The organism is Pseudomonas sp. IT-P44 (genome assembly GCF_949768225.1).
Classification (GTDB): domain Bacteria; phylum Pseudomonadota; class Gammaproteobacteria; order Pseudomonadales; family Pseudomonadaceae; genus Aquipseudomonas; species Aquipseudomonas migulae.
On sequence record NZ_CATKQM010000046.1, the window covers coordinates 171,442 to 275,767 of the forward strand.

Consider the following 104,326-nt stretch of genomic DNA (forward strand, 5'->3'; position numbering starts at 1 on the left):
TTTGGCCACAACCAGCTTGATAACTTTCTTGGCAGCGATTTCGATGGCAGCGCCAGTCGAAGGGTTACGGCCGGTACGGGCAGGACGCTCAGTCACTTTCAGCTTGCCGATACCTGGCAGAGTGATTTCGCCGCCGTTTTCCAGCTGATCGGCAACGATTTGGCCCAGTTGGTCCAGAGCGTTACGCGCGGTGGTTTTTGGCGCGTCGATAGCTTCAGCGATGTCGGCGATCAGTTGGTCTTTAGTAAGAGCCATGTAGTGTTCCTTCCCTATCAAATTCATATGGATTGCAGAGTGCAGTGTCAGCCATCGAGCCCGATCTTCTGGATCTGGCACCCTCGGCCAATAACCACGGGATCGGGGTTATAGATACCGAAATCAGGGTTTGGTTCGACCTGACAAATGCTGAATGCACGCTTAACGCAGTGACTTCGCGTAAGACCGGGCAAAACTAGCACAGAGACGGGGAAATATCCGCCTCTTGCTACCCATTTGGTCAGCTTTATTGCTCTAAAACAGGAAAAAACTGCATAAGGGCCGTCGGTCGGCTACGAATTGCCCTTCGCACCGCGCCAAAACCAGTGGTTGCGGTACACTTGGCACTTTTTTGGGAGCCTGCCCTGCTCTCTCCAACCAGCCGTATCAAACAGCCGAGAAGCCCATGCCGATCCGTCATTGCATCGTCCACCTGATCGACAAAAAACCCGACGGCACGCCCGCAGTTCTCCACGCCCGCGACTCTGAACTGGCCGAGTCGAGCGCCATCGAGAACATGCTTGCCGACCTCAACGAGAGCTACAACGCCAAACAAGGCAAGGCCTGGGGTTTCTTCCATGCCGAATCCGGGGCGCACCCGTTCAGCGGCTGGCTGAAGGAGTACCTCGACGGCGGAAAGGACTTCACGGCGTTCAGCCGCGTGGCGGTGGAACACCTGCAGAAGCTGATGGAAGAGTCGAACCTCTCGGTGGGCGGCCACGTGCTGTTTGCGCATTACCAGCAGGGCATGACCGATTACCTGGCGATCGCGCTGCTGCACCACAGTGAAGGCGTTGCCGTGACCGATCAGCTGGACGTGACCCCGTCCCGCCACCTCGATCTGGGCCAGTTGCACCTCGCAGCGCGAATCAACGTCTCCGAGTGGCAGAACAACAAACAGTCCAAGCAGTACATTTCGTTCATCAAAGGCAAGAACGGCAAAAAGGTTTCGGAGTATTTCCGCGACTTCATCGGCTGCCAGGAAGGCGTCGACGGCCCGGGTGAAACCCGCACCCTGCTCAAGGCGTTCAGCGACTTCGTGGAAAGCGAAGATTTGCCGGAAGAGTCCGCCCGCGAAAAAACCAAGACCCTGGTGGATTACGCCAGCAGCCAGGCAAAAATGGGTGAACCCATGGGCCTGGAAGAACTCTCGGAGCTGATCGACGAAGAGCGCCCAAAAGCCTTCTACGATCACATTCGCAACAAGGACTACGGGCTTTCGCCTGAGATCCCGGCGGATAAACGCACCCTGAACCAGTTCCGCCGCTTTACCGGTCGCGCCGAGGGTCTGTCGATCAGCTTCGAAGCGCACCTGCTGGGTTCGAAGATCGAATACGACGAAGAAGCCGGCACGCTGATCATCAAAGGCCTGCCGACTCAGCTGACTGACCAGCTCAAGCGACGCAACTGATGCTGGGCAGCGTGCTGAAGAAATTCCTGCTGATCCTGCTGGTGGTTGTGGTTTATCAGAACTGGGGCAAGATCGAGCGGGTGTTCAACCCCTCGCAGGTGGTGTCGGAGCAGACTCAGGCCAAGGCTAACGTCGTGCTCTATGCGACTGAGTGGTGTGGTTACTGCAAACTGACCCGGCGCTTTCTTGATCAGAAAGGCATTCCGTACAAGGAATTCGACATCGAGAAAGACGCCGAGGCGCGCAAGGCTTATGAAGCGTTGGGTGGTGGCGGGATTCCGATCATCGACGTCAACGGAACGCTGATTCGCGGGTATGACCCGGATACCATCCTCACGGCCTTGAAATGAGTAAAAACCCTGTAGGAGCGAGCGGTGCGGCGACCCGACTTGCCCGCGAAGAACGATGACGCGGTGTAACTGTTGAACCGTGTCATCGTTCTTCGCGGGCAAGCCTCGCTCCTACAGGTAATTCTCAGCGTTTTTCAATACGAAACCCGAACCGCGGAAAGTGCACATGCACCACCCCGCCACGTTCGTCTTCACGGCGCAGAATCAATTCCTCACGCCCGGCAAACAGCAACTCCCCGGCCACCGGATCAACACCGTAATCGGTCGCCGTGATAGCCACCTGCTGACCCGCCTCAAACCCGTTCGGCTCTTCGAACTGCTCATCCGGCAATGCGGCAGGCGTAGCATTACGCGCCACCGCCAGCGCGTCCTCGGATGTCATCTCGCTGAACGCACCATGCCCGAAACCCAAGACCCGTGCATGCCACGCGGCAACCGCCGGGTACGCATCGACCAGCGGTGCAGTCACCGGTGTCGCTTTCAGGAACCACAGCGAATGAGCCAGGGCGAAGTCGGCAATCGACGGTTCACCGAACAGGAAGTCGCCCTGCTCGCGCTGCAGCTGTTGCTCCAGGCGTGCCATGATCGTCGGCCATTGGTGCCGCGCCTGTTCGGCCGACAACTTTGTCGCACTGCCACCGCTGAAAAAACTGGCGCGATCGGCGAGGAACGCCTTGATTGCTTCCGGCGGCAAATGGCCGAAACGCACCGCGACCGACGCTGGCTGAAACACCAGGCTCACGGCATGCTGGAACACCACCGAATCCGCCCACGCGGCGAAGCTCGCGGTGATCATTTCCTGACCTTCCGGGAAGAACGCCGGCAAGGCTTTTTCCTGCTCCAGTCGACGAGCGATCAGCGACGTGTCGCAATAAATATCCGCACCAATCTGCAACACCGGCGTCTTGCGATAGCCACCGGTCAAAGCCGTCAGATCGGGTTTTGGCATCACCGGCGAGATCTTCACCGAGCGCCAGGACAGGCCCTTGAAGCCCAGCAGCAGGCGGGCCTTTTCGGCGAAAGGGGACGTCGGGTAATGATGAAGAATCAACTCGGACATGCTCGGCTCCGCCGCACGAATCAGGAATCTGCAGCTTAGCGCGCAATCCGCGAGCAGCCTACAGATCTGCCTGATGGGAACTGATCAATCAGATTGATAAGTCCGCAGCAAAGGTCGCCACCAGACATTCCTTGGCGCTTTTCTTGAGTTTTTTGATCAGCCGTTCCTGGCGCAGCGCTTCGCTTTTGTCGCGGCAGACTTCGGTGTAGACCAAGGCCACCGCCGGGCTGGAAAGGAAGAACCGCGCGCCTTTGCCGCTCTGGTGAGTGGCGAAGCGGCGGACGGGATCGTCGCTGATCCCGCAGTAGAGCGAACCGTTGGCCGCGCGAACGAGGTAGACGAACCAGGGTTTGCTGACGGGCAGCGTCGGTTCGGCGGCAATGGCGGCGGGTTCGCTCGGCGTGTTCACGTGACGATCAGGGCTTGAAAGAAAACAAGCCGCGATCTTATCAGCGACTGGCCTGAAATGCCTTCAGCCCCTTCAAGGCCTGAGCGCGAACGGCGTTTCTCACCAGCGGCGTCCAGCCCAGCAGCAGGCCCTTGAACCCCAGCGCCTGACGCGACCAGGTCCACAGATCAAAACGGTCGTGATGCTCGCAGATCTTGCCGTCGCGAAACACAAAACGCGCCTGAATGTCGTTGACCACGGTATTGCCGGTCTGGCTGAACAGGTACGTCGCCACCCAATGCGCGCCGCCGCTGCGATCATCGCTGCGCACGTTGTCGAAAGTCAGGGAAAAATCCTTGGCACGAGTGGTGAGCATGCGCCACATGTCGCCCGCGTCACGCCCGCGCAACTCGCCAAATGCCGGATCACTGAACACCACGTCGTCGGTGTAGCAGGCGCTCATGGCCTCGGCATCCAGGCGCTGGAAGGCCTCATAGAATCGGGTGATCAAGGCGTTGTGGGCATCACTCATGGGCAAGCTCCCTGGTTTGAAAATGGGTTTCGTAGAATTGCCTGCACGATAGTCAACTAATGAACGGAACACTACCGGCATTCGTGGCGGGAATACCCTCAGGTGTGCCGAAGCCTAATGCACCATGCCACTCTCACGGGCATACGCAAACAGGTCCACATCCGTGGAAATGCCCAGCCGCTGCATGGCCATGTTTTTCTGTTTGCTGATGGTCGATACGCTGCGTTTGAAGTAGCCGGCGATTTCACTGACGGTCATTCCGCTGGCGAGCATTCTGACCACCTCGTGCTCTTTTGCCGACAGCGCAGCGCAACTCGACCGGGCCCGGGCGTCGGCCTGAAGCAGTGCCGTGCGCAACGACTCGCTGATGTACCGGCGCCCTTCAGACACGGATTTTATCGCCATCGGCAACTCCTTCGCCGACGCGCCTTTGGCGATGATCGCCACCACGCCATGTGCGAACGCCGCCCTCAGCGTGGTGACGTTGGCAAACATCGTGACTAGAATGATCGGCATCGTCGGGTAGCCACGTCGCACCCGGCTCAGCATCTTCAGCCCGTCGGCCTGCAAGTTGCCCGGCATGCAAAAGTCGGTGATCAACAGATCACAAGGCGTCGTGCACAGCAGGCTCAACAGGCTGTCGGGACCATCAGCCTCCCCCACCACCACACATGTCCGGTTCAGATCGACGAGCATCCGCAAGCCGATACGAACGACCGGATGGTCGTCAGCAATGATTACGCGCATTGTCGGATTTATCCTGTTTGGTGACTGGAATGCGCGAAAAATAGCGCCGTCCTGTTCCTACCACAACGCCCTTTCCCGACCGTAAAACCGCATCGCCCAATGTAATCGGGGGGGTGTTCTTTCTCCTATAAAACAAAAAGAACCGCCCTACGCTTACAAGCTACATCGGCCACACAGAAGGACTACAGACAACGCGATGCAGGAGGGCGATTTGTAGCCCGCAACACGTTTTCATACACCGGGCCGTTCGTTTTCGTATTAGTTGCATTCCGCCTGGCTACTTCGATCGATAGATTGCGCCCTGTCCATAACAGGGCAACTCCCAACAATCGTTCATCAAGGAAGAGCCAACACATGAACAAGCGTTTATCCCTTCTGACTGCTGCTTTGCTGCTGACTGGTGCCTCGTCGGCGTTTGCGGCGTCCAGTACTGACCTGACTGTGACGGGCATCATCACTCCTGTTGCGTGCACACCGAGCCTGGCCAATGGTGGCGTCGTCGATTACGGAAAAAGATCCGCGAAAGACCTGAATCCGACCACACCCACTCACCTCGGAGTGGAGATCCTTCAATTGAACGTGAACTGCAATGCCTCCACACGGTTTGCAATCAGCACTTTCGACAACAGGGAAAACACCGCTAGCGGTGCTAGCTTCGGTTTGGGCCTGATCAATACGAATGAAAAACTAGGCGGATACGATCTGGGGTTCCGAAACCCGGTCGCCGATGCCCCTGTATCAGTTTTATGGTCGGGAAATGAGGGCGACACTTGGGATCGGTTCGACGCTGACACCGTCATCGCACCTCATCACTGGATCGCGTTTGGAACCCGTACAGACACTGTCTGGGCACCTGACTTCCTCCAAAACGTGACGCTGGATGTAGCGATTGACACCATCATCGCCCCCGCCAACAGCCTGACCCTCACCGACGAAGTCACACTCGACGGCTCCGCAACGCTCCAGATCGAGTACCTGTAACCCTCCGTCATCAACGAGCAACGCCAGCCCCACGGCGTTGCCCGCTCACTCAAAGGACGACCCATCATGGACAGATGCTCCCTCGCTCTATTGACGCCCCTGTTGATCACCTGCGCTCCCGTGGCCTTGGCCGCCAGCAGTACCGACCTGAGCGTCACCGGCCTGATCACCCCCAGCGCCTGCACACCCAGCCTGTCCGATGGAGGCATCGTCGACCACGGCAAATTGACAGTAAAAGACCTGAAACCGGACCAGCCCACAGCCCTGGAAAACGGCACGCTGTACCTGGACGTGAACTGCGATGGCGCCACGCCGTTTACCCTGACGACGATCGACAACCGCGAAGGCTCTTCCGCCTTCCACCCTCATAGTCACGGACTGGGCGTCGTCAACGACGACCAGAACCTGGGCAGTGTCAGGTTCGGCCTGTTCGATACGGTGGCCGATGGGGCGACGGTGAGAACCATCATCTCCCTCAACGACGGTGCCACCTGGCGAGTGTCTTCCTACCTGGGGCACGCCGGCCGGACCGCGTTCGCGGCGTTGACCGACCTGACCACACCGATCGCCATCAAGGATTTGCGTGCGCGGCTCACGGCGTTTACCACCATCGTTCGCGCGAATGACCTGACGCTGACCGACGAAATCCCCATCGACGGGCATGTCACCGTGCAGTTGAACTATTGATAGGCCGGTGTTCCCGGCTCCATTTTTTCGAATATTCAACGAGACACTTCATGACGATGTTTTCCAGAGTCACCCGTCATCTGTTCCATTCCAGCCTCGGCGCATTTGCCCTGCTGCTGAGCGCACAGGCTCAGGCCGACGGCATGGTGCCGAACACTTCCGTGGTCATCGTCAACGAGGCCGACGGCGAAGCGTCCGTGTCCGTGACCAACACCGATGCCAACCTGGCGTTGATGCACGTCACCCTCGAAGACATTGCCGAGGACGGCGAATCGCTGGTGTTCGTGACGCCGCCGCTGGCGCGCGTCGAAGCGGGCAAAACCCAATTGGTGCGGTTTATTCTGCAATCGGAAAAGCCCCTGCTCACTCAGCGTTTGAAACGGGTGATCTTTGAAGGCATCCCCCAGGGCAAAGCCCCCGCCGAAGCCGGGCAGGCCCGAGTCGGCGTGACGGTGCGCCAGAACTTGCCGGTGATCCTGCACCCCAAAGGCCTGGCGCCCAATCGCACGCCGTGGACCGACCTGCAATGGTCGCTGAAGGACGGTCAACTGACCGTGCGCAACGACACGCCTTATGTGGTCCGCCTGGGCCAGGAGGTGCAATTGTTGCCGGCGGCGGTCAACGCAATGTTGCCGAAAACCTACGTGCTGCCCGGTGAGCACATCAGCATCAAGGTGCCCGAAGGCGCCGCCACGCAGGTGCGCTTTCAACCGGCAACGGTCTACGGTTTTGCGGTGCCGCATTACGAGGCGCCCATCCAGTCCTGAACCGCCGTGACGGCGTCATTCAGGAACGATGAGCGCCCATGTTTCAAGGCGACGGCCATCTGGTCGTTGCCACAGGCGCGCCGGTAGCCGCACGCCGCAATAACCCAAGTGAACCCGATGAACACAGTATCGATTTACCGTGATGGCGAAGCCGTGCCCGTTATTCGGGGCGCCGCTCGCCCTTATCCATGGCGGCGGCAAACCACAGTGGCGTTGCTGCTAAGCAACGCGCTGATGATGCTCGACGCCCACGGTGAAACGTCGTTCGACAAGGACACGTTGCTGCAGCGCGGCATCGATCCGGCGCTGGCGACGTTGCTGATGCAGGCGCCGCAGTTCACGGCCGGCCGGCACCCGGTCACGCTTACCGTCAACGGTCAGCGCCATGGCCGGGTCGACGTCACGTTCAATCGCGAAGGGGCGTTGTGCTTCGATCGCGCGCTGCTCGATGCGGCGAACCTTAATGTGCCCGCGCTTACACTGGACGATGGCCAATGCCACGATTTTCTAGGCACTGCGCCGCAGGCCGTCATCGAACCGGACCCCGCGAACCTTGCCCTGTCATTGATCGTGCCCACCGACGCGATACGCCCCACGGCCCGGGATTTTTCCGGTTATCAAACCGGCGGTATTGCCGGTTTGATCAACTACGACGTCACCGGTCTGCACAGCCGTTCAGGGGACAGTTCGAGCCGCTACGCCTCGGCCAACACCGAACTCGGTTTCAATGCCGGTGACTGGATCGTGCGCAGCCGTCAGGTACAGACCTGGCAGGACGACATCTCCCGCACCACGCACATTGCGGCCTACGCCCAGCGCACCTTCGCCAGTCAGGAAGCGGTGCTGCAGGCGGGTCAGATCAACCTCTACAACCCGGTGCTCGCCGGTGCGCAGATCACCGGCGTGCAAGTGCTCAATGAGCAAGCGCTGCAGGTCGAAGGGCAAAGCGCGGTCATTGAAGGAATCGCCAACAGTCAGGCGCAGATCGAGGTCCGCCAGAACGGCTCGCTGATCCATTCCACGGTGGTGCCCGCCGGCCCGTTCGCGCTCACCAACGTGCGACGGCTCAACACGCGTTCCGACGTGGAAGTCACGATCAAGGAGGCCGATGGCAGCGAGCGCAGTTTTACCGTGCAGGCCGCGATGCTGGGGGTCAGTTTGCCAGCGCCCGGTTACTCGCTGGGGGCCGGCCAGGTGCGCAGTATCGGTGACTCACAGAGTGACGATCCCTGGGTGATCAGCGGCGGCTGGAGCGGTGCGCTCACCCCGCAAGTGTTGCTCAGCACCGGCCTGACCGGCGCCGCCGACTATCGCGCGGCGGGCGCCAGCGTCGGCCTGTTGCCCTCGCCCGCCACCCAGGTGCAAGCCACGCTGACCGGCGCGCACGCCAGCGGCAAGCAAGCCAGTCAAGGACTTCAGGCCGACCTGAGCGTCTCGCACCGGTTGAGCGAACAGTGGGCGCTCAATGCCGGCAGCTCTTACCGAACCTTCGGCTACCGGGAACTGGAAGAGGCGGTGTTCGACAACACGTCCGACAACAGCAACTCCCGTTACCGCGATCAGCAGAGCGCAGCCCTGTCGTGGTCACACCCATGGCTCGGCGCCTTCAGCAGCGGCTTCAGCCGCTCCAGTTCGTTCGACGGCCAAAGCAGCAGCCGCGCCCTCGCCTCCTGGGGCACCAGCATCGCTGGCGTGTCGGTCTCGGCGACCGCCGAATGGCAGGTCAGCGGCGCCAGCCGTAACGATGACAGCGTCTACCTGAACCTCAGCATTCCGCTGGGCGAGAACCGCCGGGCGCGCACCTGGGTGCGCAGTTCCGCTGGCGAGTACCGCAGCGGCGTCGGCTTGAGTGAACGGGTCAACGATCAACTGGGTTACCGGGTCGGCGTCGAACACGACACCCGCAACAAGCAAGTGCAATCCACGGCCGGCGTTTCACTGCTACCGCGCTACACCCAACTCGATATCAACTACACCCGCGCCGACGCCGAACGCTCCAGCTATCAGGCCAGCGCTCGCGGCGGCGCGGTGTTGCATAGCGGCGGCGTGACGCTGTCGCCGTACCCGGTGAGCGACACCTTTGCGCTGCTGTCGGTGGGCGACATGGGTTCGATCAAAGTGTCGACGCCCAGCGGTCCGGTGTGGACCGACTGGCAAGGTCAGGCGGTGATCCCGCAAGTGGCGGCGTACGGCCGCAGCCCGGTGGAAGTCGACACCAAAACCCTGCCGCGCAACGCCGACATTCACAACGGGCTGGCGGTGATTTCGGCCGGTCGCGGCGCCGTCGACAACGTTGAATTCGGCATCACGATGACCCGTCGAGCCTTGCTCAAGGCCACCACCGCCAACGGCGCACCCCTGCCGCGCGGGGCCGCCGTGAACACCGAGGATGGCGAGTTCGTGACCCTGGTGCAGGACGGCGGCCTGGTGTTTTTGCCCAACGCCCTCGACCGCCGTGCGCTGTGGATCAGCGCGCCGGGGCTGGAGCGCTGCGAACTGCGCTTCGAACTGCCCGCCGACGCGGACACCAACGCGTACTACGAAACCGCCCCCGCCAAGTGCCGAGCCCTCTGAGGATGACTTCATGAACCTGTCACGCTATCTGCTGCTGACCCTCGCGCCGCTGGTACTGAGCGGATTCACGCCACTGGCCTCGGCGTCCACCGACGACTGTCAGTTCAACCTGAGCCAGCCGGAGCTCGATTACGGTCTGATGAACCGGGCGATACGCCCCGATGCGGCAGCGGAACGGCACCTCGGCGAGCGCCCGCTCAGCCTGACCCTGAGCTGTGCGCAGCCCATCGACATGAGCCTGTTCTACCGGGCGATGGCCGCGACCGCCGAACGCTTTCACTTTGCCGAGCGCGGCAGCTATCAGGTACGCATTCGCGACGCCGTGCTCGACGGCCAGTCGGTGGAAATCGGCTTGATTCCCAGGGCCGGTCAGCCACCGACCCAAACGGCATCGAACCTGATCTGGCGACCGGAGCACGGGATCGTGCCGGTGCAGGCCGGCGTGCCGGTACAGGGGCGTAGTTTCTCGGCGCAGCTTGAGCTGAACGCCTGGGTTCTAGAGCAAGGCATGCAGATACGTGATGCGGTGACCTGGGAAGCCTTCGGGGTGTTCGACGCCATCGGCGCCGGACGCACCCGCGAGGCGACCTTGCGCGCCCGTTTCGCCCCGGCGGCCTGCGAGCCGGTGCTGTCCAACGGCGGCGTGGCCGACTTCGGCACCCTGTCGAAAAAAGACCTCAACGCCGACAAGGACACGCGCCTGCCACCCAGATCGTTGACGCTGATGATCGGCTGCGACGCGCCGGCCTCCTTCGCCCTGATCATGCATGACAACCGCTCAGGCTCGACGACGCTCGACAGCGAGTTTTACTACGGCCTGGGCAAGGACAGCCGCGGCAACAAGATTGGCCAGTATTCACTGAACGTGGACCCGGCCGGCGCCAATGCCGACGGCTTCGCCCGCCTCTATCTAACCGACTCCTCCACTTCGGGCGCCGCCTGGAGCACCGGCAGCGCCAACCCGATCGCCATCGGCCAGACCCGATACCTGGCGTTCACCGACAACGCCGGCAGCAACGCCGGCCCGGTGCTGATCCAGAACCTCAGCACCACGGTGACCGTGGACGCGGTCATCGCCCCCACCAACAGCCTGGATTTGAGCACCTCCATCGACCTGGATGGCTCGGGGACGATCGAGATTATTTACCTGTAACACCCAACCCGATCCTGCTGGATCCGGGGCGCACTTGAGCGGCTCGGGGCAGTCAGGACAACAACAATAGAAGTGAGTAAGAAATGTTTAAAAAGTACTTTGCAGCACTTTCCACCATCGCGTTGATTGGTGTTGCGCCTTATGCGCTGGCGACTTCGAGCACTGATTTGACGGTGACGGGCCTTATCACCCCGAACGCATGCACGCCGACGCTTTCCGGTGGCGGACTCGTCGATCACGGCAAGTTTTCAGCCAAAGATTTGAATCAGGACAACCCCACGCCACTGCCTGACGAAACATTGCAGCTCGCCGTGAACTGCGACGCACCTAACGCATTCAGGCTTATACCGACCGATAACAGATTCGGTACGGGTGATGGTAACTATAATTTCGGCTTGGGCCACATCAATGGCAATCAGAAGCTCGGCAGTTTTGACGTGCGAATCATGACACCCATGGCAGATGGTGTTGCCGTACGACCGATACATTCCATTAATAATGGAAATACTTGGTTCGCATCCGCCGATTTACAGAATCAACAGCTCTCGGCGTTCGGTGCTGTAGGGGGGCCAATCACGCCGATTGCCGTCAAGGATCTGCAGACAGACCTTAGGGTCCGAACCGCAATTGCCCGTGCCGACTCACTGGACCTGACCAACGATGCCGCTCTAGACGGCTCGGTCACCATCACCATCGCCTACCCATAACCCCGTAGCCAACCTTGCCCGAGGCCACGCTTCGGGCAAGGACTGATTGCGCTCACCCGACACAGCGAAACCTGTCCCATGAAAACAATTCCAAACGCGCTGACGATGGCGATCATCGCCCTGACGTCCCCACTCAGCTTCGCCGCCTCGTCGACGGACCTGACGGTCACAGGCCTCATCACTCCGAACGCTTGCACCCCGAGCCTGTCCAGCGACGGCATCGTCGATTATGGAAAGATTCCGGCCAAAGACTTGAAACAGAACACGTCCACCCCCCTCGAAGAAAAAACACTGACGCTGGGCGTGAAATGCGACGGCCCCACGCCATTCGCCCTGTTCGCCAAGGACAATCGCGCCGGCTCTTCCACGTTTCCTTCCAGCGTGTATTTCGGCTTGGGCAAGATCAATGAAACCCAGAATCTGGGTGGTTATTTACTGACGATGATCAATGCCGTCGCCGATGGCGAAGCCGTGCAGACCATCAAGTCCGTGGATGGAAAGACCGACTGGAAAGCCCAGTTTTTCATGTGGCCCGGACAATACATGTCGGTGGCGGCCATCAGTAATCCTGGCTTGCCGATCCCTATTCAGGATCTGACCCTGGAACTGGGAATCACTACTTCGATTGCGCGGGCCGACGGACTTGACCTGACCAACGAAGTGCTGATCGATGGTTCTGCAACGCTTGAGATGAACTACCTGTAAATCAGGGCGCCGCATTATCGGCAACGGTGATGCGACATCGGTACACGGCAACCCAAGAAAAGGACCTTCATGAATGAACAACTATCTCGCAACCTTCTCGGCAACTTTACTGATCAGCATCACGCCCATCGCTCTTGCTGCATCGGCGGTTGACCTGACCGTCAAAGGCACCCTCACCCCGCTCGCCTGCACACCGATGCTGTCCAACAACGGCCTCGTCGACTACGGAAAAATCTCCCGGCAGGACCTCAGCGTCGACAAACGCACGCGACTGCGCGACCAGACCCTCGACCTCAACATTCAGTGCAATGCACCCGCGCGTTTTGCCCTGCTGATGCGCGACAACCGCGACGGCTCGGCAATCGTCAACAGTGAGATTTACTACGGCCTGAACCACGACCACAGCCAAAATAAAATCGGCTTGTATTCACTGAACTTCGATCCGGCCAGCACCGTGGTGGACGACCTGATGCAGGTCTATCGAACCGATTCCACCACGGGCGGCAAGGCCTGGAGTTCGTCGAACAGCCAGGCCATTCCGATTGGCGCCCGAAGTTATCTCGGATTCACTGACATTGCCGGGAGCAGCGCCGGCCCGATTGCCATCCGCACACTGACCAGCCGGGTGACGGTAGAAACGGTCATCGCGCCCACCTCCGAGCTGGACCTCAGCGCTGAGGTCCAGCTCGACGGTTCGGCAACGCTGGACGTTGTTTACCTGTAGTCAGACCTTTTCGCTGACCACCTGCACGTACAGCGAACGCCCGGCACCGAGGCCGGCAAGGATGGCGCCGAGGCCGATCACAGCGAAGATCCAGCCCACGGCATTCCAGCCGCCGGTCCAGTCGTGCACGATGCCGACCGCGAACGGGCCCATGGACGCCAGGGTGTAACCGAAGCCCTGGGCCATGCTCGACAGGTTGGCCGCCACGTGCGAGTCCCGCGAGCGCAGGACGATCAGGGTCAACGCCAGGCTGAACGTACCGCCCTGCCCCAGGCCGAGCAGGATCGCCCAGCCCCACAGGCCTTCGATGGGTGCATAAAGGCAACCGAACAGACCGCCGAGGGTCAGCGCCATGACGATGACGATCGCCAGGCGCTGATCCTTGCCGCGCGTCGCCAGCCACGGTGCGGCCAGTGAACTGGCGAGTTGAACGATCACCGAACCCGACAGCACCAGGCCGGCCTGGGTTGGCGTCAGGCCGCGACCGATCAGGATCGATGGCAACCAGCCGAACACGATGTACGCCAAGGACGATTGCAGGCCCATGTACAAGGTCACTTGCCAGGCCAACGGGTCACGCAACAGACCGCGTACCCGGTAAGCCACGTTGTGCGCGCCATGTTTCTGACCGACTTGCGGCAACCAGAACATCGCCGCCACCAGCGCAGGAATCACCCAGAAGCCAAGTCCCAACGCCCAGCTTTTGTCGAAGTATTCGCTCAACGGCACGGTCGCGCCCGCCGCCATCGCCGCCCCCAGGCACAGGGCCATGGTGTAGACGCCGGTCATGGTCCCGGCGTGTTTGGCGAAGTCGCGTTTGACGATGCCTGGCAGCAAAACGCCGATCACGCCGATGCTCGCGCCGGCCAGCACGCTGCCGCCAAACAAGCCGATTTCACCGAACGAACTGCGCAGAATGATCCCGCCGGCCAATGTCAGAAGGATGCCCAACACCACGCGCTCAGCGCCGAAACGTCGCGCCAGAATCGGCGCCAACGGCGCAAAAAGACCGAGGCACAGCACTGGCAACGTCGTCAGCAAACCGGCCTGCGCCGCCGACAGGCCCAGGCTTTTCGAGACCTCGCTGAGCATCGGCGCCATGCTCGACAGCGCCGGACGCAAGTTCAGCGCGACCAGAATCAGCCCCAGCAACAACAGCCACGGGCGACGCAGGATTGGCTGACTTTGCTGGACCTGTTCGTCATCGGCCTCGGCGTCGATCAGCAGCTCTTCGAGCTCCGCCGTGCGTTTGGCTTCGGTGATCGTGCTGTGGCTGCTGGACATGGCGTTCTCGGTTTCAAGGTTCATTGATCAACTGCCTCGACAAGGCTTTCGCGCGTTCCGGGTCGCGTTGCTCGACGGCATCGAGCAATTCGATATGCAGGTCGAACACTTCCTGGCGGCGTGGCGTGACGCTCAAGGTCTGGCGCAGTTGTGCGCCGACGACGCTGGAGAAATAGCGATACAACTCGCTGAGGGTGGGGTTGTGCGCGGCGTCTACCAGACGACGGTGAAACACCAGGTCGCAGGCGATGTAGCTGTCGAGATCGCCGTGGTAGTGATCACCGCTGACGTTGAGCGCTTCACGCAAGGCCACGAGGTCTTCGTCGGTCCTGCGCAGCGCGGCAAGGCCGATGGCCTCGACTTCAAGGATGTGCCGGGTTTCCCTGGCCTGCTCAAGCGAGCAGCGCGACAACGCTTTCAGGGTGTCCAGCGGATCGATCACCGCCCGCAGATAGCTGCCATCGCCCTGACGGATTTCGATCAAACCGGAAAATGCCAACACGCGCATGGCTTCGCGGACAGTGTTGCGGCTGATGCCCAATTCGGCAGACAGCTCAGGCTCGGTGGGCAGGCGCTGACCGACAGACCAGACGCCTTCGGTGATACGCAGGCGCAACTGGTCCAGAGCCTGATCAACCAGGGAACGTTTAATGAGTGGAGACATGTCTGACATAGGATTCGCCCTTTCATCCAATCATAGGATGAATTTTTTGACATGTTAGTCAGCATCGCCCCACAGGGCAAACGGTTTACACAAACCCTGTAGGAGCCGGCTTGCTGGCGATTACGGTCTGACATCCAACATGGAAGTCGCCTGCCCCTCCGCTATCGCCAGCAAGCCGGCTCCTGCAATTCCGCGTCCGGCTCGTTATTTCGCACGCGACACAAACCCTGTAGGAGCCGGCTTGCTGGTGATTCGGTCTGACATCCAACATGGAAGTCGCCTGCCCCTCCGCTATCGCCAGCAAGCAGGCTCCTACAATTGCGCGCCCGGCTCGCCATTTCGCATGCGACACAAACCCTGTAGGAGCCGGCTTGCCGGCGATTCGGTCTGACATCCAACACAGATGTCGCCTGACCCACCGCTATCGCCGGCAAGCCGGCTCCTACAATTCCGCGCCCGGCTCGCCATTTCGCATGCGACACAAACCCTGTAGGAGCCGGCTTGCTGGCGATTCGATCTGACATCCCACATGGATGTCGCCTGACCCACCACTATCGCCGGCAAGCCAGCTCCTACAATTCCGCGCCCGGCTCGCCATCTCGTGCATTGCGCAAACCCTGTAGGAGCCGGCTTGCTGGCGATTCGGTCTGACATCCAACATGGAAGTCGCCTGACCCACCGCCATCGCCAGCAAGCCGGCTCCTACAGGGATCGTGGTGTGTTTTTTCGGGCAAAAAAAACCCGGAACAGTGTCCGGGTTTTTTCACTGCCTGGCTTCGATCAATGCAGGATCTGGCTCAGGAACAGTTTGGTGCGTTCGTTCTGCGGATTGTCGAAGAAGTCGTTCGGCGCGGCCTGTTCAACGATTTCGCCCTTGTCCATGAAGATCACGCGGTTGGCCACGGTGCGGGCGAAGCCCATTTCGTGGGTCACGCAGAGCATGGTCATGCCGTCTTCGGCCAGACCGATCATGGTGTCCAGCACCTCTTTCACCATTTCCGGGTCAAGGGCCGAGGTCGGTTCGTCGAACAGCATGATTTTCGGTTTCATGCACAAGGCACGGGCAATCGCCACACGTTGTTGCTGACCGCCGGACAGTTGCCCCGGGAATTTATGCGCCTGCTCCGGAATGCGTACGCGCTCCAGGTAATGCATGGCGATTTCTTCGGCCTGGCGCTTGGGCATCTTGCGCACCCACATCGGCGCCAGGGTGCAGTTCTGCAGGATGGTCAGGTGCGGGAACAGGTTGAAGTGCTGGAACACCATGCCGACTTCACGACGGATCGCTTCGATCTGCTTGAGGTCGTTGGTCAGCTCCACGCCATCGACCACGATGCGACCCTGCTGGTGTTCTTCCAGGCGGTTGAGGCAGCGAATGGTCGTCGACTTACCGGAACCCGACGGGCCGCACAGGACGATACGCTCGCCCTGTTTAACGTTCAGGTTGATGTCTTTCAATACGTGGAACTGGCCGTACCACTTGTTCACGCCCTGCATCTGAATAATGCCTTCAGGGCTCACAGGCTTTTTGATTGCTTCGCTCATTACAGAACTCCTAACGCTTGTGGCCAGTGTCGAGCTTGCGTTCCAGATGCATGGAATAGCGCGACATACCAAAACAGAAAATCCAGAACACCAGGGCCGCGAACACATAGCCTTCAGTGGCCATGCCCAACCATTTCGGGTCGGCGGCGGCTTGTTTGACGCTGTTGAGCAAGTCGAACAGGCCGATGATGATCACCAGGCTCGTGTCCTTGAACAGCGCAATGAAGGTGTTGACGATGCCAGGGATTACCAGCTTCAGGGCTTGCGGCAGAATCACCAGGCCCATGCTGCGCCAGTAACCGAGGCCCATCGCCGCAGCCGCTTCGTACTGACCTTTTGGAATCGCTTGCAGACCGCCGCGCACCACTTCAGCCACATAGGCCGACTGGAACAGGATCACGCCGATCAGCGCCCGCAGCAGTTTGTCGAAGTTCATGCCTTCAGGCAGGAACAGCGGCAGCATCACCGAGGACATGAACAGCACCGTGATCAACGGCACGCCGCGCCAGAATTCGATGAAGGTCACGCAGACCACACGAATCGCCGGCATGTTCGAACGACGGCCCAGCGCCAGCACAATGCCCAGCGGCAACGCACCGGCAATACCGACAGTGGCGATCACCAGGGTCAGCATCAGGCCGCCCCATTGGCTGGTCGCCACTTGGGTCAGACCGAAAACGCCACCATGCAACAGGCACCAGGCAATGATCGGATACAGCACCAGGAAGCTCAGGCCATACACGGCTTTACGGTGAAAGCGCGAGATGAACAATGGCGCCACGCCGATCACCGCCAGCCACACGGTCAGGTCCACGCGCCAGCGCAGGTCCATCGGGTAGTAGCCGTACATGAACTGGCCAAAACGCTGCTGAATGAACACCCAGCAGGCGCCTTCCTTGGTGCAGTCGGCGCGGGTGGTGCCGACCCAGTTGGCGTCGATGATTGCCCATTCCAGGATCGGCGGGACAATCAGGTAAATCAGATAGAACGCAAACAGGGTCAGCAGGGTGTTGAGCCAGCTGGAGAACATGTTTGCGCGCATCCATGCGACCACACCGATGCTGCTGCTCGGTGGAGGCATGTCAGGCTTGAAAGTATGAGTACTCATGCGCTTTTCCTTACCGCTCGATCAGCGCAATGCGCTTGTTGTACCAGTTCATCAGCAGGGAAATGCTGATACTGATCGCCAGGTACACGCTCATGGTGATGGCAATTACTTCGATCGCCTGCCCGGTCTGGTTCAGCACCGTACCGGCAAACAACGAGACCATCTCCGGATAACCGATACCGGCCGCCAGCGAAGAGTTTTTCGCCAGGTTCAGGTATTGGCTGGTCAGCGGCGGAATGATCACGCGCAGGGCTTGCGGGATGATCACTTTGCGCAGGGTCGGACCGTTACGCAGACCCAGCGAGTGCGCCGCTTCGGTCTGGCCGTGGCTGACCGACTTGATGCCCGAACGCACGATCTCGGCGATGAACGCCGCGGTGTACACGGTCAGGGCCAGGGTCAACGCCAGCAGTTCCGGGATCAGCACCCAGCCACCGACAAAGTTGAAGCCTTGCAGCTTGGGCATTTCCCAGTGCACGGGTGCACCGAAGATCAACGCGCACAGCGCCGGGATCGCAAAGAACAGCGCCAGGCCAACCCAGAACTTGTGGAACGGCACACCGGTCGCTTCGAAGCGTTTGGTGGCCCAGCGGCTCATCAGCACGATCGCGACAATGGCCACGACGATGCTGATCACAAACGGCCAGAAACCGTCCGCCATCAACGCGGCCGGCATGTTCAGGCCGCGGCTGCTGACGAAGAAGGTGTCGCCGAAGTTATGGCTGTTGCGTGGCCCCGGCATGGTCAGGAACACCGCGAAGTACCAGAACAGGATTTGCAGCAGCGGCGGAATGTTGCGGAAGACTTCCACATAAACAGTCGCCAGCTTGCTGATGATCCAGTTCTTCGACAGCCGTGACACGCCGACGATGAACCCGAGGATTGTCGCCAGGATCACGCCGATGAAGGTCACCAGCAGCGTGTTGAGCAGGCCGATGACAAACACCCGGGCATAACTGTCCGATTCGGTGTAGTCGATCAAGTGTTGAGCGATGCCGAAACCGGCACTGCGCTCCAGAAAGTCGAAACCGGAGGTAATGCCCCGGTGTTGAAGGTTGGTCTGCGTGTTGTCGAACAGGTACCAGCCCATCGAGACCACCGCCACAATGGTGATGATCTGAAATAGCCACGCACGCACTTTGGGATCGCTGAGGCTGAGCCTCTGCTTTGGTGCGCCGATTGAATTTTGCATGAAGTGCCCCGGATGTAATGGAACAGAACATCACCCGGTGGTTGGCCCACCGGGTGATAGAACCATCAGCGCACTGGTGGTGCGTATTGAATGCCGCCGTTGTTCCACAGAGCGTTCAGCCCGCGGTCGATGGCCAGCGGAGTGTCCTTGCCGAGGTTTTTCTCGAACACTTCACCGTAGTTACCGACTTGCTTGACGATCTGCACGACCCAGTCTTTCTTCACTTTCAGGTCTTTGCCGTATTCACCGTCGGTACCCAGCAGACGAGCGACGTCCGGGTTCTTGGTGCCTTTGGCTTCAGCTTCGACGTTTTTCGAAGTGATGCCGGCTTCTTCAGCGTTGAGCATGGCGTAGCCAGTCCAGCGCACGATGGCCAGCCACTCGTCGTCGCCATTACGTACGACCGGGCCCAGAGGCTCCTTGGAGATGGTTTCCGGCAGAACGGTGTAGTCGTTCGGGGTCGCCAGCTTGCTGCGTTGTGCGTAGAGCTGGGATTTGTCGGAGGTCAGCACGTCGCAACGACCGGATTCCAGCGACTTGGCGCTTTCATCGGAGGTGTCGAAAGTGATTGGGGTGTATTTCAGACCGTTGCCGCGGAAGTAGTCGGAAACGTTCAGCTCGGTGGTGGTACCGGCTTGAATGCAGATGGTGGCGCCGTCGAGCTCTTTGGCGCTTTTCACGCCCAGAGTCTTGCTGTTTACCAGGAAACCGATGCCGTCGTAGTAAGTGATGAAACCAGGGAATTTCAGACCCATGCCCGAATCACGGGAGCTGGTCATGGTGGTGTTGCGCGACAGGATGTCGATTTCGCCAGACTGCAGCGCGGTGAAGCGCTCTTTGGCGTTCAACTGACTGAACTTGACCTTGGTCGCGTCGCCGAAGACGGCAGCGGCCACAGCGCGGCAGTAGTCAGCATCGATACCGACGATCTTGCCATTGGCGTCCGGAACCGAGAAACCAGGCAGGCCATCGCTGACGCCGCACTGTACGAAACCTTTCTTCTGCACTGCATCCAGGGTTGCACCCGCCTGAGCGAACCCGCTGACACCGAGTACTGCGGCTGCAGACACGATAGCCAGGGTGGATTTCAACATCTTCATTCAAACCTCCAGTTTTGCTCTTGTTGTGTCGGAGCTTGAGTCCAGTCGCACCCTTATGAGGCGTAGTCGACCCGTGTTGGTTTTTTTTGGGGTCAACCGACGTAGGACCTGCGCTATGAGTCTAGTAGGAGAAAATCCAAATCATGGACCACTCACTTCTCACCAATCGGCCGAACGGGCTGTAGCCCTTTCACGTTCGCGAAGCCCGTAGCGGCCACTGGCGAACATCCATCACCGGATTTTTTGCTATCCCACCACGAACAATGGCCTGATAGTGTTACCGACAGGCGTGGGATTTTTCGTACAGGCTTCCTATAGCAAAGCCCGTACCAGACCGCTCGCCAAAGCGTTTAAGGGACAGGTCAATAGCAAAACTTGTAGCCTTGCGACATCTTCTTAACGGATCAACCAGACGCGCACTCATCTCTCGCACTCAATGAGAGCGCACGCACACAATTGGAGCAGCCATGACCGAGCCCTTGATTCTTGAACCCGTCAAGCCCGCAGACGCCTGCGTTATCTGGCTGCACGGGCTGGGCGCCGACCGTTACGACTTCCTGCCGGTGGCCGAAGCGTTACAGGAAACCCTGCTGAGCACTCGCTTCGTTCTCCCTCAGGCACCGACCTGCGCCGTCACCATCAATGGTGGCTACGAGATGCCGAGCTGGTACGACATATTGGCCATGAGCCCTGCACGCGCGATCAACCGCGAACAGCTGGAAGCGTCGTCGGACCGGATCATCAAATTGATCGAAGTACAGCGAACCGGCGGAATAGACGCTTCGCGAATTTTCCTGGCAGGTTTTTCCCAAGGCGGCGCCGTGGTGTTCCACACTGCGTTCCTGAAATGGCAGGGGCCGCTGGGTGGCGTACTTGCCCTCTCTACTTATGCACCGACCTTCAGCGAAGGACTGGAGCTTTCGGCCAGCCAACAGCGGATTCCGGTGTTGTCGTTGCACGGTCAGTACGATGACGTGGTGCAAAACTCGATGGGACGGACCGCCTACGAGTATTTAAAGCAGCATGGTGTCACCGTGACATGGCAGGAATACCCAATGGGTCACGAAGTGTTACCCGAGGAGATTCGCGACATCGGCACCTGGCTCGGCGAGCGCTTGCGTTAACGGCTCAGCTGAAAAACAGCCCATTGATCCATCCCCCTACGCCGCGCCCGATTCTTGCATTACACTGGCCGCCGTATATTCCTTAACCAATTGATGAGATGACCGTGCTCAAAGCACTCAAGAAAATGTTCGGTAAAAGCGAGACTGAGCAGCTCGCGCCAGTCTCCAGCGCTCCGTCTCACAGCCCCAGCCACCGCACCGACGGTAATCAGCCTGGCCGGACCGCCCCCGTAGCGGCACCGAAACAAGAGCCTGTGGCGACACCGGCCGTCCAGCCTGTTGAAGCGGCGGCTGCCGAGCAACCACGCAGCGAAGCGCCGAAGCCCGCCAAACCGCGTCGTGAACCCAAGCCAAAAGCGCCGGTCATCCCCTGGAAACTCGAAGACTTCGTCGTCGAACCCCAGGAAGGCAAAACCCGATTCCACGATTTCAAACTTGCCCCGGAACTGATGCACGCCATCCAGGACCTCGGCTTTCCGTATTGCACGCCGATCCAGGCTCAGGTGCTGGGCTTCACCCTCGCGGGCAAAGACGCCATCGGTCGCGCCCAGACCGGCACCGGCAAAACCGCGGCGTTCCTGATTTCGATCATCACCCAGTTGCTGCAAACCCCGCCGCCGAAAGAGCGCTACATGGGTGAGCCACGGGCGCTGATCATCGCGCCGACCCGTGAACTGGTGGTGCAGATCGCCAAGGACGCCGCCGACCTGACCAAGTACACCGGCCTCAACGTCATGACGTTTGTCGGCGGCATGGACTTCGACAAGCAGCTCAAGCACCTCGAAGCGCGTCATTGCGACATCCTCGTCGCCACCCCGGGCCGCCTGCTCGACTTCAACCAGCGCGGCGACGTGCACCTGGACATGGTCGAAGTGATGGTCCTGGACGAAGCCGACCGCATGCTCGACATGGGCTTCATCCCGCAAGTGCGTCAGATCATTCGCCAGACGCCGCCGAAGAACGAGCGCCAGACGTTGCTGTTCTCCGCGACCTTCACCGATGACGTGATGAACCTCGCCAAGCAATGGACCACCGACCCGTCGATCGTCGAGATCGAAGCGCAGAACGTGGCCAGCGAAAACGTCGAGCAGCACATCTACGCGGTGGCCGGTGCCGACAAATACAAACTGCTCTACAACCTGGTCAACGACAACGGCTGGGAGCGGGTGATGGTCTTCGCCAACCGCAAGGATGAAGTGCGGCGCATCGAAGAACGCCTGGTGCGTGACGGCGTCAACGCCGCGCAATTGTCTGGCGACGTGCCGCAGCACAAGCGCATCAAGACCCTGGAAGGTTTCCGCGAAGGCAAGATCCGCGTGTTGGTAGCCACCGACGTGGCCGGGCGCGGCATTCACATCGACGGCATCAGCCACGTGATCAACTTCACCTTGCCGGAAGTCCCGGACGACTACGTGCACCGTATCGGTCGTACCGGCCGTGCCGGCGCCGATGGCGTGTCGATCAGTTTTGCCGGTGAAGACGACTCCTACCAGCTACCGTCCATCGAGGCGCTGCTGGGTCGCAAAATCAGCTGCGAAACCCCTCCGACGCATCTATTGCGGGCGGTTGAGCGCAAGCGTCCGTAACAGCGGGTCGCAATAAAAGAAGCGCAGCCGGCAACGGACTGCGCTTTTTTTTTCGTTCGTCGTTTTTTTTCAACAGGAGCTTGCCCGACAGAACTAAAAGTCCATAATGGACAAAATAGTTTACTTGCCATTCCCGGAGCCGACCATGTCCAGCACGCCCTATGTGATCACCCAACCCCAGGCCCGCGAACTGCTGGCACAGGTCGACGTTCCGCAGATCCTGCGCAAGCTGTTCCGCGATCTGGCGGCCGGGCAAGCGGTGCAGCCGGCGCAACAACTGGTGGAGTTTCCCAAGGGCGCCGGCGATTTCATCAATTACTTGGGCGTGCTGGCCGAAGACGGGGTGTACGGGGTCAAGACCTCGCCTTACATCGTCCGCGAACAAGGCCCATTGGTGACCGCATGGACTTTGCTGATGTCGATGCAGACCGGCGAGCCGCTGCTGTTGTGCGACGCCGGCGAACTGACCACCGCGCGCACCGCCGCGACAACCGCGGTGGCGGTCGATGCCCTCGCCCCGCTGAATGCGCAGCGCCTGGCGATCATCGGCAGTGGCAAGGTTGCGCTGGCGCACCTGCATTACGTCAAAGACCTGCGCGACTGGGAAAGCATCCACCTTTTCTCGCCGAACCTGAGCGACCTCAGCCCTGAAGCCGTGGCGCAGATCAAAAGCCTCGACCCACGGCTGACCCTTGTCGACACGCGCGAAGCGGCCGTTCAGGACGCCGACGTGATCATGCTGTGCACTTCGTCTGCCGGCCCGGTGATCGACCCTTCCAGCCTGACCAAACCGGCATTGATCACTTCCATCAGCACCAATGCCCCACGCGCCCATGAAGTGCCGCCGCAGAGCCTCAATGACATGCAGGTGTTCTGCGACTATCGTCTGACCACGCCGGGCTCGGCGGGTGAAATGCTGATTGCCGGCGAACAGCACGGCTGGGACGCAAGCGCCATCGTCGGCGACCTGCCGGGCTTGATCAGCGAAAAAGTCCAGCGCCCCGGCTATGACCGTCACGTGTTCTTCCGCTCCATCGGCCTGGGCCTGGAAGACATCGCACTGGCCAATGCCATCTACCGCCTGAAACCCTGACACCCCCCCTGTAGGAGCGAGGCTTGCCCGCGAAGGCAGTGTGTCATTAAACATATATTGAGAATGACACACCGCCTTCGCGGGCAAGCCTCGCTCCTACAGGGGGCACCGACACTATTGGCATTTGCGCTCGACAGGAGACATTCATGAGCCAGGCAGACTTCATCATCATCGGCGGCGGGATCGCCGGCGCTTCCACCGGTTTCTGGCTGTCGCAGCACGCCCGAGTGATCGTGCTCGAACGCGAATCCCATCCGGCCTACCACTCCACCGGACGCTCGGCGGCGCTATTCACCGCCGCTTACGGCACACCGCAGGTCCGAGCACTGACCCAGGCCAGCCGCGACTTCTTCGACGCCCCGCCTGCCGGTTTCTGCGAACACCCGCTGCTGACTCCGCGCGGCGAAATGACCGTGGACTTCACCGGCGACCCGGCCGAGCTCAACAACCAATACCTGAGCGCCAAAGCCACGGTGCCAGAGATGCAACTGCTCAGCGCCGACGAGGCCTGCGCGCGTTTGCCGATCCTGCGCCGGGAAAAAGTCTACGGCGCGATCTACGATCCGACCGCCAGCGACATCGACACCGACGCCTTGCACCAGGGTTACCTGCGTGGCATCCGACGCAATAAAAGTGAAGTGCATACCGACACTGAAGTCCTGAGCCTGACCCGCGACGGCGAAGGTGTGTGGCAGGTTCAAACCAACGGCCAGACCTTCAGCGCCCCGGTCATCATCAACGCTGCCGGCGCCTGGGCCGACAAGATCGGCGAACTGGCCGGCGCGAAGCCGCTGGGCCTGCAACCGAAGCGCCGTGCAGCATTCATCTTCGCCGGGCCGGAAGGCGCGGACATCCACCATTGGCCGATGCTGGTCAGCCTCGACGAGTCGTTCTACATGAAGCCGGACGCCGGCATGTTCCTTGGCTCGCCGGCCAACGCCGACCCGGTTGAACCACACGACGTGCAGCCCGAAGAACTGGACATCGCCATGGGCATCTACCAGATCGAAGAAGCCACCACCCTGACCATCCGCCGTCCGACCCGCACCTGGGCCGGTCTGCGCAGCTTCGTCGCCGACGGCGATTTGCTGTCCGGGTTCGATCTGCAGGTGCCGGGGCTGTTCTGGGTTGCGGCGCAAGGCGGTTACGGCATCCAGACCTCGCCCGCCATGGGCCAGGCCAGCGCCGCGCTGGTACGCGGCGAAGCACTGCCCGAGCAACTCAAGCGTTTTGGCCTGGACGCCGGGATGCTGTCCCCTGCTCGCCTGGGCTGACCGGCGTCCTCAGGTGACGTGTCGACACGATTACGGCAAACTTCCAGCGCCCTTTTTGCAGGGCGCTGACGCTGCCTGGAGCTCCATTGTATGAACGCACCTGTAAAAGACCCGGCCCTGGACAACTTCCGCGCGATCGCCGATGCAATCGCCACGTTGTTCTTCCCCCACGCCGAGGTGGTGCTGCACGATCTGCGCACACAGAAAGTCGACTACATCGCCAACAACCTGTCGAAACGGGAAGTGGGTGACGACTCGGCGCTGGAAGACATGCTCAGCGATGACATCAGCGAACGAAACATCGGGCCGTACGAAAAGTTGAACTGGGATGGTCAGAAAATTCGCAGCTTGAGCAGCGTGCTGCGCGACAGCGACGGTCATCCGCTGGCGGTGCTGTGCATCAACCTGAATATTTCGCTGTTCGAAAACGCCAAGGCCGCGCTGGACCTGTTCCTGTCGCCGAGCAAGCTGATTCCGCAACCGGACTCACTGTTCCGCGATGATTGGCAGGAGCGCATCAATACCTTCCTTCACGGCTGGCTGCGCGAACGTCAACTGAGCCTGAACCTGCTGACCCGCGACCACAAACGCGAACTGGTACTGGCCCTGCACGCCGAAGGCGCCTTCAAAGGCAAAAGCGCCTCGAACTATGTGGCCAACGTGCTGAACATGGGACGGGCGACGGTGTACAAACACCTGAAAGAATTGAAAGGCTGAAACACCCCGGATTGCCAGCGACACACGCCCTTTAGGAGCACGGCTTGCCGGCGAAGGCGTCCTCAAGATCGCCATCGCCAGCAAGCCGGCTCCTACAGGTTCCGCGTAAGTCACACGATGTTGATGCGCCCCGAATCCGTAGGAGCCGGCTTGCTGGCGATGCGATTTCAAAGACGCCATCGCCGGCAAGCCGGCTCCTACAAGGTTCTGCGCCAGTCACACAACTCTGATGCGTCCCCAAATCTGTAGGAGCCGGCTTGCTGGCGAAAGCGATCTTGAGGACGCCTTCGCAGGCAAGCCTTGCTCCTACGGGTTTTGTGTTTATTCCAACGCCGAAGCCGGGCCGAAGAACTCGTAGCGGCTTTGCTTCTCCGGCACACCCAAGGCTTTCAGGTGACGCTTCACCGCCGCCATGAAGCCTTTAGGCCCCAGGAAGTACGCATCCAGATCACGCTGTTGTGGCAACCACTCACCCAGTTGTTCCTGACTCAACAACCCGACCTTGTGCGCCGCTGGGCTCACGCCGTCATCTTCGTCGTAGCAGTAGAAACGCTTGAGTTGCGGGTGACGCTCAGCCAATCCATCAATCCAGTCACGGAACGCGTGAACACTGCCATTGCGTGCGCAGTGGATAAAATGCACCGGCCGCTTGGTTTCCAGTGCCGCTTCCAGCATCGCCAGGGTCGGGGTAATACCAACGCCGCCGCTGATCAGCACCAACGGTTTATCGCTGTCGCTCAGGGTGAATTCGCCCGATGGCGGGAACAGCTGAATGCTGGCGCCTACGTGCAGTTGATCATGCAAATGGTTCGAGGCACGGCCACCGTGTTCACGCTTGACGCTGATACGGTACTGGCCTTTGTTCGCCAGGGCTGACAGCGAATAGTTACGACGAATCTCTTCGCCATCGAGGATCAGTTTCATGCCGATGTACTGGCCGGGTTCAGCCGCGAGGATCGGACCTTTGTCCGCCGGCTCGAAGTAGAACGAAATGATTTCCGCGCTTTCCTCGACCTTGGCCGCAACGATGAACTCCCGCGCACCGCGCCAGCCGCCCGGGGCCTGTTCTTTCTGGTCGTAGATGCTGGTTTCAGCGCCGATCAGGATCTCGGCCAGTTGACCGTACGCCGCGCCCCAGGCACTCATCACTTCCGGCGTGGCAATCTCGTCACCCAACACTTCGGAAATCGCACGCAACAGGCAGGTGCCGACAATCGGGTAGTGTTCCGGGAGGATTTGCAGCGCCACGTGCTTGTTGATGATTTTGGCCACCAGGTCGCCCAATTGGTCGAGCTGATCGATGTGGCGCGCATACATCAACACGCCGTTGGCCAGGGCGCGGGGTTGATCACCGGTGGCCTGGTGCGCCTGGTTGAATAGCGGGCGGACTTCCGGGTATTCGGAGAGCATCATGCGGTAAAAATGCGTGATCAATGCTTCGCCGCCGCTTTCCAGCAACGGTACAGTGGATTTGACGATTGCACGGTCTTGAACGCTAAGCATAAGGTGACTCCTGAACGACTTGGTTTTCTAATTGACTGCCCTATGCTTATCAGTTTCCGTGCCAGTTATTTAATCGTTATAAATCAACAAGTTAAAAACATTCTAGTCATAACGACACCCCCTGCCTTATAGTCATACCGACTACACGGAGTCACTATGACTGCAAAATCCTTGCTCACCACACTGCTTCCCCTGGTCTCGGACCTGTCCCGCGAACTCCCCGAGGGCGAGCGCTATCGGCGCCTGCTCGAAGCCATGCGCGCCTTGCTTCCCTGCGACGCCGCCGCGCTGTTGCGCCTCGATGGCGAGTGGCTGGTGCCGCTGGCCGTCGACGGGTTGAGCACCGACACCCTCGGCCGACGCTTCAAGGTCAGCGAACACCCTCGCTTCGAAGCCCTTCTCAGCAGCCCCGGCCCGACCCGTTTCGCCGCCGACAGCGACATGCCCGATCCTTATGACGGACTGGTCGATGGCCTCGACGATCACCTTGAAGTCCATGACTGCATGGGTTGCCCGCTGTTTATCGACGAACGTCCGTGGGGTTTGCTGACCCTCGACGCCCTCGACCCGGAACGCTTGGAACCGATCGAACTGGACGCCCTGCAAGCCTTCGCCAGCCTTGCCGCCGCCACGGTCAATGCCGCCGAGCGCATCGAACGGCTGGCCAATCGTGTTGAAGACGAGCATCAACGCGCCGAGGTGTACCGACAGGCCAGCGGCCAGCAGAACCGCGAAATGATCGGTCAGAGCAAGGCCCACAAACGCTTGGTCGAAGAGATCAGCCTGGTCGGCGGCAGTGACCTGACCGTGTTGATCACCGGCGAAACCGGGGTCGGCAAGGAACTGGTGGCCCAGGCGATTCACGCCGCCTCGCCCCGGGCCGACAAGCCGATCATCAGCCTCAACTGCGCCGCGCTGCCGGATACGCTGGTGGAAAGCGAACTGTTCGGCCATGTGCGCGGCGCCTTCACCGGGGCAACCAGCGACCGTCGCGGCAAATTCGAACTGGCCAATGGCGGCACGCTGTTTCTCGATGAAGTCGGCGAACTGTCGCTGACGGTGCAGGCCAAATTGCTGCGCGTGCTGCAAAGCGGTCAATTGCAGCGACTGGGTTCGGACAAGGAACATCAAGTCGATGTGCGACTCATCGCCGCGACCAATCGCGACCTGGCTGAGGAAGTGCGCAGTGGCCGTTATCGTGCCGACTTCTACCACCGTTTGAGCGTTTACCCGCTATTGGTGCCGGCCCTGCGGGATCGCGGGCGGGATGTGCTGCTGCTCAGCGGTTTCTTCCTGGAGCAGAACCGTTCGCGCATGGGCCTCAACAGCCTGCGCCTGAACAGCGATGCCCAGGCGTCGCTGCTCGCGTATGACTGGCCAGGTAACGTGCGAGAGCTGGAGCACTTGATTGGGCGCAGCGCGTTGAAAGCGCTGGGTAACTGCAGGGAACGGCCGAAGATTCTCAGCTTGAGTGCGGCGGATCTGGATTTGCCCAGTGGCAGCGTTGAGGTAACGCCCGAGTCGCCGACCGCGACGCCAGTGACGTTGGTGTCAGGGGATTTGCGCGAGGCGACTGAAAGTTATCAGCGGCAATTGATCAGTGCTTGCCTGGATCGGCACCACAATAACTGGGCGAGCGCGGCGCGTGAGCTGGGCTTGGATCGGGCAAATCTCGGAAGAATGGCCAAAAGACTGGGCATGAAATGAACGCTTTTGTAGGAGCCGGCTTGCTGGCGATGGCATCACCACGGTTTGTCTGACGGACCGCGGTGATGCTATCGCCAGCAAGCCGGCTCCTACAGGTCGGGACAGCATTTCGCCGTACATCGGCATTTAGCCTAAAGCCTGCCCCCATCAAGTCGATAACCCGGCATCGATAGCTTTTGGCGACTTCCATTCGCCCATCACCTTTTTCCACAGAAGGTTTTTATGTCCTCCACCAAAGCCCGCGCAGATTCACTTTCGCTTCTGCTGTTTACCTTGCGCAGCGGCAAGTTGATGGCGATCAACCTGCTCAAGGTCAGTGAAATCATTCCCTGCCCGCCGCTGACCAAGCTGCCGGAGTCGCACCCTCACGTCAAAGGCATCGCCACCCTGCGCGGCGCGTCGTTGTCGGTGATCGACCTGAGCCGTGCGATCGGCGAGCGGCCGCTGGAAGACCCGAATGGCGGCTGCCTGATCGTCACCGACGTCAGCCGCTCCAAGCAGGGCCTGCACGTTCAGGCGGTGAGCAAGATCGTCCACTGCCTGACCACCGACATCCGTCCGCCGCCCTTCGGCTCCGGCGGTGTGCGCTCGTACATCACTGGCGTGACCTCGGTCGACGGCACGCTGGTGCAGGTGCTGGACATCGAAAAGGTCATCCACGGCATCGCCCCGGCGCAGATCGAAACGGCCCCGACCGAACTGAGCATGGAAGACGCGGAAGTGCTCGGCAACGCGCGCATTCTGGTGGTCGATGACAGCCAGGTGGCCCTGCAGCAATCGGTGCACACCCTGCGCAACCTCGGCCTGCAATGCCATACCGCGCGCAGTGCCAAGGAAGCCATCGATTGCCTGCTGGACCTGCAAGGCACCGCCCAGCAGATCAACCTGATTGTTTCAGACATCGAAATGTCAGAGATGGACGGCTACGCCTTCACCCGCACCCTGCGCGAAACCCCGGATTTTGCGCACCTGTATGTGCTGCTGCACACCTCGCTCGACAGCGCGATGAACAGCGAAAAAGCGCGTCTGGCCGGCGCCAACGCGGTGCTGACCAAGTTCTCTTCGCCGGACCTGACCAAGTGCCTGATCGAAGCGGCCAAGGCGGTCGCCGAACAAGGTCACTGAGTTGGCCGAGGCTTTTTGTTTTCTGATGCGGCGCAACCTGGCGGAGGTTGTGCCCGCAATCACCTGGCCTCAGGGCATTGTCCTGCACGAATATCGTCCAGAACTGGCAGAAGACGTTCATCGTTTGATGGAACTGGGTTACCTGGACGGTGGCGGTCGCGTGCCGGCATTGGATATCTGGCAACAGCGGTTTGAGACTGACCCTGAATACGATCCCTCCCTGTGCTTCATTGCGCAGGATGCCGACGGTATCGTGGCTGTATGCCAGTGCTGGACCAGCGCCTACATCAAGAATCTGGTCGTGCACCCGCGAGCCCAGGGTCGGGGTTTGGGCCGGGCGTTGTTGTTGAATGCATTCAATGTGTTTCAGCAGCGTCGCGAAGGTTTTGTGGATTTGAAGGTATTGGAAGACAACCTTCGGGCGCAGCGGTTGTATGAAAGTGCCGGGATGACTGTGGTCCGCCGGGAGCCGGTTCCGGCCTGATACACCGCCTTCGCGGGCAAGCCTCGCTCCTACATTGTGATCACCGTACCTGTAGGAGCGAGGCTTGCCCGCGAAAGGGCCGACACATTCAACCTCATCCCATCAGGCATACTCGGCCCACCCATGCCCAAGGATGCCTGCCCCATGAAAGCCACCACCCTCACCTTCCTCTGCCTCACCGCCCTCGCCACCCAAACCCACGCCTCCAGCCCAGACGCCTGGGCCGCTTTCGACAAAGCCACGCTCGCCAGTTGCATCAAGGCCAGCGGCCTGACGGACGCTTCCCCCGTCGGCAAAGCCGCACAGTTCGATGACCGTGTCGACTACACCGCCGTGCTCCTGCAAGGCCGCTACCCGCAAAAACACATGAAAGGCCAGCAAGGCACCGAGCTGTGCCTCTACAACAAAAAAAGCAAAACCGCCTACGTGACCGAATGGGACTCCATCCGCCTACCCGCCAAATCCCGGTAAATGGCGCATAACTTGCTTCGTCGCTGACTTCTGCGGTGGCATTCTGTCGCCATTTCGGGCCCTGACAAGCGACTGATCTTTCAATGAATACAACGTTTTCCTGCGTAGGTTGCGGCAAATGCTGCAATGACCATCACGTCCCCCTGACCCTGGCCGAAGCCCGGATGTGGGCGGCCGACGGCGGTCAGGTGATCGTGCTGGTGGAAGGTTTCCTCGGTAATGGCCTTGGCCTGCCGGTGCAGCAACGCGAACATGCCGAGCGCCGTTCGGTGGTGGTTCAAAGCGGCGACTGCGAGGCCTACGTGGCCATCACGTTTGCGGCGTACAACGTCGGTCCCTGCCGGAATCTTGACGAAGACAACCTCTGCCGCATCTACGAACGCCGGCCGCTGGTGTGCCGCATCTATCCGATGGAAATCAATCCGCACATCCCCCTCAACCCTGCGATCAAGGAATGCCCGCCCGAATCGTGGGAAAAAGGCCCGGATCTGATCATTGGCGGTGAATTGGTCGATCACGAGCTCGCAGGACTCATCCAGCGTTCCCGTCAGGCGGATCGCGACGATATCCGCACCAAAGATGCGATTTGCGCCTCACTGGGGATTCGGATCACGGCCCTCAAGGGCGATGGATTCACCGCGTATCTGCCGGACATGAGCGCGTTCGCCACAGTCATCGATCAGGTGGCACAACAGCCGCTGACAGGATCGGACAGTGACTGGCAGTTCCACGTATCGGGTGACGACATCGCCGGGCAAGTGTTGGCGGCGGGTGCGCACGTGGCCACCGAGACGCCGCTCAACTATGCCTTCATTTCGTTGCGCGCGGCTTAACGGCGGGCTCGCCAAAACTCTTGCGCCAACAACCGCAAGTCTCCCGCCAACCCTGCCACATCGGTGGAATTCGCCTGGCTTTGCTGCCCTTCACTGACCGTGACCTCGCAGGCTGAGCGAATGCTGATGATGTTGCGGTTGATGTCTTCGCTGACGCTGCTCTGCTCTTCCACCGCCGAAGCGATTTGCAGGCTCATTTGCGTGATCTGATTGACCCGCCGACTGATCGCGTCCAGCGAATCGGCGGCGCGTCGGGCCTGTTCGACGCTGTTGTCCACCTGTTCACTGCTTTGTTGCATCACCACCACCGCGTCCCGCGTGCCGTTTTGCAGGGTGCTGATCATGCGCTGAATTTCGTTGGTCGATTGCTGGGTACGCTGGGCCAGGCCACGGACTTCATCGGCCACCACCGCGAAACCGCGCCCGGCATCCCCGGCACGCGCCGCTTCGATGGCCGCGTTGAGGGCCAGCAGATTGGTTTGCTCGGCGATGCTGCGGATCACATCCAGCACGCCGGTAATCTCGCTGCTGTGCCCCTCCAGTTGATGAATCACCTCGGTGGCGCGCGCCAGCTCCTCGGCCAGACGCAGCACCGCATGGCGACTTTCACTCACCAATTGATGACCTTCACGGGTTTCGTTGCCGGCCAGGTCAGCCGCCTGGGATGCTTGCTGCGCATGACCGGCAACCTCGGCCACGCTGGCAGACATCTGGTGAATCGCCGCCGCCACCTGATCGGTTTCCGCCTGCTGGGCCAGCGTGCTGTTATGACTGCCTTGCAGGTGTTCGACCAGTTCCGCCGCGTGCCCGGCCAGGCGCTGCGACGCATCGCCGATGCGCCCCACCACCGCGCCGATCTGCGCTTCGAGCATCTGGAAGGCAAACTCGATCTGGCCGAACTGATCGCGGCGACCGGTGTAAACAACCTGGCTCAACGGGTTGTCGGCAATCTGCCGGGCGCGTTCGGTCAACACTTTCAGCGGACGCAACATTAATCCGGTTCCGACCGCTGCCAAACCACTGCCCACGACAAACGCCAGTACGCCGAAAACGGCTGACGAAGGGTTTAGCCACGCCTCGATGCCCACCACACAGGCCAATGTCGCACTGAACAGCGCCGTCACCTTGAGACCCGGACTGAGCACGGGTAGCCGCTGCCACAGTGATGTACGTCCACTGCGAAGCTGTGCGTAGGCTTTTTCCGCAGCTTCGATCTGCCGCACCGAGGGTTTGGTCCGGACCGACTGATACTCAACGGCTTTGCCGTTCTGCGTCACCGGCGTGGCATAGGCGCTCACCCAATAGTGATCGCCATTCTTGCAGCGATTTTTCACCAGCCCCATCCATGAGCGGCCGCTTTTAAGGGTCTGCCACATATGCGCGAAAGCCGCCGCCGGCATGTCCGGGTGGCGCAGCAAGTTGTGCGTCGAGCCCAGCAACTCCTCACGGCTGTAGCCGCAGATGTTGATGAAATCGTCGTTGGCGTAGGTGATCGCGCTGGTCAGATCAGTGGTCGAGAGGATATTCGCATCAGCCGCAACGTCGACATTACGGCCGGTCACCGGGAGGTTGATCTTCATGGAAAGCGCGCTCGTTGGATGGAAAGAGTCGGCAGGGCTGCTGACTCTAAGCGCACTGATTCCACAAACGTTGATCTGGCTCAGGATATGAGCACTTAGCCATCACCGCGATTGAAAACCGCGGCCGATGGCCAATGGCGGGGGGGCGTTAAAACTCAGCGTTTGCCCATCGAACGACGGGTGCCGGGAGGCGCTGCGCCGGGGGTCTTGGTGTGGCCGTTCTTGGCGCCGTTCTTGTACCAGGGCTGGCTGGCGGTTTTCGCAGCGGCCAGTTCACCCGGTTTGAACGGGAACTTGAATGCCGGGATCGCGGCTTTGGTTTCGCTGTCTGCGCTGGAGTCGACGCTGTCTGGCAGGTCTGCCTGGTCGTCGCTCAAAGCGTCGGCAACCGGCGGTTGTGTCGGGGAAGTCATGAAAGCTCCGGGTGATGCAAAAGAGTCGGGCCCGGTCAGCGAGCCGCGAAAGGCGGCAGTATACCTTCACACGATCCCTGTAGGAGCGAGCCTGCTCGCGAAAAACTGCCAAGCGGCGCATTCATTCAGACAACCCGCGTTATCGTTGACGTCCATCGTCGGAACGCCGCCCGCAGCAAGCCGGCTCCTACAGGGGTTCACCGTGCCCATTGTAGGAGCCGGCTTGCTGGCGATGAGGCCAGAACAGACAACACAAACTCCAAACTGACAGCGCCGTCAGTTAGCAGTCACCTTCCTGACCGGCGAACAGGTTTATAAAGGAAGGTATAACCCTGACAAAATTCCGTCCTCCCAGCCCCGGCGCCCCACTCGCATGCGAATTCAGAAAAAACCCGCCCTGCTCGCCGCCCTCCTGATTGTCCTGGCAGCGCTGGGCGTGTGGTACGCCACCAAACCGGCCACGGCCAGACTCGCCGCGCCCACGGCGATCCCGGTTCGAGTGGTCAGCGTCGCCGAAAAAGACGTTCCTCGTTACGTCAGCGGCATCGGCTCGGTGCTGTCCCTGCACAGCGTGGTGGTACGTCCGCAGATCGACGGCATCCTCACCAGAATCCTGGTCAAGGAAGGTCAATTGGTGAACAAGGGTGATTTGCTCGCCACCATCGATGATCGCTCGATCCGCGCCAGCCTGGATCAGGCCCGCGCACAGCTCGGCGAAAGCCAGGCACAGCTGCAAGTGGCGCTGGTCAACCTCAAGCGTTACAAACTGCTGAGCGTCGACGACGGCGTGTCCAAACAGACTTACGACCAGCAACAAGCGCTGGTCAACCAGCTCAAAGCCACCGCCCAAGGCAATCAGGCGTCGATTGACGCCGCTCAGGTGCAGCTTTCCTACACACAGATTCGCTCCCCGGTCAGCGGTCGCGTGGGGATTCGTACGGTGGACGAAGGCAACTTCCTGCGCATGACCGACACCCAAGGCTTGTTCACGGTGACGCAGATCGACCCGATTGCCGTGGAATTTTCCCTGCCGCAGCAAATGCTGCCGACCCTGCAAGGCCTGATCAACGATCCGGAACACGCCCAGGTGAAGGCCTACATCGGTGCCGACACCGATGGCGAAACCGGCAACCTGCTGGGCGAAGGCCACCTGACCCTGATCGACAACCAGATCAACGCCAACACCGGGACCATCCGCGCCAAGGCCGAATTCAACAACCCTGGGCAGAAGCTGTGGCCGGGCCTGCTGGTAACGGTAAAAATTCAGACAGCGCTGGAAAAGGATGCGCTGGTGGTGCCGCCCACCGTCGTACAACGTGGCCTCGATCAACACTTTGTGTACCGGGTCAAGGGTGACAAGGTTGAAACCGTCCAGGTGCAGATGGTCTATCAAGGCAGCGGTCAGGACATCATCAAAGGCGTGAAACCAGGCGACGTGCTGGTCAGCGACGGTCAGTCGCGCCTCAAGCCCGGTTCGACGGTGCAGGTGCTGACTGACCCCGCGCAAATGGTGCAAACGGAGTCGAAGCCATGAAGGGCCACGGCTCGGTTTCCGCGTGGTGCATCGATCATCCGGTAGCGACGATCCTGCTGACGTTTGCCCTGGTACTGCTCGGCGTCATTGCGTTCCCACGGTTGCCCATCGCACCGCTGCCGGAAGCCGAATTCCCGACCATCCAGGTGGCCGCGCAACTGCCCGGCGCCAGCCCGGAAACCATGGCTTCCTCGGTGGCCACGCCGCTTGAAGTGCAATTCAGCGCCATTCCCGGCGTGACCCAGATGACCTCGAGTAGCGCCCTCGGCTCGACCAACCTGACCCTGCAATTCACCCTCGACAAAAGCATCGACACCGCCGCGCAGGAAGTGCAGGCCGCGATCAACACCGCCGCCGGCAAACTGCCCAAGGACATGCCGAACCTTCCGACCTGGCGCAAGGTCAACCCGGCCGACAGCCCGGTGCTGATTCTCAGCATCAACTCGACCCTGATGCCCGGCCCCGAACTCAGCGATCTGGTGGAAACCCTGCTGTCCCGTCAGATCAGCCAGATCGACGGTGTAGGCCAGATCAACATCACCGGCCAGCAACGTCCGGCGATTCGCGTTCAAGCCTCGGCAGACAAACTGGCCGCCATCGGCCTGACGCTGGCGGACATTCGTCTGGCGATCCAGAACACCAGCCTCAACCTGGCCAAAGGTGCGTTGTATGGCGAGTCGAGCATCTCGACGCTGTCGACCAACGATCAGTTGTTCCACCCCGAGGAATACAGCCAACTCATCGTTTCCTACAAGGACGGTGCACCGGTTCACCTGAAAGATGTCGCCAAAGTCGTCAACGGTTCGGAAGATGCCTACGTGCAAGCCTGGGCCGGTGACAAACCCGGGGTGAACCTGGTGATTTCACGGCAACCGGGGGCCAACATCGTCGAGACCGTGGATCGCATTCAGGCCGCCCTGCCCGCTCTCGAAGCGATGCTGCCGGCGTCGGTGCAGGTCAAAGTGCTGGTCGACCGAACCCAGACCATCCGCGCCTCGTTGCATGAGGTGGAAGTCACCCTGCTGATCGCGATCATGCTGGTGGTGGCGGTGATGGCGCTGTTCCTGCGTCAGTGGTCGGCGACGCTGATCGTGTCGGCTGTGCTGGGTGTGTCGCTGGTCGCCAGTTTTGCCCTGATGTACATCATGGGCTTCAGCCTGAACAACCTGACACTGGTGGCGATCGTGGTGGCCGTGGGGTTTGTGGTCGACGATGCGATTGTCGTAGTGGAGAACATTCACCGACACCTGGAGGCCGGCGACGGCATGCGCGAGGCGGCGATCAAGGGCGCCGGCGAGATTGGTTTTACCGTGGTCTCGATCAGTTTTTCGCTGGTGGCGGCGTTCATTCCGCTGCTATTCATGGGCGGCGTGGTCGGGCGGCTGTTCAAGGAATTCGCCCTGACGGCCACGTCTACGATCATGATTTCAGTGGTGGTGTCGCTGACGTTGGCGCCGACCCTCGCCGCGCTGTTCATGCGTGCGCCGGTGCATCACGCCCACAGCAAAAAAACCTTTGGCGAACGCTTGCTGGCCGGCTACGAAAAGCTCCTGCGCCGCGCCCTCGCCCATCAGAAATTGATGATCGGGGTGTTCGGCATGTCCCTGGCCCTGGCCATCGCCGGTTACATTTTTATCCCCAAAGGATTCTTCCCGGTGCAGGACACCGGTTTTGTCCTCGGCACCACCGAAGCCGCCGCCGATATTTCCTACGGCGACATGGTGAAAAAACACCTGGCGATGGCAGAAATCGTCGCGGCAGATCCAGCGGTCGCGGCGTTTTCCCACTCCGTCGGTGTGTCGGGCAGTAACCAGACCATCGCCAACGGCCGCTTCTGGATTTCCCTGAAAAAACGCAGCGAGCGCGACGTCTCGGCCAGCCAGTTCATCGACCGGATCCGTCCGCAACTGATGAAAGTCCCGGGCATCGTGCTGTACCTGCGCGCCGGCCAGGACATCAACCTCAGCTCCGGCCCGAGTCGCGCACAGTACCAATACGTGCTCAAGAGCAACGACGGCGCGACCCTCAGCACCTGGACCCAGCGCCTCACGGAAAAACTGCGCGCCAACCCGGCGTTCCGCGACATTTCCAATGACCTGCAACTGGGCGGCAGCATCACCCACATCAGCATCGACCGCAGCGCCGCCGCGCGTTTCGGCCTGACCGCCAGCGATGTCGACGAAGCGCTGTACGATGCGTTCGGTCAGCGGCAGATCAACGAATTCCAGACCCAGATCAACCAGTACAACGTGATCCTGGAACTGGACACCAGGCAACGCGGCAAAGCTGAAAGCCTCAATTATTTCTACCTGCGCTCGCCGCTCAGTGGGGAAATGGTGCCGCTGTCGGCGCTGGCGAAATTCGATGCGCCGACGGTTGGCCCGTTGTCGATCGCCCATGATGGGATGTTCCCGGCCGCCAACCTGTCGTTCAACCTGGCGCCCGGCGTGGCGCTTGGCGATGCGGTGATCATGCTCAACCAGGCCAAGGCCGAGATCGGCATGCCGGCCGCCATGAGCGGCAACTTCCAGGGCGCGGCCCAGGCGTTCCAGAGTTCGCTGGCCAGCCAGCCGTGGCTGATTCTGGCGGCGCTGGTGGCGGTGTACATCATTCTCGGCGTGCTCTACGAGAGCTTCGTCCACCCGTTGACCATCATCTCGACGCTGCCATCGGCGGGGCTCGGGGCGGTGATCATGCTGTGGATTTGCGGCCAGGATTTTTCGATCATGGCGCTGATCGGGCTGGTGCTGCTGATCGGCATCGTGAAGAAGAACGGCATCCTGATGATCGACTTCGCCCTCGACGCCCAACGCAACCGTGGCCTGCCGCCGGAAGAGGCGATTTTCCAGGCCTGCATCACGCGGTTCCGGCCGATCATCATGACCACCCTCGCCGCCCTGCTCGGCGCGCTGCCGCTGATGCTCGGCTACGGCACCGGCGCCGAACTGCGCCAGCCATTGGGGATCGCGGTAGTCGGCGGCTTGCTGGTGAGCCAGGCGCTGACGCTGTTCACCACTCCGGTCATATACTTGTGGCTGGAGCGACTATTTCATCGGCCCAAAAAACCAGCGCCCGTACCGGTGCTGGCGACCACAGACTGAGGCGGGGTCATGCGCGTTCTGATTATCGAAGACGAGGAAAAAACCGCGGACTATCTGCACCGCGGCCTGACGGAACAGGGTTACACCGTGGACCTGGCGCGGGACGGCGTTGAAGGCCTGCACCTGGCACTGGAAAGCGACTACGCGGTGATCGTCCTCGACGTGATGTTGCCGGGCCTCGACGGCTTCGGCGTGCTGCGCGCCTTGCGTGCGCGCAAGCAAACCCCGGTGATCATGCTCACCGCCCGCGAGCGTGTCGAAGACCGCATCAAAGGCCTGCGCGACGGCGCCGACGATTACCTCGGCAAACCGTTTTCCTTCCTCGAACTGGTGGCGCGCCTGCAAGCACTGACCCGGCGCAGCGGCGGCCATGAACCGGTGCAAGTGAGCATCGCCGACCTGTGGATAGATTTGATCAGCCGCAAGGCGACCCGCGCCGGCACGCGTCTGGACCTGACCGCCAAGGAGTTCTCGCTGCTCAGCGTGCTGGCCCGCCGGCAAGGGGAAATTCTCTCGAAAACGGCGATTGCGGAAATGGTCTGGGACATCAATTTCGACAGCGACGCCAACGTCGTCGAAGTCGCGATCAAACGCCTGCGCGCCAAACTCGACGGGCCGTTCGACGAGAAACTGCTGCACACGATCCGTGGCATGGGTTATGTGCTGGAGAGCCGTGGTGTCCAGTAATTCGATTGCCCTGCGCCTCAGTGGAATGTTCACGCTGGTGGCGCTTTTGGTGTTTCTGCTGATCGGCTGGGCGCTCTATCAGCAGGTCGACAAAGGCCTGGGTTTGCTGCCCGAAGCCGAACTGGACGCACGTTACAGCGTGCTCGAATCCACCGTCGGCCGTTACGGCACGCCCGAGCATTGGGTGAAGATCAACAACAAGCTCAAGCTGCTCGGCGAAGAAGACAAACGCATCAGTTTCTGGATCACCAGCGGCGATCCGCACTACGAATATGGCAACCCGACGCCGCAGATCCGCGCCTTCGCCGAAGGCCCGCTGGGCATGCGCGATTTGCAGTTGCCGGGCCAGCCTTATCCAATGAAAGTGCTGGTCAGCCAGTTCCCGGCCAAGGATCAACGCCCGCCGCTGCGCTTCATGATCGGCATCGACACCGAGACGTTTTTTCAAACCCAGCATCATCTGCTGATTGCGCTGATCAGCCTGGCGATTGTCGGCGTGCTGCTGGCCTCGGCACTCGGTTATTGGGTGGCGCGGATCGGCCTAAAGCCGTTGATCAAGTTGTCTCAGGAGGCTCAGCGCCTGGCGCCGCCGTTGCGCTCCGGGCGTTTGCGCTTATCGTCGTTGCCGCCGGAACTCAATCAGTTCGTCAACTCCTTCAACTCCACCCTGGAGCGGGTCGAACAGGCTTACTCGCGGCTTGAGTCGTTCAATGCCGACGTCGCTCATGAGCTGCGCTCACCACTGACCAATCTGATTGGTCAGACTCAGGTTGCGCTGACGCGCGGGCGTTCGGCGGAACACTATTTCGAAGTGCTGCAATCGAATCTTGAGGAGCTTGAGCGACTGCGTTCGATCATCAACGACATGCTGTTCCTCGCCAGTGCGGATCAGGGCAGCAAGGCCACCAAACTGACGTCCACCTCGCTGGCGGATGAAGTGGCGACGACGCTGGAGTATCTGGATTTCATTCTTGAAGACGCGCAGGTTCAAGTGCAGGTCCGTGGCGATGCGCAGGTACGGATCGAGATCGCGCATCTGCGTCGAGCGCTGATCAACTTGCTGAGCAACGCGGTGCAACACACCGAGCCCGGGCAGGTGATTCAGGTGCAGATCGACGTCGAGGACCATCAAGTCAGCATCGGCGTGGCAAACCCCGGTGCACCGATTGCCAACGAACATCTGCCGCGATTGTTCGAGCGCTTCTACCGGGTCGATGCGTCGCGCAGCAACAGTGGCAACAACCACGGCCTGGGGCTGGCGATCGTCAAGGCGATTGCGTTGATGCACGGCGGGGATGTGTTTGTGCGCAGTGACCACGGCATGAATACCTTCGGTATTCACCTTCCTGTCTGATCTTTCGTAGATCTGTAGGAGCCGGCTTGCTGGCGATCGGTCTTAAGTTCTGTGATGTTTTTGAAGACGCCATCGCCAGCAAGCCGGCTCCTACAGGTAGTGATCTTTGCTTATCCCGCAACAGTCCTTTATTGAATTGGCTCTGTTTCCCATCGGCCAGGATCCTTATCTTTGCGCCACCAAACAGCACTTGCCAAGCAAGAAGGTTTTAAAGATGTCCAACACTATGGGTATTGCCAGCGCTTTCGTTTTGTCCTCTTTGTTCCTCTCTCCATTCGCCATGGCTGAAGAGTCGCAGTCCTTCGTCGCACACAATGCAGCGCGCGCTGCAGCGTTTGAAGAACATCAGAGCGAAATGACGGCCAAGGCGCAGGGCGCTGCGCAAACCCCTCAAGCGTCGACCATTCAGGCCCAGCCACGGGTCGAGAAAGATAGCTGATCGCTCACATCGCTCTATTTCCCTCGACACTTTTCGTCGGCTCTTCCTGTTGAAAAGTTGTCTTCAAAGCCGCTGCTATCAGCGGCTTTTTTTTGTTGTGGTTCAAATGCTGTCCGGTTCGTCTTCCCTGACAAGAAACATCCCGCACTTCAAAACATTGAAGTGTTCAGTAGACCCAAGGAGCTGTACCGCTAGTGCGTTTCCCTCAAAGATTCAATCCGCTGTTCATTGCAATCGCCGTAACGATGCCGATCAACGCCAAGGCCGCCGATCAAGAAGGTTTTGTCGAAGGTTCGAGCCTCAACCTCAATGCTCGCAACTACTACATGAACCGCAACCGCCTGCAGCAGGCGGACGACAACATTGAATGGGGCCAGGGTTTCCTGGGGGTCTTCGAATCGGGTTTTACCGAAGGCACCGTCGGTTTCGGTCTGGATGCCCACGCCATGCTCGGGCTCAAGCTCGACGGCGGTGGCGGCACCGATAATTCGAGCATCCTGCCGGTCGGCGATGGCAATGGCAAAGCGCCGGGGTCGTTTTCGACGGCGGGTGGCACGCTGAAAATGCGCGCCTTCGATACCGAGCTGAAGGCCGGTGATCTGTTTCTCGCCAACCCGGTGATCGCCGGCGGCGAGACGCGCATGCTGCCGCAGACCTTTCGCGGCGTCAGCTTGACCAATCACAGCTTCGACGGTTTTCTGATCGAAGGTGGCCAGGCGAGTTTCACCAAGCCCTACAACCAAAGCGGTCATACGCGCATCGGCACGTCCTATGGCAGCCTCGCCGAGGGCGACGAAAGCCAGCACCTGAACTGGGCCGGCGTGGCCTGGAGCGGCCTGCCGGGGTTGACCAGCAGCCTTTACGCCGCCGAACTCAAGGACATCTGGAACCAGTATTACTACGATCTGGATTACACCTACGCGCTGAACGAACTGATCAGTCTCAATCCGGGCCTGCACGTTTATCACACGCAGGACACCGGCGATGCGCTGCTGGGCAACATCGACAACAACACTTACAGCCTGCATTTCACCGTTGGCGTGGGCAATCACAGCGTCACCGCCGCGTACCAGCGGGTCAACGGCAACACGCCGTTCGACTACATCAGCCAGGGCGACAGCATTTTTCTCGACAACTCCCAGCAGTATTCCGACTTCAATGGCCCGAATGAACGCTCGTGGAAACTCAAGTACGCCTACGACTTTATCGGACTCGGCCTACCCGGCCTGACCTCGGCGGTGTCTTACTCTCGGGGCGAGCTGGACCTGACCAAAGCCGATCCAGACAGCCGCGGCTACGCCTCGTGGTACAGCGCCGACGGCAAAAATGCCAAGCACTGGGAGCGTGACATTGATCTGAAGTACGTGGTCCAGGGCGGCAAGGCCAAGGATCTGTCGGTACGCATGCAATGGGCCACCAACCGTGGCGGCAAGGGCTACGGCGCGCTGGATCAAGACACCGACGAATACCGGCTGATCGTCGACTACCCGCTGAATGTCTTCTAAGCTTCGCTAAGCAAAAGGCCAGCATTTTTTGCTGGCCTTTTTTTTATCCGGCCTTTATACAAGCCCTCTGGACGCGACCGGTTTCTGGGACTCTGCCCGACTCTTGTAAAAAACTTTCATAACACCTTATTTGCAGAAGCCAGAACCATGAGTGTGAGCAGTGTGAAATCTCAAGATCCGATCGGGTCGACACGATCGGAGCGACTTCTGATTCTCGGCAGTGTGCTGTTGGTGATTGCGATACTCAGCATCGTGACGTTTCTGCTGATCCGTGAGCGCGCCAACGCCGAATTGTCCGCCGCTCGCGCCGCCAACAACATCGTGCAATTGATCGACGCCGACGTGCTGCGCAATGTCGAACTCTATGATATTTCCCTGCTGGGCTTGATCGCCGCCTCCCAGCGAGAGGATCTCAAGAGCGTATCTCCAGCCATTCGCCATATGGCCTATTTCGACCGCGCCACTGCCGCGCCGTACAAGGGCAATATTTTGTTGCTCGACAATAAGGGCGACGTGATCGCCGACTCGGCTTCGGTGGAGCCCAGGCAAGGCAACTACGCCGATCGCGAATACTTTCAATCTCACGTGAACAACCCGGACCCGGGCATGTTCATCAGCCCCCCCTTTAGAGCCAGGTCGCCCGAACAGGATTGGCGTATCAGTTTCAGTCGACGGCTGAGCGGCTCCCAGGGTGAGTTTCTGGGAGTAGCCGAAGCCGCCATGCGCTTGAGTTACTTCGATCAGTTGTTCAACAGTTTGAGCATCGGCCGCGATAGCACGGTCAATCTGATCAGCAAGAATGGGATTCTCCTGGCCCAGCAACCACGCCTGGCCGAAGAGCTGATTGGCAAGGATTTCAGTAATCGCCCCAATTTCCAGCGCATCGTCAAAGAAGGCAATGGCAGCTTCACCAGCATGTCCGATCGATACCGTGACAAGCGTCTGTACACCTTTTCCAAGGTCGGAAATTTGCCACTGATCGTCATCGTTGCGCTGTCCAGTGATGAAGTTTTTGCGGCCTGGAAGCGCACGGCAGTGGTGGTCAGCTCTGCAACCGTAGCCTTGTGCGTAAGCCTGCTGTGGCTGACGTGGTTGCTACGCCGTGAGTTGCGCCGGCGTCACAACGCCGAACACGAGCTGGCACAACTGGCCGCCACAGATGCCTTGACCGGTGTAGCCAACCGCCGAACGCTCGATCAAACCCTGCGCCATGAGTGGTTTCGCGCGCAACGCTCCGGCAAACCGCTGTCGGTGTTGATGATCGATGCCGACCACTTCAAGGCGTTCAACGATCAACATGGCCATCAGGCGGGTGACGATGCGCTACGGGCACTGGCCAAGGTGATCGCCGAGAACGTGCGGCGCCCAACGGATCTGGTCGCCCGCTACGGGGGGGAGGAGTTCTCGGTGGTGCTGGCGGAAACGGACAGCGCAGGCGCGCGGCAAATTGCTGAACACATTCGGTCTGCGGTGGAACAACTGCCGTTTGTGGCGGGCGTGGAATCGCCGATTACTGTCAGTATCGGCATCAGCACCTGGACTTCGACGACTGATACCAGCCTTGAACAGTTGCTGATTGCGGCGGACAAAGCGCTGTATCAGGCCAAGGAAAGTGGGCGCAATCGGGTGGTGGCTACGGAGTGAGATCTTTGCTGTAGCGGCCGGCCTCTTCGCGGGCAAGCCTCGCTCCTACAAGTGCAATGCGTACCCTGTAGGAGCGAGGCTTGCTCGCGAAGGGGCCAGAAAAAACACCGCATAACTTTCCCGCAGGCATAAAAAAAGGCCACCCGAAGGCAGCCTTTAAAAACTAGAGAGGTTTTTACTTACACCGCCGCAACCGGACGCATGTAAGAGATCGGTGCAGTGCTGGCGTCTTCGAAAGTCACGACTTCCCAAGCATCTGGCTGCTCAATCAACTTGCGCAGCAGCTGGTTGTTCAATGCATGTCCGGACTTGAAGCCCTTGAACTCACCAATCAGGCTATTGCCCAGCAGGTAGAGGTCACCAATTGCATCGAGGATCTTGTGCTTCACGAATTCGTCTTCATAGCGAAGGCCGTCTTCGTTCAGTACACCATCCGCGTCGACCACAATAGCGTTTTCAACGCTGCCGCCGAGTGCGAGGTTGTGCTTGCGCAGGTACTCGATGTCACTCATGAAACCAAAGGTACGGGCGCGGCTGACTTCTTTTACGAACGAAGTGCTGGAAAAATCCACGCTTGCACTTTGTGTGCGGTTACGGAAAACCGGGTGATCGAAATCGATCTCGAAACTCACCTTGAAGCCTTCGAAAGGGACGAAAGTGGCGCGCTTGTCGCCGTCTTCCACTGTCACTTCCCGCAGGATCCGGATGAACTTCTTGGCTGCGTCCTGTTCTTCCAGGCCGGCCGATTGAATCAGGAAAACGAAAGGTCCAGCGCTACCATCCATGATCGGGACTTCGGACGCGGAGAGCTCGACGTAGGCGTTATCGATGCCCAGGCCGGCCATGGCCGAGAGCAAGTGCTCAACCGTGTCCACTTTCACGTCACCGTTGACCAGCGTCGTCGACATAGTTGTCTCGCCGACGTTGGCAGCACGAGCCGGGATCTCGACCACTGGATCGAGGTCGGCACGGCGAAAGACGATTCCGGTGTCGATCGGTGCAGGCTTGAGGGTCAGGTATACCTTCTCCCCGGAGTGCAGACCTACACCGGTGGCACGGATAATATTTTTCAGTGTGCGTTGTTTAATCATGGCTTGGGCCGCTTCAGCGCAAATTGCGAACTGGTATCAACAAAGGCTGGCGATGATAGCAGACCAGACCTTTGCTGAACACCAATCACCTTCATAGCCCTGATACATTCCATTAATCGGCCTGACGACGCAGGAAAGCCGGGATGTCCAGGTAGTCCAGATCATCTTGCGGATTCATCTTCGCGGCAGTCGCAGCACCGGCCTGAGCCTGGTTGCGCATGACGGTCGGACGGTCCAGGTCACGGTAGTTCACCGCTGGAGCTTCCTGACGAGCGGGAGCCGATTGTTGCGGTTGCGGCGCCATGGAAGTGTGAACGGTATTGTCGATGACCTTCACAGGCTTCTCGATTTTCGCGCCCAGACCAGTGGCAACGACTGTTACGTGCAGCTCGTCGCGCATGTCCGGATCGATAACGGTACCGACCTTGACCATCGCGTGCTCGGAAGCGAAGGCTTCGATGATGCTACCCACGTCGGAGTACTCACCCAGGGACAGGTCAGGACCGGCGGTGATGTTCACCAGAATGCCGCGTGCACCTTGCAGGTTCACGTCTTCCAGCAGCGGGTTGCGAATGGCCGCTTCGGTGGCTTCGCGTGCACGGTTCGGACCGCTGGCGCAGCCAGTGCCCATCATCGCCATGCCCATTTCGCTCATCACGGTACGGACGTCGGCGAAGTCGACGTTGATCATGCCCGGACGCTTGATGATGTCGGAGATACCGCGAACGGCACCGGCCAGTACATCGTCTGCCTTGGCGAACGCCGACAGCAGGCTGGCGTCTTTACCGAGGATGGTCAGCAGCTTCTCGTTGGGAATGGTGATCAACGAGTCGACGCTTTCCGACAGCAGGCGGATGCCTTCGTCGGCCAGTTGCATACGCTTGCGACCTTCGAACGGGAACGGACGGGTCACCACCGCAACGGTGAGGATCCCCATTTCCTTGGCCACTTCAGCAATGATCGGCGCAGCACCGGTACCGGTACCGCCGCCCATGCCGGTGGTGATGAACACCATGTTGGTGCCCTGCAGGACTTCGGCAATGCGCTCGCGATCTTCGAGAGCGGCCTGACGACCTACTTCAGGGTTGGCGCCGGCACCGAGACCTTTGGTCACGCTGGTGCCCAGTTGCAGGATGGTCCGCGCGCTGATGCTCTTCAGCGCCTGGGCATCAGTGTTGGCGCAGATGAATTCAACGCCTTCAATGTTGCTCTTGACCATGTGATTGACAGCGTTGCCGCCGCCTCCGCCAACACCGATAACCTTAATGACCGGGCTTGCGGGGATGTTGTCTACGAGTTCGAACATTTTCCCTCTCCTTTGATTCTCTAGTTTTTTCGCCTACTGCCTGTATCTACAACGGTGCTGCGGTAATTCTTCAGAAGTTGCCTTGTACCCAGCTCTTGATGCGATCGAGCAAGGCGGCTTTCGGTTCGTCATTGCTGTAGCTGTCGCGGCTGCTGATGCCCGAGAACGAAATCCCGTCGGACTGCTTCTGCAGGCCGTACATCAACAGGCCGACGCCGGTGGAATAAATCGGGTTGCGCACCACGTCGTCGAGACCCTTCACGCCATGCGGCACGCCCAGGCGGACCGGCATGTGGAAAATCTCTTCGGCCAGTTCGACCGCACCTTCCATCTTCGACGTACCACCGGTCAGCACGATGCCGGCCGGGATCAGGTCTTCGTAGCCACTGCGACGCAGTTCGGCCTGGATCAGCGTGAACAGCTCGTCGTAACGCGGCTCGACCACTTCGGCCAGGGCCTGGCGGGACAGCTCGCGCGGTGGACGGTCGCCAACGCTCGGGACCTTGATGGTTTCACCGGCACCGGCCAGCTTGGCCAGGGCACAGGCGTAGCGAATCTTGATTTCTTCGGCGTACTGGGTCGGGGTGCGCAACGCCATGGCGATGTCGTTGGTCACCTGATCGCCCGCAATCGGGATCACAGCGGTGTGACGGATCGCGCCTTCAGTGAAGATCGCGATGTCGGTGGTGCCACCGCCGATGTCCACCAGGCACACGCCCAGCTCTTTCTCGTCGTCGGTCAGTACCGAGTACGCGGACGCCAGTTGCTCGAGAATGATGTCGTCGATTTCCAGACCGCAGCGGCGCACGCACTTTTCAATGTTCTGTGCGGCGTTGACGGCGCAGGTGACCACGTGGACCTTGGCTTCCAGACGTACGCCGGACATGCCCAGAGGCTCACGTACGCCTTCCTGGTTATCGATCACGTAATCCTGCGGCAGGGTGTGCAGCACGCGCTGGTCAGCCGGGATCGCCACAGCCTGGGCAGCGTCGAGAACGCGCTCAAGGTCGGCGGAGCTGACTTCGCGATCACGAATCGCCACGATGCCGTGGGAGTTCAGGCTGCGGATGTGATTACCGGCCACACCGACGAACGCCGAGTGGATCCGGCAACCGGCCATCAGCTGCGCTTCTTCGATGGCGCGCTGGATCGATTGCACGGTGGACTCGATGTTCACCACCACGCCTTTTTTCAGGCCGCGGGACGGATGAGTGCCGATCCCGACGATTTCCAGCGTGCCGTCGTCCGAGACCTCGCCTACCAGCGCCACCACCTTGGAGGTGCCGATATCGAGACCGACGATCATTTTGCCGCTTTGCACGTTTGCCATGGGTCCTGCCTCTCTTAATTCTTCGCGACAGCGGGTTGGGCTGTCGTAGGCGCTACAGGTTCCCGCCAGCCAACAGCGAGGCCGTTGGCGTAGCGCAGATCGATGCGCGCAATGTTCGTAATCTGTTCTTTAAGCGTCTTGTCGTAGATGGCAATGAAGCGGCGCATCTTTTCCACCAGGTTGCCGCGGCCCAGCAGCAGTTCGATCCCCGGGCCCGAACTGCCGGCACCGGTGGTCAGGAACCAGCTGCCTCGTTCACGCAACTCCAGGCGTGCAATCGAGAAGCCCAACGGCCTGAGCATCTGGCTCAGCACCTGGTATTGCTGCATCACTTGCTGCTGAGCCCGTTGTGGGCCGAACAGCTGTGGCAAGTGTTCGTAGTTCGCCAGCTCACGCGGGGTGAACGCCTGACCCTGGTTGTTCAACAGCGATTCGTCGCCCCAACGGGCCACCGGCAGTTGTTCTTCCAGGCGGATCACCACTTGATCCGGCCACACCCGACGCACTTCGGCGTGGGCAATCCATGGCATCTGTTCCAGCTCGGTGCGCATGCTCGCCAGGTCGATAGTGAAGAAGCTCGACGCCACGTACGGGGCGATTCGCTGCTGCACCGCTTGCTGGCTGATGTAACTCAGGTCGCCCTGCACCGCGATCTTGGTGATTGGCCGGTCGGCGTACGGCAGCAAACGCTGTGCGCCTTCGTAAGTGCCAAACCCCAGTGCGACCAGCAGCACCGGCCAGAACAGGCTTTTCAGAAAACCAAAATTGGCTTTCGGCAGGCGCGCAGACATCGGCTCTTTGGCCACCATTCGGCTGGCACCCCGCGGCACCGGCTTGCGGCCGGGTGCTGGAGGGGGCTGATGTCTTAGCTGTGCGCCTTGCATGGTCTTACCCTCGAACCTCAACACTGGCGGCCAGGATCGCCAGGACCAATTGCTGGAAATCCAGACCGGCGGCACGGGCCGCCATCGGGACCAGACTGTGATCGGTCATGCCCGGTGCGGTGTTGACTTCCAGGAACCAGAACTGCCCGTCGGCGTCCTGCATCACGTCAGCCCTGCCCCAACCGGCGATACCCAGCGCCTCACAGGCTTTCGCCGTGAGGTCCATCAGTTCTTTTTCCTTGTTGCTGTCGAGGCCGCATGGGATCCGGTACTGGGTATCGGAGGCCACGTACTTGGCGTCGTAGTCGTAGAAACTGTGCGTCGTGCCCAGGGCAATCGGTGGCAACACCTGGTCACGCAGGGTGGCGATGGTGAACTCCGGACCTTGAATCCATTGCTCGACCAACACTTGCGAATCGTAGGTACTGGCCGCTTTCCACGCGTCGATCAACTCCGGCGCGGAAGTCACTTTGGCCATCCCGATACTTGAACCTTCATGGGCCGGTTTGACGATCAAAGGGAAGCCCAGTTCCGTCGCCGCCGAAATACAATCGGCCTCGGAACTCAGTACCGCGTGGCGTGGCGTCGGAATGCCGAGGCTGTGCCACACCTGCTTGGTCCGCAGCTTGTCCATGGCCAGCGCCGACGCCAGAATGCCGCTGCCGGTGTACGGAATGCCCAGGCATTCCAGCAGGCCTTGCATGCTGCCGTCTTCACCGCCACGACCGTGGAGAATGATGAACGCGCGGTCGATTTTCTCGTTGAGCAAACGCTGCAACAGGTCATCACCGACATCGAGACCGAACGCGTCCACACCGGCGCTTTGCAGCGCTGCGAGAACCGCGTTGCCCGACTTCAGGGAAACTTCACGCTCCGCACTCTTGCCGCCGAACAGCACGGCAACGCGGCCGAAGTCTTTCGGCGCGACAGTGGAGACGAGGTTGGCGTAAGCAGCAGTCATTTCAACTTCCCCACGCTTGGCGCGGCAACGGCGCCAGCGAACAACGGACTCTTCAACAGTTTCGGTGCGAGACCGCCGATATCACCGGCGCCCTGGCACAGCAGGATGTCGCCGGCACGCAGCAGCGGCTTGACGACAGGCGCGAGGTCGACACCGCGCTCGATGTAGATCGGGTCGAGCTGACCGCGCTGACGGATGCTGTTGCACAGCTTGCGGCTGTCGGCACCCGGGATCGGCTCTTCGCCGGCCGGATAGACTTCCATCAGCAACAGCACGTTGGCGTCGGCCAGTACATTGACGAAATCGTCGTACAGGTCGCGGGTGCGGCTGTAACGGTGCGGCTGGTAGACCATCACCAGGCGGCGCTCCGGCCAGCCACCACGCACGGCCTTGATCACGGCCGCGACTTCGGTCGGGTGGTGACCGTAGTCGTCGACCAGCATCACGCTGCCGTCTTCGACCGGCAGTTCGCCATAGACCTGGAAGCGTCGGCCGACACCCTGGAACCCGGACAGGCCCTGGACGATGGCTTCATCGCTGACGCCTTCGTCAGTGGCGATGCAGATGGTGGCCAGCGCGTTCAGCACGTTGTGGTTGCCCGGCATGTTCACCGAGACATCCAGCGGCTCGCGGTCAGGACGCAGCACGGTGAAGAAAGTCTGCATGCCCTGCTGACGCACATTGATCGCGCGCACATCGCAGTCATCGCCGAAGCCGTACGTGACGACCGGACGTTTGACCTGCGGCAGAATTTCACGCACCACCGGATCGTCCAGGCACACCACCGCCAGACCGTAGAACGGCAGGTTGTGCAGGAACTCGACGAAGGTTTTCTTCAGTTTGTTGAAGTCACCGTCGTAGGTCGCCATGTGGTCGGCGTCGATGTTGGTGACCACGGCCACCAGCGGCTGCAAGTGCAGGAAACTGGCGTCGCTTTCGTCGGCTTCGGCGATCAGGTAGCGGCTGGTGCCGAGCTGGGCATTGGTGCCCGCGGCATTCAGACGACCACCGATGACGAACGTCGGATCGAGGCCACCGGCCGCAAATACCGAAGCGATCAGGCTGGTGGTGGTGGTTTTGCCGTGGGTACCGGCGACGGCGATGCCGTGGCGATAGCGCATCAGCTCGGCCAGCATCTCGGCACGCGGCACCACCGGAATACGGCGTTCAAGCGCAGTGGCGACTTCCGGGTTGGAGGTGTTCACCGCGCTCGATACCACCAGCACGTCGGCGGCAGCGGCGTTCTCGGCACGGTGGCCGATAAAAATCTGGGCGCCGAAAGATTCGAGACGCTCGGTGACCGGCGAAGCTTTCAGGTCGGAACCGGACACTTCATAGCCCAGGTTCAGCAACACTTCGGCGATCCCGCACATGCCCACGCCGCCGATACCGACGAAGTGGATGCGACGGATGCGGCGCATTTCCGGGTGCGGCATGGCTTTCTGATTCTCAACCATGGGCCACCTCCAGGCAGGTATCGACCACGTTACGGGTCGCATCGGGTTTGGCCAGGCGGCGTGCCGCAGTGGCCATGTCGGTGAGTCGTTGTGGTTGCATCAAGACCTCTGTCAGGCGTGCGGCAAGATCCGCTGCGCCAGTCGTTCTTTGCGGCATCAGGAAGGCAGCGCCTTCACGGGCCAAATAATCGGCGTTGCGGGTCTGGTGATCGTCGATCGCGTGGGGCAAAGGCACCAGCATCGAGGGCAGACCGGCGGCAGCCAGTTCACTGATGGTCAGCGCGCCTGCGCGGCACACCACCAGGTCGGCCCAGCCATAGGCGTGGGCCATGTCTTTGATGAAAGGCTGCACTTGCGCCTCGACGCCAGCCGCGCGATAGCGCTCTGCAGTCACTTCATCGTGGTTTTTCCCAGCCTGATGGAACACGTCCGGGCGCAGGTCGGGGGCGACGTGCGACAGGGCTTCAGGCAGTAATTTGTTCAACGGTTCTGCGCCCAGGCTTCCGCCGAGGATCAGCAAACGCGCCTTGCGACCGGCCAGGGCAGGTCGCGGTGTGTCGAGGAACAGCTCGGTGCGCACCGGGTTACCGGTGGTCCGTCGGCTGTCCGACAGGGTAAAGGTGTCGGGGAACGCTTCACAGACTCGGGCGGCCAACGGCACCAGCAACCGATTGGCGGTACCGGCCACGGCGTTCTGTTCGTGAACGATCACCGGCACGCCGGCCAGTTTGGCTGCAACGCCGCCGGGACCGGTCACATAACCACCAAAACCGACCACGCACACCGGCCGCAACTGGCGAATGATCGCCCGCGCCTGCCAGACGGATTTGAGCAACATCAACGGCGCCTTGAGCAGGGACAACTTGCCCTTGCCGCGCAGACCGCTGGCGTTGATCCGGTGCAGCTCGATGCCGGCCATCGGCACCAGGTCATTTTCGATGCCACGCGGCGTGCCAAGCCAATGCACGGTGTAACCGCGGGCCTGGAACTCGCGAGCGCAAGCCAGTGCCGGGAACACGTGTCCGCCGGTGCCGCCTGCCATGATCAATACGTTAGCGCCCATGGGTCGGCTCCTCGGCGAAGTCGCTCTCATGGAACTCCATCTCCTCACTGCCCAGGTGGGTTCGACTCTCCCACTCAATGCGCAGCAACAAGCCGAGACAGGCACAGCAGATCACCAACGAACTGCCGCCATAACTGAGGAACGGCAAGGTCAGGCCTTTGGTTGGCAGCAGGCCGACGTTCACCCCGATATTGATCAGGAACTGACCAATCCACAGGAACGACAGACCGTATGCGATATAGGCAGCGAAGAACTGCTTGGCCTTCTCGGCCCAATAACCGATGTACATGCCGCGAATACAGACAAAGACGAACAGCGCCACGGTGCACAGGGAACCCACGGCACCCAGCTCTTCGGCCAGAACCGAGAACACGAAGTCGGTGTGGGCTTCCGGCAGGTAGAACTGTTTCTGCACGCTGTTGCCCAGGCCTACGCCCAGCCACTCGCCGCGACCGAACGCGATCAATGCTTGCGACAACTGATAACCGGCGCCGAACTGGTCGGCCCACGGGTCGGCAAAGTTGGTCAGACGCGCCATCCGGTATGGCTGCACCTGAATCAACAACACCACCGCCGCAACCGCCAGGACCACCATCAACGAGAACCGGAACAGCCCGACCCCGCCAAGGAACAGCATCGCCGCAGCCGCCCCCATCATCACGACAGTGGCACCGAAGTCCGGCTCCATCAGCAACAGGCCCGCCATCGGCAGCAGCACGATGAACGGCTTGAAGAAACCCATCCAGCTTTCACGCACTTCTTTCTGGCGACGCACCAGATAACCGGCGAGGTAGATCACCACGAACACCTTGGCAATCTCGGAAGGCTGAACGTTGAAGAAACTGAAACCGATCCAGCGCATCGAACCGTTCACTTCACGGCCGATCCCCGGAATGATCACCATCACCAGCAAGCCGAACGCACCGATCAGCATCAGCCAGCCCAGGCGTTGCCAGGTGGCGATCGGAATCATCATGGTAACGATGCAGGCAGACAGGCCCAGCACCACGTAGATCAAGTGGCGAGTCATGTAGTACAGGGCACTGCCCGACTGCACGGCGCCCACTTCGGTCGAAGCCGAGGCGATCATGACCAGTCCGAGGCCGAGCAAGGCCAGGCAACCGGCGAGCATCGGAAAATCGAGATCGATGCCGCGCCCGGTGATGAGCGGCGAAGGAAACGGCTTGATGATGTTGAGCAGGCTCATGCCAGATCCTCCACTGCCTGGACGAACTGGTGACCACGGTCTTCATAATTCTTGAACATGTCGAAGCTGGCGCAGGCCGGCGACAACAACACCACGTCGCCCGGTTGCGCAGCGGCGCGGCATTGCTCCACCGCTTCGACCAGCGAAGCAGCGCGGATCAGCGGCACGGCGTCGCCAATGGCCTCACCGATCTTGTCGGAGTCGCGGCCCATCAGTATCACGGCGCGGCAGTTGGCCGCCACCGGATCACGCAGATCATTGAACTCGGCACCCTTGCCGTCGCCACCGGCGATCAGCACGACCTTGCCGTCGATGTCCGCGCCCAGGCCTTCGATGGCGGCCAGTGCGGCGCCGACGTTGGTGGCTTTGGAATCGTTGTAGTAGCTCACGCCGTCCAGGTCACGAACCCACTGGCAGCGATGTTCGAGACCGGCGAACGTGCGCAGGCTCGACAGCATGGCGTCGAACGGCAGGCCGACCGCGTGGCCCAGGGCCAGCGCCGCCAAGGCATTCGACTGATTGTGGGCGCCGCGAATTTTCAGCTCGCGCACCGGCATCAGGTTCTGGAATTCGAAGGCGAGGTATTTCTCGCCGTCTTCTTCGCGGATACCAAACGCCTTGAAATCGGGTTTGCTCAAACCGAAGGTCCAGCAGGGCTGACCTTCGCCCATCAACGGACGGCTCAGGGCGTCCTGACGGTTGACCACGAACTGCTTGGCGCCACGGAAAATCCGGTGCTTGGCCAGGTGATAGGCTGGCAGGCCGCTGTAGCGGTCCATGTGGTCTTCGCTGACGTTGAGCACGGTTGCCACTTCGGCGTTGAGCTGGTCGGTGGTTTCGAGCTGGAAGCTCGACAGTTCCATCACGTACAACTCGATGTCATCGCGAAGCAGGTCCAGCGCCGGCGTGCCGAGGTTGCCGCCGACAGCGACGCGCTTGCCGGCCGCAGCCGCCATCTCGCCCACCAGCGTGGTCACGGTGCTTTTCGCATTGGAGCCGCTGATGGCGACAATCGGCGCCTTCGCGTTACGCGCGAACAGCTCGATGTCGCCGGACAGCTTCACGCCACGAGCGGCGGCCGCCTGCAGGGCCGGGGTCGCCAGCGCCAGGCCGGGGCTCACATAGAGCTCATCGGCGCGGCACAGGAATTCGACGTCCAGCTCGCCACAACGCACTTCCACGTGCGGATAGTCACGCTTGAGCGTGGCCAGTTCCGGTGGATTTTCCCGCGTATCGGCCACGGCAAACGACGTGCCCCGGTTCGCCAGGAAGCGAACCAGGGACATGCCGCTCTTGCCGAGGCCGACAACGATGCGGAAGTGGTCAGAAGCGATCAGAGACACGAGTTTCTACCTCAGCTTCAGGGTGGCAAGGCCGACCAGCACGAGAATCACGGTGATGATCCAGAAACGGACGATCACACGCGGCTCGGGCCAGCCCTTGAGTTCAAAGTGGTGGTGAATCGGCGCCATGCGGAACACACGGCGACCGGTCAGTTTGAAGGAGGCAACCTGAATGACGACTGACAGGGTCTCCATCACGAACACGCCGCCCATGATGAACAGGACGATTTCCTGACGGACGATCACCGCGATGGTGCCCAGGGCCGCGCCCAGCGCCAGCGCGCCGACGTCGCCCATGAAGACTTGTGCCGGGTAGGTGTTGAACCAGAGGAAGCCGAGGCCCGCACCGATCAACGCACCGCAGAACACGATCAGTTCACCGGCGCCGGGTACGTACGGGATCAGCAGGTATTCGGCGAATTTCACGTTACCCGACAGGTAGCAGAAGATCCCCAGGCCACCACCGACCATCACGGTCGGCATGATCGCCAGGCCGTCGAGGCCGTCGGTCAGGTTGACCGCGTTGCTCGAACCGACGATCACGAAGTAAGTCAGCACGATGAAACCTGCGCCCAGCGGAATGCTGTAGTCCTTGAGCATTGGCAGGATCAGGGTGGTTTCGACCGGCGTCGCGGCGGTCATATAGAGGAAGATCGCCGCGCCGAGGCCAAACACCGACTGCCAGAAATACTTCCAGCGGCTCGGCAGGCCTTTGGAGTTTTTCTCGATGACCTTGCGATAGTCATCGACCCAGCCGATGGCACCGAACAGCAACGTCACCAGCAACACGGTCCACACATAGCGGTTGCTCAGATCAGCCCAGAGCAAGGTGCTGACGCCGATGGACGACAGGATCAGCGCGCCACCCATGGTCGGGGTGCCGGATTTGGACAGGTGCGATTGCGGGCCGTCGTTACGAACGGATTGACCGATCTGACGGTTCTGCAACGTGCGGATCATCCACGGGCCATAGCACAGCGACAAAACCAGCGCGGTCAGCACACCGAGAATCCCGCGCAGGGTCAGGTACTGAAAGACCGCGAAGCCTTTGTAGAACTGTTGCAGATACTCCGCTAGCAGCAGCAGCATTAATGTTTCTCCAGACTGGACCCGCACAAAGCGGCGACGATGTTTTCCATCGCAGCGCTGCGCGAGCCCTTGATCAAAATGGTGGTGTTTGTGTCTTGCTCGGCGCCGAGGGCCTTGATCAGTTCAGCCTGAGTGGTGAAGTGATAAGCCTGCTCGCCAAAAGCGTTTACGGCGTGAGTCATCAACGGCCCGACCGCGTAAAGCGCTGAAACCTTGCCACGGGCATACTCGCCCACGTCGCGGTGCCCCTGCTCCGCCCAGTCGCCCAACTCGCCGATATCCCCGAGCACCAGAACGGTGCGGCCGGAAAAGCCGGCGAGTATATCAACGGCCGCGCACATCGAGGTGGGGTTCGCGTTGTAAGTGTCATCGATCACGCGCATGCCATTGCTGGCCAGTTGCGCGACGGTACGGCCCTTGACCGGCTGCACCGCGCCGAGGCCGGCGGCGATGCCGGACAGCGACACGCCCAAGGCGTGCGCGGCAGCGGCGGCGGCCATGGCATTGGCGACGTTATGAGTGCCGAGCAGGTTCAGTTGAACGCGCTCCACACCGCCAGGACTGTGCAGATTAAACGCCGGGCAACCGCGCGCATCGCGGTCCAGATCGCTGGCATAGAAGTCGGCGCTGACGTTGCTCAGGGCAAAGGTCAGCACTTTGCGACCGGCGGCGCGGGTCTTCCAGATGTCGAAGGCCTTGTCGTCAAGATTGAGCACGGCGATGCCATCGGCCGCCAGCCCTTCAATAATCTCGCCCTTGGCTTCCACGATTTTTTCCGGCCCGCCGAACTCGCCAACGTGGGCGGTCCCGGCATTGTTGAGCACGGCCACGTGGGGCTTGGTCATGCCAACGGTGTAGGCAATTTCGCCGAGCCGCGAAGCACCCAACTCAATCACGGCGGCGGTATGTTCCGGCGCGAGCTCAAGCAAGGTCAGCGGCACGCCGAGGTCATTGTTCAGGTTGCCACGGGTCGCCAACACCGGACCGCGTGTGCGCAGGATGCTCGCAAGCATTTCCTTGACCGTGGTCTTGCCGCTGGAGCCGGTGATGGCGGCGACTGGGTGAGTAAACGCAGCACGGTTCATCGCCCCCAGTTGCCCCAGGGCCTGACGGGCGTCCTTGACCAGCAATTGCGGCAGCCCACTGTCGGGCACTTCGCGCTCGACCAGGGCAGCCACCGCGCCTTTGTTCGCCACGTCGTTCAGATAGTCATGGCCGTCGAAACGCGGGCCGGTCAAGGCAATAAACAGTTGGCCCGGCTTGATCGCACGGCTGTCGATGCTGACGCCATCGAACGTGGCATCGGCGATGATCATGCGGCCATTCAGCGCGCCGGTCAGTTCGCTCAGTTTCAAGTGTTTAAGCATGAGCCACCTCCCACGCGGTCAGTGCGCGATCAGCCTCGACCAGATCAGAGAAGTCATGACGCTGGCCGTTGATTTCCTGATAGTCCTCGTGACCTTTACCGGCCAGGACAATCACGTCATCCACCGAAGCACCGGCGATCAATTGCGCAATGGCCTGACCACGACCGGCGACGAACGTGACGTTATCCACGTTGGTGAAACCGGCGCGGATGTCATCGAAAATTACTGCAGGGTCTTCGGTGCGCGGATTGTCATCGGTGACCAGCACGCCGTCAGCAAGACGCTCGACCACTTCAGCCATCAGCGGGCGCTTGCCGCGATCGCGATCACCGCCGCAGCCGAACAGGCACAGCAAGCGACCTTTGGCGTGCGGACGCAGGGCCATCAATACTTTTTCCAGCGCATCCGGGGTGTGGGCGTAATCGACCACCACCAGCGGCTGATTACCGCCGCCCAGGCGCTGCATGCGGCCGGCCGGGCCTTCGAGTTTCGGCAGGACCTTGAGGATTTCGTCCAGCGCGTAGTCGAGACCGAGCAAGGCCCCGACCGCAGCCAGTACGTTGCTCAGGTTGAAGCGACCGAGCAAGGTGCTGCGCAGATGATGCTCGCCTTGCGGCGTGACCAACGTGGCGCGCACGCCTTCGTCATCGAACTGCGCTTCGCGGCAAAACAGGTAGGCGCTGCTGTCGAGCAAGCTATAGGTGATCAAGCGCGACTCGCGTTTTTCCGCCGCCAGTTGCCGGCCGAAATCGTCGTCGAGGTTCACCACCCGGCATTTCAGATCGCTCCAGTCGAACAGCTTGGCCTTGGCTTCGCCGTAGGCCTGCATGGTGCCGTGGTAATCCAGATGATCGCGGGACAGATTGGTCATCACCGCCACATCAAACGCCAATGCCGTTACGCGCCCCTGATCCAGACCATGGGAAGACACTTCCATGGCCACGGCTTTGGCGCCGGCCTTTTTCAGGTCGGCGAGGGTCGCTTGCACGGCGATCGGGTTCGGCGTGGTGTGCAGGCCGCTTTCCAGCGCGCCGTAGAAACCAGTGCCCAGTGTGCCGACAATGCCGCAATGCTGGCCGAGCAAATCCAGTGCTTGCGCCACCAATTGGGTCACGCTGGTTTTGCCGTTGGTGCCGGTCACGCCGACCAGGTTCAGGTGGCGGCTCGGTTCACCGTAGAAACGCCCGGCGATATCGGACAGCTGCGCCGCCAGGCCTTTGACCGGAATCAGTGGCACGTCGGTGATCGGCAGCACGGTTGCGCCTTCGACTTCATACGCCACGGCTGCAGCACCGCGCTGCAAGGCGTCGGCAATGTGCGCACGACCGTCGAACTTGCCGCCAGGAACGGCAAGAAACAGATCGCCAGCCCGCACATTGCGGCTGTCCAGTGTCAGTTCGCGGATCAACAGATCGCGGCCAGCGTGGGCGAAAATCTTGTTCAGGCTCAGAGACATCAGCCGCGCCCTCCATTGGCTTTCAGCGGAACAACCGGTGTTGCGTTGGCTTGTTGCACCGGCGGCAGGTTGTCCGGCGTGACGTTCATCAGGCGCAGGGTCCCGGACATCACTTTGCTGAACACCGGCGCCGACACCAGGCCACCGAAATAGCCGGCTTTGGTCGGTTCATCGATCACCACCACGATGGCGTATCGCGGATCGCTCATCGGGCCGAAGCCTGCGAACAGCGAGCGGTAGGAATTCTCGGCATAGCCTTTGGTGCCAACCGACGTTTTACGCGCCGTACCGGACTTGCCGCCGACGTGATACGCCGGCACTTGCGCACGGAATACACCGCGCGGTGCTTCGATCACTTGTTGCAGCATGGTTTGCATGGTCTTGGCGACAGCTTCCGGCAGCACTTGCGTGGTTTGCGGCGCCTTGTCGGTCTTGATCAGGGTCAGTGGCGCGAGGCGACCGTTGTTGGCCAGGGCCGAGAAGGCGTGGACCAACTGGATCGCGGTCACGGAAATACCGTAGCCATAGGACAGCGTGGCAGTTTCAGCCTTGCGCCATTCGCGGTAGTTCGGCAGGTTGCCCACGCGCTCGCCCGGGAAGCCGAGGCCGGTGTCCTGGCCGAGGCCGACTTTCTGGGCCAGGCGGAAAATGGTTTCGCCGCCGATATCGAACGCGACCTTGCTCATGCCGACGTTACTGGAGTTGATCAGAATGCCGGTCAGGTCGAGTACCGGGCCTTCAGTCTTGGATACGTCCTTGATGGTGTACTTGCCAATCTGCAGGCTGCCCGGGTACACCTCGACGGTGTCGGTCGGTTTCCAGCGGCCGGTTTCGATCGCGGCACTCATGGAGATCGCTTTCATGGTCGAACCCGGTTCGAACACGTCGATCATTGCGCGGTTACGCATCATCGCCGGTTGCAGGTTGCGACGGTTGTTCGGGTTGTAGGTCGGCTGGTTGACCATGGCGAGGATCTCGCCGGTCTTCACGTCCATGATCACCAGGCTGCCGGCTTTCGCGCCGTTCTCGATGATCGCGTTGCGCAGTTCGCGGTTGGCCAGGTATTGCAGACGCAGGTCAATGGACAACGCCAAGGGCTTACCGGCCTTGGCGTTTTTGGTCACCTGAACATCTTTGATAAGTCGACCGCGCCGGTCCTTGATGACCTGCCGCTTGCCAGGGACACCGGCGAGCCATTCGTCATAGGCCAGCTCGACACCTTCACGACCGTGGTCATCAATGTCGGTAAAGCCGACCATATGAGCAGTCACTTCACCGGCCGGGTAGAAACGGCGGAATTCTTCGATGCCGTAGACGCCCGGCACTTTCAGGTCGAGCACGGACTGGCCTTGCTCAGGCGTCAGCCCGCGCACCAGATAGATAAATTCTTTATTAGCCTGCGCTTCGAGACGTTCGGCGAGGGCTTTCGGATCCTGACCCAACGCGGCCGCCAATGCTGGCCACTTCTCTTTGGCCGTTTGCATTTCCTTGGCGTTGGCCCACAGCGTGGTGACCGGAGTACTGACAGCCAAAGGCTCGCCGTTACGGTCGGTGATCAGACCACGGTGAGCCGGAATCGGAATATGACGAACGCTGCGCGCGTCGCCCTGCCCTTTGAGGAAGGCACGGTCGACCACTTGCAGGTCAATGATGCGCCAGCAAATTGCCGCGACCATGACGCCGAGCAAACCCACCACCAGGCGAAACCGCCATGGAAAGAGTGCGCCTTCGAGTTTCATCATGGCGCCACCATCTGCACGTCAGCGGCGCCAGGAATGTGCATCTTCAGTTGCTCGGTGGCCAGGACTTCGATGCGGCTGTGCGCAGTCCAGGTGCTCTGCTCGAGAATCAACCGGCCCCATTCCGCCTGCGCCTTGTCGCGCACGCTCAACTCGTTGTAAAGCGAGTTCAACAGCTGACGGTTCCAGTGGGCGCTGTACGACACGCCGATGGCCGACACGAGCACGCCAACAAACAGCAGCAGCATGAAAAAGCTTCCGCCGGGAAGTGGCTTGGCGAAAAGCTTGCTCACCGCAGCTTCTCCGCCACGCGCATGACGGCGCTACGGGAACGTGGGTTGGCTTTGAGTTCGGCCTCGGAGGCGGACTGCGCTTTGCCATGGATTTTGATTTTCGGTTCGAACGCGACGTGACGGACCGGCAGGTTGCGCGGCAGGTTGTCGGCTTCGCCTTTCACCAGTTTGCGCATGAACAGTTTGACGATGCGGTCTTCCAGCGAGTGAAAACTGATGACCACCAGGCGGCCACCGATTTCCAGGGACTCCAGCGCAGCTTCAAGGCCGGCTTCCAGATCGCCCAGTTCGTTGTTGACGTGAATACGCAGGCCCTGGAATGCACGGGTCGCAGGGTTCTTGCCCTTTTCCCATGCCGGGTTGGCGACTTTCAGGACTTCAGCCAGATCGCCGGTGCGTTCGAACGGCTTGATGTCGCGACGCTCGGCCACGGCACGGGCCATGCGCCCGGAGAAACGTTCTTCGCCATATTCCTTGAACACCCGGGCGATTTCTTCCACCGGCGCGGTGTTGACGAACTCGGCAGCGCTGATCCCGCGGGACGGGTCCATGCGCATGTCCAGCGGGCCATCATTGAGGAAACTGAAACCGCGCTCAGGGTCGTCGAGCTGTGGCGAAGACACGCCCAGGTCAAGCAGAACGCCGCTGACCTTGCCGGCCAGACCGCGTTCGGCGACTTCCGAACCGAGCTCGGCAAAGCTGCGCTGCACAACGACAAAGCGGCCGTCTTCGGCCGCTAGCGTCTGCCCGGTGGCAATCGCTTGAGGATCCTTGTCGAATCCCAGCAACCGACCCTCGGGACCAAGCTGGCTGAGGATCAACCGGCTGTGTCCGCCGCGCCCGAACGTGCCGTCCAGATAGCAGCCATCAGGACGTACGGCGAGAGCCTCGACGGCTTCGTCAAGCAGTACGGTGATGTGGTTAAAGCCGCTATCAATAGTCACAGGATCAAATCACGCAGTTCATCAGGCATGGCGCCCGGTTGTTGAATAGCAGCCAGGTCAGCGGCAGAAACCGCATCCCAGGCATCCTCGTCCCACAATTGGAACTTGTTCAGTTGGCCTACCAGCATCGCGCGCTTATCCAGCCGGGCATATTCACGAAGACGCGGCGGAACCAGGAAACGACCACTGCCATCGAGCTCGAGGTCGACGGCATTACCAATCAGTAAACGTTGCAGGCGGCGGTTCTCTTCGCGAAGCGAAGGCAGTGCGCGCAGTTTGGTTTCAATAATTTCCCACTCATCGAGGGGGTAAACACACAAACACGGATCAACGGCATCAATTGTGACGATTAACTGACCGGAACTACGCGAAACGAGCTCGTCACGGTACCGGCTCGGCATGGCGAGACGGCCCTTTGCGTCGAGACTGATAGCGTTAGCTCCGCGAAACACGTCAGCGTTTCTCCAAATATTAGCGTTTTGCGTTCAAAAAACCCACTTCATGCCACTTTCCACCACTTGCGCACACTATAGGAATGCGGCCACCGCACCGTCAAGGCGCGGATTAAAGGAAAACCCTTACAGAACTGAGATTTAGGAGCGTATTGGGAGGGGTAACGGCAATCTGGCGGATGAATTTGCTCGATAACTTGAATCAGCACAGAAGGCTGCGTTCAGAAGTTAAAGTAGTTTGTTAAGAGTAAGATTTTTTCGGTATTACAAAAGAGGTTATGCGATTGATTGTGCAGGAGGGAAATTGCCATTACGAGCGCCCTGCTCAACGATTCAAACAGGGAGGGAAAAAGGTGGAGAGTCGATCTGTAAGCCGGGTTCTGTCTTGAACAGTCATTCGTCTACGATGGCCATCACTGGACATCTTTAGCAACCTACCCGGTCCCAGCGCGGGCCACGCCTTGGGACCCTATTTGGTCTTGCTCCAAGTGGGGTTTACCTAGCCACGAACTGTTGCCAGACGTGCGGTGCGCTCTTACCGCACCTTTTCACCCTTACCGGCGCCGAAGCGCTTAGGCGGTTATTTTCTGTGGCACTTTCCGTAGGCTCACGCCTCCCAGGCATTACCTGGCACTTCGCCCTATGGAGCCCGGACTTTCCTCCCCCCCCTAATTTTCATAGAGGGCAGCGACTGTCCGATCGACTCTCCGCCGCGAAGGTTAACGGCAGAGCGGCCGAAGAACAAGCGTTAAACGCCATCAGCCACGCCTGCACGTCGGGATTTACTCGCCCTTCTGCTTATCCAGCGCGACCTGATACAGGACATTCTTGCGTTCGCCGGTAATTTGCGCGGCCAATGCTGCGGCCCGCTTGAGCGGCATTTCTTCGAGCAACAGATTGAGGATGCGCATGGCTTCACTGCTGACGGCATCTTCCGTCTCGGGGGCGGACCAGCCCGCCACCAACACCACGCACTCACCGCGCTGCTGATTGCTGTCCGACTCGACAAACTCACGCAGCTCGGCCAATGGCAGGCCTTTCAGGGTTTCGAAGGTTTTGGTCAGTTCGCGCGCCAGCAACGCCAGACGCTCGCCACCGAAGACCAGCTCCATGTCTTGCAGGCATTCCAGGATCCGGTGCGGGGCCTCGTAGAAAATCAGCGTGCGCGGCTCTTCCTTTACCAACTCCAGACGAGCCCGACGACCGACCGCCTTGGCCGGCAGGAAGCCTTCGAAGATAAAACGGTCCGACGGCAAACCCGCCGCCGACAGCGCCGCAATCAATGCACAAGCCCCCGGGACCGGCACGACATTGATTCCGGCCGCACGGGCCTGACGCACCAAGTGATAACCCGGATCAGAGATCAGCGGCGTCCCGGCGTCGGAGATCAGCGCCACATCGTCACCGGCAAGCAGGCGGGTAATAAAGCGGCTACCTTCATCCCGCTCGTTGTGTTCGTGGCAAGCCGCCAGCGGCGTGGGGATGCCGAAATGCTGCATCAACCGCTGGGAGTGACGGGTGTCTTCGGCAGCGATCAATGCCACTTCGCGCAGGATCTTCAGCGCGCGCGCACTGATGTCGTCCAGGTTGCCGATGGGCGTCGCCACCACATAAAGCGAGCCAGCAGCGGAATTCAAAGCACCTGGAGCAGTCAAAGCGCACACCTCATGATCGGTAAAAGCCGCCATTGTAGCGCGTAGCGACGATTGCGATACGCGCAAGCAGCCCCGGGTTTTTCAGGCTACGGTGCAGTGCTGCAACATTTGTACGAGCTAAATTGATCGATTCACGCCAGTAGCATCGCGCCCCGGCCAGTGCTTGGGTACAATTCCACGCTTATTTGATCGAGTATCAGGAACACTACATGATCGCTTGCCTGCGGCTGTTCACTGCCCTCTGCCTCGCTGCCTTGCTGGCGGCTTGCGCCAGCTCGCCCTCTTCCAGCCTTGGCGAACTTCCACGGACCCCGGATGCCAGTATCGAGCAACTGCTCGATCAGGCCGCCAAAAGCAAAACGCCGGAACAAGCCGCGCTGTTTCGCCTGAGCGCGGCCGACCTCGCTTATCGCCAGGGCAATGCCGGCCAGTCCGCGCAAATCCTGCAACAAGTGCCGGTCGAGCAACTCAAGCCAGGCCAACAGGTCTTCGCCAACACGCTGGCGGCCGAACTGGCCATGACCCGCAATCAGCCGAAAGCGGCGCTGACCGCTTTGAGCCATCCAAGCCTGCAACGCCTGGGTGAATTGCCGGAGGAACAACAGATTCGCACCGGCACCGTGCACGCTCGCGCCCTTGAGGCCGATGGCCAGACCCTCGCCGCCGCACGGGAGCGTATTTTCATCGCGCCGATGTTGAGCGGTGAAGCGGCAGGCAAAAACCACGAAGCTATCTGGACCCTGATCGCTTCGCTGCCAACCGACCAATTGCAGCCAACCACCAAGGACGACCTCGGTGGCTGGATGGGCCTGGCGCTCGCGGTTAAAACGGCCGGCACGCTTGAGCAGCAACAAGCTGCGATCGACAACTGGCGCGCCCAGAACCCTAAACACCCGGCCGCCATTCAGTTGCCGCTGTCACTGACCAAACTCAAGGAACTGGCCAGCCAGCCTCTGAGCAAGATCGCCCTGCTGCTGCCGCAAGACGGCCCGCTGGCATCGGTCGGCAAAGCGCTTCGCGAAGGTTTCATGGCAGCGCACTACCAGGCTCAACAGGCCGGCCAGAAGCCGCCTGCCATCGAGTTCTATGACAGCTCGCGCCTGACTTCCCTTGACGAGTTCTATCGCAAGGCTCAGGCCGATGGCGTGCAACTGGTCGTCGGTCCGCTGGAAAAACCACTGGTCAAACAGCTCAGCACTCGCCCACAACTGCCGATCACGACCCTGGCGCTGAACTACAGCGAAGGCGAACAAGGCCCGGCCCAGTTGTTCCAGTTCGGTCTTGCCGCTGAAGACGAAGCCCGCGAAGTATCCCGTCGCGCTCGCGCCGATGGCCTGCATCGCGCCGCGATCATGGTGCCAAAAGGCGAATGGGGCGACCGCGTACTCCGGGCGTTCAGCCAGGACTGGCAGGCAAACGGCGGTAGCATCGTTGCCACCGAGCGCGTTGACCAGCCAGTGCAACTGGCCCAGCAGATTGCCGACATGTTCCAGCTGCGCCAGAGCGAAGGTCGTGCCAAGAGCCTGCAAAGCACCGTCGGTTCGCAGGTCGCTGCCCAGCCTTCGCGTCGCCAGGACATCGAGTTCATCTTCCTGGCCGCCACACCTCAGCAAGCCCAGCAGATCAAACCGACCCTGAACTTCCAATACGCAGGCGATGTGCCGGTTTACGCCACCTCCCACGTATTCAGTGCCAGCGGCGACGTGAACCAGTACAACGACATGAACGGCATTCGCTTCTGCGAAACCCCATGGTTGCTGGACGCCAATGACCCGCTGCGCAAGCAAGTGACCACACAATGGCCACAAGCCGCCGGCAGCCTGGGTCGTTTGTATGCGATGGGCGTCGACGCCTACCGCCTGGCTCCGCGCCTGGGGCAACTCAAGGCGCTGCCGGACAGCCGCATCGAAGGTCAATCGGGTAGCCTGGGCATGACTCAGAACCAGCGCGTCGTGCGCCAGTTGCCGTGGGCACAGTTCGCCAACGGCCAGGTTCAACGCCTGCCGGACACCCCGCGCTGATGCCTGACCGGTCACGCCAGCAAAGCGGTAAAGATGCCGAGCGCCATGCGCTCGAGCATCTGCAACAACAGGGTCTGCGCCTGCTGGCGCAGAACTGGTTGTGTAAACGCGGCGAGCTTGATCTGGTCATGCTTGATGGCGATACAGTAGTATTCGTTGAAGTTCGCTATAGAAAAAACACTCAATGGGGTGGCGCGCTCGATAGCATCGATGAGCGCAAACGGCAGAAACTGATTTTTGCCGCGCAGTATTTTCTTCAGCGCGAGTCGCGTTGGGCCAATTCCCCTTGCCGTTTCGACGTGGTTGCCATCGACAGCAGCCTCGATCAGTTGAACTGGCTGCAGAATGCCTTCGACAGCTGATCGCGTGCGTCCCGAACCGGACACTTTCACCCGACAATTTTGCTCTTTGCTTTGCGGGCTGCACATTCATGTGCCGAGTAGCCGCGCTAATTAAGGTCACACAGATGGACATGCAATCCCGAATTCGCCAGCTTTTTCAGGCCAGTATCGACACCAAGCAAATGGCGATGGACGTACTTGCACCGCACATCGAGCAAGCCAGCCAAGTGATGGTCAACGCCCTGCTCAACGAGGGCAAAATGCTCTCCTGCGGCAACGGCGGTTCCGCGGGCGATGCCCAGCATTTTTCGTCCGAGCTGCTCAACCGCTTCGAACGTGAGCGTCCGAGCCTGCCGGCCATCGCGTTGACCACCGACAGCTCGACGATCACCTCGATCGCCAACGACTACAGCTACAACGAAATCTTCTCCAAGCAGATCCGCGCACTCGGCCAGCCGGGCGACGTACTGCTGGCGATTTCCACCAGCGGCAACTCGGCGAACATTATTCAAGCGATCCAGGCCGCACATGATCGCGAAATGATTGTCGTAGCATTGACGGGCCGCGATGGTGGCGGCATGGCGTCGCTGCTATTGCCCGAGGACGTCGAGATTCGCGTACCGGCCAACGTCACCGCACGTATTCAGGAAGTCCACCTGCTGGCGATCCATTGCCTTTGCGATTTGATCGACAGCCAACTGTTCGGGAGTGAAGAATGACCCCTAATCGCCTAGGCCTTCTGGCCTTGACCCTGTGCCTCGGCATCAGCGGCTGCACCTCGGTGGTGAATGCCAGCCGTGAAGCGCCGATCGATGATGATCGCGGCACACGCACCTTAGGCAGCAAGATCGACGACTCTCTGATCGACACCAAAGTCGGCGTGAACATCGCCAAGGCCGATCCAGCCCTGGACAACGATTCGCACATCGTCGTCACCAGCTTCAACGGCGTCGTACTGCTCGCCGGCCAAACGCCGCGCGCCGACCTCAAGGCCAAGGCCGAACAGGCCGCTGCCGCCGTGCAGCGCGTGAAAACGGTGCACAACGAACTGCAGGTGCTGCCGCCCTCCGGCTTCCTCGCCCGCCAGAACGACACCTGGCTGACCTCCAAGATCAAGACCCAGATGCTCACCGATCCGAACATTCCGGGCTCTCGCATCAAGGTTGTCACTGAAAACGGCATCGTCTATTTGCTGGGTCTGCTGACCAAGCAGGAAGCCGCCCAGGCGACCAATCTGGTGCAGGGTGTTTCCGGCGTGCAGAAGATTGTGAAGCTGTTTGAGTACATCGACTGATACTAGCGGCGATCTAGAGACCACCATCACCCTGTAGGAGCACGGCTTGCCGGCGAAGGCGATTTCGAGGACGCCTTCGCCGGCAAACGGAACGCCGCCCGGCCGCTCCTACAGGTAATAAAAAAGGCGATCCTTTCGGATCGCCTTTTTTATTACTTCACCACTTTCAAACTTGGCCGACCGCTTGGGCGCGGCGGCTCACTGTCCGGCGGCGGAAGATCATCATCCGGCTCGATCTCTTCCTCGTCTTCCATAGGCGATTCCAGATCGAACACCATGCCCTGACCGTTCTCCCGAGCGTAAATGCCCAGGATCGATGCGATAGGCACGTACAGGGTGTGCGGCACGCCACCGAAGCGTCCCTCGAAGCTGACCGCTTCGTTATCCATGTGCAGATGACGCACGGCGGCCGGCGATACGTTCAGGACAATCTGTCCGTCACTGGCAAAACCCTGAGGCACCTGCACCGACGGATACTCGGAATTGACCAGCATGTGCGGGGTGCAATCGTTGTCCACAATCCACTCGTAGAGCGCGCGGACCAGATAAGGTCGACTGGAGTTCATAGCGGCTCCTTAAGCCTTAGCGCATATCGCGTTCGACGCCAGACAGACTCGCCTGGAAAGCCTCACGCGCAAACGAGCGCTCCATATAATCAAGCAACGGCTTGGCGGGCCGTGGCAGTTCAATACCCAAAATCGGCAAACGCCAGAGTATTGGTAGTAGGCAGCAATCCACCAGACTTTGTTCCTCGCTGAGGAAAAACGGCTTGTCGGCGAACAGCGGCGACACGCCAGTCAGGCTTTCGCGCAGCTCTTTACGAGCAACGACACGGGCAGCTTCCTTGGTCCGCGAATCCAGAATCAGATCCACCAGACCACACCAGTCACGCTGAATACGATGAATCAGCAAACGGCTGTTGGCACGCGCCACTGGATAAACCGGCAGCAAAGGCGGATGCGGGTAACGCTCATCCAGATATTCCATCACCACGGTCGACTCCCACAACGCCAGGTCACGATCGACCAGGGTGGGCAGGCTTCCGTAAGGGTTCACCTCAATCAGTTTAGGCGGCTGGCGGCCAGCTTCCACGTAAATGATCTCGGCGCTGACACCCTTCTCTGCAAGTACGATGCGCACTCGGTGGGAATAGTGGTCGGCGGGGTCGGAGTAACAGGCCAACCGATTGGTCACGCCCATGGCGGTCCTCCTCGCTTGTTGAAATTATCGGAAGCGGAAAAACGAGCGCGCCCAGAGGGCGTCTCCCGTAACGCCTGGATAAACCAGACTCGTTACACCTTCAGAGACGCCCTTGGGCGCGCGCGATTAACAGCAATTGCTTGAAACTTTATCAGTGCACATCTTTCCAGTATTCGCGCTTGAGCAAGTAGGCGAATACGAAGAAGAACGCCAGGTACAGCAAGACGTAGGTACCAATGCGCTGATGCTGCAGCTTAACCGGGTTAGCCGAGTAAGCGAGGAAGGTTACCAGATTCTTGACCTTCTCATCGAACTGCTCTTCGGTCAGAGCACCGCTCTTCGGCACGATGGTCAGCTGATCGCACGCTTCATGAGTCAGCGCGGTACCGGTCAGCGGATCATATTGCTTCTTGCCGTCTTCGACGATCTGGACCTGTTTGCAACCGACGACCTGACGACCTTGCAGGCCCACCAGGACGTTCGGCATGCCCACGTTCGGGAAGACCTTGTTGTTCACGCCCCAAGGACGCGACGGATCTTCGTAGAACGACTTCAGGTAGCCGTAGAGCCAGTCCGTACCGCGAACACGAGCTACCAGGGTCAGGTCAGGCGGTGCAGCACCGAACCAGGTCTTGGCGTCAGCCGGCTGCATGCCGATGCTCATGTGGTCGCCGATCTTGGCGCCAGTGAACACCAGCTTCGACAGCATCAGATCGTGAGGAATGCCCAGATCGTCGGCAACACGCTCGTAGCGCTGGAACTTGGCGCTGTGGCAGCCCATGCAGTAGTTGGCGAATGTACGCGCGCCATCTTGCATGGCGGCCTTGTCGGAAACGTCGATGTCGACCTTTTCCAACTCAGGACCACCGTGCTCGGCAGCGAAGGACAGTACAGGCAAAGCAGCAAGAATCAGTACAGCAAATAGCTTTTTCATCAGCCAGTCACCCTTTCCGGAACCGGTTTGGTCTTCTCGAGCCTGGTGTAGAAAGGCATCAGAATGAAGTAGGCGAAGTACAGGAAAGTACACACCTGCGACAGCAACGTACGGCCTGGAGTCGGCGCCAGAACACCCAGCACGCCCAGAATCACGAACGAGATGCAGAACACCCAGAGCCAGATTTTGCTCAACCAGCCTTTGTAGCGCATCGACTTGACCGGGCTACGGTCCAGCCATGGCAGGACGAACAGTACAGCGATGGCCGCACCCATGGCGATAACGCCCAGGAGCTTGTCCGGAACCGCCCGCAGAATCGCGTAGAACGGTGTGAAGTACCAGACCGGAGCAATGTGCTCTGGGGTCTTGAACGCGTTCGCCACTTCAAAGTTCGGCTTCTCGAGGAAGTAGCCGCCCATTTCCGGGAAGAAGAACACGATCGAGCAGAAGATGAACAGGAACACCACCACGCCGACGATATCTTTCACGGTGTAGTACGGGTGGAAGGCAATGCCGTCCAGCGGTACGCCGTTTTCGTCTTTGTATTTCTTGATGTCCACGCCGTCCGGGTTGTTCGAGCCGACTTCGTGCAGCGCCAGAACGTGCAGCACCACCAGACCGAGAATCACGATCGGCAGGGCAACAACGTGCAGGGCAAAGAAGCGGTTCAGCGTGATACCGGAAATCAGGTAGTCACCACGGATCCACTGAGTCAGGTCGTTACCGATGACCGGGATCGCACCGAACAGCGAGATGATCACCTGGGCACCCCAGTAGGACATCTGGCCCCACGGCAACAGGTAACCCATGAAGGCTTCCGCCATCAGCGCCAGGTAGATCAGCATGCCGAAGACCCACACCAGCTCACGCGGCTTCTGATACGAACCGTAGAGCAAGCCACGGAACATGTGCAGATAAACCACGATGAAGAACGCCGAAGCGCCGGTGGAGTGCAGCAGACGCAGGATCGAGCCGTACTCGACGTCGCGCATGATGTATTCGACGGAAGCAAACGCTTCTTCCGCCGACGGGGTGTAGCTCATGGTCAGCCAGACACCGGTAACGATCTGGTTGACCAGAACGAGCAGCGCCAGGGAACCAAAGAAGTAGAAGAAGTTGAAGTTCTTCGGGGCGTAGTACTTGCTGAGATGGTCTTCCCACATTTTGGTCGCGGGAAAGCGCGCATCAACCCAATCCATGAACTTGCTCATCACGCTTTCTCCGTATCGACGCCAATGACAATAATCTCATTGGTCTCATAGGAATGCGGGGGAACTGGCAGGTTCAAAGGCGCAGGTTGCGACTTGTAGACGCGGCCAGCCAGATCGTAGTGGGAACCGTGGCACGGGCAGAAATAGCCGCCTACCCAGTCCTTGCCCAGATCAGCAGGTGCCACTTCGGGACGGAAGGTCGGCGAGCAACCCAAGTGCGTACAGATACCGATCAGCAGCAGAACCTCTGGCTTGATCGAACGCGTAACCGGGTCGACATAGGTCGGTTGTGTCGAGTTCTTGGAGGTCGGGTCAGCCAGCTGGCCCTCGATCTTTTTCAGATTCCCCAGGATTTCCTCGGTACGGCGGACAATGAACACCGGCTGACCGCGCCACTCAGCAATCATCTGCTGGCCTGGCTCGATTTTGCTGACATTCACTTTCACCGGTGCACCTGCGGCTTTCGCCTTGGCACTGGGAAACCATGACCCCACGAACGGGACCGCAGCCCCCACCGCTCCTGCAGCACCCACCACGGATGTGGCTGCTACCAAGAAGCGACGCCGGCCTGCATTCACGCCGTCATTGCTCATTCAGTCCTCTCCCATCAGCTTTGTGGCCTGTTAAATCAGGCATCTACTAAGTAAAACTATGTACTTATAAAAATTTTGCCGAATGGTAATGAAAAGCCCCAATTCTGACAAGGTAATTACCGAAGGGCTCCACTGCCAAGCCTTGTAGTATAGGGGCTCTGCGGATGTGGCAAGTTGTCACAGAGCAATTCTTTGATAAATCGCACCCATAAAAAAACGCCCAGCTCCGTGAGGAAACTGGGCGTTCTTTTTGAACGTGAAAGCGAATTAACGCTTCGAGTACTGCGGACGCTTACGCGCTTTACGCAGACCGACTTTCTTACGTTCAACTTCACGGGCGTCGCGGGTAACGAAGCCAGCTTTGCGCAGAGCGCTACGCAGGGTTTCGTCGTAGTCCATCAGAGCGCGAGTGATGCCGTGGCGGATTGCGCCAGCTTGACCACTTACACCACCGCCGATCACGGTGACGTAGATGTCGAACTTCTCGACAGTCTCAGTCAATTCCAGCGGCTGACGAACTACCATGCGGGCAGTTTCGCGGCCGAAGAAATTATCCAGCGAACGGTTGTTGATGGAGATGTTACCAGTACCCGGACGCAGGAAAACGCGTGCGGTTGCGGTCTTGCGACGGCCAGTGCCGTAATTTTGAGTCGCCGACATAATGAACTATTCCGTTAAAACTTCAGTTCTTGGGGCTGCTGAGCAGTATGAGGGTGTACAGCGCCCGCATAGACTTTCAGCTTACGATACATGTCGCGACCCAGCGGGTTCTTAGGCAGCATGCCTTTGACCGCGGTCTCGATCACGCGCTCAGGGGCTTTAGCGATCAGCTTTTCGAAGTTGATCGACTTGATGCCGCCCGGGAAACCGGAGTGGGAGTAGTAGATTTTGTCGGTGGTTTTAGCACCGGTTACACGAATCTGCTCGGCATTGATAACGACGATGTAATCGCCGGTGTCAACGTGAGGAGTGTACTCAGCTTTATGCTTGCCACGCAGACGGCTCGCGATTTCGGTGGCCAGACGACCCAGGGTCTGACCTGCAGCGTCGACGACAAACCAGTCGCGCTGTACTGTTTCCGGTTTAGCAGTAAAAGTTTTCATTCTTTATAGCCTCAGGGGCCGCCCTGTAAATTAGACGGCGGATCTTACTGAATAGTGCGTACTTTGACAAGTCAAAGGCAGCCGGATACAGACGCTTTCGGGGGCTCGGGTCGGCGCGTCCGTTCAACGGCAAGATTCTTCGGCGGCGGCGCATCACTTCCACTGCAGAAAGAGGTGCGCAATTATGCAGATTGCGAAAAATATTTCAACCTGCTTTTATGATTGTTTTGCCCAAGGAGCACCTGATGGATTATCGACAGCTAGGCCGAACCAATCTGAACGTGAGCGCCATCTGCCTCGGAACCATGACCTGGGGCGAGCAAAACAGTGAAGCTGAAGCCTTCGCACAGATTGAACGGGCCAAAAGCGCCGGGATCAATTTCATCGACACCGCCGAGATGTACCCGGTACCACCGAAAGCCGAAACCTACGCCACCACCGAGCGCTACATCGGCAATTATTTCAAAAGCCGCGGTGATCGCGCCGACTGGATCCTGGCCAGCAAGATCGCCGGCCCCGGCAACACCATCGACTACATCCGCGACAAAAACCTGCGCCACAACCGCCAGCACATCACCGAAGCCGTGGATGCGAGCCTCAAGCGCCTGCAGACCGACTACATCGACCTCTATCAATTGCACTGGCCGGAACGCAGCACCAATTTCTTCGGTCAACTGGGCTACAAACACAAGAGCGAAGCGAACCTGACCCCGCTGGAGGACACTCTCGAAGCGCTGGACGAACAGGTCAAGGCCGGCAAGATCCGCCACATCGGCCTGTCCAACGAAACACCGTGGGGCACCATGCGTTTCCTGGCACTGGCCGAAGCCCGTGGCTGGCCGCGTGCAGTGTCGATCCAGAACCCGTACAACCTGCTCAACCGCAGCTTCGAAGTCGGCCTGGCGGAAATCGCCATCCGCGAACAGTGCGGCCTGCTGGCCTATTCGCCGCTGGCGTTCGGTTTCCTGTCGGGCAAGTACGAAGGTGGCGCGCGTCCGCCGAAAGGTCGCCTGAGCCTCTACAGCCGCTTCAGCCGCTATTTCAATCCACAGTCGGAAGCCGCCTGCAGCCGTTATGTGGCGCTGGCCCGCGAGCACGGTCTGGACCCGGCGCAAATGGCCTTGGCGTTTGTGACGCAGCAGCCGTTCGTGACCAGCAACATCATCGGCGCGACGACGCTGGAACAACTGGACAGCAACATTGCCAGCTTCGAGCTGAAACTTTCCGATGAAGTGCTGGCGGGGATCGAGGCGATCCACAAGGATCACCCGAATCCAGCACCGTAACCCGCACATGTAGGAGCTGGCTTGCTGGCGATTGGGACAACGCGGTTACAGCCAAAACCGCGTCGCTTCAATCGCCGACAAACCGGCTCCTACAGTGACCGCGCAATAATCTCCTTCATGATTTCGTTGGTGCCAGCATAAATCCGCTGCACCCGCGCATCCGCCCACGCCCGGGCGATCGGGTATTCCCACATGAACCCGTAGCCGCCATGCAACTGCACGCACTCGTCGAGCACCTTGCATTGCAGGTCCGTGCCCCAATACTTGGCCATCGCCGCCGTCGGCACATCGAGCTTGCCTTGCAGGTGCAACTCCAGGCAGCGATCGACGAAGACCCGGCCAATCTGGATCTCGGTCGCCATCTCCGCCAGCTTGAAACGGGTGTTCTGGAAGTCGGCAATCGCCTTACCGAACGCCTTGCGCTCGCGGGTGTATTCCAGCGTCCATTGCAGCGCAGCCTCAGCCGATGCCAGTCCGCCAACAGCAACCGTCAGACGCTCTTGCGGCAATTCCTGCATCAGATACGCGAAGCCCATCCCGGCCTGGCCCAGCAGGTTTTCTTTCGGCACGCGAACATCCTGGAAGAACAGCTCCGAGGTGTCCTGCGCTTTCATGCCGACTTTTTCCAGGCGCTTGCCCTTGGCAAAACCCGGCGTGTCGGCCTCGACCAGAAACAGGCTGGTACCCTTCGCGCCTGCCTTCGGATCGGTCTTGGCCACGACAATCACCAGGTCCGCGAGATAGCCGTTGGTGATGAATGTCTTCGAACCGTTGATCACATATTCATCGCCATCGAGCACCGCCGTGGTTTTCACCCCTTGCAGGTCGGAACCGGCACCCGGCTCGGTCATGGCAATCGCGGTGACCATCTCGCCGGACACCAGTTTTGGCAGGTATTTGTGTTTCAGCGTTTCGCTGCCGTAATGCAGGATGTACGGCGCGACGATGTCGGAATGCAGGGAAAAACCGATCCCGGTCAGCCCCAGACGACCCACCTCTTCGATCACCACCGCACTGTAGAGAAAATCCGCTCCCAGCCCGCCGTACTCTTCCGGCAGGTGCGAACAGAGCATCCCCGCCTCCCCTGCCTTGTTCCAGAGTTGGCGGTCGATATAGCCTTGTTTTTCCCATTGCCCATGAAACGGCACGGCCTCTTTTTCGAGGAAGGTTCGCACGCTGTCGCGAAAAAGTTCGTGCTCGGAACTGAACAAGGTTCTGGGGATCATGCGGCACCTGTCGTTATTGTTAGAAGGAATAGACCTTCAGAGACTAAGCCTCGCTTCCGATACAGGACACTGGACACATCCGACAAAAAATAAGACGATCCAGCCGTCTGGTGACCACTTTCCCCTATAAGAATAAAGTTGAATTATGTCTAACCAAGTCTCCACGCCCTTGCGGCGCGTCAGCATCCTGGCTATCGACCGGGTTTTCGCTTCCACCCTCATGCAAGCCAAGGATTTCTTCCACCTGGCCAGCCTACGTTACGGCAAACAACTGGGCCAGGGCCTGACACCGGCGTTCGAAACGCGCCTGGTCAGCCCCGACGGCAAACCGGTCAACAGCTTCAGCGACGTGATCATGCCGGTGGACGGCGGCCTGGAAAACGCTGACGTCATCATCCTCCCGGCGTTCTGGGACGATTTCGAAACCCTTTGCCAACGTTATCCACAGATCCTGCCGTGGTTGCGCCAGCAGCATGCGCGCGGCGCGGTACTGTGCGGCGAGGCCACCGGGGTGTTCTGGCTCGCCGAAGCCGGGCTGCTCGACGGCAAGGAAGCGACCACTTACTGGCGCTTCTTCAACGCCTTTGCCGAGCGCTTCCCGAGGGTTTACCTCAATCAGGACAAGCACCTGACCGACGCCGACAACCTCTATTGCGCCGGCGGCACCACGTCGGCGTGCGACCTCTATATCTACCTGATCGAGCGTTTCTGCGGCGCCAACGTGGCCCAGGCCGTGGCCCGCGACATTCTCTATGAAGTGCAGCGCAGCTACTCGCCGGGACGCATCGGTTTCGGTGGCCAGAAGCTGCACCAGGACGTGATCATCCTGCAGATCCAGCATTGGCTCGAAGAGCACTTCGCCGACAAGTTCCGCTTCGAGGACGTTGCGCGCGAGCATGGCATGAGCATCCGCAACTTCATGCGCCGCTTCCAGACCGCCACCGGCGACAAGCCGCTGCATTACCTGCAACGCCTGCGCATTGAAACGGCAAAGGGCTTGCTGTCCGGCAGTCGCAAGAGCATCAAGACCATCAGTTATGAAGTCGGCTATGACGATGCGAGCTTCTTCGCGCGACTGTTCCGCCAGCACACCGAGTTGTCGCCGAACCAGTATCGCCAGCAGTTTCAGCAAGCGGCGTAAAACCCCGCAAACCCTGTAGGAGCACAGCTCGCTGGCGATGGCATCCTTGAGATAGCCATCGCCGGCAAGCCGTGCTCCTACAGGGGATCTGCAACGCACAAAAAAGGCCTGCAATTGCAGGCCTTTTTCATTTTCCGAAATTTCCTACGGCTTATGCGCCCGGGACAGGAATTCGTGGGATTGCATTTCCAGCAGACGGCTGAGGGTGCGCTGGAACTCGAAGTTCAGGCGACCGCCGGTGTAGAGGTCTTTGAGCTCGACTTCGGCGGAAATGATCAGCTTCACGTTACGGTCGTAGAACTCGTCGACCATGTTGATAAAGCGCCGGGCGATGTCGTCGGTGGTGACGCTCATTTGCTCGACACCGCTGAGCAGCACGGCGTGGAAGATCTTGCCCAGTTCGATGTAATCGTTCTGGCTGCGTGGGCCGTCGCAGAGTTCGCGGAAGTCAAACCAGGCCACGTCATCGCAGGTGCGCAAGGCACGAATTTCGCGGTTCTCGATGATCAGCACATCGTTCTCGATGGCCGCCGTGCATTCCGGCGTCAGCGCACGGAAGCTCTTGCGCAGGCTTTCGTGAGACGCTTCATCGAGCGGGAAGTGGAACAGCTCCGCTTGCTCGAGGTGACGCAGACGATAGTCGACGCCGCTGTCGACGTTGACGATCTCGGTGTTCTGCTTGATCAGCGCGATGGCCGGCAGGAAGCGCGCACGCTGCAAGCCGTCCTTGTACAAACCGTCCGGGACGATGTTCGAAGTGGCGACCAGGGTCACGCCGTTCTTGAACAGCTCTTCCATCAGCGTGCCGAGGATCATCGCGTCGGTGATGTCGGAAACGAAGAATTCATCGAAGCAGATCACTCGCGACTCGTCGGAGAAACGCTTGGCGATGATGGTCAGCGGGTTTTTCTCGCCGCCGAGGGTCTTCATCTCTTCGTGCACACGCTTCATGAAGCGGTGGAAGTGAGTCCGGGTCTTTTCCTTGAACGGCAGCGCTTCGAAGAAGGTGTCGACCAGGTAAGTCTTACCGCGACCTACGCCGCCCCAGAAATACAGGCCCTTGACCGGCGCCTGTTCTTTCTTGCCAAACAGTTTGCCGAGCAGGCCCGGTTTGTTCTGCGAGGCCGCGACCAGATCGTCGTACAGGCGCTGCAAATGGCGCACGGCGGTTTCCTGCGCGGCGTCATGGAAGAATTCCGGGCGTTTCAGATCAGCTTGGTATCGTTCTAGGGGCGTCATAATTCGTTAGCAAGGCAACAAAAACGGGCCGTCACTGTAGCGATGGCCCGTGGGAATGGCAATCGGCCCTTGGTCGGACCGAGCCGTTGATTATTCCTGAACCGGCGTCAGCGCAATCCGCAGAGCGTCGATGGCAACGTCACGGGCAGCAGTGTCGGCGAACGCAGGGCTATCGGCCACGCACTCGCCTTCCAGCCAGACGCTGAAGCTCAGGTCTTCATTGCGCACGTCCAGAGGCTGGCCCGCTTGCAGTTGCTTGGTCACCTGGCCAGCGGTTTTACCGTCGGCGAAGTTGCGCGACAGCAGCAGTTGCTCGCCATCGGCCGCCAGCAGACGGAAGCGGAAACTGCCGTCGTCTTCGCGGAAGCTGACAAAACGTGCAGCTTTCGCGGCTTTCTTCTTGGTGGTCGCCGCGACTTGCGTCTGGGCCACGAAAGAACGCAAGCCGACCGCTTCGCGCAATTCGTTAAGGAAAGGCGTCGCCACGGCACGAGCCTTTTTCGCACCGATTTGCAGGATGTCTTCCAGATCAGCCGGGCGTTCGATCAATTGGTGATAACGCTCGCGAGACTCGCCCAGTTCGCTGTCGAGCAGTTGGAACAGACGATTCTTCGCCTCCCCCCAACCCAGGCCCTGCAACAGTTCGCTGCGGAATTCGTCGGACTGCGCCGGGGTGGCAAAGGCCTGGAACAGCGTGAACAGGTGCGAATTGTCTGGATCTTTGGCTTCGCCCGGCGCACGGGAGTCAGTGACGATCCGCGAGATCGCGTCTTTCATCTCTTTGGCGCTGCTGAACAACGGAATGGTGTTGTCGTAGCTCTTCGACATCTTGCGACCGTCGAGACCGGGCAGCGTCGCGACGCTTTCTTCGATCAGCGCCTCGGGCATGGTGAAGAACTCTTTGCCCTGGCCAAACAGATGGTTGAAACGCTGACCGATGTCCCGGGCCATTTCCACGTGCTGGATCTGGTCACGACCGACCGGCACCTTGTGTGCGTTGAACATCAGGATGTCCGCGGCCATCAGCACCGGATAGCTGTACAGCCCCATGGTGATACCGGCATCCGGGTCTTCGCCGGTTTCGACGTTCTTGTCCACCGAAGCCTTGTAGGCGTGGGCGCGGTTGAGCAAGCCCTTGGCGGCAACGCAGGTCAGCAGCCAGGTCAGCTCCGGGATTTCCGGGATGTCGGACTGGCGATAGAACGTCACGCGGTCCACATCCAGGCCACCGGCCAGCCAGGTCGCGGCGATTTCCAGACGCGAGCGCTGGATGCGCAGCGGGTCATCGCATTTGATCAGGGCGTGGTAGTCGGCCAGGAAGTAGAACGAATCGGCATTGCTGTCACGGCTGGCAAGGATCGCCGGGCGGATGGCGCCGGCGTAGTTGCCCAGGTGCGGCGTGCCGGTGGTGGTGATGCCGGTGAGGATACGGGTACGAGTCGTCATGGGTAATCGCTTGTCAGACTGCAATCAATTCGAAAGACGCGGCAGGATCAGATCCTTGAGATCGGTCAGCTTGCCATGAAAAAAGTGTCCGCATTCTGCCACTTTCAGCAGCTCATGGGGACGATCGAGTTTCTCGGACCAGTCGTAGACGGCTTGCGGGTCAATGACTTCATCGGTTTCCGGCTGGATCAGGGTCAGCGGGCAGTTCACCGGCAGCAGGTCGTAACCATTGAGCCGGGTGACAGCGGCGGCCACCATGAACAAATGCTTGAGCTGTTCGCCCTGCGTTTCCAGGCGTCCACCGAGACTTGCTGCAACAAAACCGCCGAAGGAGAAACCGAACAACGTCAGCGGCAAATCAGGATGTTTCGCCCGCAACCATGCGGCCGCTGCCTGGGCATCGTCGACTTCGCCGGTCCCCATGTCGTGCGTACCTTCGCTGGCACCGACTCCACGGTAATTGAAACGCAAGGTAATCAAACCGGCATCGCGCGCGGTGCGCTGCAGGGTCGAGACCACTTTGTTGAGCATGGTGCCGCCCTGCACCGGGTTCGGGTGGCAGATCAGCGCGATGCCGCGCGGCTGCTCGATATCCAGGTAAAGTGCTTCCAATTGCCCGACCGGGCCGTCAATCACTACAGGGGTTTCGCGCATAAGCAAGGAAGGAACTCCGTGACCTCGAATCGGGTCGACTCGTCTAGCAAATTGTCTGTGCCGATGTATTGCGAGTGAATCGCGGTATACAGCGCAGGTTCGAGCCGTTAACGTAAAGCAAAGCCGTTTATAGAGGAAGGACTCGTGGAACACTCGCTCTTAGTTTGGTTGTTGCCGACTCTTGCCCTGGTTGTGGGTGTCGCCATTGGATTCCTGATCGCTCGCCTGGTGCCGAACGCCGCGCCGAGCAGCACCCAACGTCAGCTGGATGACATTCAGGAACGTTTTGACAGTTATCAGAACGAGGTGGTTACCCACTTCAACAGCACTGCAAACCTGGTCAAGAAACTGACTCAGAGCTATCAGGAAGTGCAGGATCACCTCGCCGAGGGTGCCAACCGCCTGGCCCTGGACGAGCAAACCCGCCAACGCCTGCTGGCTTCGCTGCACGCCGACGCGGCAGCGGCCCCACGGGAACGCCTGACGCCACCGCGCAATCAGGAGCCGCCTCGCGACTACGCCCCCAAAGCCCCGAACGCGCCGGGCATGCTTGATGAGCATTACGGCCTGAAGAAGTAATCAGGTTTCGCGCGATACACAAAGCCCTCGGACGAGTGATTGTCCGGGGGCTTTTTTGTTGCTGATCCAATACCTTTGGTGCCGACTCGGCCCCTTCGCGGGCAAGCCCGCTCCCACAGGGATCGCGTACCTATCAAGCGACTCGGTCACTGTGGGAGCGGGCTTGCCCGCGAAGGGGCCAGAACTGGCGACACAAAAAAACCGCCCGATCTGTTTAGGATCGGGCGGTTTTTTTTACGCCTGGGGTTCAGTCAGGTGGGTAAAGGGGCTGCGTTTACTGCTGTGGATACTCTTGACCCGGAATCGCCTTGAGGTTGACCTCGACGCGACGGTTCTGTGCCCGGCCATTGACGTCGCCGTTGCTGGCAATCGGGTTATCCGGCCCGGCGCCGCGCGCCGACAGGTTGGCACCACTGACACCTTGGGACGTCAGGTAAGTCGCCACGCTCTGCGCACGACGCTGGGACAGGTCCATGTTGTGCTGACGGCTGCCGGTGCTGTCGGTGTAGCCAACGATTTCGATCTGGTTCTGGTTGAACTCTTTGAGCGAACCGGCCAGGTTGTTCAGTGGCTGATAGAAGCTGGAAGCGATGTTCGCCGAATCGGTGGCGAACGTGATGTTGCCCGGCATGATCAGCTTGATCTGATCGCCCTGACGCTGCACTTCAACACCGGTGTTGGCCATGCTGGCGCGCAGCTTTTTCTCTTGCTGGTCGGCGTAGTAACCGTAACCGGCAGCCGAAGCACCCACTACGGCGGCGCCGATCAGCGCACCCTTGCCACGGTTATCGTGGTTGATGGCGGCACCGGCCAACGCACCCGCCAGAGCGCCGAGGCCGCCGTACTTGGCGGTTTTGCTCATGCCCGTGGAACCACCGTCGGCCTGCCCCTGGCTGCTGTCATATGGGTTGGGCGAGGCGCAGCCTGACAGCAAGGCCACAGCCGTAGCGACAATAATCAAACGCTGCTTGGTGAACATGAAGAGCTCCTACTTTTTGCATTCTGGGATGCAACGGGTCTTAGGCATTGGTTCTTTGCGGGCGTTTGATCATTTCGGGCGCAGAAAATTCCGTCGATCCCCTTAAGCCCGCACAAAAGGGTTGTCGCGCATTTCATCACCCAGACGCGTATCCGGACCATGACCGGTCACCACCGTTGCGTCTTCATCAAGGGTGTACAGGCGCTGCTTGATCGAACGCACGATGGTCGCCTGATCGCCACCCCACAAATCCGTGCGCCCTACCCCGCGACGAAACAACGTGTCACCGGCAATCAGCAGCTTAGCCTCTGAAAACCAAAAGCTCATGGAACCCGGCGTATGACCTGGCGTGTGCAACGCCACGCCGCAACCGCAGGCGAGTTCTTCATCGTCGGCCAACCAGCGATCCGGCGATGGAACCGGCGTGTACGGCACACCGAACATCTGGCATTGCATCTCCAGATTGTCCCAGAGGAACTGATCCTCTTTGTGCAAGTGCAGGGTCGCGCCGGTTTTCTCCTTCAACTGACCGGAGGCCAGGAAGTGATCGAGGTGCGCATGGGTATGGATGATGCTGACAACCTTCAGGCCCAGGGCATCGAGCCGGACGAGGATCAATTCGTGATTGCCGCCCGGATCGACCACGATGGCCTTCTTCGTCACCGGATCGCCGATGATCGTGCAGTTGCACTGCAACGGGCCTACGGGGAAGGTTTCGCGGATGAGGGTCGGTTGTTGGGACATCGGGGCATGCTCGATAAAAACGGGGACGAGGGATTTCCGCACACAATTGCGTCCAGCCATTGACCGCCTGTGTATCGTCACACTACGTCAGCCCAACACTCCCAATGCCTTGGCCCTCGCCACCGCCTGCGTGCGCCGCTCAACCCCGAGCTTGCTGTTGATGTGGCTGGCGTGGGTTTTAACCGTGTGCAGGGAAATGAACAGTTGATCGCTGATTTCCTGGTTCGAGCAGCCTTGGGCAATGAGTTTCAGAACCGACAGTTCGCGGGAACTGAGTTGTTCGCAGGCTTGTGAGGGCTCCGGAGCAAGGCGTGCAGCGATAACGGGGAGTCGCTCCGACAGGCTCTGCGATACCGTCGCTTTCGCGCAGTTCTGCAGTTGCTCGCGAAGCCAGTCAGGGCATTTGTTCAACAAGCCATCAAAAGGCTGCAGCGCGCCGCCACTGGCCGCTTCAAGGGCCTGAGCGAAAGCCTGCCGGGCTTCAGGCTCGCGGTTGTGCGCAAGGAGCAGTTCGGTTTTTTGTGTCAGCGCCATCACACTGAGCAACTGCCGACCGGTTTGCTGACCATGCTCGAGTAACGCATTCAATCGCCCTTCGGCCAGCATCGGCTGCGCCTGAATGACCTCAAGCAAGGCCTGCTGCAACTCGATATGCAGTGGCAGTTGCGGATGGAATTCCGGCGGTGCCGCAGGCGTTTCGCCGTTGTAGGTCTGGCCCAGTCGTGCGAGCCAGGCTTCCGCCAGATCGGTGCGTCCCTGGGCCAGCCAGAGTTCGCATTTGACCAGGGTAATCATCGCCAGGTAGTAAATCGGCGGGACGTCCCAGATATGCATCAGCCGTTCGGCTTCGGCGAGTTCGGCAAAGGCCTTGGCGAACTCGCCGCTGCTGCCTTCGAGCCGGGCGATCACACAATGGCCGATCAGGACACTGATGTCGCGACAGGCTCGAGCCTCAGTCAAACCGGCCTGCAGACGCAGCCGCGCGGTCTGTGGTTGCAGGCGCAGGGCCAGCAGAAATCCTTCGTACAAGGTCAATCGAGCGCGCACGGCATACAGCCGCTGCGGCGACAACCCTTGCAGGCGTTGCAGCCCCTGACGGACTTCGTCCAGCGAGCGCAGGATTTCCCCTCGCGCCTGCAACACGCGCGCCCGGTCGTAATGGGCCAGCGCTTCGAACAACGGATTACCCACCCGTTGCGCCAGTTCAAGCGAGTCGCGGTTCAAGCCACGGGCACGCCACAAGTCGCCGTCGGCAATGGCCAGGTTGGAAAGGGTCGAGAGACACATCAGGCGCTGGCCGTAGCGTTTCGATGGCAGGCTTTCCAGCGCTTCGGTGCAATACAGCAGCGTCAATTCGCGGTTGCCGCGCCCGCGGGCAATGATCCCGCTCAAGGCCAGCCATTGCGCCAGCATGGATTTCTGCGCAGTGGCCGACGGGGCCGGCAGGAAGCGGCTCAGATGATTGGCCAACTCTTCGGCGGCGTCGAGCTGACAAGCCAGCCCCAAGGCCCAGCTGTAAAGCACGATCAAGCGTGGCGTGCTGATCAGCAGGCTGTCGGGCAAGTCCATTTTCCAGCGCAGCAACATGCCGACATTCTGTTCCGCCAGCAATTGCTCTTCCGAAAGGTTCTGCACCAGGTTGGCCGCGACATCCAGATGCCCGGCGCGCAACGCCTGCTCCACCGCCTCATCGAGCAGGCCCTGGGCATTGAACCAGCGACACGCGCGCAGATGCAGGCTGGCCGCCGGCACCATCGCCTGTGAGGTTGGCCGGGTGCGCAGCAGGTCGGAAAACAGATGGTGATAGCGGTACCAGTGGCCATGTTCGTCCAGCGGTACGAGGAAAACTTGGTGCGCAAGCAGAAAACGCAGGATCTCGGCACTGTCATGCGCTTCGCGAACGGCATCGCACAGCTCGCTGCAAAAACGCTCTTGAGGGGCCGTGTCATAAAGGAACGACTGCACCTCGGCGGGCAGGCAATCGATGACTTCTTCGAGCAGGTAATCGCGAATCAGCCCTTCCCCACCGTGCAGGGACTGGGGTAATGCACCGTCGGAACCCGCTTCAGAGGCCGCCAGCAACCAGAAACGCAAACCGGCAACCCAGCCTTCACTGCGCTGGATCAGGTTTTCCAGTGCTTCGCCACGCAACGAACTGCTGTGCCGATCGAGCAGGGTCAAGGCTTCGTCGTGGGTCAGGCGCAGATCCTGCTCATGCAACTCAAGCAATTGTCGCGACAACCGCAGCCGCGCCAGATGCCAGTCCGGACGCTGGCGACTGGTGACCATCACCAGCAAGCCGTCGGGAAGGTGATTGAGGAAAAACTGCAGGCAACGATCGAGCACCGGCCCCTGGGCCAGATGATAGTCATCGAGGACCAGCAGCAATGGCGCTGTCGGCAACAGGTGCACGGCCAACTCATCGAGCAAGCCGTCCAGCCATTCTTCAAAAGCAAACGGCTGATGCCGCTGACGCATTTTCAGCAGCCCCAGAGACTGGCGGCCCAACTGCGGAAAAAAGTCCTGAAGGCCTTCGAGCAATCGCTCCAGAAAACGGCCTGGATCGTTGTCCCGCGGACTCAACCCCAGCCAGAGACTTTGCCAATGCGCCGGCAGCCCCTGACAGAACTCCACAGCCAATGAGCTCTTGCCAAACCCCGCCGGTGCGCTGACCAGCAGCAGCCGGCCACCGAGACCGGCACTGAGGCGCTCGCATAAACGAGGTCGCAGCACATGGCCGTCGGGCAGCGGAGGCCGATAAAAACGCCCGTCCAATGTTGCGACGGTAACGCTTGCATGGCCCGGGAGTGGGGACAGATCAGTCATGGCCGGCTCTTGTTTGAAATGCTGTTGGCGGCGTTGCAGATGTCCGCAGACTAGCGGTAAACGAAGAGGTAATGAAGGTTATTGCTACAAATGGCTACAAAAAGTCTACGAACAAAAAAAAAGCCCCGAACCAGTCGGGGCTTCTTTCGAGGATGCGGCCTCTGTTCAGTTCAGGTTAACGAACCCCGGTCTGACGCAATGCCGCCGGCGTGAAGTCGCTGGTGGTGGCAGTGAAACCGAAGTTGTATGCCGACTTCTCTTCGTTCTTCATGCCCAGTGCCAGGTAACGGCCGGACTGCAGGTCGTAGAGGGCTTCCAGGGTGTACCAAGGCACTTGAACGTTGTAGTAGTTCTGGGAGTGAGCTTCCGCCACACGCCAGAGCTGGTTACGACCGTCGTAGTGATCGATCACCGCTGCTTGCCAGGTATCTTCGTCGATGTAGAAGTCACGCTTGGCGTAGATGTGACGCTGACCTTCCTTCAGGGTTGCAACCACATGCCAGACCCGACGCAGCTCGTAACGAGCCAGGTCCTGGTTGATGTGACCGGCCTTGATGATGTCGGCGTACTTCAGCTTCGGATCGTCGAGCTTGTAGCTGTCGGAGGCGATGTACATCTCTTTCTTGCCTTCGAGCTTCCAGTCGTAACGATCCGGTGCACCGTTGTACATGTCCAGGTTGTCGGAGGTACGCAGGCCGTCCGCCGCGGTACCCGGCCCGTCATAAGACACTTGCGGAGCACGACGCACACGACGCTGACCGGCGTTGTAGACCCACGCCGAACGTGGTTCCGCCACCTGATCGAGGGTTTCGTGCACCAGCAGCACACCACCGGCCAGACGTGCAGGCGCGGTCACTTCCTGTTTGAAGTAGAACAGGATGTTGCCCGGGTTCGCCGGATCGTAATCCTTCATCTTGTCGCGGAATACGAACTGATCCTGGAAGTACACCAAGCTGTACGAGCCGTTCGGCTGCGGGGTGGCCTGGGTCACCAGACGGGTCACGCTGCCACCGCGATAACGGGTGATGTGGTTCCAGATAACCTCAACGCCGCTCTTTGGAATCGGGAACGGTACGGCTGTCTCGAAGTTTTTCAGCCCGTTGCCGCCGGACACCAGCTCCGTGGCGGTGGCGTTTCTCTTGATGGCAGCGAACACGTCATCCGGCACGGTCGCGCCGCGATGGGACGGGTAAACCGGCATCTTGAAGGTTTCCGGGTAACGCTTGAACATCGCGTACTGGCCTGGAGCAAGCTTGTCCTTGTACTGATCGACGTTCTGCGCCGTGATGGTGAACAGCGGTTTTTCACTGGCGAACGGGTCGGACAGGAAACCTTTGGCGTCGGCGGTGCCGGCGTTCTTAGCCATCGGCTTCCAGGCTGGAATCGAACCGTCGGCATTGCCCGCCATCTCGGCGCCCATTGGCGTCAGGCTCTTGCCCAGCTTGTCCGCTTCGGCCGCAGGGACCGCTGCCATCACACTGGTCGCCAGCAGCGTTAGCCCCAGAACTCCAGCGTTGAACAGACTCTTTGTTGTTTTCATAGGTGTGTTCGTCCTGAAAATGCAGTGCTTAGAAGTTCACGCCGAAGCTGAGCGCAACGAAGTCGCGGTCATCCACGGTGGTGTACTTGCCGTCAAAGAAGTTGGTGTAGGCCAGGGACGCGGTGTAGGTGTTCTGGTACTCGGCATCGAGACCCAGGCTGACCGCTTTGCGACCTTCCTCGAAGTTGCCGCCAGGGCCAGGCGAGTAACCGTCGACGTCATGGGACCAGGCGATGTTCGGCTTGAAGTTCACACCGGCGATCACGTCGTTGTATTCCCAGATCGCACGAGCGCGATAGCCCCAGGAGTCAGTCGTGGTGAAGCCATCGTTTTCGCAGTAGCGGTTGACGTTGTTTTGCGGACCGCCTGCCAGGGTCGAAGCGTTCAATGCCTGGCACTGACCGTTTGGCAATGGACCTGGGCCGTAGCTCGGGTCACGCCCGTAACGGGCTTTCGAAGTGCTTTCCAGGCCGCCGACGTGAGTCCAGCCAACCTCGCCCACCAACGTCAGTCGCTCGGCACCCATCACCTGATCGAAGAAGTGAGTGAAGGTTGTCTGCAGTTGAGACACTTCCTTGCGACGATAGCCATGCTGATCCGCACCAGGCTGCCCTTGCAGCACGGAAACGCTCGGGTTCAGTGGCGTCAGGCCGGAAAAGAGGATGTCGGTGGTGTTGAGCTGTACCGGTGCGTTCGGACGGTAGCTGAACTCACCACTCCAGGCGGTGCCGGTAGGCAACGTGGTGGAGAAGCTCAGGCCATAAAGCCGAATATCTTCCGGGTATTCGATGAAGTAGCTGGAGTTACCCGCCACCACCAATGGCAGGGTTTGCGCCGCCAGTCCGTTCGCGCCACCCACGATGCCAGCTGCGGTTCCCAGCGGAATGCCTGTGCCAACCAGTGCGCCAGTCAGAGCGCCACCCAGTGCCTGTGCGTTATAGGCGCTCGCCGGAGCCCCCTTGCCGCTGAAAATCGGCGCACGGCTGTGGTAGTTCATCATGTAGGCACCGAATTCGGTGTCCAGCGGCTCGAACATGTACTTGAAGGACACGCCGAACTGGCCACTGTCACGCGCATCGCGATCCGGACCACGACGAACGATCGCGCCTTCGTCCGGGTTACCCCAGTTCACGCCCCTGGCAGCCAGCGTGTTGAGGACCGCGTTGCGCGAGGCGGCTGGCAAACGAGCGGCCGCCAACGAGTTGTTGAGCCCGTTACGGGTCCGCAGCACGGCCAGGTTGTTATCGCAGCCATCGGAAATCACGTCCGGTTGCGAGAAGAACGTACCGCAGTTGTCGGTAACGGTCTGGTCCCATTCCAGTTGATAGAACGCTTCCGTGGAAAGGTTCTCGGTCAGGCTCTGGGACACGTAAAACATGTTGACCGGGATCAGGCCTTCCTTGATCTCGGCACCTGGACGGCGGAACGCGGAAACGTCGATCGGGTTGATCGAGTTGATGCCGCCGCCGATGAACGTACTCTCGCCCCAGCTGACCACTTGTTTGCCCAGACGCACGGAACCCGGCTGATCGGCAACCGAGTAGTTGTGGTAGACGAAGGCGTCGAGAATTTGCCCGCCGGAGGACTTGGCGCCTTCCTTGCGGTTGTTGTCGCTAATGTCCTTGAACGGACGGTCTTCGTCTTTGAGTTCGAAGTCATACCAGTATTTGCCCCGGACGAAGATGCCGGTGTCGCCGTACTTCAATTCAAGGTCATGGATGCCTTTGAAGATCTTCGAGAAGGTTTCCCCGCTCTTGAAGTTCAAGTGGCCGTCATCGGAGGTCTGGGACAGGCCACGGCCACCGTTGTTGACGCCGATGAGGTTCTTGTTGGCACTCTCGGTAGACCAACTGGCACCAATCGACAGGGATGAGTCGAACTGACCTTCGATTTCACCAACGTTGAAACTGACGCCGAATGCGGGCCCGGCGAGCGAAGAGGCAAGACTGACAGCCAGAGGCAGTTTTGCCCGGCGCCAGAACTGGTTTACTGATGTCATCGACGCTACTCCATGTGCATTATTGTTATGGCATTGAGTACTTTTAAAAACGCTGTGGTTGACCGGAAGCCAAGGCATTCCGAATTCACTCCAAAGTTGCATCGCCCCGTTTTGTGCGTGTGCCCCGTTCTTAAAAATCCTTGAGCGGACTATAGCCAGCAGGTAGTACTGCTTGATCCCTCTAAAGTGTGATTTGCAGCTGCCGGCCACTCTGGAACAGTCCTTTCGCCAAGCCGACACCTGTCGGCACGGGAATGATGGCTGAAAATTCTGATTTCACAAGCCAAGCGCTTGCTTGGTGGGGCTGGCGTGCCATTTCGGGCACGCCGGAAGGCGCTTAAAGCGTCGAGAGGAAGGTGCTGTTGTTGGCTTGCCATTCAGTGATGTCGAGGCGAATTCGCTTCTTGTCGAGTTTGCCGACACTGGTCTTGGGAATTTCAGTAACAAGGGCGATCTGGCTCGGGATGGCCCACTTGCTCAGGTGCCCCAGTTCCACAAATGGCTTGAGGTGCTCCTTGAGTTCCCTGGCCCCAATTACATGGCCCTCGCGGATCACCAGCAAGGCAAACGGGCGTTCGCCCCACTGCGGATCGGCAATGCCCACCACTGCTACTTCGCGTACCGCTGCATGGCGACTGATCAGGTCTTCCAGGTCCAGGGAGGAAATCCATTCGCCGCCGGTCTTGATCACGTCCTTGATCCGGTCGCGAATGTCGATCACGCCCATGCTGTCCAGCGTCGCCACGTCCCCGGTGTGCAGCCAGCCACCGGCCCAGAGCTCGGCGCCCTTCTGCGGCTCATTGAAATAGCCTTCGGTGAGCCACGGCGCACGCAGCACCAATTCACCCTGGGTCTCGCCATCGGCGGGCAGGAAGTTACCGTCGGTGTCGACAATGGCCGCTTCCACCAAAGGTCCCGGCACGCCGGCCTTGATCCGGTACGTGGTGCGCTCGTCTTCGGTGCCCGCCATCAGCTCATCGTTGAGGTGCGCGCAGGAAACCAGCGGGCCGGTTTCCGACATGCCGTACGCGGCGGTCAACTGAATGCCTTTGGCTTTGGCGGCTTCGTACAACGCACGATTCAATGCACTGCCGCCGATGACGATTTTCCAGCCGCCGAAGTCGGTGCCTTGCGCTGCCTTGGCGTTGAGAACCATCTGCAGGATGGTCGGTACGCAATGCGAGAAGGTGACCTTTTCCTTGCGCCACAGCTCCACCAGGTATTCGGGATCGTAGCGCCCCGGATAAACCTGCTTGAGCCCGAGCATGGTCGCCACATACGGCAAGCCCCAGGCGTGCACATGGAACATCGGGGTGATCGGCATGTACACGTCGTTGGTGCCCAACAGCCGCACGCTGTCGATGGCGCCCATGATGGTCGACACGCCCATGGTGTGCAGCACCAATTGCCGATGGGTGAAGTACACGCCTTTGGGATTGCCGGTGGTGCCGGTGGTATAGAAGGTGGTCGCGACCGAATTTTCGTCGAAATCCTGGAAGTCGTACTGCGTGCTTGCGGCCGCCAGCAACTGCTCGTATTCACCGACAAGGTTCGGCAGGTCGGCGGTTTTTTCCGGCAGGTCGGTCAGCAGCAGGGTTTTCTCGACGGTGGTCAGGTGCCCGGCAATCGCGTTGTACAGCCCGACGAACTCGCTGTTGACCAGCACGAAGCGGTCCTCGGCGTGATTCATGGTGTAGAGGATCTGTTCCGGCGACAGGCGCACGTTGATGGTGTGGATCACCGCGCCGATCATCGGAATGGCAAACATGCATTCCAGATAACGATGACTGTCCCAGTCCATCACCGCCACGGTATCGCCGGCCTTGACGCCGGCCGCCGTCAGCACGTTGGCCAGGCGTGCGACCCGTTCGATCAGGGTCGGATAGCTGTAGCGCAATTGATCGCGGTAAATGATCTCGCGGGTTTTCTCATAGCGCGCGCCGGACATCAGCAGCCGTTTGATCAGCAGCGGATACTGGTAAGCGCCTTCGGCTGGGGGGATAACGCGAGTCTGCAACATAAGAATCCCTTTTCTGACTGCACGGTCGTGGCTGAAAGTAAGCACTCTAGTGCCCTTCCATGACAACCAAATCAGCCGAAGGAATGATTTGCAACATTCAGCAAATGCTAGCGTTGCGCCAGCATTTAACAGCTATCCAGACCTGTAGGAGCCGGCTTGCTGGCGATGGTCTTGCAGGCGCCGCATCCTTTCCAGAATAGATGCGTCATCGTTAAAGACCATCGCCAGCAAGCTGGCTCCTACAAGATCAATGCATCTCGGTAAACGCGAGTTTCACGCCGATGGCGATCAGCACGGCGCCCATGGTCCGGTCGAACCAGTGGCCCATGCGGGCGAAACCGGAGCGTACACGCTGCTGGCTGAACAGCATCGCCACCAGGCAGAACCAGAAAGCCGTCGCCGCCGCCAGGTAAACCCCGTAACCGGCCTGCACCGCCAATGGCGTATGCGGATTGATCACCACAGTGAACAACGACAGGAAGAACAGCGTGGCTTTCGGGTTCAGACCGTTGGTCACGAAACCCGAGGTGAAGGCGCCGCGAGCGGTGCGCTCACCCGCTTCCTTGTGCAGATCGTCAGTCACCGGCTTGGCCGGTTGCGCGCGCAGGGCCTTGAAACCGATGTACAGCAGATACGCGGCCGCCGCCCATTTCAAGGCGTTGAACAGCACGATCGACTGGGACACGATCAGGCCGATACCGAGCAGCGAATAGCCAACGTGCAGGAAAATCGCCGTACCGACACCCATCGCCGTCCAGGTGCCGGCGCGACGACCGTGGGTCACGCTCTCACGCACCACCACGGCGAAATCCGGGCCGGGGCTGGCGACGGCCAGCAGGTGAATCAGGGCAACGGTCAAGAACTCTGTCCAATACATGCGGGCTCCTCTGGGGGCTAAACGGTCGAATTATCACTTCCAGGCTGACATCGCCCCTGTGGGAGCGGGCTTGCTCGCGAAGGCGTTGTGTCAGACAACATCAATGTCGACTGACACAACGCCTTCGCGAGCAAGCCCGCTCCCACAAGGTTCGGCGTAGACCTGGCATTGCGTAACGATTTGTTTCATCTGGTAGGCTCGGCAGATTACGCCTTCAGTTCAATGCACAAAAGGTACAGTTGATGACGAACTCTCGCCGCGCCGTTTTCCTCGACCATCCCTCGCTGGACCTCGGCGATCTCGACCTCAGCCCATTGCGCGCCTGCTTCGATGATTTGCAACTGTTTGCGCAGACCACGCAGGATCAAGTGATCGAACGCCTCAAGGGCGCCACCGTCGCCATCAGCAACAAAATCCTGATCGACGCCGCCGCCATCGCCGCCAGCCCCGAGCTGAAGCTGATCCTGATCACCGCCACCGGCACCAATAACGTCGATCTCGCCGCCGCCCGCGCCCATGGCGTGACCGTCTGCAACTGCCAGGGTTACGGCACGCCATCGGTGGCGCAGCACACGATCATGCTGTTGCTGAACCTGGCGACGCGCCTCGCCGATTATCAGAAAGCCGTCGGTGAAGGTCGCTGGCAACAGGCGAAACAGTTCTGCCTGCTGGACTACCCGATCGTCGAACTGGAAGGCAAAACCCTCGGCTTGCTCGGTCATGGCGAACTGGGCGGCGCGGTCGCACGACTGGCCGAAGCCTTCGGCATGCGCGTGCTGCTCGGGCAGATTCCGGGGCGCCCCGCCCGACCGGACCGTTTGCCGCTGGATGAACTGCTGCCGCAAATCGACGCGCTGACGTTGCACTGCCCGCTCAACGAACACACTCGCCACTTCATCGGTGCCCGCGAACTGGCCTCGATGAAACCCGGCGCTTTTGTGGTGAACACCGCCCGTGGCGGCCTGATTGATGAACAAGCGCTGGCCGACGCCTTGCGTAGCGGGCACCTCGGCGGTGCGGCCACCGACGTGTTGAGCGTCGAACCGCCGAGCGCCGGCAACCCGTTGCTCGCCGCCGACATTCCACGCCTGATCGTTACGCCGCACAACGCCTGGGGCAGTCGCGAGGCGCGGCAGCGGATCGTTGGCCAATTGACCGAAAACGCGCAGGGATACTTCAGCGGTAAGGCGCTGCGGGTCGTCAGTTGATAAACTGCGGCACTTTTTTTCAAGGAGCAGAGTATGGATCCGCGCAGTGAAGTACTGCTTCGTCAGGCCGAGTTATTCCAGGGTTCGGTGCTGCTGGCCGGCTTGCCCGCCGATGATTTGCTCGGGCGCCTGCCCGACGCCCATGGCTGGTGCTGGCATGCCGGCGATCAGGCCGCGCTGGATGCCCGCTTCACCGAGCGCAGCCATTTTGGCGTGACTGTGCCCGAGCGCGAATTCGACACCGCTGTGGTGTTTCTGCCCAAATCCAAGGACCTCACCGATTACATCCTCAACGCCCTCGCCTCCCGCCTGGCCGGACGCGAGTTGTACCTGGTGGGTGAAAAACGCAGCGGCATCGAAGGCGCGGCCAAACAACTGAACCCGTTTGGCAAACCGCGCAAGCTCGACAGTGCGCGTCATTGCCAGCTGTGGCTGGTCACCGTGGCCGATGCGCCGCAAGCCAAATCCCTGGAAAGCCTGGCCCAGACCTACGAGTTGCCGCTGGCCGAAGGGCCACTGAAAGTCATCAGCCTGCCGGGGGTTTTCAGCCACGGTCGACTGGATCGCGGCAGCGCGTTGTTGCTGGAGCACCTGGACAAATTGCCAAGCGGCCATTTGCTGGACTTCGGTTGCGGCGCCGGTGTTTTGGGCGCGGCGGTCAAGCGTCGTTATCCGCACAATCAGGTCACGCTGCTTGACGTGGATGCGTTTGCCGCCGCCAGCAGTCGCTTGACCCTGGCTGCCAATGGTCTGGAAGCGGACGTCATAACCGGTGACGGCATCGATGCCGCGCCGATGGGTTTGAGTGCAATTCTGAGCAACCCGCCGTTCCATGTCGGCGTGCACACCGATTACTTCGCCACCGAGAACTTGCTGCGAAAAGCCGCCAAACATCTGAAAAACGGTGGCGAACTGCGGCTAGTCGCGAACAGCTTCCTGAAGTACCAACCGCTGATCGAAGAGCACCTCGGCGTGTGTGCGATCAAGGCCGAAGGTCAGGGTTTCCGAATCTACCGGGCCAAACGCGGTTAGCAATTTGTACTTGCCCTATCGGATTTGCCTAGGCAGAATCCGCTCCGTCCTAGGGGAGTAGTCTCCCACGAGCGCCATGCTCGTCCGGCATACGTCAACATACTTGGTCCTCAGACCATGGCGTATGCGACCCAAGCGTCCGCATCAGACGGATCGCCAGGGTTTGACAAGACCTATGACACGAACACCTTACCCGGGGCGGGAAGGCTGTACGTGTCATAGCCGTGTCGACCCGCCCCTTAGGAAAACCCTGATGCTGGATTCACTTCTCGTTCCCACCGCAATCGTTGCCTTGGCCGAAATCGGCGACAAGACGCAACTGCTCGCGCTCATCCTTGCTGCCCGCTTTCGCAAACCGTGGCCAATCATCGCCGGCATCGTCGCCGCCACCCTGGCCAACCACGCGGCAGCCGGTGCGGTAGGTGCCTGGGTCGGCAGTTTCTTCTCGGATGCGGTGTTGCACTGGATCCTCGCCGCAAGCTTCGCTGCGACGGCATTGTGGACTTTGGTACCGGACAAGATGGATGACGATGAAGCCAGCACCGCCCGCAAATTCGGGCCGTTCCTGACGACATTGATCGCGTTCTTCCTCGCGGAAATCGGTGACAAGACCCAGATCGCGACCGTGATGCTGGCCGCGCAATACCCGGAACTGTGGCTGGTGATTATCGGCACCACCCTGGGCATGTTGATTGCCAACGTGCCGGTGGTGTTGGCGGGTAACTTTGCGGCGGACAAATTGCCATTGACCCTGATTCGTCGACTGGCGGCGTCGGCGTTCTTCGTCCTGGCGATTGTCGCGGTGTACAAGGCGATGCAGAGCAGCGGGTGGGTTTGACGTCGTAGGTCGTTAGACCGCGTTATCGTTCTTCGCGGGCGAGCCTCGCTCCTACAGGTCAGTAAAAATCCTGTAGGATCGAGGCTCGCCCGCGAAGGCGTCAGCGGCATCAACGCATATCGATCAGGACTTCCGCGCGTTCTCGTACAACGGCATCACCTTCGGAATCGCCGCCTGCAACGAAGCAATCCGACTGGACGACGCCGGGTGAGTGCTCATGAACTCCGGTGGAGAACCTTCCGAAGCCTTGCTCATCTTGTTCCACAGGGTGATCGCGGCGTTCGGGTTGTAACCGGCGCGGGCCGCCAGTTCCAGGCCGATCAGGTCCGCTTCGTTTTCGTTGGCGCGACTGTTGGGCAGCGTCATGCCGTAGTTGGCCACGGTGTCCGCCAGGGCCAGGCTGTCCTGGCCCAGACCGAGCAAGGCGCCCGCGCCCTGCTTGGCCATTTCGATACCGTACGCCTTGGACATCGCTTCACGACCGTGCTCACGCAGGGCGTGGGCGATTTCATGGCCCATGATCGCGGCGATTTCATCGTCGGTCAGTTGCAGGCTGTCGATCAGCCCGGTGTAGAAAATGATCTTGCCGCCAGGCCCGCAGTTGGCGTTGAGCTCGTCACTCTTGATCAGGTTGACTTCCCATTTCCACTGGGCCGAATCCGGACGGAAAATCGGCGCCTGGGCAATAAGCCGATCAGCGATCACCTGGATGCGCTTGGCATCGTTGCTGGTCTTGTCCAGCACACCTTTGTTGGTCGCCTCGCCAACGGTCTTTTGATAAGACTGGGCGTACATCTGGTTGACCTCGTCCGAGGACAACATGCTGAACATGTACTGCTTGCGCTCCACGCCCACGGCTCCGCCGCTGGTGGTGTTGACCGACTGACAACCCGCGAGTAGCAGACCCGCGCTCAGAGCACACAAAACCAATCGCTTGTTCATCACAAAACTCCCTCGAAACATGCCGCGTATCCTAGGCGTCGATTTGTATCGGCGCCAGATACAACAGACATACAGACGTGGATTTCGGACAAAGCTCTCATCAACAGTAGGAAAAAATTCACATACCGCCACCCGCCACGGCCAGTCACGGCCGGCAATGATTCAATTGCGACATCGACGGCTCCAAAACAGCCATTTCGTCACACCTCACTCATGGCCCTCGAGCCCCCTGCCGATACAGCACCGCAGAAGTCCTCTTGCGTGCGGAGCACCCATGAAATTCAAGTCCATCCAGTTTTCCGTGGCGGCCCTCGCTGGCGCCATCGTATTAAGTGTCGTGGCAGCCCTGGTGCTGTACGCGCTGTTTTCCGGCGCACGGACGCAAGACATGGTTCAGGATCGGACCCAGGCGCAATTCGAGCAAGTCATCGAGCAGCGCCTGACGTCCCTGGCGCAAACCCAGGTCAGCCAGATCCAGCGTGAACTCGAAGCGCCGCTGCTGATTGCCGGCGGACTGGTGCGGGTCAACGCCCTGATCGGCACGCCAGGCGCCGATGGCCAGCCGCAACTGAACCTGAGCCGCGAGCAATTGATCAGCCTGATCAAGGAAAACGTCGCCAAAAACCCGAAGATTCTCGGCACCTACATCGGTTGGGAAAAAAACGCCCTCGACCACAACGACGCAGCTTACGTCGACACCAAGGTCGTCGGCATCGACGCCAGCAACGGGCGTTTCCTGCCGTGGTGGTTCCGCAACGAAGACGGCAGCCTGGGCCTGGACAAACTGGTGGACGTCGACGACCAGAAAACCCTGTCTACCGGTGTGCGCGCCAGTGAGTACTACCTGTGCTCGAAAGAAACCAAAAAATCCTGCGTGATCGATCCGGCGCCCTACAAGGTCGGCGACAAAATCGTCATGCTCGCCTCCTTTATTGAACCGATCATGCTCAACGGTGCGTTCCAGGGCATCGTCGGCGCCGACCTCTCGGTGAACTTCATCCAGGAAATGCTCCTGGCCGCAAACCAGAAGTTGTACAACGGCTCGGGCGTCATGGCGCTGATCGGCGGTAATGGCCGGATCGTTGCCTACACCAAGGACCCGAGCAAATTCGGCGAGAAGGTCAGTGACATCCTCGACAGCCAGCAGATCGCCAACATGGCCAATCTGAAGCGCGGCGAAGTCACCTACACCGTCGACAAGGCCCAGGGCCGGATCGAGTTGTACCTGCCGTTCGGCATCGGCCAGACCGACGCCCGCTGGACGCTGATGCTGCAACTGCCGCTGAACGCGGTGATGGCCGACCTGCAAAAACTCCAGGCGGACCTGAACACCCAGCGCAAATCCGACACCTTCGGCATGGCCATGGTCGGTCTGCTGATCGCCGGTGTCGGCTTGCTGGTGATCTGGCTGGTGGGCCACGGCATTGCTCGCCCATTGAAACAAATGGTGGCCATGCTCGACGACATTGCCAAAGGTGAAGGCGACCTGACGCGCCGTCTGACCAGTGATCGCGCTGACGAACTGGGCTCGATAGCCAAAGGGTTCAACACTTTCCTCGCCAAGTTGCAGGCGATGATCACCCAAGTGGTGACGTCGGTGCAGAGCGTCAGCGATTCGTCGGAACACACCGCTGACATCGCCATCCGCACCAACATTGGCGTGCAGAAACAAATGGTCGAGATCGATCAGGTCGCCACGGCGGTGCATGAAATGACCGCTACCGCCCAGGACGTGGCGCGCAACGCGACCCAGGCGGCGCAAGCGGCCAGCCATGCGGATCAGGCGGCCTCTCAGGGCAAACAGATCGTGCGGGATACGTCGAACTCGATCGGTGTGCTGGCCGTGGAAATCGGCAAGGCTGTCGGTGTGGTGCAAAACCTGGCCAAGGACAGCGAGAACATCAACGCGATCCTCACCGCCATTCGTGGCATCGCCGAGCAGACCAACCTGCTGGCCTTGAACGCCGCCATTGAAGCGGCACGCGCCGGCGAGCAGGGCCGCGGCTTTGCGGTGGTGGCCGATGAGGTGCGCAACCTCGCGCAGAAAACCCAGAAGGCCACCGAAGAAATCCAGACCATGATCCAGCAGCTGCAACAAGGCACGCGCGATGTGGTGCGGGTCATGGAAGACAGCCAGAACCGCACCGACGAAAGCGTGCAGCATGCGGCGAAAGCGGCCGAAGCGCTGGATGCGATCACTCAGGCGGTGTCGGTGATCAACGACATGAACACGCAGATTGCCAGCGCGGCCGAGGAACAGAGTGCGGTGGCGGATGACATCAACCGGAACGTGATCAACATTGGGCAAGTGGCCAATGAAGTGGCGGGCGGTGCGGATGAGTCGAGCGCGGCGAGTGCGGGTTTGACCAAGCTGGCCGAGCAGCAGCGGCGGTTGATCAATCAGTTCAAGGTTTGATTCGAGGGCCTCTTCGCGGGCAAGTCGGATCGCCGCACCGCTCGCTCCTACAGGGGATTATCGAACCTGTAGGAGCGAGGCTTACCCGCGAAGACGTCAGCCCAGACACCCCATCAGCCGGGGGTCAAACACTCCGGCCCATTCAACTTCGGATCATTCACCAGATTCGCCAACACCCGCTCGCGCAACGCCGCAGGTTCACTGGCCAGTAATCCCTGCAACACATGCAACGGCGTCTCGGGATCGAGCCACGCCTCCTGCCCCGCCGCATCCAGGATCAACGGCCGGCGCTGACTCGCCGCCGGTTGCGTGATCACGGCCGTGCTCAGCCACACCTGCTCCTGTACCGGATACGCCTCCCAGATCGCCGCGAAAAACAGCGTCGAGCCCTCCCCCGGCGTCAGCCAATACGGGCGCTTGCGCGTCGTGCCGCGCCATTCGTAAAAACCGTTGGCCGGCAACAGGCAGCGGCGCTCGCGCAGGGCCTGGCGAAACATCGGTTGCTCGGCCACGGTTTCGGCGCGGGCATGGGCCGGCGTGCGGGACAGATCGGTGAGCCACGGCGGCGTCAAACCCCAGCGGGCACGGGCCAATTCACGCTCGCCGTCGGCGCCGGCACGCAGCATCAACACCGAATCATTGGGAGAAATATTCCACTGGGCCTGCTGATCGGCGGGGAAGCCAGGCAGGGCCGCGAAGGCGGGATTCCAGCGAAACAGGGCATAACGTCCACACATGGGGCAACACGACTCTTGATCAAACGAACGTCAGCCTAACAGACCAGCGTGCCGGGAAAGCTTTCCGGTTCATCGCCGGGCATCGGCAGCGCGGCATTGTACGCGGTGATCAACTCGCGGGCGTATTCGGCCTGGTCATTATCCACCGACAAGCCCAGCAGGCCGTAGATCGGCAATTCGCCGGTGCCGCCGAGCAAATCGCGGCCGACCAGATGCGCCTCGACGCCCTCGCTGGCCAACATGCTTTGCAGCAACTCGCCTTCCATCAGGTTTTCCGGTTCGTAGATTCGCTGCATGGATGCCCTCACTCGTTCTCGCTGAACACTTCGAGATGCCACTCCTCTCCATGAACCTGCAACACAAACGTAATTGGCCGACAACACACCTGACAGTCCTCGATATAGGTCTGATCACCCGCCGACAAATCCACAGTCGTCTCGACCTCTTCACCACAATACGGACATTCATACTCTGCAGTTTCCAGCATCGCGGTCTCCCAAGTGACTTGTGCGTATAATCGCCGGTCTATTTGCAGGGCTATTTTTGTCTGGCTAACTTTTCAGACCGTGCCCCGTTGGTTTTCGATCAAAACCTTTACTTACCCTAGCCGTTTCTAACAAGAGAGCATGATGGGCGAATTCGATGCCATCCGACCTTACGACGACAGCGAAGTCCCAGCGGTGCTGGCACGCTTGCTCGGCGACAAGGCGTTTCTAGATATCCTCACCCACTTCCGCTTCCCGCGTTTTGCCGGTGCCTTCGGCTGGATGCTCAAACCTCTTATAGCTCATCGGCTGCGCCGTGAGTTCGCCGGCATCGATTCGGTGGCCACGCTGCAGGACAAAGTCGAGTATTACGTCGACCACACCATCGAGCGCGCCACGGACGGTGTCACGTACACCGGCGTCGAGCAATTCAAGTCCGGCAGCGCCTACCTGTTCATCGCCAACCACCGCGACATCGTGATGGACCCGGCCTTCGTCAACTATGCCGTGTACCACGCAGGCCTGCCGACGCCGCGCATCGCGATTGGCGACAACCTGCTGCAAAAGCCCTTCGTCAGCGACCTGATGCGCCTGAACAAGAGCTTCATCGTGCACCGTTCGATCACCGGTCGCCGCGAGAAAATGGCGGCTTATCAGTTGTTGTCGGCGTACATCAACCACTCGATCCGCAACGATTGCGCCTCCATCTGGATCGCGCAGGCCGAAGGCCGGGCCAAGGACGGCGACGACCGCACCGAGTCGGCGATCCTCAAGATGTTCCACATGAGCCGCAAGGACGAGCCGTTCGGCGAAGTCATCCGCTCGCTGAACGTCACCCCGGTGTCGATCAGCTACGAATACGACCCGTGCGACCAGGCCAAGGCCCGCGAACTCTACATCCGCGCCACCACCGGCACCTACACCAAGGCGCCAGGCGAGGACGACGTGAGCATCGCCAAGGGCATTACCGGCTACAAGGGGCGAGTCCACGTGAACTTCGCCGCGCCGATCACCGAGCTGTTCGAAGACACCAAGCAATTGGCGGTCGAAATGGACAAGCAGATTCTCGGCGGCTACCGCTTGTTCCCGGTGCACTACCTGGCTTACGCGCAGTGGAAGGATGCCGACCCGCAGTTGCAGGTGCCGAAAGCGTCTGATGTGTTTGCTGCCGACGAACTGGCGAAAGCCCAGGAAGAATGGCAACAGCGCCTGGACGCTTGCCCGGAAGAACATCGTCCGTTCCTGGTGCTGCAATACGCCACGCCGGTGCGTAATCAGTACCGTGTGAAGGCCGGGTTGCCGCTCTAAAACTGTGGGAGCGGGCTTGCTCGCGAAGGCGGCGTGTCAGTCAACATCAATGCAGCTGACACTCCGCTTTCGCGAGCAAGCCCGCTCCCACAGGGGTTACGGTGTGCTCAAACGCGCGTGCTGATCCAAGACACCAGCAGCGCCAACCCCAGGCAGGCGAAACCGAAGCGATAGAAAAACCGGTTCATACGCAAGGTCGCACCATCCAGCATCAACATCGGCTCATCGATGCGACGGCTCTGGCTCTGCGCTTCGAGGTTGGCCAACGCGCGTTGTTCACGACGACGCGTGGCGTGCAGCAGCCAGCTGCCCGGAAAGGCCAGCAGCAAGGCGAGCAGGTTGATCAATTTGGCGGGATGGGCGGTAAACAGCGTCATCAAATGCAGCGACATCACGAACCTCGGACAAAACTGGTGTGGCGGAAGCCAGATCGACGACCGCGGCGCGGATTCTACCGAAAGCCGTCCCTCCTGCCCGCCGCTATACGATAAATAACTCACCATTTGGCAGATTCCTGTCCTGCGTCACGGCTTCGTCATCTGAATGCGCCAATCTCTCGCCCCACCAAAACCGACATGGATACCGTCATGCTGCACGCTGAAAACCAGGATCGCCTCTATCTCATTGCTCAAAGCGACGAACAACAAACTTTGGTCGGCAGCCTTGCCTTCAACGTTCAGGATCGTCATTGGCTGGTGTATTGCGCGCTGGGCGGGCATCAACATGCGGATCTGCCGGAGGCGGATTTGCTGACAGGGGTGAGTGTGCTGGAGTTTTACTCGCAAGCCGCCTGACACCAACGCCAATACCTTTGTAGGAGCGAGGCTTGCCCGCGAAGACGGTGTGTCAGGCGACATCAATGTTGAATGAGAGGCCGCCTTCGCGGGCAAGCCTCGCTCCTACAGGGGGCTAGGTGAATTCGAGATATCAGCAGGCACAAAAAAGCCCGGGGCCATCACTGGCGCCGGGCTTTTTGATTTCAGCGAAAACTTATTCGCCGAGAATCTGACCCACGGTCGGGTCCTTGAACAGGCGCGTCAACGCATCGCTCAACACATCGCTGACCAGCTTGGTGTTGGTTTCCTGGTTCGGCGCCATGCCGAAACGCTGATCCAGGGATGCACCGTAACGACCGCTGTAGCGGCGGTTGGCGTTCTGCACGTCAGAGCGGAAGGTCGCGCCGATGGTCGCCTCGGTCACATACATGCCTTCTTTAGGCGACTGATACTTCAGCTCGGCCAGGGTCACGGTCAGTTGCGGGGCATTCGGCGCATTGTTAGTCGGGGTAAAGCCGAGCAAGCGCACGGCCGCTTCGGCCTGGGCCTGCAGCTTCGGCAGAATCTGCGCGCCCTGCACCGTGATCGCGCTGGTCTCCGGATACAGACCGCCACGGGTGCCCAGGGTTGGCGACGGACGACCGTCCACCACACGCACCACGACTGGCTGGCCATGGCCGACCGGTGCCAGCTGAGTGGTCAGCTTCGGCTCCGGACTCAGTTGTTGCGGGCTGTGGGCGCAGCCAACCAGGGTCAAACTGGTCACAGTGATCAAACCGAACAACAGGCGTTGCAACATGCTCTTCTCTCCAGAATCAGGCACAAACAGGCCGGCAGTATAGCGGTGCGCCACTGCGGGTAACTAGCGTCATGCAACGAATACCAGAATCTCAGACAAACCCCGTGGACCGCGGTTCCTGTCACACATCGTTCACCCTCCTTTCACCTGCGCGTCACGACTTGCTGACAACGTATGCGGTAAATCCCACGAGGTATTTCCCATGCGCCTACTCGTCTCCCTGTTCACACCGCGCCCGTTGCATCGCTGCTTCGCCCTGCTCGACCGCAACGGCCATTGCCAGGCATTCAAGCAGTGCAGCCTCCAGCCGATGGGCGATGGCTGGGTCGAAATCGAAGAAATCCGCCTCAACTGGCTGCACCATCCCCTGCCCGCCAGCGCCCGTGTCAACCAGCGCCAACCCCGCGCTCGCGCTCAACAACTGCTGGCGACCTGACCAGACGCCTAATAAAAGTCATTAAACACGTCCATTTCCCCGCGTTTCTTAGATACAATCTCCCCCCGATTATAAGGACGTCTCCTGATCGGGCCTCGCAGCAATCGTCAATGCTTCGGTATTGGCACCCCGCACCGCCCACAGAGAGCCGCCCACACAGATCGAGTGAAGCTGGCGCGCTTGCTGTTCCTTGAGCAAAAACCCCACTTTTCGCGAATCTGCAGAGCTGTCATTACGCTCGGTCACTGAGCTGTTTGCCCGTTTTGCCTGTCATGTATTCCATGGCGGCGATCCATCCGGGCACGGTGCCAGGCTGGGACAGCCCTTTTTTGAGGTTCACGTCTTCAAAAGAGCGTGAAAAAAACGGGTTTTCACAACTTCACAAGAGTGTGGCGAGCAAATGAATAGTTTTGCGTCTGAACATGCACCATTAGCGTCTGAAACAGCCCAACGACACAGGACCGAGTATTCCTCGAACACCGGAGCCTGAAGCCTGTCCGCTACGGATTTGGTTGCACAAACGGATGTCTCGACCATAAGTCGAATTGCCAGTCGCGCGTTGAAATGAGTTCATTGACCTCATAAACCCGGCCGGTAGCGTCCGTCGAAGTTGCGATAAATTGCGAAGATTCGGACATGGCGACACTGCCATGGGTACCTGGGGCATCACTGACACGCCCCGAACGCCTGGCAGCCATGCCGACAATTTGGTGCTGCAGATTTTGGAGACGCGTTAAATGGCGCATAACGAAGCAGTCGACGTAGTACTGGTTGGGGCCGGCATCATGAGTGCCACCCTCGCTGTACTGCTCAAAGAGCTCGACCCCGCGATCAAGCTGGAAGTCGTCGAGCTGATGGATTCCGGTGCCGCGGAGAGTTCCAACCCGTGGAACAACGCCGGTACCGGTCACGCCGGGCTGTGTGAGCTCAATTACACGCCGCAGGCCGCCGACGGCACCGTCGACATCAAGAAAGCCGTGCACATCAACACTCAGTTTGAAGTGTCGAAGCAGTTCTGGTCCTACCTGACCAAAAAAGGCACCTTCGGCTCGTGCAAGACCTTCATCAGCCCGGTGCCGCACCTGAGCTTCGTCCAGGGCGACAGCGGCGTGTCCTTCCTCAAGGAACGCTTCAAGGTGCTGAGCAAGCACCATGCCTTCGCGGACATGGAATACACCGAAGACAAGGCAAAAATGGCCGACTGGATGCCATTGATGATGCCGGGGCGTGACGCTGGCGAAACCCTCGCCGCCACCCGTGTGATCAATGGCACCGACGTCAACTTCGGCGCGCTGACCAACCAGTTGCTCAAGCACCTGACCAGCGCACCCGATGCCCAGGTCAAGTACTGCAAGCGCGTGACCGGCCTGAAGCGCAACAACGGCGGCTGGACCGTCAGCATCAAGGACGTCAACAGCGGCAATACCCGCGAAGTCGACGCCAAATTCGTGTTCCTCGGCGCGGGCGGCGCGGCATTGCCGTTGTTGCAGGCCTCGGGCATCGAAGAAAGCAAAGGCTTCGGCGGCTTCCCGATCAGCGGCCAGTGGCTGCGTTGCGACAACCCGGAAGTGGTCAAGCATCACCAGGCCAAGGTGTACAGCCAGGCTGCAGTGGGTTCGCCACCGATGTCGGTGCCGCACCTGGACACTCGCGTGGTCGATGGCAAGAAGTCCCTGCTGTTCGGACCTTACGCCGGTTTCACCACCAAGTTCCTCAAGCACGGCTCCTTCATGGACCTGCCGATGTCGGTTCGCGCCGGCAACATCGGCCCGATGCTGGCCGTGGCGAAAAACAACATGGACCTGACCAAGTACCTGGTCAGCGAAGTGATGCAGTCGATGGAGCAGCGTCTGGATTCCCTGCGTCGCTTCTACCCTGAAGCGAAAGCCGAAGACTGGCGCCTGGAAGTGGCCGGCCAACGGGTGCAGATCATCAAGAAAGACCCGAAAAAGGGCGGCGTTCTGCAGTTCGGTACCGAACTGGTCGCGGCCAAGGACGGTTCCCTTGCTGCCCTGCTGGGCGCTTCGCCAGGCGCGTCGGTGACCGTTTCGATCATGCTGGAACTGATCGAAAAATGCTTCCCGGCCCAAGCGTCCGGCGAGTGGGCAGCCAAACTGGCGGAAATCTTCCCGGCCCGGGAAAAGGTTCTGGAAACCGATGCTGCGCTGTATCGCAAGATCAACGCGCAGAACAACATCGCACTGGAACTGGTTGAAGAAAGCAGCGAGACACCAAGCTTCGCTTGATCGTCGCGCATAAAAAACGCCCCGTTCTCATTGAGAGCGGGGCGTTTTTTTATGCCTGTTTCACGACAAACCTGATCCTGTGCGCCTGTTCCTTGGCAAATCTGA

The 104,326-nt window shown here is 60.1% G+C and carries 97 protein-coding genes, 1 other RNA gene, 2 pseudogenes and 1 riboswitch (1 of these 101 cut by a window edge); of the genes and pseudogenes, 43 read left to right on the forward strand and 57 right to left on the reverse strand.

Annotated features, from left to right (window positions below; all coding sequences use genetic code 11):
- Positions 1-255, reverse strand: the 5' portion of a protein-coding gene (locus ACM6IO_RS22245; RefSeq protein WP_007905514.1) for an HU family DNA-binding protein. 27 nt of this gene lie to the left of the window's left edge; 255 of the gene's 282 nt are visible here — the first part of the coding sequence; the start codon lies at positions 253-255; its stop codon lies off the left edge, out of view.
- 406 nt (positions 256-661) lie between these two features.
- On the opposite strand from ACM6IO_RS22245, the gene yejK reads away from it, so the two are divergent.
- Positions 662-1,666, forward strand: coding sequence for a nucleoid-associated protein YejK (yejK, locus tag ACM6IO_RS22250; RefSeq protein ID WP_008026670.1), 1,005 nt, complete (start codon positions 662-664; stop codon positions 1,664-1,666).
- Entirely contained in the window at positions 1,666-2,016 is a 351-nt protein-coding gene (locus ACM6IO_RS22255) for a glutaredoxin family protein (RefSeq protein ID WP_414912241.1), read from the forward strand. The genes yejK and ACM6IO_RS22255 overlap by 1 nt, the downstream gene beginning before the upstream one ends.
- A gap of 124 nt (positions 2,017-2,140) precedes the next feature.
- On the opposite strand, the gene ACM6IO_RS22260 is transcribed toward ACM6IO_RS22255, so the two are convergent.
- From ACM6IO_RS22260 to ACM6IO_RS22275, 4 genes are all read right to left on the reverse strand, one after another.
- Positions 2,141-3,076 (reverse strand): glutathione S-transferase family protein, encoded by a 936-nt coding sequence (locus ACM6IO_RS22260; RefSeq protein WP_414912242.1) that lies wholly within the window; start codon positions 3,074-3,076, stop codon positions 2,141-2,143.
- Positions 3,077-3,164: 88 nt separating this feature from the next.
- The gene (locus ACM6IO_RS22265) at positions 3,165-3,485 is read right to left on the reverse strand and encodes a GIY-YIG nuclease family protein (protein ID WP_192228991.1); all 321 of its coding nucleotides are present in this window, start codon (positions 3,483-3,485) and stop codon (positions 3,165-3,167) included.
- A 40-nt stretch (positions 3,486-3,525) separates the two neighbouring features.
- A complete protein-coding gene (locus ACM6IO_RS22270; RefSeq protein WP_008026662.1) occupies positions 3,526-3,996 on the reverse strand; it encodes a nuclear transport factor 2 family protein in 471 nt (156 codons plus the stop codon).
- A 114-nt stretch (positions 3,997-4,110) separates the two neighbouring features.
- Positions 4,111-4,743, reverse strand: coding sequence for a response regulator (locus ACM6IO_RS22275; RefSeq protein ID WP_414912243.1), 633 nt, complete (start codon positions 4,741-4,743; stop codon positions 4,111-4,113).
- 354 nt (positions 4,744-5,097) lie between these two features.
- Between ACM6IO_RS22275 and ACM6IO_RS22280 the strand changes: the two genes are divergently transcribed.
- The 8 genes from ACM6IO_RS22280 (at position 5,098) to ACM6IO_RS22315 (ending at position 13,041) form a co-directional block, all read left to right on the forward strand.
- Positions 5,098-5,724 carry a DUF1120 domain-containing protein gene (locus ACM6IO_RS22280; RefSeq protein ID WP_414912244.1) on the forward strand — a complete coding sequence of 209 codons (627 nt, stop codon included), beginning with the start codon at positions 5,098-5,100 and terminating at the stop codon, positions 5,722-5,724.
- 66 nt (positions 5,725-5,790) lie between these two features.
- Positions 5,791-6,411, forward strand: a complete 621-nt coding sequence (locus tag ACM6IO_RS22285; RefSeq protein WP_192228988.1) for a DUF1120 domain-containing protein — start codon at positions 5,791-5,793, stop codon at positions 6,409-6,411.
- Positions 6,412-6,461: 50 nt separating this feature from the next.
- The gene (locus ACM6IO_RS22290; RefSeq protein WP_192228987.1) at positions 6,462-7,178 is read left to right on the forward strand and encodes a fimbria/pilus chaperone family protein; all 717 of its coding nucleotides are present in this window, start codon (positions 6,462-6,464) and stop codon (positions 7,176-7,178) included.
- Positions 7,179-7,295: 117 nt separating this feature from the next.
- A complete protein-coding gene (locus tag ACM6IO_RS22295; RefSeq protein WP_414912245.1) occupies positions 7,296-9,752 on the forward strand; it encodes a fimbria/pilus outer membrane usher protein in 2,457 nt (818 codons plus the stop codon).
- Positions 9,753-9,762: 10 nt separating this feature from the next.
- The gene (locus ACM6IO_RS22300) at positions 9,763-10,905 is read left to right on the forward strand and encodes a DUF1120 domain-containing protein (protein ID WP_414912246.1); all 1,143 of its coding nucleotides are present in this window, start codon (positions 9,763-9,765) and stop codon (positions 10,903-10,905) included.
- An 83-nt stretch (positions 10,906-10,988) separates the two neighbouring features.
- Entirely contained in the window at positions 10,989-11,612 is a 624-nt protein-coding gene (locus ACM6IO_RS22305) for a DUF1120 domain-containing protein (protein ID WP_414912247.1), read from the forward strand.
- Positions 11,613-11,690: 78 nt separating this feature from the next.
- A complete protein-coding gene (locus tag ACM6IO_RS22310) occupies positions 11,691-12,317 on the forward strand; it encodes a DUF1120 domain-containing protein (protein ID WP_414912248.1) in 627 nt (208 codons plus the stop codon).
- A gap of 73 nt (positions 12,318-12,390) precedes the next feature.
- Positions 12,391-13,041 carry a DUF1120 domain-containing protein gene (locus tag ACM6IO_RS22315; RefSeq protein WP_414912249.1) on the forward strand — a complete coding sequence of 217 codons (651 nt, stop codon included), beginning with the start codon at positions 12,391-12,393 and terminating at the stop codon, positions 13,039-13,041.
- Here ACM6IO_RS22315 and ACM6IO_RS22320 read toward each other — a convergent pair whose 3' ends face one another.
- From ACM6IO_RS22320 to ACM6IO_RS22345, 6 genes are all read right to left on the reverse strand, one after another.
- Positions 13,042-14,349 (reverse strand): CynX/NimT family MFS transporter, encoded by a 1,308-nt coding sequence (locus tag ACM6IO_RS22320; RefSeq protein ID WP_414912250.1) that lies wholly within the window; start codon positions 14,347-14,349, stop codon positions 13,042-13,044.
- Entirely contained in the window at positions 14,339-14,998 is a 660-nt protein-coding gene (locus tag ACM6IO_RS22325) for a FadR/GntR family transcriptional regulator (RefSeq protein ID WP_192228980.1), read from the reverse strand. The genes ACM6IO_RS22320 and ACM6IO_RS22325 overlap by 11 nt, the downstream gene beginning before the upstream one ends.
- 771 nt (positions 14,999-15,769) lie before the next feature.
- Positions 15,770-16,534, reverse strand: coding sequence for an amino acid ABC transporter ATP-binding protein (locus tag ACM6IO_RS22330; protein WP_090188113.1), 765 nt, complete (start codon positions 16,532-16,534; stop codon positions 15,770-15,772).
- Positions 16,535-16,544: 10 nt separating this feature from the next.
- Positions 16,545-17,642 (reverse strand): amino acid ABC transporter permease, encoded by a 1,098-nt coding sequence (locus ACM6IO_RS22335; RefSeq protein WP_008037316.1) that lies wholly within the window; start codon positions 17,640-17,642, stop codon positions 16,545-16,547.
- A gap of 10 nt (positions 17,643-17,652) precedes the next feature.
- A complete protein-coding gene (locus ACM6IO_RS22340) occupies positions 17,653-18,834 on the reverse strand; it encodes an amino acid ABC transporter permease (protein ID WP_008026631.1) in 1,182 nt (393 codons plus the stop codon).
- A 65-nt stretch (positions 18,835-18,899) separates the two neighbouring features.
- Positions 18,900-19,934, reverse strand: coding sequence for an amino acid ABC transporter substrate-binding protein (locus ACM6IO_RS22345; protein ID WP_008026630.1), 1,035 nt, complete (start codon positions 19,932-19,934; stop codon positions 18,900-18,902).
- 467 nt (positions 19,935-20,401) lie between these two features.
- On the opposite strand from ACM6IO_RS22345, the gene ACM6IO_RS22350 reads away from it, so the two are divergent.
- From ACM6IO_RS22350 to ACM6IO_RS22370, 5 genes are all read left to right on the forward strand, one after another.
- A complete protein-coding gene (locus ACM6IO_RS22350) occupies positions 20,402-21,058 on the forward strand; it encodes an alpha/beta hydrolase (protein ID WP_414912251.1) in 657 nt (218 codons plus the stop codon).
- A 98-nt stretch (positions 21,059-21,156) separates the two neighbouring features.
- Positions 21,157-22,644: an ATP-dependent RNA helicase RhlB gene (rhlB, locus tag ACM6IO_RS22355; protein ID WP_008026628.1), complete on the forward strand. Its 1,488-nt coding sequence runs from the start codon at positions 21,157-21,159 to the stop codon at positions 22,642-22,644.
- A 145-nt stretch (positions 22,645-22,789) separates the two neighbouring features.
- A complete protein-coding gene (locus ACM6IO_RS22360) occupies positions 22,790-23,737 on the forward strand; it encodes an ornithine cyclodeaminase family protein (protein ID WP_414912252.1) in 948 nt (315 codons plus the stop codon).
- Between the two features lie 146 nt (positions 23,738-23,883).
- Entirely contained in the window at positions 23,884-25,011 is a 1,128-nt protein-coding gene (locus tag ACM6IO_RS22365) for an NAD(P)/FAD-dependent oxidoreductase (RefSeq protein WP_414912253.1), read from the forward strand.
- Positions 25,012-25,101: 90 nt separating this feature from the next.
- On the forward strand, positions 25,102-25,728 hold the full coding sequence (locus ACM6IO_RS22370; protein ID WP_008026625.1) for a transcriptional regulator: 627 nt from the start codon (positions 25,102-25,104) through the stop codon (positions 25,726-25,728).
- Between the two features lie 321 nt (positions 25,729-26,049).
- Here ACM6IO_RS22370 and hmpA read toward each other — a convergent pair whose 3' ends face one another.
- The gene (gene hmpA / locus ACM6IO_RS22375; protein WP_223481129.1) at positions 26,050-27,231 is read right to left on the reverse strand and encodes an NO-inducible flavohemoprotein; all 1,182 of its coding nucleotides are present in this window, start codon (positions 27,229-27,231) and stop codon (positions 26,050-26,052) included.
- 156 nt (positions 27,232-27,387) lie between these two features.
- Here hmpA and norR point away from each other — a divergent pair, with 156 nt between their 5' ends.
- The 5 genes from norR to ACM6IO_RS22400 all read left to right on the forward strand — a co-directional run bounded on the left by norR (position 27,388) and on the right by ACM6IO_RS22400 (position 31,851).
- Entirely contained in the window at positions 27,388-28,938 is a 1,551-nt protein-coding gene (norR, locus tag ACM6IO_RS22380) for a nitric oxide reductase transcriptional regulator NorR (RefSeq protein WP_207286064.1), read from the forward strand.
- A 222-nt stretch (positions 28,939-29,160) separates the two neighbouring features.
- Positions 29,161-30,063, forward strand: coding sequence for a chemotaxis protein CheV (locus ACM6IO_RS22385; RefSeq protein WP_008026621.1), 903 nt, complete (start codon positions 29,161-29,163; stop codon positions 30,061-30,063).
- 25 nt (positions 30,064-30,088) lie between these two features.
- The gene (locus ACM6IO_RS22390; RefSeq protein WP_414912254.1) at positions 30,089-30,547 is read left to right on the forward strand and encodes a GNAT family N-acetyltransferase; all 459 of its coding nucleotides are present in this window, start codon (positions 30,089-30,091) and stop codon (positions 30,545-30,547) included.
- A gap of 144 nt (positions 30,548-30,691) precedes the next feature.
- Positions 30,692-31,018: a hypothetical protein gene (locus ACM6IO_RS22395; protein WP_192228974.1), complete on the forward strand. Its 327-nt coding sequence runs from the start codon at positions 30,692-30,694 to the stop codon at positions 31,016-31,018.
- Positions 31,019-31,101: 83 nt separating this feature from the next.
- Positions 31,102-31,851, forward strand: coding sequence for a YkgJ family cysteine cluster protein (locus tag ACM6IO_RS22400; RefSeq protein ID WP_414912255.1), 750 nt, complete (start codon positions 31,102-31,104; stop codon positions 31,849-31,851).
- Here ACM6IO_RS22400 and ACM6IO_RS22405 read toward each other — a convergent pair.
- The 3 genes and pseudogenes from ACM6IO_RS22405 to ACM6IO_RS22415 all read right to left on the reverse strand — a co-directional run bounded on the left by ACM6IO_RS22405 (position 31,848) and on the right by ACM6IO_RS22415 (position 33,844).
- Positions 31,848-32,891 (reverse strand): methyl-accepting chemotaxis protein, encoded by a 1,044-nt coding sequence (locus ACM6IO_RS22405; RefSeq protein WP_414912264.1) that lies wholly within the window; start codon positions 32,889-32,891, stop codon positions 31,848-31,850. The genes ACM6IO_RS22400 and ACM6IO_RS22405 overlap by 4 nt on opposite strands.
- A 258-nt stretch (positions 32,892-33,149) precedes the next feature.
- Positions 33,150-33,431: pseudogene (locus ACM6IO_RS22410) on the reverse strand (PAS domain-containing protein); the annotation flags it as partial.
- A 155-nt stretch (positions 33,432-33,586) separates the two neighbouring features.
- Positions 33,587-33,844: a hypothetical protein gene (locus ACM6IO_RS22415; RefSeq protein ID WP_008026610.1), complete on the reverse strand. Its 258-nt coding sequence runs from the start codon at positions 33,842-33,844 to the stop codon at positions 33,587-33,589.
- A gap of 373 nt (positions 33,845-34,217) precedes the next feature.
- Here ACM6IO_RS22415 and ACM6IO_RS22420 point away from each other — a divergent pair, with 373 nt between their 5' ends.
- The 7 genes from ACM6IO_RS22420 (at position 34,218) to ACM6IO_RS22450 (ending at position 44,108) form a co-directional block, all read left to right on the forward strand.
- On the forward strand, positions 34,218-35,378 hold the full coding sequence (locus ACM6IO_RS22420; protein ID WP_280162174.1) for an efflux RND transporter periplasmic adaptor subunit: 1,161 nt from the start codon (positions 34,218-34,220) through the stop codon (positions 35,376-35,378).
- Positions 35,375-38,479, forward strand: a complete 3,105-nt coding sequence (locus tag ACM6IO_RS22425) for a multidrug efflux RND transporter permease subunit (RefSeq protein ID WP_008037306.1) — start codon at positions 35,375-35,377, stop codon at positions 38,477-38,479. Before ACM6IO_RS22420 ends, ACM6IO_RS22425 begins: the two co-directional genes overlap by 4 nt.
- Before the next feature lie 9 nt (positions 38,480-38,488).
- On the forward strand, positions 38,489-39,166 hold the full coding sequence (locus tag ACM6IO_RS22430; RefSeq protein WP_007916978.1) for a heavy metal response regulator transcription factor: 678 nt from the start codon (positions 38,489-38,491) through the stop codon (positions 39,164-39,166).
- Positions 39,156-40,520 (forward strand): heavy metal sensor histidine kinase, encoded by a 1,365-nt coding sequence (locus ACM6IO_RS22435; protein WP_008032291.1) that lies wholly within the window; start codon positions 39,156-39,158, stop codon positions 40,518-40,520. The genes ACM6IO_RS22430 and ACM6IO_RS22435 overlap by 11 nt, the downstream gene beginning before the upstream one ends.
- A 214-nt stretch (positions 40,521-40,734) precedes the next feature.
- On the forward strand, positions 40,735-40,959 hold the full coding sequence (locus tag ACM6IO_RS22440) for a hypothetical protein (RefSeq protein ID WP_032832350.1): 225 nt from the start codon (positions 40,735-40,737) through the stop codon (positions 40,957-40,959).
- Positions 40,960-41,153: 194 nt separating this feature from the next.
- The gene (locus ACM6IO_RS22445; protein ID WP_414912256.1) at positions 41,154-42,464 is read left to right on the forward strand and encodes an OprD family porin; all 1,311 of its coding nucleotides are present in this window, start codon (positions 41,154-41,156) and stop codon (positions 42,462-42,464) included.
- 147 nt (positions 42,465-42,611) lie between these two features.
- Positions 42,612-44,108, forward strand: coding sequence for a sensor domain-containing diguanylate cyclase (locus ACM6IO_RS22450; protein WP_192228969.1), 1,497 nt, complete (start codon positions 42,612-42,614; stop codon positions 44,106-44,108).
- Between the two features lie 179 nt (positions 44,109-44,287).
- On the opposite strand, the gene lpxC is transcribed toward ACM6IO_RS22450, so the two are convergent.
- From lpxC to rsmI, 18 genes are all read right to left on the reverse strand, one after another.
- A complete protein-coding gene (lpxC, locus tag ACM6IO_RS22455) occupies positions 44,288-45,199 on the reverse strand; it encodes a UDP-3-O-acyl-N-acetylglucosamine deacetylase (protein WP_008025989.1) in 912 nt (303 codons plus the stop codon).
- Positions 45,200-45,311: 112 nt separating this feature from the next.
- Positions 45,312-46,505, reverse strand: coding sequence for a cell division protein FtsZ (ftsZ, locus tag ACM6IO_RS22460; RefSeq protein ID WP_008025988.1), 1,194 nt, complete (start codon positions 46,503-46,505; stop codon positions 45,312-45,314).
- Between the two features lie 70 nt (positions 46,506-46,575).
- Positions 46,576-47,835 (reverse strand): cell division protein FtsA, encoded by a 1,260-nt coding sequence (gene ftsA, locus ACM6IO_RS22465; protein ID WP_008025987.1) that lies wholly within the window; start codon positions 47,833-47,835, stop codon positions 46,576-46,578.
- Positions 47,836-47,849: 14 nt separating this feature from the next.
- Positions 47,850-48,719, reverse strand: a complete 870-nt coding sequence (locus ACM6IO_RS22470) for a cell division protein FtsQ/DivIB (protein ID WP_008025986.1) — start codon at positions 48,717-48,719, stop codon at positions 47,850-47,852.
- Positions 48,720-48,723: 4 nt separating this feature from the next.
- Positions 48,724-49,680, reverse strand: coding sequence for a D-alanine--D-alanine ligase (locus ACM6IO_RS22475; RefSeq protein ID WP_008025985.1), 957 nt, complete (start codon positions 49,678-49,680; stop codon positions 48,724-48,726).
- A complete protein-coding gene (gene murC, locus ACM6IO_RS22480) occupies positions 49,677-51,137 on the reverse strand; it encodes a UDP-N-acetylmuramate--L-alanine ligase (RefSeq protein ID WP_008037298.1) in 1,461 nt (486 codons plus the stop codon). The genes ACM6IO_RS22475 and murC overlap by 4 nt, the downstream gene beginning before the upstream one ends.
- A complete protein-coding gene (murG, locus tag ACM6IO_RS22485) occupies positions 51,130-52,200 on the reverse strand; it encodes an undecaprenyldiphospho-muramoylpentapeptide beta-N-acetylglucosaminyltransferase (protein ID WP_008037296.1) in 1,071 nt (356 codons plus the stop codon). Before murG ends, murC begins: the two co-directional genes overlap by 8 nt.
- Positions 52,190-53,407: a putative lipid II flippase FtsW gene (ftsW, locus tag ACM6IO_RS22490; protein ID WP_008037295.1), complete on the reverse strand. Its 1,218-nt coding sequence runs from the start codon at positions 53,405-53,407 to the stop codon at positions 52,190-52,192. The genes murG and ftsW overlap by 11 nt, the downstream gene beginning before the upstream one ends.
- Positions 53,404-54,750, reverse strand: coding sequence for a UDP-N-acetylmuramoyl-L-alanine--D-glutamate ligase (gene murD, locus ACM6IO_RS22495; protein ID WP_414912257.1), 1,347 nt, complete (start codon positions 54,748-54,750; stop codon positions 53,404-53,406). The genes ftsW and murD overlap by 4 nt, the downstream gene beginning before the upstream one ends.
- Before the next feature lie 6 nt (positions 54,751-54,756).
- On the reverse strand, positions 54,757-55,839 hold the full coding sequence (gene mraY / locus ACM6IO_RS22500; protein ID WP_008037292.1) for a phospho-N-acetylmuramoyl-pentapeptide-transferase: 1,083 nt from the start codon (positions 55,837-55,839) through the stop codon (positions 54,757-54,759).
- On the reverse strand, positions 55,839-57,206 hold the full coding sequence (locus tag ACM6IO_RS22505) for a UDP-N-acetylmuramoyl-tripeptide--D-alanyl-D-alanine ligase (RefSeq protein WP_414912258.1): 1,368 nt from the start codon (positions 57,204-57,206) through the stop codon (positions 55,839-55,841). The genes mraY and ACM6IO_RS22505 overlap by 1 nt, the downstream gene beginning before the upstream one ends.
- Entirely contained in the window at positions 57,199-58,662 is a 1,464-nt protein-coding gene (locus ACM6IO_RS22510) for a UDP-N-acetylmuramoyl-L-alanyl-D-glutamate--2,6-diaminopimelate ligase (RefSeq protein WP_414912259.1), read from the reverse strand. The genes ACM6IO_RS22505 and ACM6IO_RS22510 overlap by 8 nt, the downstream gene beginning before the upstream one ends.
- Positions 58,662-60,401 (reverse strand): peptidoglycan D,D-transpeptidase FtsI family protein, encoded by a 1,740-nt coding sequence (locus ACM6IO_RS22515; RefSeq protein ID WP_177318160.1) that lies wholly within the window; start codon positions 60,399-60,401, stop codon positions 58,662-58,664. Before ACM6IO_RS22515 ends, ACM6IO_RS22510 begins: the two co-directional genes overlap by 1 nt.
- Positions 60,401-60,694, reverse strand: a complete 294-nt coding sequence (ftsL, locus tag ACM6IO_RS22520) for a cell division protein FtsL (RefSeq protein ID WP_032828607.1) — start codon at positions 60,692-60,694, stop codon at positions 60,401-60,403. The genes ACM6IO_RS22515 and ftsL overlap by 1 nt, the downstream gene beginning before the upstream one ends.
- A complete protein-coding gene (rsmH, locus tag ACM6IO_RS22525) occupies positions 60,691-61,638 on the reverse strand; it encodes a 16S rRNA (cytosine(1402)-N(4))-methyltransferase RsmH (RefSeq protein ID WP_008037287.1) in 948 nt (315 codons plus the stop codon). The genes ftsL and rsmH overlap by 4 nt, the downstream gene beginning before the upstream one ends.
- On the reverse strand, positions 61,635-62,090 hold the full coding sequence (gene mraZ, locus ACM6IO_RS22530) for a division/cell wall cluster transcriptional repressor MraZ (RefSeq protein ID WP_008025967.1): 456 nt from the start codon (positions 62,088-62,090) through the stop codon (positions 61,635-61,637). The genes rsmH and mraZ overlap by 4 nt, the downstream gene beginning before the upstream one ends.
- A gap of 353 nt (positions 62,091-62,443) precedes the next feature.
- Positions 62,444-62,797, reverse strand: an RNA gene (gene rnpB, locus ACM6IO_RS22535) — RNase P RNA component class A.
- A 75-nt stretch (positions 62,798-62,872) separates the two neighbouring features.
- The gene (gene rsmI / locus ACM6IO_RS22540) at positions 62,873-63,778 is read right to left on the reverse strand and encodes a 16S rRNA (cytidine(1402)-2'-O)-methyltransferase (RefSeq protein ID WP_162130705.1); all 906 of its coding nucleotides are present in this window, start codon (positions 63,776-63,778) and stop codon (positions 62,873-62,875) included.
- A gap of 176 nt (positions 63,779-63,954) precedes the next feature.
- Here rsmI and ACM6IO_RS22545 point away from each other — a divergent pair, with 176 nt between their 5' ends.
- The 4 genes from ACM6IO_RS22545 (at position 63,955) to ACM6IO_RS22560 (ending at position 67,401) form a co-directional block, all read left to right on the forward strand.
- A complete protein-coding gene (locus ACM6IO_RS22545; protein ID WP_008037284.1) occupies positions 63,955-65,766 on the forward strand; it encodes a penicillin-binding protein activator in 1,812 nt (603 codons plus the stop codon).
- Complete coding sequence (locus tag ACM6IO_RS22550; RefSeq protein ID WP_008025963.1) at positions 65,766-66,128, forward strand: YraN family protein; 363 nt, start codon at positions 65,766-65,768, stop codon at positions 66,126-66,128. The genes ACM6IO_RS22545 and ACM6IO_RS22550 overlap by 1 nt, the downstream gene beginning before the upstream one ends.
- A gap of 104 nt (positions 66,129-66,232) precedes the next feature.
- Positions 66,233-66,826, forward strand: coding sequence for a phosphoheptose isomerase (locus ACM6IO_RS22555; protein ID WP_008025961.1), 594 nt, complete (start codon positions 66,233-66,235; stop codon positions 66,824-66,826).
- Positions 66,823-67,401, forward strand: coding sequence for a BON domain-containing protein (locus ACM6IO_RS22560; RefSeq protein ID WP_008025960.1), 579 nt, complete (start codon positions 66,823-66,825; stop codon positions 67,399-67,401). The genes ACM6IO_RS22555 and ACM6IO_RS22560 overlap by 4 nt, the downstream gene beginning before the upstream one ends.
- A gap of 152 nt (positions 67,402-67,553) precedes the next feature.
- Here ACM6IO_RS22560 and ACM6IO_RS22565 read toward each other — a convergent pair whose 3' ends face one another.
- The 7 genes from ACM6IO_RS22565 to rplM all read right to left on the reverse strand — a co-directional run bounded on the left by ACM6IO_RS22565 (position 67,554) and on the right by rplM (position 72,442).
- A complete protein-coding gene (locus ACM6IO_RS22565; protein ID WP_008037283.1) occupies positions 67,554-67,967 on the reverse strand; it encodes a ClpXP protease specificity-enhancing factor in 414 nt (137 codons plus the stop codon).
- A gap of 16 nt (positions 67,968-67,983) precedes the next feature.
- Entirely contained in the window at positions 67,984-68,601 is a 618-nt protein-coding gene (locus ACM6IO_RS22570) for a glutathione S-transferase N-terminal domain-containing protein (RefSeq protein ID WP_007905304.1), read from the reverse strand.
- Positions 68,602-68,752: 151 nt separating this feature from the next.
- Complete coding sequence (locus ACM6IO_RS22575; RefSeq protein ID WP_008025956.1) at positions 68,753-69,535, reverse strand: cytochrome c1; 783 nt, start codon at positions 69,533-69,535, stop codon at positions 68,753-68,755.
- The gene (locus tag ACM6IO_RS22580; RefSeq protein ID WP_007943720.1) at positions 69,535-70,746 is read right to left on the reverse strand and encodes a cytochrome b; all 1,212 of its coding nucleotides are present in this window, start codon (positions 70,744-70,746) and stop codon (positions 69,535-69,537) included. Before ACM6IO_RS22580 ends, ACM6IO_RS22575 begins: the two co-directional genes overlap by 1 nt.
- Complete coding sequence (petA, locus tag ACM6IO_RS22585) at positions 70,746-71,339, reverse strand: ubiquinol-cytochrome c reductase iron-sulfur subunit (RefSeq protein WP_008025954.1); 594 nt, start codon at positions 71,337-71,339, stop codon at positions 70,746-70,748. Before petA ends, ACM6IO_RS22580 begins: the two co-directional genes overlap by 1 nt.
- 267 nt (positions 71,340-71,606) lie before the next feature.
- Positions 71,607-71,999 carry a 30S ribosomal protein S9 gene (rpsI, locus tag ACM6IO_RS22590; protein ID WP_003228056.1) on the reverse strand — a complete coding sequence of 131 codons (393 nt, stop codon included), beginning with the start codon at positions 71,997-71,999 and terminating at the stop codon, positions 71,607-71,609.
- 14 nt (positions 72,000-72,013) lie between these two features.
- Entirely contained in the window at positions 72,014-72,442 is a 429-nt protein-coding gene (rplM, locus tag ACM6IO_RS22595) for a 50S ribosomal protein L13 (protein WP_007905295.1), read from the reverse strand.
- A gap of 245 nt (positions 72,443-72,687) precedes the next feature.
- On the opposite strand from rplM, the gene ACM6IO_RS22600 reads away from it, so the two are divergent.
- A complete protein-coding gene (locus ACM6IO_RS22600) occupies positions 72,688-73,728 on the forward strand; it encodes an NADP(H)-dependent aldo-keto reductase (RefSeq protein ID WP_008025952.1) in 1,041 nt (346 codons plus the stop codon).
- 89 nt (positions 73,729-73,817) lie between these two features.
- Here ACM6IO_RS22600 and ACM6IO_RS22605 read toward each other — a convergent pair whose 3' ends face one another.
- Positions 73,818-74,954 (reverse strand): acyl-CoA dehydrogenase family protein, encoded by a 1,137-nt coding sequence (locus ACM6IO_RS22605; protein WP_008025951.1) that lies wholly within the window; start codon positions 74,952-74,954, stop codon positions 73,818-73,820.
- A gap of 244 nt (positions 74,955-75,198) precedes the next feature.
- On the opposite strand from ACM6IO_RS22605, the gene ACM6IO_RS22610 reads away from it, so the two are divergent.
- On the forward strand, positions 75,199-76,095 hold the full coding sequence (locus ACM6IO_RS22610; protein WP_177318159.1) for a GlxA family transcriptional regulator: 897 nt from the start codon (positions 75,199-75,201) through the stop codon (positions 76,093-76,095).
- Positions 76,096-76,239: 144 nt separating this feature from the next.
- Here ACM6IO_RS22610 and zapE read toward each other — a convergent pair whose 3' ends face one another.
- From zapE to ACM6IO_RS22625, 3 genes are all read right to left on the reverse strand, one after another.
- Positions 76,240-77,334 carry a cell division protein ZapE gene (gene zapE, locus ACM6IO_RS22615; RefSeq protein ID WP_008025947.1) on the reverse strand — a complete coding sequence of 365 codons (1,095 nt, stop codon included), beginning with the start codon at positions 77,332-77,334 and terminating at the stop codon, positions 76,240-76,242.
- 90 nt (positions 77,335-77,424) lie between these two features.
- Positions 77,425-78,780 (reverse strand): tryptophan--tRNA ligase, encoded by a 1,356-nt coding sequence (locus ACM6IO_RS22620; RefSeq protein WP_226298026.1) that lies wholly within the window; start codon positions 78,778-78,780, stop codon positions 77,425-77,427.
- Positions 78,781-78,804: 24 nt separating this feature from the next.
- Entirely contained in the window at positions 78,805-79,434 is a 630-nt protein-coding gene (locus tag ACM6IO_RS22625) for an alpha/beta hydrolase (RefSeq protein WP_192228996.1), read from the reverse strand.
- Positions 79,435-79,578: 144 nt separating this feature from the next.
- Between ACM6IO_RS22625 and ACM6IO_RS22630 the strand changes: the two genes are divergently transcribed.
- Positions 79,579-80,013: a YhcB family protein gene (locus ACM6IO_RS22630; RefSeq protein WP_008025941.1), complete on the forward strand. Its 435-nt coding sequence runs from the start codon at positions 79,579-79,581 to the stop codon at positions 80,011-80,013.
- Positions 80,014-80,287: 274 nt separating this feature from the next.
- On the opposite strand, the gene ACM6IO_RS22635 is transcribed toward ACM6IO_RS22630, so the two are convergent.
- From ACM6IO_RS22635 to ACM6IO_RS22665, 7 genes are all read right to left on the reverse strand, one after another.
- Complete coding sequence (locus ACM6IO_RS22635; RefSeq protein WP_008037276.1) at positions 80,288-80,992, reverse strand: OmpA family protein; 705 nt, start codon at positions 80,990-80,992, stop codon at positions 80,288-80,290.
- A 102-nt stretch (positions 80,993-81,094) separates the two neighbouring features.
- On the reverse strand, positions 81,095-81,736 hold the full coding sequence (locus ACM6IO_RS22640; RefSeq protein WP_414912260.1) for an MBL fold metallo-hydrolase: 642 nt from the start codon (positions 81,734-81,736) through the stop codon (positions 81,095-81,097).
- Between the two features lie 87 nt (positions 81,737-81,823).
- On the reverse strand, positions 81,824-84,562 hold the full coding sequence (locus ACM6IO_RS22645; RefSeq protein ID WP_280162184.1) for a LuxR C-terminal-related transcriptional regulator: 2,739 nt from the start codon (positions 84,560-84,562) through the stop codon (positions 81,824-81,826).
- A gap of 175 nt (positions 84,563-84,737) precedes the next feature.
- On the reverse strand, positions 84,738-86,102 hold the full coding sequence (locus ACM6IO_RS22650) for a DUF1329 domain-containing protein (protein WP_008037263.1): 1,365 nt from the start codon (positions 86,100-86,102) through the stop codon (positions 84,738-84,740).
- Positions 86,103-86,130: 28 nt separating this feature from the next.
- Complete coding sequence (locus ACM6IO_RS22655) at positions 86,131-88,101, reverse strand: DUF1302 domain-containing protein (RefSeq protein ID WP_008037261.1); 1,971 nt, start codon at positions 88,099-88,101, stop codon at positions 86,131-86,133.
- 337 nt (positions 88,102-88,438) lie between these two features.
- Positions 88,439-90,121 (reverse strand): fatty acid--CoA ligase, encoded by a 1,683-nt coding sequence (locus ACM6IO_RS22660; protein WP_008025929.1) that lies wholly within the window; start codon positions 90,119-90,121, stop codon positions 88,439-88,441.
- Between the two features lie 247 nt (positions 90,122-90,368).
- Positions 90,369-90,998 (reverse strand): LysE family translocator, encoded by a 630-nt coding sequence (locus ACM6IO_RS22665; RefSeq protein WP_414912261.1) that lies wholly within the window; start codon positions 90,996-90,998, stop codon positions 90,369-90,371.
- 242 nt (positions 90,999-91,240) lie between these two features.
- Here ACM6IO_RS22665 and ACM6IO_RS22670 point away from each other — a divergent pair, with 242 nt between their 5' ends.
- The 3 genes from ACM6IO_RS22670 (at position 91,241) to ACM6IO_RS22680 (ending at position 94,076) form a co-directional block, all read left to right on the forward strand.
- Positions 91,241-92,206 (forward strand): 2-hydroxyacid dehydrogenase, encoded by a 966-nt coding sequence (locus ACM6IO_RS22670; protein ID WP_008025925.1) that lies wholly within the window; start codon positions 91,241-91,243, stop codon positions 92,204-92,206.
- Between the two features lie 33 nt (positions 92,207-92,239).
- Entirely contained in the window at positions 92,240-93,238 is a 999-nt protein-coding gene (locus ACM6IO_RS22675) for a class I SAM-dependent methyltransferase (RefSeq protein ID WP_008037258.1), read from the forward strand.
- Between the two features lie 40 nt (positions 93,239-93,278).
- Positions 93,279-93,402: riboswitch (yybP-ykoY riboswitch) on the forward strand.
- An 89-nt stretch (positions 93,403-93,491) separates the two neighbouring features.
- A complete protein-coding gene (locus tag ACM6IO_RS22680; RefSeq protein WP_008025922.1) occupies positions 93,492-94,076 on the forward strand; it encodes a TMEM165/GDT1 family protein in 585 nt (194 codons plus the stop codon).
- Between the two features lie 123 nt (positions 94,077-94,199).
- Here ACM6IO_RS22680 and ACM6IO_RS22685 read toward each other — a convergent pair whose 3' ends face one another.
- On the reverse strand, positions 94,200-95,018 hold the full coding sequence (locus ACM6IO_RS22685; RefSeq protein WP_192228959.1) for a M48 family metallopeptidase: 819 nt from the start codon (positions 95,016-95,018) through the stop codon (positions 94,200-94,202).
- Positions 95,019-96,381: 1,363 nt separating this feature from the next.
- Here ACM6IO_RS22685 and ACM6IO_RS22690 point away from each other — a divergent pair.
- Together ACM6IO_RS22690 and ACM6IO_RS22695 are read left to right on the forward strand one after the other, a co-directional pair.
- Positions 96,382-96,579: pseudogene (locus tag ACM6IO_RS22690) on the forward strand (HAMP domain-containing protein); the annotation flags it as partial.
- A gap of 111 nt (positions 96,580-96,690) precedes the next feature.
- A complete protein-coding gene (locus ACM6IO_RS22695) occupies positions 96,691-97,434 on the forward strand; it encodes a methyl-accepting chemotaxis protein (RefSeq protein ID WP_411738707.1) in 744 nt (247 codons plus the stop codon).
- A 113-nt stretch (positions 97,435-97,547) separates the two neighbouring features.
- On the opposite strand, the gene ACM6IO_RS22700 is transcribed toward ACM6IO_RS22695, so the two are convergent.
- From ACM6IO_RS22700 to ACM6IO_RS22710, 3 genes are read right to left on the reverse strand one after another with little or no spacing between them, the layout of a single operon-like run.
- Positions 97,548-98,171 carry an SOS response-associated peptidase gene (locus tag ACM6IO_RS22700; RefSeq protein ID WP_008037251.1) on the reverse strand — a complete coding sequence of 208 codons (624 nt, stop codon included), beginning with the start codon at positions 98,169-98,171 and terminating at the stop codon, positions 97,548-97,550.
- A gap of 35 nt (positions 98,172-98,206) precedes the next feature.
- Positions 98,207-98,467: a putative signal transducing protein gene (locus ACM6IO_RS22705; protein WP_253404940.1), complete on the reverse strand. Its 261-nt coding sequence runs from the start codon at positions 98,465-98,467 to the stop codon at positions 98,207-98,209.
- An 8-nt stretch (positions 98,468-98,475) separates the two neighbouring features.
- Positions 98,476-98,658, reverse strand: coding sequence for a CPXCG motif-containing cysteine-rich protein (locus ACM6IO_RS22710; RefSeq protein WP_192228957.1), 183 nt, complete (start codon positions 98,656-98,658; stop codon positions 98,476-98,478).
- A gap of 139 nt (positions 98,659-98,797) precedes the next feature.
- Between ACM6IO_RS22710 and ACM6IO_RS22715 the strand changes: the two genes are divergently transcribed.
- On the forward strand, positions 98,798-99,964 hold the full coding sequence (locus ACM6IO_RS22715; RefSeq protein WP_032828604.1) for a 1-acyl-sn-glycerol-3-phosphate acyltransferase: 1,167 nt from the start codon (positions 98,798-98,800) through the stop codon (positions 99,962-99,964).
- A gap of 107 nt (positions 99,965-100,071) precedes the next feature.
- Here ACM6IO_RS22715 and ACM6IO_RS22720 read toward each other — a convergent pair whose 3' ends face one another.
- Entirely contained in the window at positions 100,072-100,356 is a 285-nt protein-coding gene (locus ACM6IO_RS22720) for a hypothetical protein (protein ID WP_414912262.1), read from the reverse strand.
- A 195-nt stretch (positions 100,357-100,551) separates the two neighbouring features.
- Between ACM6IO_RS22720 and ACM6IO_RS22725 the strand changes: the two genes are divergently transcribed.
- Positions 100,552-100,758 (forward strand): hypothetical protein, encoded by a 207-nt coding sequence (locus tag ACM6IO_RS22725; protein ID WP_008025908.1) that lies wholly within the window; start codon positions 100,552-100,554, stop codon positions 100,756-100,758.
- A gap of 196 nt (positions 100,759-100,954) precedes the next feature.
- On the opposite strand, the gene ACM6IO_RS22730 is transcribed toward ACM6IO_RS22725, so the two are convergent.
- Positions 100,955-101,539, reverse strand: coding sequence for a YajG family lipoprotein (locus ACM6IO_RS22730; protein WP_192228955.1), 585 nt, complete (start codon positions 101,537-101,539; stop codon positions 100,955-100,957).
- A gap of 202 nt (positions 101,540-101,741) precedes the next feature.
- On the opposite strand from ACM6IO_RS22730, the gene ACM6IO_RS22735 reads away from it, so the two are divergent.
- Both ACM6IO_RS22735 and mqo read left to right on the forward strand, forming a co-directional pair.
- Positions 101,742-101,975, forward strand: a complete 234-nt coding sequence (locus ACM6IO_RS22735; protein ID WP_008025904.1) for a hypothetical protein — start codon at positions 101,742-101,744, stop codon at positions 101,973-101,975.
- A gap of 737 nt (positions 101,976-102,712) precedes the next feature.
- The gene (mqo, locus tag ACM6IO_RS22740; RefSeq protein ID WP_008025902.1) at positions 102,713-104,221 is read left to right on the forward strand and encodes a malate dehydrogenase (quinone); all 1,509 of its coding nucleotides are present in this window, start codon (positions 102,713-102,715) and stop codon (positions 104,219-104,221) included.
- The last annotated feature ends 105 nt before the right edge of the window (positions 104,222-104,326 follow it).

Bases quoted from the DNA above. Each gene is read 5' to 3' on its own strand.
- yejK (WP_008026670.1), top strand. From the start codon at position 662: ATGCCGATCCGTCATTGCATCGTCCACCTGATCGACAAAAAACCCGAC.
- ACM6IO_RS22255 (WP_414912241.1), top strand. From the start codon at position 1,666: ATGCTGGGCAGCGTGCTGAAGAAATTCCTGCTGATCCTGCTGGTGGTT.
- ACM6IO_RS22260 (WP_414912242.1), bottom strand. From the start codon at position 3,076: ATGTCCGAGTTGATTCTTCATCATTACCCGACGTCCCCTTTCGCCGAA.
- ACM6IO_RS22270 (WP_008026662.1), bottom strand. From the start codon at position 3,996: ATGAGTGATGCCCACAACGCCTTGATCACCCGATTCTATGAGGCCTTC.
- ACM6IO_RS22275 (WP_414912243.1), bottom strand. From the start codon at position 4,743: ATGCGCGTAATCATTGCTGACGACCATCCGGTCGTTCGTATCGGCTTG.
- ACM6IO_RS22280 (WP_414912244.1), top strand. From the start codon at position 5,098: ATGAACAAGCGTTTATCCCTTCTGACTGCTGCTTTGCTGCTGACTGGT.
- ACM6IO_RS22285 (WP_192228988.1), top strand. From the start codon at position 5,791: ATGGACAGATGCTCCCTCGCTCTATTGACGCCCCTGTTGATCACCTGC.
- ACM6IO_RS22290 (WP_192228987.1), top strand. From the start codon at position 6,462: ATGACGATGTTTTCCAGAGTCACCCGTCATCTGTTCCATTCCAGCCTC.
- ACM6IO_RS22295 (WP_414912245.1), top strand. From the start codon at position 7,296: ATGAACACAGTATCGATTTACCGTGATGGCGAAGCCGTGCCCGTTATT.
- ACM6IO_RS22300 (WP_414912246.1), top strand. From the start codon at position 9,763: ATGAACCTGTCACGCTATCTGCTGCTGACCCTCGCGCCGCTGGTACTG.
- ACM6IO_RS22305 (WP_414912247.1), top strand. From the start codon at position 10,989: ATGTTTAAAAAGTACTTTGCAGCACTTTCCACCATCGCGTTGATTGGT.
- ACM6IO_RS22310 (WP_414912248.1), top strand. From the start codon at position 11,691: ATGAAAACAATTCCAAACGCGCTGACGATGGCGATCATCGCCCTGACG.
- ACM6IO_RS22315 (WP_414912249.1), top strand. From the start codon at position 12,391: ATGAACAACTATCTCGCAACCTTCTCGGCAACTTTACTGATCAGCATC.
- ACM6IO_RS22320 (WP_414912250.1), bottom strand. From the start codon at position 14,349: ATGAACCTTGAAACCGAGAACGCCATGTCCAGCAGCCACAGCACGATC.
- ACM6IO_RS22325 (WP_192228980.1), bottom strand. From the start codon at position 14,998: ATGTCAGACATGTCTCCACTCATTAAACGTTCCCTGGTTGATCAGGCT.
- ACM6IO_RS22330 (WP_090188113.1), bottom strand. From the start codon at position 16,534: ATGAGCGAAGCAATCAAAAAGCCTGTGAGCCCTGAAGGCATTATTCAG.
- ACM6IO_RS22335 (WP_008037316.1), bottom strand. From the start codon at position 17,642: ATGAGTACTCATACTTTCAAGCCTGACATGCCTCCACCGAGCAGCAGC.
- ACM6IO_RS22340 (WP_008026631.1), bottom strand. From the start codon at position 18,834: ATGCAAAATTCAATCGGCGCACCAAAGCAGAGGCTCAGCCTCAGCGAT.
- ACM6IO_RS22345 (WP_008026630.1), bottom strand. From the start codon at position 19,934: ATGAAGATGTTGAAATCCACCCTGGCTATCGTGTCTGCAGCCGCAGTA.
- ACM6IO_RS22350 (WP_414912251.1), top strand. From the start codon at position 20,402: ATGACCGAGCCCTTGATTCTTGAACCCGTCAAGCCCGCAGACGCCTGC.
- rhlB (WP_008026628.1), top strand. From the start codon at position 21,157: ATGACCGTGCTCAAAGCACTCAAGAAAATGTTCGGTAAAAGCGAGACT.
- ACM6IO_RS22360 (WP_414912252.1), top strand. From the start codon at position 22,790: ATGTCCAGCACGCCCTATGTGATCACCCAACCCCAGGCCCGCGAACTG.
- ACM6IO_RS22365 (WP_414912253.1), top strand. From the start codon at position 23,884: ATGAGCCAGGCAGACTTCATCATCATCGGCGGCGGGATCGCCGGCGCT.
- ACM6IO_RS22370 (WP_008026625.1), top strand. From the start codon at position 25,102: ATGAACGCACCTGTAAAAGACCCGGCCCTGGACAACTTCCGCGCGATC.
- hmpA (WP_223481129.1), bottom strand. From the start codon at position 27,231: ATGCTTAGCGTTCAAGACCGTGCAATCGTCAAATCCACTGTACCGTTG.
- norR (WP_207286064.1), top strand. From the start codon at position 27,388: ATGACTGCAAAATCCTTGCTCACCACACTGCTTCCCCTGGTCTCGGAC.
- ACM6IO_RS22385 (WP_008026621.1), top strand. From the start codon at position 29,161: ATGTCCTCCACCAAAGCCCGCGCAGATTCACTTTCGCTTCTGCTGTTT.
- ACM6IO_RS22390 (WP_414912254.1), top strand. From the start codon at position 30,089: ATGCGGCGCAACCTGGCGGAGGTTGTGCCCGCAATCACCTGGCCTCAG.
- ACM6IO_RS22395 (WP_192228974.1), top strand. From the start codon at position 30,692: ATGAAAGCCACCACCCTCACCTTCCTCTGCCTCACCGCCCTCGCCACC.
- ACM6IO_RS22400 (WP_414912255.1), top strand. From the start codon at position 31,102: ATGAATACAACGTTTTCCTGCGTAGGTTGCGGCAAATGCTGCAATGAC.
- ACM6IO_RS22415 (WP_008026610.1), bottom strand. From the start codon at position 33,844: ATGACTTCCCCGACACAACCGCCGGTTGCCGACGCTTTGAGCGACGAC.
- ACM6IO_RS22420 (WP_280162174.1), top strand. From the start codon at position 34,218: ATGCGAATTCAGAAAAAACCCGCCCTGCTCGCCGCCCTCCTGATTGTC.
- ACM6IO_RS22425 (WP_008037306.1), top strand. From the start codon at position 35,375: ATGAAGGGCCACGGCTCGGTTTCCGCGTGGTGCATCGATCATCCGGTA.
- ACM6IO_RS22430 (WP_007916978.1), top strand. From the start codon at position 38,489: ATGCGCGTTCTGATTATCGAAGACGAGGAAAAAACCGCGGACTATCTG.
- ACM6IO_RS22440 (WP_032832350.1), top strand. From the start codon at position 40,735: ATGTCCAACACTATGGGTATTGCCAGCGCTTTCGTTTTGTCCTCTTTG.
- ACM6IO_RS22450 (WP_192228969.1), top strand. From the start codon at position 42,612: ATGAGTGTGAGCAGTGTGAAATCTCAAGATCCGATCGGGTCGACACGA.
- lpxC (WP_008025989.1), bottom strand. From the start codon at position 45,199: ATGATTAAACAACGCACACTGAAAAATATTATCCGTGCCACCGGTGTA.
- ftsZ (WP_008025988.1), bottom strand. From the start codon at position 46,505: ATGTTCGAACTCGTAGACAACATCCCCGCAAGCCCGGTCATTAAGGTT.
- ftsA (WP_008025987.1), bottom strand. From the start codon at position 47,835: ATGGCAAACGTGCAAAGCGGCAAAATGATCGTCGGTCTCGATATCGGC.
- ACM6IO_RS22470 (WP_008025986.1), bottom strand. From the start codon at position 48,719: ATGCAAGGCGCACAGCTAAGACATCAGCCCCCTCCAGCACCCGGCCGC.
- ACM6IO_RS22475 (WP_008025985.1), bottom strand. From the start codon at position 49,680: ATGACTGCTGCTTACGCCAACCTCGTCTCCACTGTCGCGCCGAAAGAC.
- murC (WP_008037298.1), bottom strand. From the start codon at position 51,137: ATGGTTGAGAATCAGAAAGCCATGCCGCACCCGGAAATGCGCCGCATC.
- murG (WP_008037296.1), bottom strand. From the start codon at position 52,200: ATGGGCGCTAACGTATTGATCATGGCAGGCGGCACCGGCGGACACGTG.
- ftsW (WP_008037295.1), bottom strand. From the start codon at position 53,407: ATGAGCCTGCTCAACATCATCAAGCCGTTTCCTTCGCCGCTCATCACC.
- mraY (WP_008037292.1), bottom strand. From the start codon at position 55,839: ATGCTGCTGCTGCTAGCGGAGTATCTGCAACAGTTCTACAAAGGCTTC.
- ACM6IO_RS22505 (WP_414912258.1), bottom strand. From the start codon at position 57,206: ATGCTTAAACACTTGAAACTGAGCGAACTGACCGGCGCGCTGAATGGC.
- ACM6IO_RS22510 (WP_414912259.1), bottom strand. From the start codon at position 58,662: ATGTCTCTGAGCCTGAACAAGATTTTCGCCCACGCTGGCCGCGATCTG.
- ACM6IO_RS22515 (WP_177318160.1), bottom strand. From the start codon at position 60,401: ATGAAACTCGAAGGCGCACTCTTTCCATGGCGGTTTCGCCTGGTGGTG.
- rsmI (WP_162130705.1), bottom strand. From the start codon at position 63,778: ATGGCGGCTTTTACCGATCATGAGGTGTGCGCTTTGACTGCTCCAGGT.
- ACM6IO_RS22545 (WP_008037284.1), top strand. From the start codon at position 63,955: ATGATCGCTTGCCTGCGGCTGTTCACTGCCCTCTGCCTCGCTGCCTTG.
- ACM6IO_RS22550 (WP_008025963.1), top strand. From the start codon at position 65,766: ATGCCTGACCGGTCACGCCAGCAAAGCGGTAAAGATGCCGAGCGCCAT.
- ACM6IO_RS22555 (WP_008025961.1), top strand. From the start codon at position 66,233: ATGGACATGCAATCCCGAATTCGCCAGCTTTTTCAGGCCAGTATCGAC.
- ACM6IO_RS22560 (WP_008025960.1), top strand. From the start codon at position 66,823: ATGACCCCTAATCGCCTAGGCCTTCTGGCCTTGACCCTGTGCCTCGGC.
- ACM6IO_RS22565 (WP_008037283.1), bottom strand. From the start codon at position 67,967: ATGAACTCCAGTCGACCTTATCTGGTCCGCGCGCTCTACGAGTGGATT.
- ACM6IO_RS22570 (WP_007905304.1), bottom strand. From the start codon at position 68,601: ATGGGCGTGACCAATCGGTTGGCCTGTTACTCCGACCCCGCCGACCAC.
- ACM6IO_RS22575 (WP_008025956.1), bottom strand. From the start codon at position 69,535: ATGAAAAAGCTATTTGCTGTACTGATTCTTGCTGCTTTGCCTGTACTG.
- ACM6IO_RS22580 (WP_007943720.1), bottom strand. From the start codon at position 70,746: ATGAGCAAGTTCATGGATTGGGTTGATGCGCGCTTTCCCGCGACCAAA.
- petA (WP_008025954.1), bottom strand. From the start codon at position 71,339: ATGAGCAATGACGGCGTGAATGCAGGCCGGCGTCGCTTCTTGGTAGCA.
- rpsI (WP_003228056.1), bottom strand. From the start codon at position 71,999: ATGTCGGCGACTCAAAATTACGGCACTGGCCGTCGCAAGACCGCAACC.
- rplM (WP_007905295.1), bottom strand. From the start codon at position 72,442: ATGAAAACTTTTACTGCTAAACCGGAAACAGTACAGCGCGACTGGTTT.
- ACM6IO_RS22600 (WP_008025952.1), top strand. From the start codon at position 72,688: ATGGATTATCGACAGCTAGGCCGAACCAATCTGAACGTGAGCGCCATC.
- ACM6IO_RS22605 (WP_008025951.1), bottom strand. From the start codon at position 74,954: ATGATCCCCAGAACCTTGTTCAGTTCCGAGCACGAACTTTTTCGCGAC.
- zapE (WP_008025947.1), bottom strand. From the start codon at position 77,334: ATGACGCCCCTAGAACGATACCAAGCTGATCTGAAACGCCCGGAATTC.
- ACM6IO_RS22620 (WP_226298026.1), bottom strand. From the start codon at position 78,780: ATGACGACTCGTACCCGTATCCTCACCGGCATCACCACCACCGGCACG.
- ACM6IO_RS22625 (WP_192228996.1), bottom strand. From the start codon at position 79,434: ATGCGCGAAACCCCTGTAGTGATTGACGGCCCGGTCGGGCAATTGGAA.
- ACM6IO_RS22635 (WP_008037276.1), bottom strand. From the start codon at position 80,992: ATGTTCACCAAGCAGCGTTTGATTATTGTCGCTACGGCTGTGGCCTTG.
- ACM6IO_RS22640 (WP_414912260.1), bottom strand. From the start codon at position 81,736: ATGTCCCAACAACCGACCCTCATCCGCGAAACCTTCCCCGTAGGCCCG.
- ACM6IO_RS22645 (WP_280162184.1), bottom strand. From the start codon at position 84,562: ATGACTGATCTGTCCCCACTCCCGGGCCATGCAAGCGTTACCGTCGCA.
- ACM6IO_RS22650 (WP_008037263.1), bottom strand. From the start codon at position 86,102: ATGAAAACAACAAAGAGTCTGTTCAACGCTGGAGTTCTGGGGCTAACG.
- ACM6IO_RS22655 (WP_008037261.1), bottom strand. From the start codon at position 88,101: ATGACATCAGTAAACCAGTTCTGGCGCCGGGCAAAACTGCCTCTGGCT.
- ACM6IO_RS22660 (WP_008025929.1), bottom strand. From the start codon at position 90,121: ATGTTGCAGACTCGCGTTATCCCCCCAGCCGAAGGCGCTTACCAGTAT.
- ACM6IO_RS22665 (WP_414912261.1), bottom strand. From the start codon at position 90,998: ATGTATTGGACAGAGTTCTTGACCGTTGCCCTGATTCACCTGCTGGCC.
- ACM6IO_RS22670 (WP_008025925.1), top strand. From the start codon at position 91,241: ATGACGAACTCTCGCCGCGCCGTTTTCCTCGACCATCCCTCGCTGGAC.
- ACM6IO_RS22675 (WP_008037258.1), top strand. From the start codon at position 92,240: ATGGATCCGCGCAGTGAAGTACTGCTTCGTCAGGCCGAGTTATTCCAG.
- ACM6IO_RS22680 (WP_008025922.1), top strand. From the start codon at position 93,492: ATGCTGGATTCACTTCTCGTTCCCACCGCAATCGTTGCCTTGGCCGAA.
- ACM6IO_RS22685 (WP_192228959.1), bottom strand. From the start codon at position 95,018: ATGAACAAGCGATTGGTTTTGTGTGCTCTGAGCGCGGGTCTGCTACTC.
- ACM6IO_RS22695 (WP_411738707.1), top strand. From the start codon at position 96,691: ATGGTCGAGATCGATCAGGTCGCCACGGCGGTGCATGAAATGACCGCT.
- ACM6IO_RS22700 (WP_008037251.1), bottom strand. From the start codon at position 98,171: ATGTGTGGACGTTATGCCCTGTTTCGCTGGAATCCCGCCTTCGCGGCC.
- ACM6IO_RS22705 (WP_253404940.1), bottom strand. From the start codon at position 98,467: ATGCAGCGAATCTACGAACCGGAAAACCTGATGGAAGGCGAGTTGCTG.
- ACM6IO_RS22710 (WP_192228957.1), bottom strand. From the start codon at position 98,658: ATGCTGGAAACTGCAGAGTATGAATGTCCGTATTGTGGTGAAGAGGTC.
- ACM6IO_RS22715 (WP_032828604.1), top strand. From the start codon at position 98,798: ATGATGGGCGAATTCGATGCCATCCGACCTTACGACGACAGCGAAGTC.
- ACM6IO_RS22720 (WP_414912262.1), bottom strand. From the start codon at position 100,356: ATGTCGCTGCATTTGATGACGCTGTTTACCGCCCATCCCGCCAAATTG.
- ACM6IO_RS22725 (WP_008025908.1), top strand. From the start codon at position 100,552: ATGCTGCACGCTGAAAACCAGGATCGCCTCTATCTCATTGCTCAAAGC.
- ACM6IO_RS22730 (WP_192228955.1), bottom strand. From the start codon at position 101,539: ATGTTGCAACGCCTGTTGTTCGGTTTGATCACTGTGACCAGTTTGACC.
- ACM6IO_RS22735 (WP_008025904.1), top strand. From the start codon at position 101,742: ATGCGCCTACTCGTCTCCCTGTTCACACCGCGCCCGTTGCATCGCTGC.
- mqo (WP_008025902.1), top strand. From the start codon at position 102,713: ATGGCGCATAACGAAGCAGTCGACGTAGTACTGGTTGGGGCCGGCATC.